We start from the raw sequence: 111,894 nt of genomic DNA, 5'->3' as shown, positions 1-111,894 counted from the left end.
GGCCGGCACCTACCGCATGGCCGACGGCCGCGGCGGCGGTGGCGCGGGCGGTCAGCGTTTCGCCCCGCTGAACAGCTGGCCGGACAACGCCAACCTCGACAAGGCCCGCCGCCTCCTGCTGCCGATCAAGCAGAAGTACGGCCGGAAGATCTCCTGGGCCGACCTGCTCGTGCTCGCCGGCAACGTCGCCCACGACGACATGGGTCTCAAGACCTTCGGTTTCGGCTTCGGTCGCGCCGACAACTGGCAGCCCGAAGAGGTGTTCTGGGGTCCCGAGGACACCTGGCTGGGTGACGAGCGGTACGCGAACGACGAGCCGCTCGACCTCGACGAGGGTGACCTGGCCGCCGTCACCATGGGCCTGATCTACGTGAACCCCGAGGGCCCCCAGGGCAAGCCCGACCCGCTCGGTTCCGCCCACGACATCCGGGTGACCTTCGGGCGCATGGGCATGAACGACGAGGAGACCGTGGCGCTCGTCGCCGGCGGGCACACCTTCGGCAAGACCCACGGCGCGGGCAACCCCGAGCTGGTCGGCCCCGAGCCCGAGGGCTGCCCGGTGCACGGCAACGGCCTGGGGTGGAAGAACCAGCACGGCACCGGCAAGGGTGCGGACACCATCACCAGCGGTCTCGAGGGCGCCTGGACCCCCACGCCCACGACGTGGGACAACACCTACTTCGAGATGCTGTTCAGCTACGAGTGGGAACTGACCACCAGCCCGGCCGGCGCCAAGCAGTGGAAGCCGAAGAACCCCGAGGCGCAGGAGCTCGTCCCCGACGCCCACATCGAGGGCAAGAAGAACGCCCCGATGATGGCGACCAGCGACCTGGCCCTGCTGGCCGACCCGGTCTACCACGAGATCTCGCGCCGCTTCTACGAGGACCACCAGCTGTTCGCGGACACCTACGCGCGCGCCTGGTTCAAGCTCCTGCACCGCGACATGGGTCCGCGCAGCCGTTACCTCGGCCCGGACGTCCCCGCCGAGGAACTGATCTGGCAGGACCCGACCCCCGCGGTCGACCACGCGCTCGTCGACGCCGAGCAGGTCGCCGACCTGAAGAAGCGTCTGCTCGACTCGGGCCTGAGCGTCTCGCAGCTGGTCCACACCGCATGGTCGGCGGCGGCGTCCTACCGCCACACCGACAAGCGGGGCGGGGCCAACGGCGCCCGCCTGCGCCTCGACCCGCAGCTCGGGTGGGCGGTGAACGCCGGCGTGGCCGACGTGCTGCCCGTGCTCGAACGGGTCAAGGCGGAGTTCGAGTCCGCCACGGGCGCCCAGGTGTCGCTGGCCGACCTCATCGTCCTCGGCGGGACCGCGGCCGTGGAGAAGGCGGCGGCCGACGCCGGCGCCCCGGTCGAGGTGCGGTTCACGCCGGGCCGCACCGACGCCTCGCAGGAGCAGACCGACGTCGACAACTTCCGGTGGCTGGAGCCGCGGGCCGACGGTTTCCGCAACTGGGTCTCCCCCCGCACCAAGCTCCACCCCGAGACCCTGCTCCTCGACCGCGCCTCCAACCTGCACCTCACCGCCAAGGAGATGACCGTCCTCGTCGGTGGTCTGCGGGTGCTGGGCGCCAACACCGGCGGCACCCGGCACGGCGTGTTCACCGAGAACGTCGGTGTGCTGAGCCAGGACTTCTTCCGCACGCTGCTCGACCTGGGCGTGCAGTGGCGTTCCGCGACCGAGGCCGCGGGCGTTTACGAGGGCCTGGACGCCGAGGGCGAGGTCGTGCGGACGGCCACGGCCGTGGACCTCGTCTTCAACTCCAACTCGATCCTGCGCGGGATCGTGGAGGTCTACTCCGCCGACGACGCCCACGAGCTGTTCGTGCGCGACTTCGCCGCGGCCTGGCAGAAGGTCATGGAGCTGGACCGCTTCGACCTCGTCTGAGCCGACCCTCCAACCGGGCCCCGACCGCGATCGCGCGGTCGGGGCCCCGTCGCGTCGGGACGGTTCCTCCTCCGGCGGGAGCCGCACCGCCCCCGGATTCCCGGGGAGGGATTCGGTGAAGCGTTACCGACGAGGCCGTGTGCGCGGCCCGGCCGAGTTCTGCGACCACTTCTGGTATTAGCGGCTCGGTGCGCCGTGGGGCACTTCCCTGTGGTTTCATGATGGTCAGCAATTCACCCTCGCCTTCACTTCCCCAGGGAGAACAACATGGCCAGCCACGATGTCGCACTGAAGGTGGCCTCGGAACTGCCCGTCGGCGCCGTCGACCTCGAGATCCCCGTCAAGCGCAACGGTCGCAAGATCGGCGTGTTCACCGTGAACTCGAACGGGGTGACCTGGAACCCCTCCACCGCCAAGGCCGCGACCTCGGTGTCGTGGGAGGACCTGCCCGCCGCGCTCGCGGGTTCGGCCCCGGCCGCCGCCCCGGCCGCCCCCGCCGCGGCCCCGGCCAAGAAGGCCGCCACCGCCAAGAAGGCGACCCCCGCCACCCCGGCCAAGACCGCCAAGAAGGCGACCAAGGCCGCCCCCGCCGCCGAGCCGGCCGCGGAAACCGCCACCGAGACCGCCGCCCCGGCCAAGAAGACCTCGGCGAAGAAGGCGACCCCGGCCAAGAAGACCACCGCGAAGAAGGCGGCCGCCCCCGCCGCGGTCGACGCCCGCGCCGTGCGTGCGTGGGCCGCCGAGAACGGTGTCGCGGTCGCGCCGCGCGGCCCGATCTCCCAGGGCATCATCGACCAGTTCCTCGCCGCGAACTGAGTCCGTCGACGCGTCGAAGGGCGGTACCCCTCCGGGGGTACCGCCCTTCGTCGTTCCGGTCCGCACCCGTCGTCGTTGCGGGACAACGGTTCTCAGCCCCGTGAATCATCCCGTCGCCGCGCCGCCCGGCGCAGGGTCAGCCGCGAACGCAGCCCGTGGGGCCGGCGCGCGGGCGGGTGGTCGATCCGTTCGTGCATGACCTCGTCGGCCCGCAGGGGTTCGGGGACCAGCTTGAGCTCGTGCATCTCGTGGTCGTTGCCGACCGAGTCGATGAGGATCGTGCCGTAGTCCAGCAGGCGCCCGAGCACGGGTCGGCGCAACTTGCGCTGGCTGATCTTGGACTTGGGCACGGAGACCGCGCGCTGGTTCAGGACCCCGTAGACGCGCAGCAGGCGTTCGTCGGTCACGATCAACCAGTCCCGCGACCAGACCAGGAAACACCAGGCCGCCCGCACCAGGGCGACCGCGAAGCCGAGGAACGGGACGGTCGCGGACCCGGCGTCGACCGCCACCGCCCACCAGATGCTCAGGACCAGGAAGGCGACGGCCGTCCCGAACGGTTCCAGCAGCTGGATCTCGTGCCGGCGCTCGGTCCAGAGGACCTTCTCGCCCTCGGCGATGTACCCGTGCCGGATGTAGTCCGGCAGGCGACGGGCGGGGATCTCCCGGGGGGCCCGGGCGGGCCGACGACGACGCGCGAGCGGGGGGGTCTCCCGGGTGACCGGGCCCGTCCGCGACGGGCGGGCCGGAGCCGGGGGCCGGACCGGCAACCCGATGCCGCGACGGGTCGAGGCGCGGGGCCGGTCCGCGGCCTTGGGCTGCACGGCCGAGCGGGTGACGCGCACGGACGTCCCCGGGACCTGGACCTGGTCCTCCCCCCGCAGGAAGGCGACCAGGCGGCTCAGTCCCGAGGCCACGTCGTCAGCTCCGCAGGATGCCGTCGAAGAAGTTGGCGATGCTCTCGACCACCGTGCGGATCGCCGTCCCGACGCTGCGCACGAAATCCGCGGCCTGGTCGGGGGCGCGGTAGATGGCGTACACCGCGAAGACGATCAGCACCCACCACAGGACCTTGCGCCACTTCATCCCGAGTCCTCCCTCCTCAACCGCTCGCCACGAACTCCCGGTCTCCGGGCCACCTCGGCCCGGGACACCCGGTCGATCCTCGTCCCGGCGGGGCCGGGGCGGTTCCGGGCATGGTCGGGGTCAGCATGCCGGAACCTGCTCGCGAGGAGGCGCGACGCGCGGGGAGGAGGACCCGCAAATGTCAGACGACGCCGTACAGGCGGTCGCCCGCATCCCCGAGCCCGGGGACGATGTACCCGTGCTCGTCGAGGCGTTCGTCCAGCGCGGCGGTGACGATGGTCACGTCAACCCTCTCCTCGAACGCCGCGCGGACCACCTCGATGCCCTCGGGAGCGGCCAGCAGGCAGATCGCGGTGACGTCGACCGCCCCCCGTTCCAGCAGGTAGGTGATGCTCGCGACGAGCGTGCCTCCGGTGGCCAGCATCGGGTCGAGCAGGAAGCACTGCCGACCCGAGAGGTCGTCCGGCAACCGGGTCGCGTACGTGGTCGCCTGCAGCGTCTCCTCGTCGCGGATCATGCCCAGGAACCCGACCTCGGCGGTCGGCATGAGCCGCACCATCCCGTCGAGCATCCCCAGCCCGGCCCGCAGGATCGGCACCACCAGCGGTTTGGGGGCGCTCAGCTTGACGCCGACGGCCGGGGCGACCGGGGTCGTCACCGGGGCCTCCTCCACCCGCACCTGGCGGGTCGCCTCGTAGGCCAGGAGCGTCACGAGTTCGTCGGCGAGCCGACGGAAGGTGGGCGAATCGGTCGTGACGTCCCGCAGGACGGTGAGTTTGTGGGCGAGGAGGGGGTGGTCGACGACCTGCAGACGCATACCGGAAATGTATCGATAACCGGGCCGGGGACCCAGACCGAGCACGGGCACCCGCGCACTGGCGGGCGCGGGCGGGGGTGCGCCACGATGGGTGCGTGCCGTACTTCACCGCCGTGCTGACCGCCGAGGACGATCGGTGGAGCGCCGTCGACGTCGACCTCACGCCGGGTCCGCCCGAGGAGGTCGGGGACCTCCTGCGCAACGCGGTCGAGGACGAGGCCGAGGTTCTCGCGGTGCTCGAACGGGAGGACGAGTGGTTCGCCGTGCTCCGCGCCGACCGGGAGGGCGAGGTCCGCGTCTTCGTCTCCGACGCCATCGCCGCGACCGGCTCCCGCTACGCCGACCTGTTCGCCGAACTCCCCCCGCCCGAGGGGGCCCGCCGTACCGCGGCCGCGGGAACCGCCACGGGTGACGCGGCGGCGGACCCCGACGCCGGGGACGACGTGAGCGACACCGACACCGGGGCCCGAGCGGCCGACGACGCGGAGGAGACCCCGGCGGCGGTCGTCGCCGCCGACCTGTGGGCCGGGGACGCGGACCTGCTGGCCGACCTGGGGGTCAGCGCCGAGGACCTCGTCCGGATCGCCGGCGAGGCGGGCGACCCGGCCGTCGCCACCACCGAGATCGCCGAGCACCTCGGCGCGGGCGACGTCCTGGAGTCGTTGCGCTGAGCGGTCTGGTCCACGACCCGGCGTGGTCGGACTGGATGGGACGGGCGCTGGGCGAGGCCACCGCGTGCGCAGGGAGCGGCGACGTGCCCGTGGGGGCCGTGGTCCTCGGCCCCGACGGGGAACTCCTCGGCGCGGGGCGCAACCAGCGGGAGGCCGTGGGCGACCCGACCGCCCACGCCGAGGTCCTGGCCCTGCGCGCCGGCGCGGCCGCCCGCGGTGACGGCTGGCGCCTCGACGGCTGCACCCTCGTCGTGACCCTCGAACCCTGCACGATGTGCGCCGGGGCGATCGTGCTGTCCCGGGTCTCGCGCCTGGTCCTGGGCGCCTGGGACCCGGCCTTCGGGGCCGCGGGTTCGTTGCGCGACGTGGTGCGCGACCGGCGCGTGAACCACACGGTCGAGGTGGTCGGTGGCGTCCGCGAGGACGAGTGCCGCCGCCTGCTCGACGAGTTCTTCCGGACGCACCGGGCCGGGCGGCGGCGCGCCTGACCGGTGCGGGGCGGCGGCCGCCGGACGTGTATCGTTACCGACGGTGGCGTGTCCGAGCGGCCTAAGGAGCACGCCTCGAAAGCGTGTGAGGGGGCAACTCCTCCGTGGGTTCAAATCCCACCGCCACCGCGCTGAGTTCCCCCGACCCGGGTTCCGGGTCGGGGGTTCTTCGCTTCCGGAGCCCCCTCACGGCCCGCCCCGGACGAGGACCAGTGCGCCCAGGGCCTCCTCGACCCAGTCCCGGTAGCGCCTCCTCGACCACCCGCGGGTGTGCAGCAACTCGTGGACGGTCGGCGCGACGATGGTCCAGAGCACGTCGGCGGTCGCCTCGGGCGTCCGTCCCGGTCGTAACCAGCCGTGCTCGCCCCAGACCCGGACGACCTGCCGGACCCCGGCCAGGCGCTCGGCGTCGATCTGCTCGGCGAACTCCCGCAGCTGCGGGTCGGCGCCCCGCGAGGACAGCGCGACCCGTAGCAGGGGGCCGACCTCCTCGGCGATGTGGGCCGCGACGTCCGCGTACGCGCGCGCGGCCTCGGCCGCGGTCGAGGCCCGGCGCAGCGAGGCGAAGAGCGGGCGCTCGGCCATGACCACGGGGGCGTCGTCGCCGGCCAGCGTGCGGTCGTAGACGGCCTTGAGCAGCCCGGCCTTGCCGCCGAACGTCTTGTAGACGGTCTCGCGAGACACCCCGGCGTCCGCGGCCACCGAGCGGATGGTCGTGCCGGCCCACCCCCGGGCCAGCAACTGCTCCCGGGCGGCCTCGACCACCCGCGCCCGGGTCCGTCGGGCGGCGTCGGCCCGTCCCGAGTTGTCGTAGGCCACGCCACGCCACTCCCCACCCTTGTCACCCCGTCCGATACAGCCTACTGTCCTCAAATCGGGTACAGCGAACTGTCATGGATGGTGGGGACGATGACCGGCACCACGGCGGGAACCTCGACGACCGGCACGGCAGGAACTTCCACGGCGGGCACGGTGGTGCGGGCCGTCCACGCGATGGCGGGGGCGTCGGACGCGGAGTTCGCGGCGGTGTTCCACCCCGAGGCGGTCAACCACGAGGCGCTCGCTGAACCCGCCGCGTGCCGGGCCCGCGGCCCGGCCGGGTTCCGCGCCACGTCGGCGTGGTTGACGACGGCGTTCGCCGACCTCGCGTTCGAGGTGCAGGAGGTGGTCGAGCAGGGCGACGTCGTCGTCGTTCTCGCGCTCATGAGCGGTCGGCACACCGGCGACTTCGTGGTCCGCAACGACGACGGCGGGATCGAACGCGCCTTCGCCCCCACCGGTCGGCGGTTCTCGGTCGCGCAGTCCCACCATTTCCGGGTGCGCGACGGCCTGGTGGTCGAGCACCGCGCCGTGCGCGACGACCAGGGGATGGCCCGGCAGCTGGGCTGGGTCCCCCCGAGCCCCGCGTACCTGCTGCGCTGCGCCCTGGCCACGTCCCGAGCCCGCCGCCGTGGGGCCGCCGGAGGCTGATCCCCCGCCCCGCGCCGTTCTCAGCAGTTCGTCGCGGGAACCGCGAGGGCGTCCTCCGCGCGGAGCTGGGCGTACCCGTCACCGAGTTCGAGGACCACACCCGCCTCCGGACGCTCGGCGAGCTGCGCGCCCTCGATCCGGGCCGCGACCGCCTGCGCCGCAGCGATCTCCCCCGGTCCGTACTGCACGACCGCCGGGACGGGACCGGGGGCCACCGCCGCGTTGCCGACCCGCGTCACCGTGAAACCCCGCTGCCCGAACTCACCGGCGACCGCCGCCGCGAGACCGCGCCGATCGGTGCCGTTGAGCACCGTGAGACTCACCTCGGCCGGCGCCGGCAGCCGGACCGGGGCGCAGCTCGCCGGCGGGGCGGAGGGACCCGCGGACGGTTCCGGGGAATTCGGCCACCGGTCGGTGGCCACCAGGGCGGCGATCCCACCCGCGACGACGACCGCGAGGACCAGCACCGCGAAGACGATGCGCTGGCGCAGCAACCGGCGGCGCCGACGACGGGCCAGCCGGTCGGCGGAGTCGACCTCGTCGAAGTCCTCGGCGAGTCCCGGACCGTCACCGGCACCGGCACGGGCGTCCGTCCCGGTGGCGTCGTCGGAACCCTCGGGCGGGTCCTCGCCCGCGACCCCGCGCTCGCCGCGCCCCGGCTCCTGCATCCCGCCCCCCTCATGATCGACGACGACCGACCTCGGAACCCGTCCGTGGATCCGGGGCCAGAACCCGTCGTCCTCAGCCGGACAGTTCCAGGACCCGGGCGTGCAGGACCTGACGTTGGTGCAGCGCGGCCCGGACCGCGCGGTGCAACCCATCTTCGAGGTACAGCCGCCCCCGCCAGGCCACGACATGCGCGAACAGGTCGCCGTAGAAGGTGGAGTCCTCGGCCAGCAGCGCGGCCAGGTCGAGCGTGCGTCGCGTGGTGGTGAGATCGGCCAGTCGGACCTGCCGCGGCGGCACCGCCGACCAGCCCGCCGCCGACGTCCCGTGCTCGGGGTAGGGGCGTCCGTCACCGACCGCACTGAAGATCACGGGGGACAAGCATAGAGGCCCGGCCTCCCCTGACGGGGAGACCGGGCCTCGGGCGCGGAGGATAGGGGATTTGAACCCCTGAGGGCGTTAACCCAACACGCTTTCCAAGCGTGCGCCATAGGCCACTAGGCGAATCCTCCGTGGACGAGCCTACCAAGCCGGTGCGGGTGGTCGTGACGCAGCGCGTCCGGGGGGCGGGAGCCGCCCGGTCCCGGGCCGGTCGGGGACCCGCGGGACATGCCCTAAAGTGGGGGCAGACCCCTCGTGCGGCGTCATCCCGCTGAACCCCCCCAGGGCCGGAAGGCAGCAAGGGTAGGTGGGCTCTGGCGGGTGCACGGGGGGTCCCTCGCTCCCCCTCCCCGGTCCGAGCAGGGGTTCCACCGGCCGCGGTCCCGTGTCCGCCGGGAGCATTAACCTCGTCGCGTGACGACTGCCCTGTACCGCCGCTACCGGCCGGAGAGCTTCGCGGAGGTCATCGGCCAGGAGCACGTGACCGCGCCGTTGACCCAGGCGCTGGCCAAGGGGCGCGTCACCCACGCCTACCTCTTCTCCGGCCCGCGCGGGTGCGGCAAGACGACGAGCGCGCGCATCCTCGCCCGCTGCCTCAACTGCGAGCAGGGGCCCACGCCCACCCCGTGCGGCGTCTGCGACTCCTGCACCAGCCTGGCCCGCGGCGGCCCCGGCAGCATCGACGTCGTCGAGATCGACGCGGCCAGCCACGGGGGCGTGGACGACGCCCGCGACCTGCGCGAACGGGCCTCCTTCGCCCCGGCGCGCGACCGCTTCAAGGTCTACATCATCGACGAGGCCCACATGGTGAGCCCGCAGGGCTTCAACGCCCTGCTCAAGCTCGTCGAGGAACCCCCGCCGCACGTGAAGTTCGTCTTCGCGACCACCGAGCCGGACAAGGTCCTGACCACCATCCGCTCGCGCACCCACCACTACCCGTTCCGCCTCGTGCCGCCGGCCCAGCTGACCGAGCACCTCGCCGCGCTGGCCGAGCGCGAGGGCGTGGGCATCGGGCGCGGCGTCCTGCCGCTGGTCGTGCGGGCCGGCGGGGGGTCGGTGCGCGACTCCCTCTCCGTCCTCGACCAGCTCATCGCCGGGGCCGGGGACGAGGGGGTCACCTACGACCTGGCGGTGGCCCTGCTCGGCTACACCCACGCCAGCCTGCTCGACGACGTGGTGGAGGCGCTGGCCGCCGGGGACGGGGCCACGGTGTTCCGGGCCGTGGAACGGGTGGTGGACTCCGGGCAGGAGCCGCGCCGGTTCGCCGACGACCTCCTGCAGCGGCTCCGGGACCTGGTGATCGTCGCCGCCATCGGGGACGAGGCCGCCGACGCGCTCGCCCTGCCCGAGGACGCCCTGGACCGGTTGCGGGTGCAGGCCGCCCACCTCGGGGCGGCCGAGGTCTCCCGCGCCGCCGACGTGGTGGCCGCGGGCCTGGAGCAGATGACCGGGGCGACCTCGCCCCGCCTGCAGCTGGAACTGCTGTGCGCACGGCTGCTGCTGCCCGGTGCCGACGGGGATCGCGGCCTCGGTGCCCGGTTGGACCGGGTCGAACGGCGCCTGGCCGCCGGCGTCCCCGCCGCCCGGGCCGACGCCGGCCCCGCCGTGGCCCCCGCGCATCCGGTCGCCTCCGGGGACGCTCCCGTGCGCGCCTCCGCCCCCGCGCCGGTTCCCCCGCCCACCCCGGACGCCCCGGTCGCGCCCCGCTCGGACACCCCCGCCCAGCCCCCCGCCGAGCCGCCCGCCACCCCGGCTCTGGGCGAGGCGGGCGGACCCGCGCGCCGCGGTGGGTGGCCCGCCCCACGGCCCTCGGGGGGCGGCACCCCGCCCCCGGCCCGCCCGGCCCCCTCGCCGACCCCCTCGCCGGCCCCCACGTCGTCCCCGACCGGGGAGCCGGCCGACCCGGGTGCCGCCCCCGCCGCTGTCGCTGCCCCACCCCCGGCCACGGATGGGGGTGCCGACGAGACCGAGACGGTCCGTCGCCTCTGGACCGACGTGCTGGGGGCGCTCGGCGGCCTCAAGCGGGTCACCTGGTCGCTCATCGCCCAGCACGCGACCGTGCAGGACTGCCGGAACGGGGTGCTGACGCTGCACTTCGCGACCCCGCAGCTCGCCGCGACCTTCGGCAAGGGCAACCACGCGGGCTTCGTCGCGGAGGCCCTGCTGGAGGTCACCGGCATCCAGGCCAAGGTCGAGGGCCGCGCCGACGGCGGGGACGCCCCGGCCGCCGGCGGTCCCGCCCGGGGGCGCGGTCAGCGACCCTCGACCGCCTCGTGGGGGGCCCGACCGGCGGGTCCCCGGTCGGGCGGTCCCGCGGCCCCGGTCGGTCGCCCGACCCCGCCGTCGGGCGGCGCCCCGGGGACCGCGCGGAGCGAGGAGCCGGTCGTGCCCCCGGCGCAGCCCAGCGCGCCGCCGGTCCCGCGACGGACCGCGCCGGTCGTCGCCTCCCCCGCCTACGACGACCCCTACGGCGACGTGCCGCCGCCGGACGCGCCCATCGACGACCCGGACGAAGGCCCCGAACCGCCACCCCGCCGGGAGACCGGGGGTGGGAGCGACGCCACCCGCCCGGCCCCGACCGAGCCCGCCACCCCGACGAGAACGGCCCCGACGAGGTCCGCCCCGCGGTCCGCGGCGCGGGAGGAACGGGTGACTCCCCCCGTGCCCGCCCCGGCCGAGGACGAGGACGACACCCCCAGCCGTGACGACGCCGACGCCGACGAGTCCCAGCTCGTGGGCGCCGCGGTCGTCGAGCAGATCCTCGGTGGCAAGATCATCTCCAGCGACGAGCGCTGAGCGGGCTGGTGACCACGACGTCACACCCTGCGAGCCACGCCCTAGGCTGAGGCGGTGTACGAAGGTGTCGTCCAAGACCTCATCGACGAACTCGGGCGGTTGCCCGGCGTCGGTCCGAAGAGCGCGCAACGGATCGCCTTCCACCTCCTCGCGGCCGACCCGGCCGACGTGACCCGGCTTGCCCGCATCCTCACCGAGGTCAAGAGCAAGGTCCGCTTCTGCACGATCTGCGGCAACGTGGCCCAGGAGGAGCTCTGCCGCGTCTGCCGCGACCCGCGGCGCGACCCGACCGTCATCTGCGTGGTCGAGGAGTCCAAGGACGTCGTCGCCATCGAGAAGACCCGGGAGTTCCGCGGCCGCTACCACGTCCTCGGCGGGGCGATCAGCCCGATGGAGGGGGTCGGCCCGGACGACCTGCGGATGAAGGAGCTGCTCTCCCGGTTGTCCTCCGGCGAGGTGACCGAGACGATCATCGCGACGGACCCGAACCTGGAGGGCGAGGCGACCGCGACCTACCTGGCCCGGTTGCTGCGCCCGATGGGGCTCAAGGTCACCCGGCTCGCCTCCGGCCTGCCGGTGGGCGGGGACCTCGAGTACGCCGACGAGGTGACGCTCGGCCGAGCGTTCGCCGGAAGGAGATCCCTGGATGCCTGACCGCCCCGTCCACGAACCCGCCGGACCCACGGGCGCCGCCGACGCCGTGGTGCCCGACGAGCTGGCCGACCTGGCCGCGGTCACCGCCGCCGACGCGCGCGCCTACCTCGGGGTCGTCGCCGAGGTGGCCTCGGGGCAGCTCGACGAGACGGCGCTCTCGGTCCTGCTGCTGGCCACCAGCCAGGCGCTGATGGCCGGCGCCCGCCTGGGCGCGGTGGCCGACGTCGTTCCCGCGCAACGCTTCGAGCCCGACGCGGGGATCGACCCCGACGTGGACCCGCTGCGCCTCGGTCTGGCCAACGTCATGGAGGGCCTCGACGACTACGCCGACGTCGTCGACCCGCTCACCAACGCGACCCTGGCCCGCGGGGCCCTCTCCGACGACCTCGCCTCGGTCGCCGCCGACCTGGTGCACGGCCTGCGCCACCACGAGCGCGGCAACATCACCGAGGCGCTGTGGTGGTGGCAGTTCTCCTACCTCTCCAGCTGGGGCCTGCGGGCCACGGCCGCGCTGCGGGTCCTGCAGTCGCTGCTCGCCCACCTGCGCCTCGACGTCGACGCGGAGACCGCCGCCGACGCCGAGTTCGAGGCCCTGCACCAGGCCTGAGCACCCGCGCCGGGAACGGAGCCGGACCGGGGTCAGACGGGCGCGTCACCGTGGTCGGGGATCGCCAGCCGCTCGCCGCCGCGGCGCATCGACTCGTGCGCGACGATCCCCGGCAGGGTGAACCGGGCGGCGACCCAGGCGTTGACCGGCGGGAGCGTGCGGGTGGTCACGGCCCGCACGAAGTCGTCGACGAGGAAGTGGTGGGAGCCCTCGTGCCCGTTCGGGGCGCCCTCGAAGGACGCGGGGAGCCGGCTGCGGTCGTGCACCGGGGCGGATCCGGAGACGAAGGCCGCCCGCAGGGCCGGGGAGACGTCGGCCAGCGAGGGGTCGTCCTCGGCCAGGCTGGGCCGGGCCTCGAGCAGCTCGGTGACGTCGGTGACGTCGGACTTGTCCTGCCAGATGCTCGCGTTCACGGTCTGCTCGAAGCTCGCCTCGGTCCCGAAGAACCGGAACCGCGACTCCTTCAGGTGCGAGGGGTAGCCGACCCGGCGGAACTCGTTGGTCCGCATGGACCCGCCCCCGGCCAGCTCGAACAGCGCGGTCGCGTTCGAGACGTCGTTGTCGAACATGCTCACCGAGCGGTCGAAGACCCCGTCCCCGCGCCGGTCCGGGGTGCCGATGCAGCTCACGCTGGTGGCGTGGGTGGGCAGCGCCCCGAGGACGCCCCCGACCGCGTGGGTCGGGTAGAGCATGGGCGGGTAGCTGGCCGTCGCCCGCCAGTCGTCCCCGCCGGAGAAGCGGTAGGCGTCGTAGAAGCCGAGGTCCATGTCGTGGACGTAGTCACCCTCGGCGTAGAAGACCTGCCCGAGCTCGGCCAGCCGCTGCCGGACGTACACCGTGGCCGGGTTGTAGTAGCTCGTCTCGCCCATCATGTAGGTGAGTCCCGTCCGGGCGACCCGCTCCATGATCGCCGCGATCTCCTCGGCGGTGACGGCCATGGGGACGGCGGAGTAGACGTGCTTGCCGGCGTCGAGCGCCGCCGCGACGAGCGGGCCGTGGGTCCAGCGCTGGGTGAAGATCGCCACCGCGTCCACGTCGCTGGCCAGCACCGCCTCGACGTCGGGGAACGTCCCGGCCAGACCCTGCGCGTCCACGAGGGCCTGCGCCCGCTCCGGCAGCAGGTCGGTGACGTGGATGTCACCCACCCCGGGGTGGAGCGAGAACAGCTTGGAGAAGGAGCCCGCGAACTGGCCCGCGCCGACGATGCCGAGGGAGAACGTCATGGCTCCTTCCTACCGTCCGCTCCCGACACGGGCACCGGCAGCCGCCCGGTGATCCGGCGAGGGTCCGAGCACCCCCCGGGGCTCAGTAGACTCGCCCGTCGTGGCTCTCGTGGTGCAGAAGTACGGCGGTTCCTCCGTCGCGGATGCCGACGGCATCAAGCGCGTGGCGCGGCGGATCGCCGCGACCAAACGTGCCGGTCACGACGTGGCCGTCGTGGTCTCGGCGATGGGTGACACCACCGACGAGCTGATCGAGCTGGCCGAGCAGGTCTCGCCCATGCCTCCGGCGCGCGAGCTCGACATGCTGCTGACCTCCGGGGAGCGCATCTCGATGGCCGTGCTGGCCATGGCGATCTCCAACCTGGGGCTCGAGGCCCGCTCGTTCACCGGCAGCCAGGCCGGGGTCATCACCGACTCCGCCCACGGTCGCGCCCGCATCATCGACGTGACCCCGGGCCGGATCCGCACCGCGCTGGACGAGGGTGCCGTCGCGATCGTGGCCGGGTTCCAGGGCGTCAGCCAGGACACCAAGGACATCACCACCCTCGGCCGCGGCGGGTCCGACACCACGGCGGTGGCGCTGGCCGCCGCGCTCAAGGCCGACGTCTGCGAGATCTACACCGACGTCGACGGCGTGTTCACCGCCGACCCGCGCATCGTCCCGACCGCGCGCAAGATCAGCCGGATCGGCAGCGAGGACATGCTGGAGATGGCCGCCTGCGGCGCCAAGATCCTCATGCTGCGCTGCGTCGAGTACGCGCGGAACTACGACCTGCCCATCCACGTGCGGTCCTCCTTCAGCCCGCACGAGGGGACCTGGGTCACCGACAAGCCGATCCCCGCCAGCCTCAGCTCCGACAGAGGAGAGTCCCCCGTGGAACAGCCGATCATCTCCGGCGTCGCGCACGACCGCAGCGAGGCCAAGATCACCGTCGTCTCGGTGCCGAACAACCCGGGGACCGCGGCCAAGATCTTCCGCGCCGTGGCCGAGGCCGAGATCAACATCGACATGATCGTGCAGAACGACTCGGTCGGGGCCAGCGGCTCGGCCGACATCTCCTTCACGCTGCCCAAGACCGAGGCGCAGACCGCGGTGACGGCGCTGGAGAAGATCAAGGACGTCATCGGGTTCGAGCGCCTGGAGTTCGACGACCAGATCGGCAAGCTGTCGCTGGTCGGTGTCGGCATGCGGTCGCACCCCGGCGTCTCCGCCCTGTTCTTCGAGGCCCTGGGCGAGAAGAAGATCAACATGGAGATGATCTCCACCTCGGAGATCCGCATCTCGGTCGTGACCCGCGCCGACCAGCTCGACGACGCGGTCCGCGCGGTGCACACGGCGTTCGGGCTGGACGCCGAGGCCGAAGCAGTCGTCTACGGAGGAACCGGTCGATGAGCGAGAACCGCAAACCCACCCTGGCGGTCGTCGGCGCCACCGGCGCCGTCGGCTCGGTGATGCTGGGGATCCTCTCCGAGCGTGAGGACGTCTGGGGCGAGATCCGTCTCGTCGCCTCGGCCCGCAGCGCGGGCAAGGTGCTGCAGGTGCGCGGCGAGGACGTCGTCGTGCAGGCCCTCAGCCCCGAGGTCTTCGACGGGGTCGACGTCGCCATGTTCGACGTGCCCGACGAGGTCTCGGCCGAGTGGGCCCCGGTCGCCGTGTCCCGCGGGGCCGTGGCCGTCGACAACTCCGCGGCGTTCCGCTCCGACCCCGAGGTCCCGCTCGTGGTGCCCGAGGTGAACGGGGCCCAGGCCCGCGACCGCCCCAAGGGCATCATCGCCAACCCGAACTGCACGACGCTGACGATGATGGACGCCCTCGGCGCCCTGCACGACACCTGGCAGCTCACCGAACTGGTCGTGGCCTCCTACCAGGCCGCCTCCGGCGCCGGGCAGCCCGGTGTGGACCGGCTCTACGACGAGATCGAGGTCGTCGCGGGTCAGCGGGAACTCGGTCAGACCAGCGGCGACACCGCCGCCGCCATCGAGGGCAAGCTCGGCGCGGACTCGCCGTTCCCCGCCCACCTGGTCCTCAACGTCGTCCCCGTCGCCGGGTCGCTCAAGGACGGCGGGTGGACCAGCGAGGAGCTGAAGGTCCGCAACGAGTCCCGCAAGATCCTCGGGATCCCCGACCTCAAGGTCTCGGCCACCTGCGTCCGGGTCCCGGTGCAGACCACGCACTCCCTCGCGGTGCACGCCACGTTCGCGAAGGAGATCACCGTCGAGGAGGCCCGCGCGGCCCTCGAGGCCGCGCCCAGCGTCGAGGTCCGCGACGACGTCGCGAACGGGGTGTTCCCGACCCCGGCCGGCACGGTCGGCGGCGACCCGACGGTCGTCGGGCGGCTGCGCCAGGCCCTGGACTTCCCGAACACGCTGGACCTGTTCGTCTGCGGGGACAACCTGCGCAAGGGCGCGGCCCTGAACACCGCCCAGATCGCCGAGCTGGTGGCGCGCGAGTTCACCGCCTGAGCGCGGCTCGTCCCGGACGCCGGGTCCCCCCACGGGGGCCCGGCGTCCGTCGTCCCACCCCGGTCCGGACGGCGATCTCGCCGTGCGGAGAGCGCGCGACGGTCGGAAGCTGAACGCGTGACCACTTCGCCCACCCGCCCCGGCGGGATCCACCACGTCCGTCTCACCGTGACCGACATCGCCCGGTCCAAGGCCTTCTACACCGAGGTGTTCGGCCTCGAACCCGCCATCGACTTCAGCGCCGAGGCCGACCAGCCCGGGGTCCGCGAGGACCAGACGAAGTTCTACGGCGGTTGCGTGTTCGACCTGGACGGTCAGCTCCTGGGTCTGCGTCCCGTCGCGGCGGACGGGGACACGTTCGACTCGACCCGTGTCGGTCTCGACCACATCGGCCTGGCCGTGGGTTCCGTCGACGACCTCCGCGCCGCGGTGGAGCGGCTCGACGCCCTCGGGGTCGAGCACGGCGACGTCGAGGAGCTGTCCGACCACGGCATGGCGATCCTGTCGATCCAGGACCCCGACGACATCAACCTGGAACTCACCTCACCGCTCTGACCGCCTCCCGGGTCAGCCGGGGCCGCCCCCGCGGCGGGCCTCGGCGACCCGGTGCGGGACCCGCAGCAGGCGGATCGCGGTGACGAGGACGAGCCCGCCGAGCAGGTTCCCCAGTACCGCCCACCCGAGCAGCCCCACCCAGTCCCCGTAGCCGAACGGGGCGCCCACGTGCAGGGCGCAGAAGATCAGCAGCGAGTCCAGGACACTGTGCAGCAGCTGCCCGCCGGCCAGCAGCGCGCCCAGCAGGATCGCCGGGACGATCTTGACCCCCAGGCTCTCGGTCGCGTGCTGCATCCGGGTCATCAGGGTGATGACCGCACCGGCCAGGACGGCGAGGGCGAACGACTCGGCGCCGAACCCCAGGTCGACGAAATGCTGGGCCGACTCCACCGCCGTCGTGGCCAGGTCCGGCAGCGCCGTCATGATGATCCCGGTGATGACCCAGCCGGCCACGAGATTCATCACCAGCGTCACCACCCACAGCCGGAGGAGCTGGACCACCGTGCCCTGCCGGGCGACGACGGCCGTGACCGGGACGAGGAAGTTCTCGGTGAACAGCTCGCTGCGGGCCAGCAGCAGGGCCACGAACCCGACGGAGAAGGCCAGCCCGGCCAGGAGACCGTTGCCCGTCTCGTGCTTGACGACCAGGTAGGCCAGCAGACCCGTCCCGATGTCGATCCCGCCGAGCAACCCGACGCTGACCAGGGGCAGCAGGGGGCGCCGCAGCCGGTCCTCCCCCTCCTCCACCAACCGGTCGAACGCGTCCTCGACCTCCTCCTCGGGCTCGTCGGGGCGTTCGGCCGGGTCGGGGAGATCAGGATCGGGCTGCTCGGGATCAGGTTGCGCGGACGCGGAGGTCCCGGCGCGGGTTCGGCTCACCCCGCGACTGTGCGGCCCCGTCGACGGGCGCGCGAGTCGTCAGCCCGGCAGGCCGAGGCGCCGGTTGTGGTCGGCGCAGGCGGAGAACCCGGTGACGGCCGACACCGCGAACGCCGCGAGCCAGATCGGCACGGTGACGATCGCCCCGAGGCCGAGGGAGGACACGACGAGAATCCAGGCGAGGGGGGCGCAGACGAGCTGGGTGAGGATCAGGACCACCCCGAGCGCGGTCTGCCCCGCGTAGAGGTTCCCGGCGCCCAGCCAGAGGAACGAGAAGAGCACGGACAACCCGGGGTTCTTCGCCGGGACGACCACCATCGGCTGCTGCGGGTAGATCCCCACCTGCTGTCCGGGGACCGGCCGGTAGGCCTGCGGCTGGGGGGCAGGCCGCCCGTAGTCCGGGTGGTTCGCCCAGTAGTTCGGGTCCTGCTGCCCGCGGAACTGCTCCGCCCGGTCCTCGCTCATCGCGGCACCCCCTCCGTCGCGCCCATCGTGGCACGACGGCGGGGGCGCCGGGGGCGGGTCACCCGACGAGGGTGCCGCGACGCCGGCCGACGGCCCGCATCCCGTGGTACAGCGCCAGCGCCGCCGCGGTCCCCAGGGCGATGCCGCCGAACTGGAGGCCGCCGTCGATCGTCCAGGTGTAGTTCGCGATCCCGATGATGAGCGGGACCGCGGCCGTGGTCAGGTTGACCGGGTCGGAGAAGTCGACCCGGTTGGTGATCCAGATGCGGGCGCCCAGCACGCCGATCATCCCGTAGAGCAGGGTTCCCACCCCGCCGATGACGGCCGCGGGGACCGAGCCGACCAGTGCCCCGAAGGCCGGGGAGAACGAGAGCACCAGCGCGGCCGCGGCGGCCACCCAGTAGGCGGCCGTCGAGTAGACGCGGGTGGCGGCCATGACCCCGATGTTCTCGGCGTAGGTGGTCGTCCCCGAACCCCCGCCGGCCCCGGCGAGGGTCGTGGCCAGACCGTCGGCGATGAGCGCCCGGCCGGCGAGCGGGTCCATGTCGCGGCCCGTCATGGCCGCCACCGACTTCACGTGCCCGACGTTCTCCGCGACGAGGACGAGGACCACCGGCAGGAACAGCGCGATGGTGGACGGGTCGAAGCGCGGGGCGCTGAACTCGGGCAGCCCGATCCAGGCGGCCTGGCCGACGGGGTCGAGGTCGACCCCGCCCCGGGCGAGGGCGACGAGGTAGCCGACGACGACCCCGACGAGGATCGAGAGCCGCCCGAGCATTCCCCGGAACAGCACGGTGGTGAGGGCGATCGCGAGCAGGGTGACGACGGCGGTCGTGGGGTCGGCCTGGAACCCGGAGCAGCCGGAGTCGTCGCAGTTCCCCCAGGCGGCGGGGGCCAGGTTCAGCCCGATGAGCGCGACGATCGTGCCGGTGACGACCGGGGGCATGAGCGCGTCGATCCAGCGGGCCCCGGCGACGTGGACGACGAACCCGACGACCGCCAGCAGGATGCCGGTGAGCAGGATCCCGCCCCCGGCCGAACCGGCGGCGCTGGCGGTGATCGGGGCGATGAACGCGAACGAGGAACCCAGGTAGCTGGGCAGGCGGTTCCGGGTGATCAGCAGGAACAGCGCGGTCCCGATCGCGGAGAAGAACAGGGTCGTCGCGACGGGGAACCCGGTGATGATGGGGACGAGGATCGTCGAGCCGAACATCGCGACGACGTGCTGCAGGCCGATCCCGATCGTGCGGGGCCAGGCCAGCCGCTCCTCGGGGGCCACGACGGCGCCGGGCGGGATGGTCCGTCCGTCCCCGTGCAGGGTCCAGCCGCTGGTCCGCTGGTGGTTCGTCGGGGCATCCGGTGCGCTCACGGGGGTGAGTATGCCGACTCCCCGGTCGGTGGCCGGGTAATCCGGGTGATCGACCCGCGCGGCCGCGGGACACTGGGGGCGTGAGTGCCACGCTGGTCGCCAAGGACCTCTCCGCCGCCCACGGTCCCCGGACCCTGTTCAGCGGGCTCGACCTCGTCGTCGCCCCGGGCGACGTCGTCGGGTTGGTGGGCGTGAACGGGGCGGGCAAGTCGACGCTGCTGCGCTTGCTGGCCGGCCTCGGCCATGCCGAGACGGGGTCGGTGACCCTGAACCCGCCGAGCGCGACCGTCGGCTACCTGCCCCAGGAACCGGAACGGCGCGCCGGGGAGACCGTCGCCGACTTCCTCGCCCGTCGGACGGGGGTCGCTGCGGCGCAGGCGGAGATGGACGCCGCGGCCGACGCCCTCGCCACGGGGGCGACCGGCGCCGACGACCTCTACGCCGACGCCCTCGACCGCTGGCTCGCCCTCGGCGGCGCCGACCTCGAGGAGCGCCGTGCCGACGTGCTCGCCGATCTCGGCCTGGCCGTCGACGTCGGGCTGGAGATGCCGGCCCTCTCCGGTGGGCAGGCGGCCCGGGTCGGGTTGGCCGCGCTCCTGCTGTCGCGCTACGACGTGTTCCTCCTCGACGAACCGACCAACGACCTCGACCTGGACGGCCTGGAACGGTTGGAACGGTTCGTGTCCGACCTGCGGGCCGGGACGGTCCTGGTGAGCCATGACCGCGAGTTCCTGGCCCGCACGGTCGACCGCGTGGTGGAGCTCGACCTGGCCCAGCAGGTCGTCCGGGTCGTCGGCGGCGGGTACGAGGAGTTCCTGGCCGAGCGCGACGTCCAGCGTCGGCACGCCCGCGAGCGCTACGAGGAGTTCGCCGACACCCGCTCGGGCCTGGAGGCCCGGGCCCGCATGCAGCGCAGCTGGATGGACAAGGGCGTCCGCAACGCGGTCCGCAAGGGCGATCCGGACAAGCACATCCGGGCCCGGCACCGCGAGAGCAGCGAGAAGCAGGCGGCCAAGGCCCGCCAGACCGAGAAGGCGATCGAACGCCTCGAGGTCGTCGAGGAACCCCGCAAGGAGTGGGTGCTGCAGATGTCGATCGCCGCGGCCCCCCGGTCCGGGTCGGTCGTGGCCACGCTGAACGGTGCGGTCGTCCGGCGGGGGGCGTTCACCCTCGGACCGGTCGACCTGCAGATCGACGCCCGCGACCGGATCGCGGTCACCGGGGCGAACGGCAGCGGCAAGACGACGCTGCTGCAGCTCCTCCTCGGCCGGCTGCAGCCCGACGAGGGCAGGGTCAGCACGGGTTCCGGGGTGGTCGTCGGGGAGGTGGACCAGGCCCGCGGGCTGTTCCTCGGGGAGGTCGCGCTGCAGGACGCGTTCGCGGCCCAGGTCCCCGACCAGGCGACGGCCGAGGTCCGCACGCTGCTGGCGAAGTTCGGGCTCGGGGCCCAGCACGTCGGCCGCCCGGCCTCCACGCTCTCCCCCGGGGAACGGACCCGGGCGGCGCTGGCCCTGCTGCAGGCGCGCGGGGTCAACCTGCTGGTCCTGGACGAACCGACGAACCATCTCGACCTGCCCGCCATCGAGCAGCTGGAGCAGGCACTGGCGAGCTACGAGGGGACGTTGTTGCTGGTGAGCCACGACCGACGGCTCCTGGAGGCCGTGGCGGTGGACCGGCGCTTCGTGGTCGACGGCGGGCGCGTCCGCGAGGACTGACCCCCCGCGGTCCGGAGCCGGCGGCGGTGAGGGATCCGTGAGGTGATTCCGACACGCGCGGGAGGGGTTGTCGCACAACGGCTCCGGTGATCGCGACGCCCCGAGGTGGAACATCCCCGGGGGCTGGGGGCGATGATGGTGGTGCACGACATCGCGACGGGGCAGTGCTCGGGCAGTCCTACCCACCACCGTCGCGGAAAGAGCTGTCGCTGTGCCCCTCGCCATCCTGGCCCTGGCCGTCGGAGCGTTCGCCATCGGGACGACGGAGTTCGTCGCCATGGGTCTGCTCCCCGAGATGTCGACCGACCTCGGGGTGTCCATCCCGACCGGTGGGCACCTGATCTCCGCCTACGCCCTCGGCGTCGTGGTCGGCGCCCCGACCCTGACCGCCCTCACGCACCGCATGCGCCGCAAGCAGGTCCTGATGGGGCTGATGGGCATCTTCGTCCTCGGGCACCTCGCGACAGCCCTGGCCCCGACCTTCGAGCTGCTGGTCGCGGCCCGGTTCTTCACCGGCCTGGCCCACGGCGCGTTCTTCGGTGCCTCGGCGGTCGTCGCCCGCGCCCTGGCCGCCCCGGAGAAGCGGGGGCGCGCACTGGCCCTGGTCTTCACCGGGCTCACGGTCGCCACCATCGTCGGGGTCCCGCTCGGCACCTGGGTCGGGCAGGCGTTCGGGTGGCGCGTGACGTTCGCCGTCGTCGGGGTGACGGGGGCGGTCACCATCGCCGCGATCCTGGCCCTGGTCCCCGAGGTCGAGACCCGCACCGGCAGCCTCCGGTCGGAGTTCGCCGCGTTCCGCCGCGCCCAGGTGTGGCTGGTCCTCGCCATCACCGTCATCGGCTTCGCCGGCACGTTCGCCGTCCTCAGCTACGTCTCGCCGCTGCTGACCGAGGTCGCCGGGTACCCGACGTCGGCGGTGTCCTGGATCCTCGTGCTGTTCGGTCTCGGCGCGACGGCGGGCAACCTGCTCGGCGGGCGGCTCGCCGACTGGTCCCCGCAGCGCACGCTGCTGCTCGGGGCGAGCACGCAGATGCTGGTCTTCACCCTGCTGTTCCTCACCGCGGCGAACCCCGTCGCGGCGGCGGTCGGGGTCTTCGCGTTCGCGTTCGCCGGGTTCTCGATGTCCGCCTCGATCCAGACCCGCGGGATCGTCGCCGCCGGTGGTGGCGCCGGGCTGGTGTCGGCCTCGATGCAGGCCTCGTTCAACCTCGGCAACGCGCTGGGCGCCGCCGCGGGTGGCGTCGTCATCGACCTCGGCCTGGGCTACGCCTCCCCCGCCGCGGTGGCCGCCGTCCTGGCCCTCCTCGGCCTCGGGATCATGGCGTGGTCCGGTCGCCTCGACCGCCTCGGCCGCGCCCCCGTCGACCCCGCCGCCGTCGTCATCCCCGCCCAGCGCCGCCGCACCGCGGCCGGTGCGCCCGCCCCGACCCGCTGACCTCCCCGGCGGGCGGGGTCACCGTCCGACCACGACCCATGCGCCGGCGAGGGTCGTCAGCGCGCCCACCAGCCGCACCCGGTCGGCGCGGACGAGGCGGCGCAGCAGCTCCGGCCGCGGCCCCTCCCGCCCCAGCCGGGTGTGGGTCGGGGCGGCCGACAGGGCCGTCGTCGCCCCGGTGACGACGCTGCCCGCCGCCGCCACCCACAGCGGGAACGTCATCGCGCCCCCGACAAGGACACAGACCCAGGCCCCCAGGAGCGCTCCGTAGACGACGGCGACCAGTGGAGCGATGCGCCGCGAGTGGGCCGCGTGCACCCGCGCCCACGACGCCGGCGGCGTGGCGACCAGGGCCGGGTAGACGAGCAGGGTGATGGTCGCCTGGAACCCCGCGTGCACCCCGGCCGCGGTCAGCAGGGCCTGCGGCGCGTCCATGCGAGGAGTGTGGCCGAAAGGATCGGCACAGGCCGGTCCCGCCGCGACGGAGGTCCGACTACGCAGATCTGCGTAGCTCCCCGAGCGAGTGGTCGACCGTCCCGTAGAACGGTCCTCATGAGGCGTCGGCCCGACGCCCGGACCAGGGAGGTCTCATGAACCGCACATCGGCAATCCCCGCAGGGCTTCGACGTCGAGCGGCACGGCTCACCGTCGGGGCTGCCCTGTCCCTGGGCGCCCTGGTGCTGCCCGTCGGCGCCGCGCAGGCGGCACCCGCCCAGAGCTGCACGCTGAACCTCAGCACGGGATCCCTCCGCTGCGGTTCCAGCCTGTCCGGTGCTGCGACGACGCAGACGTCGGCGGCGGCGACGTACCTCCTGGGCAAGTTCTACGCCGATCTGAACTACGGGGGCGCCGTCCTGACCGTGACGCAGAACGCCCCGTGCGACACGAACGCCGACACGGACTTCACCCTGGTGTCGATGCCGTCGGGCTGGAACGACAAGATCAGCTCGTTCCGGACCTACAGCGACTGCACCGCCCGTCTGTTCGAGAACGCGAACTTCAACCGAGACCGTGCCGGCGCCTCCTTCGGACCGGGGAGGTTCGTCGGTTACGTCGGCAGCGCGATGAACGACAGGACCAGTTCGATCGCCTTCTACTGAGGCCACGGAGACGCCTGACCACCCCCTCGCCCCCCGTGATCAAGGAATTCGCCACCAAGGATTCCTTGATCACGGTGGCGGGTGGGCGGCGGGTGGGGACGTGGGGGGCGGGGTCTGTGGTCCGGCGGCAGGTCAGTCGGTGGTTCCGGCGCCCAGGTGGCGGCGGACGAACTCCAGCTCGGTGCGCATCTGGGCGACCCGCTCGTCGTCCAGCAACGACCCGTGCCCGGCGTCGTAGCGGTACACCTGGTGCGGCAGACCGCGTTCCTCGAGCCGGGCCACGTAGTTCTCGATCTGCCGGATCGGGCAGCGGGGGTCGTTCTCGCCGGCCAGGATCAGCACGGGGACGCGGACGGCGTCGACGTAGGTCAGCGGGGAGGCGTCGCGGTACTTCTCCGGGACCTCCTCGGGAGACCCGCCGAACAGCGAGCGGTCGAAGGCCTTGAGACCCTCCATCTCGTCCTCGTAGGCGGCGACGTAGTCGGCGACCGGCACCCCGGCCAGCCCCAGCGCCCAGCGGTCGGGCTGGATCCCGAGGCCGAGCAGGGTGCAGAAGCCGCCCCAGGAGGCCCCGCCCAGGATGAGGCGGGCGGGGTCGGCGATCCCGTCGGCGACGAGGCGGTCGACGACGGCGGCGACGTCGGCGAGCTCGACGTGGCCGATGCGTTCCTCGATGGCGTCGCGCCAGGCCGAGCCGTACCCGGTCGAGCCGCGGTAGTTGACCTGCACGTGGGCGAACCCCTCGTCGACCCAGGTGGCCGGGTAGGCCCCGAACGAATCGGTGTCGTGGTGGGTCGGGCCGCCGTGGACCTCCACCACGAGCGGCAGCGGTCCGTCCGCCCCGTCGGGGAGGCGCAGCAGACCGTGGACCCGACCCCCCGGGCCCTCGGCCCACACGTCGTGCACCGGGACGGAACCGGGGGCGCGGTGCCCCGGCGCGGTGAGCAGGACCGACCCGTCGAGGCGGCGCACCGCCGAGGGTTCCGCGGCCGAGGACCAGGAGAACCAGACGTCGCCGTCGGGCCGCGCGCTCGCGGTGCCGACGCTGCCCGTGGTCGGGCCGACGAGCGTCGTCGTGCCCGCCGCCAGGTCGTGCCGGTAGAGCCGGGTCCGCGCCTCGTGGTCGAGCAGGACGAGGAGGGCACCGGCGTCGGTGGTCCAGTCGGCGCCGGCGACCTCGCCGGGGGCGTCCAGGGCGATGGGCGTCTCCGACCCGTCGGTCACGTCGAGGACGAGCAGTTCGGCGCGGCCGGAGCGTTCGTGCTCCACGAGCAGCCGGGGATCCCCGGGCCGGGGGGCGAAGGCCACGGGGGCCACCCCCTTGCCGGGCCCGTCGGCCAGCTCGACGACGGTCGAACCGTCGGTGGTGCGGACGACGCGCAGGTCGGGGTGACGGGAGTCGCCGTGCTCGGAGTGCGAGAGCGCGACCCACTCCTCGTCCAGGGAGAGGTCGGCGACCCAGGCGTCCTCGCGGTGCTCGTAGAGGGTGCGCGCCTGCCCGCCCTCGACGACCACGACCCGGGTGCCGTAGCCGTCGTCGTTGAGCCCGACGACGGCCCGACCGCTGCGCCCGAGCGCGAGCCCGGCGGAGTAGGCGGCGGGCAGGTCGACCGGGTCGGTGACGGACTCCCCCGGCGCCGCCCCGAAGGGCTGCCGGCGCCAGCGTCCGTGCTCGTCGCCCGCGGTGTCGTCGAACCACCAGATGCCGTCCCCCGACGGCTCGACGACAGCGCCCGAGGTCCCCTCGGGCCGGGCCGTCAACTGCCGCAGCTCACCGGCCGCCACGTCGTAGGAGTGCACCTCCAGCGCCCCGGACGCGGTGGCCACGACCGCGCACCGGTCGGGGGCGTCCAGCGCCCACTGCGGGACGCCGACGCGCCCCGCCCGGAAACGGAGTTCCCAGGTCGGGGCGGCGGCGGGGTCGGGCGACGGGTTGCTCACCCGCTGATGGTGCCACGCACCTCGCCGACGAGTTCCTCGAGCACGTCCTCGAGGGCGACGATGCCGATCTCGCGGTCGCCGTCGAAGACCCGGGCCAGGTGCGCCCCGGAACGCTGCATGCGTTCCAGCACCGTCTTGATGGCGTCGTCGGCGGAGACCCGGGCCAGCGGCCGCACGTAGCGGCGCGGGACCGGCGCGTGGCGAGCGGCCTCGTCGGCGGTCAGCACGTCCTTGACGTGGACGTACCCGCGGAAACCCCCCTGGCTGGAGCGCACCGGGAAGCGGGAGAACCCGGTCCGGCGGGCCACGTCCTCGACGTCGGCCACGACCGCGTCGGCGGGCAGCGCCGCGATCTGCTCGGTGGGGATCAGCACGGCACCGGCCTTGCGGTCGGCGAACGTGAGGGCGCCCAGCGCGAGCAGCTCCTCCCCCTTCTCCAGCAACCCTTCCCGGCGCGACTCGGCGACCAGCCCGGACACCTCGTCGCGCGTGAAGGCCGACGTCACCTCGTCCTTGGGTTCGACCCCCACGGCCTTGAGGACGTGGTTGGCGATCCAGTTCATCGTCCCGATGACCGGGTAGAGGATCTTGGCCACCAGCACCAGCAACGGGGTCAGCAGCAGGGCGACCCGGTCCGGACCCGCGAGGGCGATGTTCTTCGGGACCATCTCGCCGAGCACGACGTGCAGGAACACGACGAAGGCCATGGCGATGACGAACGCGACCGGGTGCAGGAGTTCCTCGGGGACGCCGAGGGCCGCGAACGGTTTCTCCAGCTGGTGGGCCACGGCCGGTTCTCCGATGGCCCCGAGCCCCAACGAGCAGAGCGTGATGCCCAGCTGGGCGCAGGCCATCATCAGGGAGACGTTCTCCATGGCCCGCAGCGTGGTGCGCGCGGAGCGCCGGCCCTCCAGGGCTCGGCGTTCCACGACGGTGCGTCGCACCGAGATCAGCGAGAACTCGGCCCCGACGAAGAAGGCGTTGCCGATGAGCAGCAGCACCGCGATACCGATGGCCAGACCGTCGCTCATCGTCGTCCCTCCTCGATCGTCTCGTCGTCCTCGTGGTGCTCCGGCGGGCTGGTCGCCTCCGGGCGGGCGGCCTCGGCCGCGGTGTCGCCGTCCAGACCGAAGTCCAGGACCTCGGCGTGCAGCTGGTCGACCCGCAACCCGTCGAGCGCGGTGACCCGCAACCGGACGCGGGCGCGCTCGGCGAAGCCGGCCGCGACCTCCACCTCGTCACCGACCTGCGGCAACCGGTTGAGGTGCAACCCGAGCAACCCGGCGACGGTCTCGTACTCGTCGTCCTCGGGCAGGTCGACCCCGAGCAGCGCGGACGCCTCGTCGGGACGGAGCAGGCCGGACAGGACCCAACCACCGTCGGGGTGCTCCCGGCCGGGCGGGCGTTCGGCGTCGTGCTCGTCGACGACCTCGCCGACGATCTCCTCGATCAGGTCCTCCAGGGTCACCAGACCCGAGACGCCGCCGAACTCGTCGACGACGAGCGCCATCTGCAGCGGCGTGGCCTTCAGTTCGTCGAGCAGGGTGTCCAGTTCCATCGTCTCGGGCACCAGCAGGGCGCGGTGCGCCACCGAGGCGAGCGGGACGCCCGCGCGCTCGGCGGGTTCGACGTCGAGGACCTGACGGGCGTGCACGACGCCCACGACGTCGTCGGGGCCGCTGTCGACGACCGGGAACCGGGAGCGCCCCGACGCGTGGACGGCCTCGAGCAGTTCGACGAGGGAGTCCTGCGCGGTGAGGGAGTGCAACCGGACCCGGGGCGTCATGACGTCCTCGGCCCGGCGCGAGCCGAAGACGAGCGAACGCTGGACCAGGACGGCGGTCTCCTCGGGCAGGGTTCCCTGCTCGGCGGAGCGGGCGACGAGCGACGTCAGCTCCTCCGCGGACCGCGCGGACGCGAGCTCCTCCTGGGGTTCGATGCCCATGCGGCGCAGCAGCCAGTTGGCCGAACCGTTGAGGAAACGCAGGGCCGGCCCGGTGGCGGTGGTGAAACCGCGCATGAACGCCTGCACGGCGCGACCGGTCTCCAGCGGTCGGGCGATGGCCAGGTTCTTCGGGACCAGTTCACCGAAGACCATCGTGATCCCCGTGGAGAGGGCGAAGGCCACCGCGTAGGACACGCCGGTCGCCGCGGCGCCGGGAACCCCGGCGTCGGTGAGCACGGGACGCAGCAGCCGTCCGATCGCGGGTTCGGCCAGGAACCCGATGGCCAGGTTGGTGATGGTGATGCCGAGCTGGGCCCCGGACAACTGGGTCGAGAGGGTCTTGAGCCCCTTCTCGACCCCCTTGGCCTTCTTGTCGCCGGTGGCGACGGCCCGCTCGACGGTGGGACGGTCGACGGTGAGGAAGGCGAACTCGGCGGCGACGAAGCCACCGCAGGCGGCCACGAGGAGCAACCCGACGACGATCGCGAGGATCTCGGTCATGCCGCGCCCCCGTCGTCATCGAGGCGGGGGCGCCAGGTACTCGGAGGTTGATCGGCAGGGCGGTCGTCGCGCACGGCGGCGGCGGTCCTCTCTCGGTCGGTCGGGCGTCGGCGGTGAACGGGTCAACGGGCCGGTCGCCCTGAGAGTTCCCTGTCCCCCAGCCTTCCCCAGACGTCACAGCGGGACCGGCAGGGCGAACCGGGTGCTCACCCGGACGCTGAACAGGACCGAGTCGGGGGCGCGGGTGGCGAGCCCGTCAAAACCCCCCGCGGCCAGCAGCCCGTCGTCGAACCGGGTGAGCTCGGCCTCGCGCAGCCGCCACTCCTCGTGCTCGTTGGCGATCCACCAGGTCCGTCCGAGGTGGCGCACGTGCAGCCCGAACCGGGCGGTGCAGAAGCGGGCCACGTCGGCGTCGGCCCCGCGGGGGGCGCGCCGCTGCACGCGGACGCCGATCCGGCTGCGCGCCCCCGCAGGGGTGCGGCAGCGCCAGAGCAGTTCGCGTCGTCCCTCGTGCCAGCGCTCGTGCCGGTCCATGGCGGAGAAGCGGTAGGGCAGGTTGAAGGCGAGCCGGGCGCCGAGGACGACGGCGAGGCGGTCGGCGTCGAGGGACACGAACACGACCCCGCGCCGGCCCCGGGCGTCGCGGGAGTACAGCCGGACGTTGGTCTCCAGGAAGGTGCCGAGCCACGGCACCGCGGGCAGGCGGCCGGGCGCGGCGCCACGCAGCGTGAACGGGATGAGCCCGACGTAGGTCACCCCGTCGAGGACGTCCGGCTCCACCCCGGGCGGCAGGTGCGGGGCGACGACGGCGGGGTCCACCGCCCAGTGCAGGAAGGCGAGGTCGTCCCAGTGCTGGTGCATCATGACCGGCCCCCGCAGGTCCACGGCGCTGGCCGGGGGCAACCGGTCGAACGGAATCGGCACGGGTGGGCCTCCTCGGCGGGTCGCAGCGGGGGGTGTGGCCGGTGGACCGACGCGATGACCGCGACCGGCCCGGGAACGGCGCACGCCGGGCACCGATTCTGCTCACGGTGCCCGGCGCACGGTCCGGGGAGGGGGCGGACCCCAGGCAGGACGGGTCAGTGCACCCGGCTTCCCGATCGGCCGCGGCGGGCCACGGTGATCTGGACGCGGGCCCGGGCGTCGGGACGCCCGAGGACACGGGCCAGGTCGGCCACGACCGCGTCGGAGGCGGAGACCACCGCGTCGAGATCGGCGTCGGGTTCGGTGACCACGGTCAGCTCGACGACCAGCTGGTTGCGGTCGCGGATGGTCCGACCGCGCGCGCTGCGCACGCCCGGCGCGTCGGCGAGGACGTCCGCCGCCGCCGAGGCCGGGGCGTCGGCGTCGACCATGAGGCGGCCGGCCCGGTCCGACCCCGGCAGGGACAGGTCACCGGCCCCGCGACGCGGCACGTGGGCGAGCAGCCACCACAGGGCGAGCAGGGCCAGGACGACCCCCGCACCCCCCGCGGCCCAGGGCCACCAGGACGCCCCGACGACGTCGCCCGCGGTCTGCAGGCGGAGCTCGTCGGGCATCGCGGGCCACACCTGCTTGAGGTAGCCGAGGGGCCAGGCCGCGACCGCGACCCCCACGACGACGAGGACCAGGCCCGCGAGCAGGGCGAGGAACCGGTCGAGACCGACGACACCGCGGCTCATCGCTGTCCTCCCGACGTGCTGACCCGCACCGAGACCCTCGGCGGGGGGTTGACGACGCCCACGGCGGCGGTGACGGCCCGGCGGACCTCGTCGTCGACGGGTCCGGTGGCCTGCACCGAGACGGTGACCTTGCTGCGCGAGGCCGACGTCGAGGCGGAGAGCACCCCGTCGACGTCGCGCGCGGCGCCGGAGGCGAGCCGGGCCAGGTCGGAGGTGTGCAGGAAGGTGTTGGTCGCCGAGCGCAGCGGCAGCGTGCGCCGCGAGCGGGGCCGCAGGGCGGTGACGACGAGCCACAGCCCGATCAGGACCACGACGACCCCGACCGCGACCAGCCAGGTCTCGGCCGCGAACCCCCGGGCCCCGTCGACGGCGGCGGGCAGGATCGCCGATCCGCCGATCGCACCGCCCGCGACGAGGGCGTCGCGGACGAGCAGCACCCCGACGGCGAGCAGCAGCAGGGCGAGGACCGGTCCGACGACCCCGATGGGGCCGCTGCCGGTGGGGGCGGGGGCCGGGGCGAGGCCGGCGCCGTGCCGGGCGGAACTGGGAGAGCTCACTGGACCCGACTCCTCTCCGGGACGCCGCGGCGCACGATCTTGGCAACGCGGACGGTGATGGTGTCGGCCTGCAGTGCGGCCAACGAGGCGAGACGTTCGCGCACGTGGTCGCGCAGCTCGGCCGCGACCTCGGCGCTGGCCGCGGGCCAGTAGAGGGCCACCTCGACCCGCACCTGGACGCGCGAACCGGCGACGTCGCACTCGACGCGCGGGTAGTCGCGGCCGAGCGCGGAACCGACGGTGCCCACGGTGTCGTTGGGGCGGGCCACGCCGCGGACCTCGCGGGCGGCCGCCTCGACGATGCGCTTGACGGCGCGGTCGCCGACGTTCAGCGACCCCCGCTCGGCGGCCGGGGCCAGGACGGCCGTCGCGGCCTGGTCAGCCACGGCTGTTGCCCGGGACCAGGTTGCGCAGGTCGATGCGGCCCTCGAGGTGGGCGCCGACGGCGTAACCGACGGCTCCCAGCAGGAGGCCCAGGACGAGCCAGCCGAACCCGCCGATGGCGGCGATGACGGTGAGGAGCAGACCGACGAACAGGCCGGCCAACGAGGTGGACATGCGGTCCTCCGGGAGATCGAGGGGCTCGCCGGGGTCGCGGGGTTCGCGACCCCGGCGGTGCGGGGTGGTCCGGTGCTCAGGCCGGGTCGTGCGGGGCGGGGCCGGGGGCGGCCACCGGTCCCGGAGCGGGGTCGACCGGCGTCGAGCCGGACGCGGGGTGGAGCGAGGGCTCGGCCGGAGGCTCGACCGGGGTGACCTCGAGATCGGCCACGAGGACGTCGACCGGGCCGGCGGTGAGCAGGCCGAGGGCCTCGCGCACGTCGGCGACCACGTCGGGCAGGGGCCGGGCGGGGGTCACGACCAGCGCGACCTCCACCCCCTCGGTCCGGACGCCCGGGCCCGCGACCGTCTCGACGGCGGGCCGGACCCGCACCCCGCTCACCCGACGACCGGGCAGCAGGGTGACCACCTCACCGAAACGACCGGGGTGCAGACGAGCCACCCCCGGCACGCGCAGGACGGCCGTCGCGACGAGGTCCGCGAGCTCCTGGCCCTGGACCACGACGCCCTCGACGGGCCCCGCGGTCCCGGGCTCGGCGGGCGGGTAGGAGTCGGTCACTGCACGCGCGCGCGGGGCTGGTCGTCGGTGTCGTCGTCGTCCTCACCGGCGATGTGGATGTCGTTGACGTCGATGTTGACCTCCTTGACCGAGAGGCCCGTCATGCGCTCGACGGCGGCGATGACGTTGCGGCGCACGGCGGCGGAGAGGTCGCTGATGGCCACGCCGTACTCGGCGATGATGTCGATGTCGATAGCGGTCTCGGTCTCGCCGACCTCGACGGAGACACCCTGGGAGTGGTTGGTGCGGGCACCGGGGATGCGCTCGCGCAGCGTGCCGATGGCCCGGGCGGCGCCGCCGCCGACCGCGTGGACGCCGGCGATCTCCTTGGTCGCCAGGCCCGCGATCTTGGAGACGACCTGGTCGTGGATGCTGGTGGTGCCCTTGCTGCTCGCCAGGTCCCCGCCGGTCTTGGACAGCGCGCCGGCGGGACGGGAGGTCTGGGTGTCGGACATGTGGGTCCCTCCAGGAAGCCACGTGGTCCCTCGGCGGGACCAGTTCGATGAGCCGTCAACTGATCGGCTTACGCTGTAAATTACCGACGGCGCGTGATCGCGCCACTCGAAATTTGTGAGCTGCCTCACCAAACTCTTGCCTCGCGCAAACATCTGTGCGCGCAGCGGTTCAGCGGGCGGTACGGGCCCGGTCGAGCCGACGCAGCAGGTTCTCCAGGGCGTCCCGGAACTCTTCCTCGAGGTCCTGGACCTGCAGCCGATCGGAGAGTCGCAGGATGGTCGGGTACGCCTCGAGCATCGGCGGCGAGGACTCCCCCGGCGTGGCCCGGGCCGGTTCGGCGCCCGCCCCGTCGGCCGACCCGACGTCGACCGGTTCGACCCCGTCGGCGGAGTTCTCCAGCAGCAGGTGCCCGATCAGGAAACTGCCGAAGGCGCGGTAGGCGTAGATGGCCGCGTCCTCGCTGAACCCCCGGGAGAGCAGTCCGGCCAGGAAACCCTCGATCCAGCGCAGGCTGCGCAACGGCGGGCGGATCCACGGGGCGGCGCGGTGGCGGGTGGCGATGAGCGGGAACAGTTCCGGGTGGGTCAGGGCGATGCGCCGGACCCCGGCGGCCACCCGACGCAGCCAGGTCTGCCAGTCGTCGTCCGGGCCGAGCAGCACGTCGGGGTCGGCGTAGAGCTGGTCCACGACCCGGTCGACCATGGCGTCGAGGAGCTGGTCGCGGCTGTCGACGTAGCGGTACAGGGCCATGGCCTCGACCTGCAACGACGCACCCAGCTTGCGCATGGAGAGCTCGGCGAGACCGAACCGGTCGACGAAGTCGATGGCGGCCTCGAGCACGGAGCTCTTGGTCAGCGCCGGCCGGCGGAGCGTGGCGCCCCCCGAACCGGCGTCCCCGGCCCGGTTCTCCTCGCCACCGGTGGGGCGGCGCGCGGACGCGGACATGCGATCCCCTCCACCCTTCGTCGGCTCGGTCGGGCCTGCGGGCCACGGCGGCCGCGCGATCTCTTCCCCCAGCGTGGCGGACGCACCGGTCCACCGCCCGGCCAGACGCGTGGTTTACGCTGTATACGCTGGAAGTGGTCCACCGGGGTCACCCGGCGAACCATCTCGGGTCCCCCCATCATGGCCTCGACGGGTGACGGCGCGGACGCCGGGGCTCGACCGTGGCACTGTCGTGAGAGATCACGTTCACCGAAGGGCACCGCAGGCTCATGCCGATCACCGACGACCAGGCCTTCCTGGTGGCACGGTCCGCCGCCTACGACCGCGACGGTCGCGAGATCGGACCCGTCAGCGGGATCTACTACGACGATCACACCGGCCGCCCCGAGTGGGTCACGGTCACCTGCCGATCCTCCGACGCGACCGACGCCGCCGCGGTCGAGGACGGCCCGGACCGGTTCATCCCGCTGGCCAGCGCCTCCTACGCCCGGGGGCGTCTGCACCTGGACGTCACCGTGCAGCAGGTGCACGAGGCCCCGGTCCTCACCTCGGGGGACCACCTGGACGGTCAGGCCGAGACCGCCCTCTACCTGCACTACGGGCTCTCCCCCGCCGGGGACACGGCGGTCGACCCGGACTCCGGCCGCACCCCGCGGACCGAGGACGACCTCGACGCGCACAGCCTGCTGCCCCCGACCGAGCGCTGACCTACCCCAACTCCTCCGGGAGCGGGTCGGCGTGCACGACCGTCATGGCGCTGACCGCGCGGGTCAGCGCGACGTAGAGCCGGCGCAGCCCGGTGCGACGGTCGGGTTCCCCGGCGACGATCGCCGAGGGTTCCACGACGACCGTCCGGTCGAACTCCAACCCCTTCACCAGACCGGCCGGGACCAGCGAGACCCGTTGCGGGGCGTCCAGCTCGGGGTCGTCGAGACGGGCGAACCCGATCCCGGCGGCGGCGAGCTCCCGGGCCGCGGCCTCGACGTGCCCGGCGGCCAGGACCACACCCACCGACCCCTCGCCCGCGAGCGCCGCCCGCACCTCCTTGACCGCCGCGGCCACCGGATCGTCCACCGACCGGACGTCGAGGCGACCCGGATCGGTGCGCACCGAGCGGGGAACGGTGAGGTCGGGCGCGATCCACGGCAGGAGCGTGGCGGCGTAGTCGATGACCGCGGACGGGACGCGGAAACCCCGGTCGAGGATCTCCAGCTGCCCCTCGGGTTTCCCGATGAGGTCGAGCACCTCGTCCCAGGAGGCCGCGGCCCACGGCGTCGTCCCCTGGGCGATGTCGCCGAGCACGGTGGCCGCCCCGGTCGTGCAACGCCGCCCGACCGCCCGCAACTGCATGGCGGAGAGGTCCTGGGCCTCGTCGAGGACGACATGGGCCCGCGACGGCGTGCGGGACAACTGGTCGGCGACCTCGTCCAGCAGGACCGCGTCGGCCGCGGTCCAACGGGCCGACCCCGGGGTCCGCGGCGGTGTCGTCCAGCGCAGGAGTTCCTGCTCGGCCTCGTCCAGGACTCCCTCGGCGCACGCGGCCAGGAACTCCGGTTCGGCGAGCACCCGCCAGAGCACGCGGGCGGCGTCCTGCGGCGGCATCAGCTTCTTGACCTCGCGCTTGACGTCGGCGCTGCGCGCCACCGCGTCCTGGACCCGGTCGTCCGGGGAGTCCCCCGCCGCCTCGAACAACTGCAGGACGACGTGCGCGATCCGCGCCGGCAGCAGGTCGCGGGCGGCCTCGTAGCGCAGGCCGCGGGTTCTGAGTTCGGCGACGAGTTCGGCCAGCCGGTACGCCGGGACCCGCCAGCGGGTCGAACCCCGGGTGAGGACGAGCGGTTCGGTCGGGTCGACCAGCGCCGACCAGACCGCGCGGTGCAGCACCGCGGCCATCCGCGCGTCTCCCTTCAACCGGGCGACGGCGGGCTCCTCGACCGCCCGCACGGCAACGGGTTTCCGCCCCTCCGCTCCTCCGGTCAGCAGGCTCTCCATCGTCGCCTGCTCCACCTCGACCTCGCCCAGCGCCGGCAGGACCGCGGCGATGTGCTGCAGGAACGCGTGGTTCGGCCCGATCACCAGGACGCCCTGCCGGGTCAGCCGTTCCCGGTGCGCGTAGAGCAACCAGGCCGCTCGGTGCAGCCCGACGGCGGTCTTGCCGGTCCCCGGGGCGCCCTGCACGCAGACCGTCGTGCGGGCGTCGGCCCGGACGAGCGCGTCCTGCTCGGGCTGGATGGTCGCGACGATGTCGCGCATCGGCCCGGAGCGGGGCCGTTCGATCTCGCGGGCCAGGATCTCGCTGGCCGCGTCGTGCTCGTCGGGGTCGAGCAGGTGCTCGTCCTCGTAGGCGGTGATGCGCCCGCCGTCGACCCCGAACCTGCGCCGCAGGACGACCCCGTGCCGCTCGTCGCGGGTGGCGGAGTAGAAACCCCGCGACACGTCGGCCCGCCAGTCGATGACGACCGGGTCCCCGGCGGTGTCCATGACGTGCCGCCGCCCGATGTGCAGCGACTCCCCCGAGTCCAGGTCGGTGCGCCCGAAGAACAACGTGCTGCCCGGGTCGTCGACCAGCGCCGCCGCCCGCCGCGCCAGCGCCGCCCCGAGCGCCGCGTCGGCCACCGCGTCCCCCGGCCGCCGCGCGGCCTCCTCGGTCAGCTCCCGGGTGTGCTCGCGCATGCGCGCAAGTTCCGTCCGCGCCGTCTCCAGGTGGGCCTGCTCGGCAGCGAGCACAGGGTCGACGGTCATTCCTCCCACTCTGCCACTCCCGCTCCCCTCCCCTTCCCCCTCGCGACGCCTACCCATCCTCGCGAGACACCCCCCAACTCTCCCGTGATCAAGGAATTTCGTGACCGCTGCCCCACCCGTCACAGAGACTCTCCACCGGAGCGATGACGGCGACGCATCTCGACGCAGGCCGACCGCGCCACACTTCCGGGGTGAGCGATGCGGGAGGGGAGGCCTTCTGGGTGGACGACACGGACCTGTCCCCCGAGGACCGGGTGGATCTCGACCGACGGATCCTGACCTTCCTGGCCGCCCGGATCACCACCGTCTCGACCGACCTCCCCGCGGCGGAACCGGGCGAGTGGCCGGTCGAGGTCGCGTCCGCCGCCGCGCGGTTGCGGCGGCACGCCGACCCCGACGCCGGCCCCACGACTACCGCTACGCCGATGTGGACCTCGTCCGCTACCCCGGTCTGTGGGAGGCGTTCCTGCTCGTGGCCCCCTACGCCTACGACGCCCAGGCGCTCGACGCCGGCGGCGCCGAGGTCCTCCACCTCAGCGACGCCGGTGACCTGAGGGTCGTGCTCGCACCCCAGGAGCGCCGCGAGGTGGAGGCCCTCATCGGCGCGCACCGTCTGGTGCCCGTCGAACCGCGACGCCCGTGGTGGGTCCGGTGGCGTGAGCGGTTGCTCTCCCGTGACGTCCGATGATCGGCCCCGGGGTGCACCGCGCCCGCCGCTGCGGTAACCAGGGGCGGTGACGAGGACGAGGTTCGTGATCGACGTGGCGACGGGACTGCTCGCGGGCTGGGTGGGGCTCCAGGCCAAGGCGAAGGCCGAGTCGGCCCTGCAGACCTGGGGCGAACGGGTGCTCCCGCCCGAACCCGGCCAGAAGGAACTGCTCGGCGCCGACCCGGCCGGGCACGGGGAACGGATGCCCCCCTCGATCCTGTGGAAGCGGGTCGTGGAGCTCACCGGCCGCAACCCCGAGGCGATGACTCCTGAGCAGGTCGAGGCCGGGGCGGTGTGGTTCCACCGGGCCCTGGGCTACGGCTACCCGGTCGTGTACTCGCTGGTGTCGCGCCGCATCCCCGCCGCCCGGCTCTTCAGTGGGGCGCTCGGCGGCACCGCGCTGTTCACCGCCTTCCACGCCACGACGCTGCCGGCCATGGGGGTCCAGGCGCCAGTCAGGGACCTCCCCCAGGCCTGGTGGGTCTGGGAGGGCGGGTCGCACATCGTGTTCGGCGTGGCCGTCGACGCCGTCATCGGCGCCGTCCGGACGATCACGCGCTAGAGACCCCCGCCCCCGCCCCGTCCTCAGCGGCACAGGGGGACCCTGTGCTCATTCATCGGGACCAAGGTCCCCCTGTGCCGGAGCGGGCTGTCGCACAGGGGGACCTTGGTCTCGTTCATCCAGAGCGAGGTCCCCCTGTGCCGAACGCGGTTCCCGTGGGAGCGAGACCCCGACGCGGTGGCGCCCGCCGTCTCGCCTCGCCTCCCGCCCGTCGACCGGCAGACTTCCCGGTGTGCCGACCCCCTCCCGCCCCCCCCGCCTCCACCCTGGACCGGGTCTCGGCGGCCCTGCACGACGCGATCCGCAGCCGGTTGTGGCCGGTGCCGCTGTCCGCGGTCGTCCTTGCCGTGGTCCTGGGCGTCGCGCTCCCGTTGCTGGACGCCGCGATCGACCAGCAGCTGCCGGGGTGGATGACCGGGGTGGTCTTCGGGGGAGGTTCCTCGGCCGCGCGTGACGTCCTCGGGGCGGTGGCGGGGGCGGTGATGACGGTGACGTCCCTGACCTTCTCGCTGACCGTGGTCACGTTGCAGTTGGCCAGCAACCAGTTCTCCCCGCGTCTGCTGCGCACGTTCACCGGCGACGGCGTCGTCCAGGCCACCCTCGCGCTGTTCCTCGGGACGTTCACCTACTCGCTCATCGTGCTGCGGACCGTGCGCGACCGGTCCGACGCGCCCGACTGGGTGACCGGTGGCGAGCAGTTCGTCCCCCGGGTGGCAGTCACGCTGAGCGTGATCCTGGCCGTGGGCTGCGTGGTCGCCCTCATCGGGTTCCTGGCCCACCTCACCAAGCAGATCCGCGTCGAGCCGGTCCTGCAGGCCGTTCACGAGGAGGGCAGCGCCACCCTGACCCGCGTCGCCCCCGCCGCCGACGCGGATCTCGTGCCGGTTCTCGACGGAACCGGCTCGCCGGTCCCGTCCCGGCTCACCGGTTTCGTCACGGTGGTCGACGAACGCCGGTTGCTGCGGCTGGCCGACGAGCACGACCTGCTCGTCGACGTCACCGCGTCCCCGGGAGCCGCTGTGCTGCAGGGCGCCCCGGCCGCCCGTCTCTACCACCGCGACGGCCGGCCCCTCACGGCCGCCGACCCGGGACTGGTCGAGGCGGTCGCCCGCACGATCCGCGTCGGGGCCGAGCGGGTGGGGTCGCAGGACCCGACCTTCGCCCTGCGCCAGATCCTCGACGTCGTGCTGCGCGCCCTCTCCCCGGGCACGAATGACCCGACCACCGCGATCCACGGCATCGGCCACGTCAGCGCCCTGCTCTGCGAACTCCTCCGCTCCGGGCCGGGGGACGCGCTCCTGCACGGCGACGACGATGTGACGCGCGTCGTCCTGCGCCGCCCCGACCTGACCGCGTTGTTGGACGCCGCGGTCGGTCACGTCCTGCGCTACGCCAGCGCCGACCCAGCCATTGCGCGGGAACTCCTGGTCCTGCTCACCAGGCTGGCTTGGACCCGCCCCGACGACGAGGAACTCCTGGAGCAGTTGCGCGGCCGACGGCAGCAGGTCCTCGACACCGTGCTGCCCACCAGCACCGAGCAGGACCGGCGGGTCCTGGAGGCGTCCGCCGGGGAACTCGACCGGGTCCGGGACGGGCGCTGGGACCAGCGCGCCCGGGTCTGAGGAGCCGCGGAACCGGCGAGCGGTTCCGCGCGTCCGAGACCCATGCCACGAGAACTCCGGCCGGGTCGCTTCGGTGGCGGCCCATGGGTGGTGATCGCACTGTCCCTTCTCGTGCTGCCCGGCTGCACCGCTGGTCCGACGCTCCCGCCCGTGGTTCGGAACCCTCCGCCGCGTCCGGCTGGCTGCCTCCAGGTCGCCGTCCTGGACGGAGGACCGCGCGCCGATGCCGAGTCCTGGTTGCGCGAGGTCAGCACGACCGCGCCCGACACCGTCGCCCCCGACGGGACGCCGCGGGACCTCACCGACCCGGAGGTGGCCGACGTCCTCGTCCGAGACGAGGCAATGCGTCAGGCTGCCGCCGCACTTCTGGCCCACCCGGGCTCGACCGAGGTACGCGACGACGGCGGCGAGGTCGTGGCCGCGATCGTGACCCGACCGGCCGGTGACGGCCAGGTCGTCATCGAGCAGTTGCGTTACTGGCAGCCGGGCCCACCCTGCCCGGCCTGATCGGGCCGTCAGGAGCGCTTGAACTCCACCGGCCCGGCCCCCATCGTGAAACTCCCGTCGGAGTGCAGCTCGGGCCGGTGCTCGGTGGTCCGCTTCCCGTAGTCCTCCACCTGCTCGACCCGCACCCCGTCGTCGCCGAACGACAGTTTGGCGATGGCGACCCAGTACTTCTCCGAGTCGTCGAACAACGGGACGGTGACCTGGGAGCCGGAACCGTCATCGACCACCGCGCGCGCCCCGTAGCTCTTGAACGACCCCGCGCCGTTCTCGACCGCCGAGTAGGCGCAGATGAGGACGTGGGCGAGGTGGTCGGGGCGGGTGATCTCGACGGTCTCCCGGCCCGGCGTGGTCGAGTCCCCCTGCAACCGCACGAAGGGCGGGGCGGTGAGCGAACCGAGGTCGCGGTAGTAGACCGCGCCGGTCCGCCCCGACCGGTCGGCCCACAACGCGTAGAGGTCGAGGTCGGCTCCGCGGGCCCGGCGCTTGTCCGAACCGCCGTCCCAGTCCAGGTCCACCCGGAAGACGGTCGCGACGGCTTGGTCCCGCTTGCTGAAGTCCAGGGGGATGACCGCGGACCCCTTCTTGGTCAGTTCGATCTTGCCGAGCGGTTTCTTGGCCAGGTCCAGTGCCGGGGCCGCCGGCTCGGCGACCGGTCCAGGATCGTCGACGTCCACCCCGAAGTCGGTGGCGAGCCCGGCCAGCCCGTTGTCGTACCCCTGCCCGACGGCCCGCACCTTCCAGTCCGTGCCGCGACGGTAGATCTCGACGAGAACGGCCACGGTTTGGCTGCTGAGCCGGCTCGGGGAGAACCGCACCTCCTCCCCCGCGTGCCCGACGGTGACGTCGACGCCGGCACCGGCACCGGCCAGCGTCACCCCCTCGGTCGCGGGACTGGCCGCCACGACGATCTTCTCCGCACCGGCCCGCACCCCGTCCAGGTCGAGCGCGAGGGCGCTGCCGGACAGGGAAACCCCCGGCGCGCTCGGCTGGTTGAAAAACACCATGTCGGCGTCGGAGGCCACCCTCCCGTCCGCGCTCACGACGAGGGCGGTCACGTCGGCCGGCCCGCCGACGGTCACCGTGACGCGGGGACCGGAGAGGGGTGAGTTGCTGCCTTCGCTCAGGTGGACCACGCCTCGTTGTACCTCATGGGGCCGGAACCGACCCGTCCCGCGGGGTGCGCGGACGGTCTCGATCGAGCAGGGCGTACGGGGAGCGCCCCCAGCTTGAGCACCACGATCGCCGCGCCCGAAGGGGGTCGGGTCTACGCCGCGTTTGTGCAGGACGTCTGCACCCGCCGGATCGTGGGCTGGCAGGTCGCCGCGACCCACCTACGCACGGAACTGGCCCTGGACGCGCTGCAGATGGCGTTCTGAATCCCTTTCCGCGAGGGCGCGGAGTTGTTGATGCACCACTCCGACAAGGCATGCCGTACGTCGCGGTGCGCTACAGCGAACGTCTAGCCTTGGAGAGTGCGGTGGCCTTGGTCGGGTCGACTGGCGACTCCAAGGACAACGCGATGCCGAGGCGTCCAACTCATTGTTCAAGGCTGAGTGCATCCGCAACCCGCACCTGCCCGGCCATGACGGACCCTGGCGCGAGGTCACCGGCGTAAGCGTTGTTTCATGGCCGACATGCAACTCGGTCCCCGACAAGGATTAATCAACCGTCGCGGGAGGCCCAAATATAACGCGTGCCGGCAGTTCGAATCTCAGCGGGCTCAACTAGTACCGAGGCGACGCTGTCGCTGTTCCTCGGGCCTGGGCAGCTTATGGCGGAGGCAATTGACGAGGGTCTACTGAAGGTGGGGAGGGAATTGGAAGTTTAGGGGGGCACGCCCCATGCTGCGCATGGCGGCTTGGTACTCTTCAGGCGTGACGGTGAAACCGATATCCTTGAAACGCACCCTACGAAAGGAGACTCGCCGAACGCCGTATGTCCCAACAAGAGCCGTCCCACGAGGAACAGCCAAGAAAACTTCTGGGCCATTGAAGGTGACCTGCTCAAACTTGCAGTCTTCGTGGAGTGTCAGGACCGCCAACCCTTGCAGCACGCAATCTTCGAACAACATGTCCTGAAGACATTGATCTTCGGAGAGTGGCAAACGTGAGATGCTGATGGTCGCATTTCGGTAAATGGCCGGGCCACCCTTACTGACTGCGTTCTTCCCCAGCACTTTTTTTGCCACAGCCGCCGCGACACGTCGCGCATTCCCTTCGGCCTTGACTCCCTTGATGTCTCGAAGAAGGGCGTCATACTGGCCGACCTCGTCCACAGAAATATCATGGAATACGGGCAGCAGTCGACCTTCCTCCAATATGCCAGCAAGGCTGGCCAACTCCGCTTTAGGCCACTTTTTGTTAAAGAAGTTGTGCGACAGAACTACCACCCCATATTTGCTGGCGGACAGCCCCTCATTGATTCTGCCCCGAATACTGTCCCCTAGATCGATCTCGTAATCGTCATACCAAGTCTCAATGCCATACCGAATCAGCGTGTCTGCCAGGTTTTTGACGAAGGGCTTATCCTCGCTGGCATGTGAGATGAAGGTCTTGCCGCTCTCCTCGGTCACGGCGCAATAATCGCAAGGCGGAAGTCTCTCGTCAACATCCGTGTATGCCTCGCCACCGACTCCGCGGGTGACCACCTGCGTCAAGATGAGGGAAGTTAGGCGCACCGTGGGCCTCGCAGCATCACTGCCCGCGGTCCCATCTGAGCTACAGACCACGCCGCCAAATACGACGCGAGAGGGCTGGAACCACTTTCGCGGTTCCGGGCCTCTGGCGCGCGGTCTTGCTGGTCGGGGTGACAGGATTTGAACCTGCGGCCTCTTCGTCCCGAAGCTTCGCTGCGGTTGAGCCTCTGGTCGCCAATGTGCTTGCAGGCTCCGGGTCAGTCCACCCTGGGCTGACGACGTTCGGGCCGGTTGTCACGCAGTTAGGCACGCAACGGCACTGCTGGCTGTCGCACTCTTCACGCATGAAGACACTCACACAGAAGAAGCATGCGACAGCGCCTAACTAGGTCGATCACCAAGTGCTGCGACGTATCACTAGCCCATAAGCCAATGCAATGTCCCATCAGTAGCCCCAAGCAGAAAGGAACAAGGGCCTACGGCGCTTGAGTTTAGACGCAGCCCTACTCTTGCTCTTCGGAACTAGGAAACGAACTTTGGCGTCATTCAGGTCTTTCCATTGAATGATGTCATCCCACTTATTGGGGCGGCATGCCTTTGATGCCCTGTACTCATAGGCGAGCAGCCAATCGCTAGTAGACAGCGCGCCCTTGCGCTCAGCTCGACGTACCGCCGAATCGAGATTGACCGACCTGAATAACTTAGCATCTGATTTCATCGCATCATAAAGCAGTACTAACGATGTATTGTCCTCCATCTTTGATACCTCTATAGCAGCATCAAGATCGACAGGAAGTTCCAGGTCCCGCAAAAGCGTGAGAATCCAGGATACTTCAAAGCCGTGGTTGAGGCGTGCATGTGTGGCGCATAAAGCGTTGAGAACTTCCACTAGCCTGTCATTGTCCACGGGAAGTCCGTGTGCACGCGCGAAAGTTAGTACTTCATAAGCATTCCTCAAGACGCTACCGTCCTGACCAACGGCTGCAATGACGAAATCACGATAAATTGGCCAACTCTTCTTCCCTGCAGGAAAGGGGTTGCAGCGTTTGACTGCGTAGCTCAAAACACCCTCAGTAGGATGACGCCTAGCCCACTCGAGCGCTAAGGAAGATAAATCTATTAGATCTTGACTCTGGTTTGAGTCGCGATCATCACGAAATCGAGCCTGACGAAGCGGGCCGACCCATGGAGATTCGACCGGTTCTAGCCCGTCTGTAACTGATACCTTCTCCGCGTTTAGGCTCAGCTCATACTCTCCTAAAAGGCGTTCATATGTGGCAAGAACGTCATAAGCTTCCCCAGCCGAGCTTGCATAAAAGGTCATATCGTCAATGTAACGAAAGGCGCGGGCTGCCATGGTGGGGTGCTCGCGACACAATGCCTCGTCGACCCGTGCAAGCAGAACTTCACTCACTAGCCATGAGGTGTCCGGGCCAATGGATAAACCAATGGTTTGACCCTCGCGAGATTCCCTAAGCCGACTGTCGAGGAACACTCCGAGGGTATGGGCTCGCATCGCTCGCTTTGCGGCAGCCTTCCCCCTAACCGCCCAGTCCACTGCATGGGTGTAGATCGACCCGTAGAATTGGCTGATGTCCGTTCTGAGAGTCACGGAACCGCCTGGCATGCGCGATACGGCAACCTGTGCCTTGTTCTCGACCTCACAAATGCGTGCAAGCGAACGCCTGGCGGGTTTTTTCACCGGCCTAGTTAAAGAGATCGAGCTTCTTGCGGTTACCTTTTGAAGAGTTCCCCAGTGCGCCGAGCACAACTCGACAAGACTGATTTGCGCCAACGGGTTCGGTATTTCCATTGGCCTACGCAATCCACCCGCGCGAGCTAATCCAAATCGAACAGGCGCAGTCCATTTGGCCGGAAGAGTCAGAGGCGTCAACCCTGGAGCGGCCGCCGCAAGAGGAGCTGACGAGAATGAAGTCGGCATCTCACTGGGCAAGAAACCGAATCGTAGTGCCTTGTCGATGTTCACAGCTGCAACCTAGGCCACAGAGACGGCCGACGTCTTGACTATGCAGCGGCTCGTTACGCGTCCTCCCTAGGAGGGGTCATTGACTCGTCGAACACTGAGCAGCCTCTCACCCGATGGCTGCTAGGACGAACGTTTGAGTAGCGCCCTGATCAGCTTCGTAGTGGCACGCCGCTGTTCGCATACAGAGCGGTGCGGAGATGCGCGGTAACCAACCTAGCCATGGGCCCAGTCCCCCGCGCATCTGTGCAGCGCAACTGGGGGTCCAGGGGGCGGGAGCCCCCTGGTACCACTCCACCGCACCAACGTCTCCCGTGCTGCCGGTGACGCATTGCCGCGGCTGGGCCGCGGTGTGCGAGCTGCACGAGCACGGCCGCTAGGCCGCGCGCAGGGGGGGAGACGCGCCGCGGTCCACCCGCCGGTGGGCGGAGCCCACCGGCTTGACGGAGTAAAGAAAGTTCTCACAGCAGGGCGCGGATGCCAGTGGGCCTTGCGCCGGGCGCCCGAATCAGGCCAGCGCGCGGGTGCCGTGTTCGGCGTAGTGCTCGCTGCGCCCCGGGGGAGCGTCTAGGGCGGTCCGGACGCGACGGACGAGACGGTCGGGCATCAGATCATCGATGGCGGCTGGGTCGTGGAACGCGGTCGTACCGATCTCGTCGCCGTCGGGGGTGACGGTGGCGTACTGCTCATCTGTGAGCTGCCCACCGTCGAAGACGAAGAGCATCTTGTCACCCTCTTTGGGTGCAGGTGCCCAGTCGACAAGCAACAGTCCAGCGATGGGCAGCTCAGTCCCCAGCTCTTCGACGACCTCACGGCGCGCAGCGGCGAGGGGGCTTTCTCCTGGCTCCACGTAGCCGCCAGGGATGTCCCAGCCGTCCTTGTAGGTCGGCTTGACCAACAGGACGTGGCCCGCCGCGTTGCGGTACAGCACGCCAGCGGCAACGCGCGGAGTGGCCATGGGCGGTGCGGTGTCGGTGCTCACGGACCCCGACCCTAGGCGTTGCCGATCAGGCGACGTGCAGGCGCTCGGCCAGGCGGCGTAGCTCCGGGCTCGGCTGAGACCGACCAGTGCGCATCCACGTCGTCACGAGCTGGCGTGTCAGGAAGTGATGCCGCACCTGTTCCGGTGCGTCCTGCTCCGCCGTCAGCAGCATGCGCAGGCCCTCGTCGGCCTGGTTCAGCGAGGTGAAGGCTCGGGCGACTTCGAGCGCGTGCCGGACGCGACGTTCCACAGGCATCGCGGCGGTGTTGACACGCGGGCCCAGGTCAGCGGCGACTTGGACGTCCCCGACCTCCATCGCGATCGAGACGCGGTGGATGGCGACGTTGGTCGGACCGAACGCGCTCCACAGGTGATTCGCATCGGCGCCGAGGCGCCGCGCGTGGTGCTCGGCCTGCTTCAGTCGGCCCCGCGCCTCGGCCGGGTCATCGGCACGGGCTGCGGCCATCGCAGCCACAAGCAGGAGGCTGCCGAGCATGGACAGGCGTGATGGCGTTGCCTGGCCCGCGGTGGGCTGCAGACGCATCAACCCGCTGTCGACGACGCGGACGGCCTCGTCGTACCTGGCGTTGGCCAGCAGCGCGTGCGCAACCGACCGCAAGAGAGAATCGACTACCGTCAGGTCTTCGGACTCCTCGGCAAGCCGGACCCCACGGTCTGCGCAGATGAAGGACAGCTCGGATTCCCCGACCTTCGTCAGGGTTGCCGCGGCGACCTGGTAGGCCAAAGCCAGCTGCCCCGTGACGGTGTTGCGGTCTCGACCATGCGACATGTCCGAAGCCACCTGGCCCTGTCTCAAGACCGCTGGCAACTGGGTCGTCACGTAGCCGAACCGAGACCCCTGGTAGGCGCTCCACAGATCGGCTACCTGGGACGTCAAAGCCCCCACATCGGGGTCGACGTCGCTGTCGTAGCCCCGGGTCGGTAGAAGCTGGGAGTAGTCGAACAGAACCTCGCGCAGAGCCGGGATGGTGCGGCGCTGGGTGTCGGCCGACCAGTCCATGAGCTGCGGGTCACCGATCAGGTCGCCGAGGGATACATCGAGCGTCTGCGCGAGCTGGTGGATGACCGACAGCCGATCGAGCTGGATGCGCCCGTTCTCGACCTTGCTCAGCCAGTCGGCCGTCCGGTCCACCAGGCCAGCCAAGACCTCCTGCGACAAGCCTCGGCGGCGTCGGTACCAAGCGACTCGCTCGCCGACCGTCAACGCCTCGTCGTATCCGCGCACGTGATCACCGTGCCACAGACCTCCGACAAGGATCCCGGAAGATTTTTCCGGGTTGTCCTCCGAGGACGGCCTGAGGGTCGTTGTGGGAGGCAGACGCCTCCTCCGATGAACGACTCAGGAGGACGACATGGCGATTCAGGGTGCTATCCCGTTGGGGCAGGACTTGGTGTTCCCGCACGGCGCGTACGTGGTGGGCGAGGTCGAGCAGGTCCAGGACTTCGACCGCAAGCAGGCCGGGGAGGTCGACTTCCAGTCCCGCGACAAGAACACCGGCGAACGACTCTGGGCGGTCCGCGTAGTCGACGCCGACCCCGAAGCCCGCCGCGGACAGGCCGAGGTCGTGGTCAAGGTCATGGCTGCGCACCAGCCCGTTCCCCCGGCCACCCTCCCAGGCTTGCCCTTCCGTCCCGTCGTCTTCGACGGGCTGACCGCCACTCCGTACGTGGACACGAATCGCGCCCGTCCCCGGCTGGCGTGGTCGTTGAAGGCGACGGGTATGTCCGCGCCCGGCAAGACCGCTGCGAAGGCGGACCCGAAGACCGAGACCGGGCGGGCTGCCTGATGCGCGGCGACCAGCTCCAGGCAGAGCGGAGCGAGCGGAACAGCATCACCGCGCAGCTCGGGGCGTTGTTGCGCTCCCGCCCCGGCTCGCAGACCCCGTTGCGGGAGCGGGCGGCATGGATCGAACGCAAAGCCGAGCTGTTCGGACGGCTCGCCGAGCACTACGGGCCGATCGATCCCCAGGAAGCAGCAGAGTGCCGCTACATGGCCACCGTCGCGGCGGAACAGGCCGCCCGGCTGCGCTCGGTGTCCCGCCACCCTGCAAGCCGTGCCCGGCTGCGCACGCCGGAGGTGGCGTGATGGGTGGCCGACCGCAGGGTGTCGTGACCCACCAGCCGTCCCAGCAGAGCACCGCCACCTCTGACGACTGGATCGCCGAGCTAATCGTCTCGCTGTTGTCCCTGGTCTGGTGGATGGTCAAGACGGCCGTCCAGCTCGCGTGGCACTTCCCGCTCGTCACGGCCGTCCTGGTGGCGGCCTGGTGGGCGTACACGAGCGACCACCTCCTCGTGCTCGGCATCGTCGTCGCGATCCTCGTGGTGGCGCTGGTGGTGTGGCGGCTCGCGTGGCCGGGGTCGTTCGACCGTTTGGTGGCTCAGCCCGCGTGGCGGCGCCGCAAGCGGCGGGCGATCCGCCGCAACTGGCCGGGACTGTGCGAACGGGTCGGCCTGGCGCTGGCCGTCACTGACCGTCGCTCCGGGGGGCAGCGGCAGTCGTGGACGCCGGGGCTGTCGCGGCTGCGGTGGGCCTCTCGGGAGCACCTGGTCCTGACCGGGCGGGTGCACGTCGTGGCCGGGCAGACCGTCGACGATCTCGCGTCGGCGGCGGAGACCCTGGGTGCGGCGTGCGGAGCGTGGTCGTGTCGGGTCCGCAAGACCGGTCCCCGCACCGCCCTCGTCACCTGGCTGTACGGCGACCCCCTCGCCCAGGTCGTCACCCCGCTACCCATCCCTGATGTCCTCCACGCTGCTGCCGTCCCGGTGGGTCTGCGGGAAGACGGGCAACCGTGGCTGCTCCGCCTGGCCGCCACCCACGTCCTCATCGTCGGAGTCACCGGCGCAGGGAAGGGCTCGGTGGTCTGGTCGCTGCTCGGCGGCATCGCCGGGGGCATCCGTGACGGACTGGTGCAGGTGTGGGCCGTGGACGGCAAGGCCGGGATGGAACTGCAGCCGGGCCGGGCGCTGTTCACCCGGTTCGCGACCACCGTCGAGGACGGTGTGCAGCTGCTCGAAGACGCCGCGGTCCTCATGACCGAACGGGCCGCCCGTATGGCAGGCACCTCCCGCCGTCACGAACCGAGTACCCGGGAACCGCTGCTGGTGGTGCTGGTCGACGAGGTCGCTCTCCTCACCGCCTACACCCCGGACCGGAAACTCCGTGACCGTGCGGAGAAGGCGCTGGCGGCGATCGCCACTCAGGGACGGGCACCCGGTGTCGTCCTGGTCGCGGCGTTGCAGGACCCCCGCAAGGAAGTGCTGGGTCTGAGGAACCTGTTCCCGACGAAGGTCGCAATGCGTCTGGACGAGAAGTCCCAGGTCGACATGGTCCTCGGGGAGGGGGCGCGGGAGTCCGGGGCGTTGTGCCACCAGATCCCCGATACCTCCCCCGGCGTCGCCTACGTGAAGGTCGACGGTGTCCGCGAACCGGTCCGGGTCCGTGCCGCCTACTACAACGATCAGGCCATCGGGGAACTCGCCTGCGCTTACGCGCCCAGCAGGCCGCCGGAATCCCGGCCTGTGTTCTCGGTCGTCGACAACGACGCCCACGATGACGCAAACACCTGTGGTGAGGAGGGTGCGGCATGAACAGCCTGTCTCCGAACGCGGAAGCCGAAGTCGGACGACGGCTACTGTCTCCCACCTTCGACCGATGGGCCGAACAGGCCGCGAACTGCGGGCACTGCGCCCGCCCCATCCGACTGCGGGGCCAGGCCACCACCGTCGATCGTGCCACGGGCGAAGTGCTGTCGACCTACGACTCCGCGAACGAGCCGGACGGGGTGCTGTACACCCGCTGCGGTAACCGCCGCGCCAGCGTCTGCCCGTCGTGCTCCCACGAGTACAAGGGCGACATGTGGCACCTACTCGCCGCAGGAGCTGCGGGCGGGATGAAGGGGGTTCCGGAGTCGGTGGCCACACACCCACTGGTGTTCGCGACCCTCACCGCCCCCTCCTTCGGCGCGGTACACGGTCTGCGCCGCAACGGTGGTCGTCCGAGCATGTGCCGTCCCCGGTCGACGTCCGCCGTCTGTGAGCACGGAAACCCGATTGGCTGCCGCATCGTGCACGCCGAAGGGGATCGCCGTCTGGGGCAGCCGCTGTGCCCGGAGTGCTACGACTACACCGGGCACGTGGTGTGGCAGTGGTGGTCCCCGGAGCTGTGGCGGCGGTTCACCATCGCGCTGCGCCGGGCGCTGGCTGCGCACCTGGGCCTGACGCAGACGGCAGCACACTCGCTGGTGCGGGTTTCGTTCGCGAAGGTCGCGGAGTTCCAGCGTCGCGGCGTCGTCCACTTTCACGCACTCGTCCGCCTCGACGGGCCCCCCACGGACTCAATGGAGTTCCCTCCCCCACTGGTTGGGGTGAGCGCGCAGCAGTTGTGCGAGCTGGTCCACGTCGCCGCCGCACGGGTGTGGTTCGACGCCCCCGTGACAGAAGCTCGTGGGGGACTGCGCCGGACGCGGTTCGGGACGCAGGTCGATGCCCGCGCCGTCACCACCGCAGCAACTCGCGAGGCCGGCCGCGCAGACCACCCCGACGACGGCCTGCACCCCGAGACCGTCGCGGCCTACATCGCGAAGTACGCCACGAAAGCCTGCGACGACTTCGGCCTCCCGCCTGGCCTGCGTGATGCCGACGCTGCGCGGCGGATGGGCGTTGTGGAGCACGTCTGCCGTCTGCTCGCCGAGGTGCAGTACCTCGCCCGGACCGGTGGGCCGCAGTACCTGCCGCTGGCGAAGTGGGGAGCGATGCTCGGGTTCCGCGGGCACTTCTCGACCAAATCCCGCCGCTACTCCACCACCCTGGGCCGATTGCGCTCGGCGCGGAAACGGTGGTCGGTCCAGCAGTTGCGTGACCGCCTGACGGGGCGCACGAACCCGACAGTGGACGTCGATGCGCCTGACGCCGAGGAGACGACGTTCGTCGTCAGCTCCTGGTCACTGGACGGCATCGGTTGGCTGAGCGCGGGGGACGCCGCCCTCGCCGCTACCGCCGCCGCACAAGCCCGCGAGTGGTCCGACGATCGTGCCCGCGCCCGTCGCGCCTCCCTGCTCTGACCCCTACCGCTACGACCTCGCAAAGGATTCACGATGAACCACGAGCAGCGCACCGCGCCGACCCGTCTCCTGTACCGCGTGCAGGATGCCGCCGACGCTCTGAGCCTGAGCCGCAGCGTCATCTTCGAACTCCTGCGCTCCGGCCGTCTGCGCTCGGTCCACGAGGGGCGCACCCGGCTCATCCCGTACGAGGCGCTGGTCGAGTACATCGCGTCCCTCGAGGACGCCGCCTGATGCCTACCCGTCGTGGTCGCGGTGAAGGCGGTCTGCACTGGGACGAACAGCGGCAGCGGTGGATAGCCAGCGTCAGCCTGGGCTTCACCCCCGCCGGTAAACGGATCGTCAAGCGCGGCAGCGGCAAGACGAAGACCGAAGCCCGCACCAAGCTCAAGGAGGTGCTGCGTGACCAGGACGACGGCTTGGCCATCGCCCCGAACGACTACACCGTGGCCCATGCCGTCGAGGACTGGCTCGCCTACGGCCTGCACGGGCGTTCGGAGACGACCGTCACGACGAACCGCATCCTCGCCCGGACCCACGTCCTCCCGGACATGGGGGCCCGTCGTCTCCGCGACCTCAGCGCAGAGGACGTGGACCGCTGGCTGGCCCGCAAGGCACAGACGCTCAGCACCCGCACGTTGCAGGGCATCCACTCGGTCCTGAACCGTTCGGTCAAGAGGGCGATGGCCCGGGACAAGGTGAAGCGCAACGTCGTCGCGCTGTGCAGCGTCCCGCAGGGCAAGGCCGGTCGGCCATCGAAAGCGCTCACCATGGCGCAGGCCGACGCCGTACTGCGAGCGGTGGAGTCGACCCGGCTCCGGGGCTACGTCGTGCTGTCGATGCTGACCGGAGCGCGCACCGAGGAGCTGCGCGCTCTTCGCTGGGACCACGTCGACCTCACCGGCCGTCCTGACATCCTGCCACCGGTCCCCGCCCACGTCGCGGTTTGGCGCTCCGTCCGCGCTGGCGGTGACACGAAGACCCGCAAGTCTCGACGCACCCTCGCTCTCCCTCAGCGGTGCGTCGAGGCCCTGCACGCTCAGCGGGCCCAACAGGAACAAGACCAGCGCAACGCTGGATCGCGCTGGGTCGAAACCGGCCTCGTTTTCACGTCTAAGGTCGGAACCCCGCTCGACCCTGCGCACGTCCGCCGGGACTTTCGCCACGCCATCGCCACCGCCGAGGGCGTCGACCCCGTCGAGTGGACGCCACGAGAGCTGCGGCACAGCTTTGTGTCATTGCTCTCCGATAGCGGCGTACCGCTGGAGGAGATTTCACGCTTGGTTGGACACAGCAGCACTGCGGTTACTGAACTGGTCTACAGAAAGCAGATTCGCCCTGTAGTGCAATCTGGTGCCGTGGTGATGGATCGAATCTTCGACTCAATCTAGTTCTGTCGCACGATCTGGATTGCGATCACTCGCGAGGACAGCTGCCGTCGCCGAGGAAGTGACAGCTACCCCCTACCTCAAGAATGCAGAACCCGTACGTGATCTAGGTCTGGACCAAAGGGTGGTTTATCAATGAGGTTATCTCTATCCCAACGAACGATGACTAACGTGTTTGGGCGAGCTGTGCTCCGGAACGTCCGTACTGGCGCGCTCGAAAGATCGAAGAACTGAGAGGAACCTACTTCGAGTGCAGCCAAAAGACCGCTAGCGTGTCCAAGGACGCCATGACTCGTGAGAATCGACGGCTCAGCGTGCCCAATATCGGACGTGTCGTTATAACAGAGAAGGTACTGCTGGTAGCCGCCAGGATTACCGAAATAATAGCTCTCGGCATACCGGAATCGCCTCGCCCCAATATCAACCCAGACACCGGTCGGTTCCTGATTAATCTGAAAGAAGCTGACCTCCCCGAGAGTGAACCGCAGCATACCGAGGGTCAAGTTGGTCATATCAATTCGGAACTTTCGATCCATGCTGGTTATCGCGATGCGCGACACCTCCGCCGATCCATCAACAATCAACTGCAGCCAGCAATGTTCTAAGCGATAGAGATGTTCGAGCGCGCCCGTCACTCCCTCAACAGGACGACGGAACATGGGTGGTCCTAGCAGCGTTTCCGCTCGTTGCACCGTCATCCCACATGCCAGCTTTCGCAGGAGGGCGCTCTCCGCGCGACGACTGCCCAGCGTTGACATGTATCTCGTGCGGAGCCAGTGGGACAGCCCGTACAGCGCACCGAACACGCCAGCGGCGGAAGCTCCCAGACCGACCATGTCAGAAAGGCTCATGGGGCCATGATGCCGCTTCGGGCTCACCGCGACTCGTGCGTTCCTCCAGAAACGTTCGTCATGGCGACTCAAAACAAGGTTGAAAAAACGGAAGATTACGCGACTTACGTCCCCAGATACTCCGGAGGCAATAGCTCACTCCGCGCTTATCTTGGATCAATTCTTAGGTGATGATCGATTGCTCGCACAGCTCGATTTCCAGCGAGTAGCTACCACCGGGCCATGGATACCGACTTGCAGCTCACCGCCCCTGGAGAGCTCGCACGAGCGCCTGGATAGCTGATACTTTCTGTTGCTCGATGGCAAGAAGATCGTTCGACTTACTAGGAGCAGCTGAGGTTTCTTTGAGGATGTGATCGGGATTCAACCTATACTCATCGCTGTAAGCATCCCCTTCTGGGCCAAGGTAGTCCACCTTTACGGTAATCGGCAAGAGCTCGTCGTGCCCTGCACGGATTACATTACTAAGCGTCCACCCAGGAGCCCAGGTCGTGATTGGGGCGGCATAGCGTTCGTATATCCATTTCATGACGTCAGAATTCGGCAATTCTTCGACCTGTGCTGGCGCCTTAGGATTGAAAGTCACCCGAACGTCGGAAGCTGTCGAAACGCCGAAGTTCTTCAACACCAATAGAGTAGTCCCTTGACTGAGCAGCTCACGACGCAGTTCAGCGATGATTACTGGTCGACTACGTGCCCGGCTATCATCGCGCGCGGCTCTTAGGGTATTAGCGGCGATGACAGCGGTGACAATTACGGCCACGGCCATAGCTACAGTTCCTAAAGCAGTCACGACGCCAGCGATCGACCCGAGCGCAACCCAAGAGGTGTCCGACATGGAGGACATACTAGAGACTTCGACGATCACGGGCGATGCGCGAAGCGTTGAAATTGGGGCGCTCAAAAATCTTCTCATCAGGATTTACGCATCAAGGAGAACGCTGGCTCAGTCCGCAGACGACGACGTTCCACGATGAGTCACGGCCGCACCTGTCCTTCCTGGGTTCTATGAAGACTCAGACTGGTGGGTAGCCCAGAGCCACGCAGATACTCACCTTCAGGCACGAGGTAGGCCGTCCCCCGCCTGGATACGATCTCCACAGCTGCCTGGTTGCCGTCGCCTGATCGATGAGCGCGGCGAAACGCGCAGGGGTCTGCACGGCACCGACGGCTACGACCCCTCCCATAGGTAGTCACGCAGTCAGTCACGCACATGACAAAGGCCCGGCCCCGCTCACGCGGTTCCGGGCCTCTGACCTGCGGTCTTACTGGGTCGGGGTGACAGGATTTGAACCTGCGGCCTCTTCGTCCCGAACGAAGCGCGCTACCAAGCTGCGCCACACCCCGATGTCCCTGCTCGCGCAGCGACCCGCCCAACTCTAGCGGACGGGCGGGGGTGCTCTCGACCGGGTTGCCCCCCACCCGAGCCCCACGCCGGGGCCACGGACGGCGGCGTCAGCGCCGCGCCACCAGCTCCAGCAGCGTCGCCTCGGGGTGGCAGGCGAAGCGGAGGGGGGCGTAGGGGGAGGTGCCGAGGCCGGCGGAGACGTGCAGCCAGGCGTCGTTCCCCCCGGCCGACCACCGCGACAAGCCCTTGGCCTGCTTGGCGGGGAGGTCGCAGTTGGTCACCAGCGCCCCGTAGAACGGCACGCAGAGCTGCCCGCCGTGGGTGTGGCCGGCGATGACGAGGGGGGCGCCGTCGGCGACGAAGGCGTCGAGCGTCCGGCGGTAGGGGGCGTGGGCGACGGCGATGGTCAAGTCCACGTCGGTCGCTGCGGGGGCCTGGACCTCGGCGTAGCGGTCGTAGTGGAGGTGGGGGTCGTCGACGCCGACGAACTCGATGGTCCGCCCGGCCACCTCCAGACGGGAGCGGGCGTTGTCGAGGTCGGTCCACCCGGCCCGGGTGAAGCCCTCGACCAGCTCCTCGGTCGCCAGGCGCGGGGCGGTGATCTTCTTGTTCGGCTTGCGGCGGGTCAGGTACTTGAACCAGTTGCGCGGCTGCGGGGCCCAGTAGTCGTTCGAGCCGAGCACGAACACCCCGGGGAGCTCCAGCAGCGGGGCGAAGGCGTCGAGGGCGGCGGGGATGGCGTCGACGCCGGCCAGGTTGTCACCGGTGTCCACGACGAGGTCGGGCTCGAGCTGGGCCAGGCCCTGCAGGAAGTCGATCTTGCGCCGCTGGCCGGGGAGCAGGTGCAGGTCGGAGACGTGCAGCACCCGGATCGGGGCCTGCCCGACGGGGAGCACCGGGACGATCGCGTGCCGCAGACGGAACGCGTTGCGCTCGTACAGCGACGCGTACCCCACCCCGGCCAGGCCGGCGGCCCCGGTGAGGGCGGTCGCCGTCAGCAGGGAACGGCCGAGGGAGGACGCGGAGGCGGGCACGCGGTCATCCTCCCGCACCACCCCCGCGCCGCGCGGAACAACCCCCTGGACGACACCTGGGATGCTGGGGGCATGAGCGAGACCACCCTCAAAGACACCCTGCACAGCGACCTGACCACCGCGATCAAGGCCCGGGACGAGCTGCGCTCGGCCACCCTGCGCATGGTGCTGACCGCCGTGAAGTCCGAGGAGGTCGCCGGCAAGACCGCGAAGATGCTCTCCGACGCCGAGGTCATGACCGTCCTGCAGCGTGAGGCCAAGAAGCGTGCCGAGGCGGCCGAGGCGTTCGCCGGGGCCGGGCGTGCCGAGTCCGCCGAGCGCGAGAAGGCCGAGCTCGGGGTCATCGAGACCTACCTGCCCGCCCCGCTCAGCGACGAGGAGCTGGCCGAGCTGGTCGACGAGGCCGTCCTCGCCGCCTCCGCCGAGGGCCTGACCGGCATGGGCGCGATGGGCGCGGTCATGTCCCAGCTCAAGCCGACCATCGGGGCGCGGGCCGACGGCAAGCGCCTCTCCGCCGCGGTGCGGGCCCGGCTGAACAACTGACCCGGGCGGCACACCCCTGCCACGCAGAACCGCCCCCACCCGAGAACTCGGGTGGGGGCGGTTCTGCGTCCGGGACAGTCAGCCCTGGTCGCCCTGAGCTGCCGGCGAGGCCGCGGGCTGCTCGGCCGGAGCCGAGGGGCTCGGCGCCTGGCTGGGCGTCGGGTCCTGCGTGGGCTCCGGCTGCGCGTTCGGGTCCGGACCGGCGCTGACCGTCAGCGTGATCGTCGCGCCGGCGTCGGCGGAGCGGGCGCTCTGCCCGGCGACCAGCCCCTCCCCGATCGAGTCGCTGTAGGCCCGCGAGCGGGACACCGCGACCTGGAACCCGGCCGCCTGCAGGGCGGAACGGGCGGAGGAGACGCTGCGCCCGACGACGCTCGGGACCCGCAGGCGGCCGTCGGAGTTCACCGTCTTCAAACCCTGGCTCGACCCCGGGGTGAAGTTCGCGCGCGGCAGTTCCAGGGCGTTGGAGGCCGGGCCGATCGTGTTGGTCCAGACCGGGCCGGCCAGCGTCGCCCCGAACACCCGGCCGTACCGCCGGCCGTTGATCCGCTCCCCGTTCAGCGAGTACACCTTCGAGTCGTGACCGACCCAGACCGCCGAGGCGAGCTGGGGCGTGTACGCGGCGAACCACACGTTCTGGCTGTCGTTCGTCGTCCCCGTCTTGCTGGCCACCTCCCGGCCGTTCAGTAGACCCTTGCCGGAGACGCTCGCCGCGGTCCCCGAGGTCCACCCACCCTGCAGCGCGGTCGTGACGTTGCGGGCCACGTTCACGTCGAGGACCTGCTTGCAGTCCGCGGACGGGACGGGCATCGGCTTGCCGTCGCCGTCGAGCACCTCGGCGATCGCGATCGGCTTGCAGAACGTGCCGTCGGCGGCGAAGGCCGCGTAGGCCCCGGCGACCGAGAGCGGGGTGACCAGGTTGGTCCCCAGCGTCATCGACGGGATCCGGTCGAGGTTCAGCGTCGGTTCGCCCGTGGTGTCCGCGGCGGTCGGGCGCCCCTTGTAGACCCCGAGCGACTGGGCCAGGTCGGCGATGTCGCAGAGGTCGAGCTGCTTCTCCATCGACACGAACGCGGTGTTGACCGACTTGCGGGTCGCGTCGGCCACGGTCATCACGCCCGGACCGCTGCCCTCGGAGTTCGAGTACGGGTAGTACCCGCCGCGGAGTTTCTCCCCGCACCGGGTGAAAGCGCTGAACGGGTCGTTGCCGCGGGCGGGCGCGCGGACGGTGGAGTTCAGCGACTTCCCGGACTTCAACCAGGCCGCGAGGGTGAACGCCTTGAAAGTCGACCCCTGCTGGAACCCACCGGTACCGCCCATGTCGCGGGCGACGTTGTAGTTCTGCATGGTGACGCCGACCTGGTCGTCGTCGGGCGAGAACGTCGTGTTCTGCACCATGGCCAGGATCTCGCCCGTGCCCGGCTTGACCACGGACTCCGCGGTCCGCGCGGCCTGCCCCGGGTTGATGACCGAGTTCGCCGCGTTCTGGGCGATGTCCTGCACCCGACGGTCGAGGGTGGTCCGGATCGTCAGGCCCCCGCGGCGCAGCAGCGCGAGCCGGTCGTCGGCCGTGGCCCCGAACGACGGGTCGTTCTCCACGATGCGGGTCACGTAGTCGCAGAAGTAGGCGGCGCTGGCCGCGGCGATGCAGCCCTGCTGCGAGCGGGACACGTTCAGGACGATCGGGGACGCCTTGGCCGCGTCGTGGTCGGCCTGGTTGATCACGCCGAGCTGCAGCATCCGGTCGAGGACGACGTTGCGGCGCTCGGTCGCGGCGTCGAGCTTCTTCAGCGGGTTGTAGGCGACCGGGTTCTGCACCAGCCCGGCGAGCAGGGCCGCCTCGGGCAGGGTCAGGTCCTTGGCCGACTTGGAGAAGTAGAACCGGGAGGCGGCCTCGATGCCGTAGACCCCGTTGTAGAAGTAGGCGACGTTGAGGTAGCCGTCGAGGATCTCGTCCTTCGACATCTCCTTCTCGACGCCGACCGCGAGCTTCATCTCGCGCAGCTTGCGGGCGTAGCCCTCGACGCCGCTGGCCGTCGTCGCCGCCTCCGCGGCCTCCTGGTCGCCCTGCTCCACGGCCTGCTCGACCAGGATGTTCTTCACGTACTGCTGGGTCAGCGTCGAGGCGCCCTGGGTGCCGTCGCCGCTGGAGGCGTTGTTGACGACCGCGCGGGCGATGCCGCGCAGGTCGACCGGGCCGTGCTCGTAGAAGCGGGAGTCCTCGATCGCCACGATCGCCTGCTGCATGATCGGCGCGACGTCGGCGAGCGGGACGACCACGCGGTTCTGGTCGTAGACGCGGGCCATCTCGGAGCCGTCGGCCCACAGGATGCGGGTGGCCTCGGACAAGGTGTCGTCCCCCAGGTCCGAGGGGAGCTCGTTGAAGACGCCGACACCCTCGCGGGCCGCGGCGCCGGAGGCGGCCACCCCGGGCATGACCAGGCCGGCCGCGAGGACGCCCGCCGCCGTGCTGACACCGAGGAACATCGCCAGCAGCTGGTAGACGGGTCGTCGCGACGACGACCGCGCGTCGGACTGCCGGGTGGGGGACTGCGCCATACGGTCAGGGTAAGCATGGAAGCGCTGCGGACCGTCGTCGTCGGTGAGAAGCTTCCGTGGACCTGCGCAGGATCGTGACCAATCCGCAACCCAGCGCGAGCAACCGCCCTTGATCCGGGCCTCACTAGTCCGAACGGACTAGGTCGAACGCCCCGTTGTGACTCTGGAGCCGGGCGCACCCCCCAATCTACGCTCGAAGAGCAGTCCACGAGCTGCATTCGGGGGAATTCACAGCGCCAGCCGGGCGACTGTGGAGAAATGGCTCGGCCGGTCCGGGGGGACCTGCCCGACGCTCGTCGTCGGGGGGCCCGGAGCGGCGCTGACGGGAGGGGAACCGTCGATGGTTTGGACGTTGGAATGGGCGGGGCGAGGAGCCTGCGCCACCGGTCAGGCTGCGGACGAGCTGTTCGTCCAGGGGTCGGCCCAGAACCGGGCCAAGGCGATCTGCGGTGGCTGCCCCGTGCGCACCGAGTGCCTGGCCGACGCGTTGGACAGCCGGGTCGAGTTCGGCGTCTGGGGCGGCATGACCGAACGGGAGCGGCGGGCCCTGCTCAAACGGCGCCCGAACGTGCGCAGCTGGCGGCGGCTGCTCGAAGCGGCCCGCGACGCCCACCTCGTCTCGGCCACCGCACCGGCGGGGTCGGACGGGGAGCTGGCCCAGGTGCTCGACCTGACGCTCTACGACAAGGTCCCGACCGCCGTCTGAGGCGGCGGTCCGGCCCGGGGCGTCCCGAGCGGGCGCCCGCGGCGTGCCCCCGGCCGCGCACTACGGTGCAGCCATGACGAATGGCATCACGCGCTGGGAGTACGCCACCATCCCGCTCATCGTCCACGCGACGAAGGCGATCCTCGACCAGTGGGGCTCGGACGGCTGGGAACTCGTCCAGGTCGTCACCGGGCCCGACGGCAACGGGCTGGTCGCCTACCTGAAGCGGCCCCTGTCGTGAGCACCCCCACCGAGGCGCTGGCCGCCCTGGGTCTGACGCTGCCCGACGTCGTGAAGCCGCTGGCCGCCTACACCCCCGCGACGCGCGACGGCGACCTGGTCTGGACCTCCGGTCAGCTGCCGATGCGCGACGGCTCGCTCGTCGCGACCGGCAAGGTCGGCGAGGGCGACGGGCTCGTCACGCCCGCCGAGGCCCAAGAACTGGCCCGTCTCTGCGCCCTCAACGCCCTGGCCGCGGCCGCCTCGGTCGCCGGCGGGCTCGACCGCATCCAGCGGATCGTCAAGGTCGTCGGGTTCGTCGCGAGCGACCCGGCCTTCACCGGACAGCCCGCGGTCGTCAACGGCGCCAGCACCCTGCTCGGCGAGGTCTTCGGTGACGCCGGGGTCCACGCCCGCAGCGCCGTCGGCGTCGCCGTCCTCCCCCTCGACTCCCCCGTCGAGGTGGAGATCACGGTGCGGGTGGCCTGATCGACCCCGTCCCGACGCCGGGATGGCGCGGCGGTGAGGTCACCCGCCGCGCCTCCTGCGTCCGGCAGGACAACCCCTCGCCCATGACGCTGGAGGGGACCAACACCTGGGTCCTGGGCGAGCCCGGCGCGCGCCGCGGGGTCGTGGTCGACCCGGGCGAGGACTCCCCCGCCCACCGCGCGGCGATCCGCGCCGAGCTGGACCGCCGAGCTCTGCGCTGCGCCCTCGTCGTCGTCACCCACCACCATCTGGACCACGTCGGCGGCCTCGACGCCTTCCGGGCCGAGCACGACGACGCGCCTGTGCGCCGCGAACCGGGGACGCTCACCGTCGACGGCCTCCGGATGGACGTCCTGGCCACCCCCGGCCACACCGCCGACTCGATCAGCGTCCTGCTGCCCGCCGAGGCCTCGCTGCTCACCGGTGACACCGTCCTGGGCCGGGGCAGCACCGTGCTCGCCGAACCCGACGGCGACCTCGCCGCCTACCTGGACTCCCTCGATCGGCTGCTCGCGCTCGACGCCGCCGTCCTGCTCCCCGGGCACGGACCGGCCCGGACAGACGCCCGCGCGGCCCTGACCACCCAGCGCGACCACCGCCGGGCCCGGCTCGAGCAGGTCCGGGCCGCCCGCGCGAGCGGCCTGGCGGACCTGGACGCGCTGGTCGTCGCCGTCCACGGACCGCTCGACGAACGGCTGCACCGGGCGGCGCGGGCCTCGATCCGGGCCCAGCTCGCCTACCTGGACGACGCCGACACCTGATCGGCCCACACGGCCTTCGCCCCCGAGTCGCCGACCCGGTAGACCTGCACGCCCAGTGCCACCGAGGCCACGATCGCGACGATCCCGACGACCGTGGCGCCCCGGCCGGCGGTGCGAGCCGCCCCCTCGCCGGTCGAGCGGCGCTGCAGCCACCAGATCGCCAGCGCCAGCACGGCCACCGGGATCGCGAACCAGAGCAGCTGGTCGCCCAGCTCGGCGTGCTCCCCGGGGTCGCCGACACGGTGCTCGAGCGCCTCACCGCTCTGGGTGGCGACGGGGCAGAGGACCGTGCCGACGACGGCGACGAGGGCGTTCAACCCCGCGTAGCGCGTCCGCAGGGCCGGGACCAGGGCCACCGCGATCGTCCCGAGGACGGCCAGCGGGAGCAGCACGACGACGGCGTGGACCACGAGCGGGTGCACGGGCAGGCCGTTCACGGTGTCGAGCACGGGATACCTCGATCTCTCCGGCCCGGTTCCGCGGACGGCGGAGCGGGCGCACACTGAAGCGTCGGCCGGGCTCGGTCGCGCCTACTATCGATTCGATAGTAGACACGAGGGACCAGGAGGTGCGCGGTCATGGCCAGGCGTTCTCGTGGAGTTCTCGAGGACGTCGTGGTGGACGCCGTGCGCGACGGGGTCGCCGAGACCGGGCGGTCCCTCACCGTCGCCCAGGTCCTGGACCGGATCCGACCCGACGGACAGACCTCCCCGGCCTACACGACCGTGATGACGACGCTCACCCGGTTGGCCGAGAAGGGCGTCCTGCAGCGGGAACCGCAGGGTCGCGCCTACGCCTACTCCCCCGCCGCCACCCCCGCCGAGACCTCGGCCGCGCGCACGGCCCGCAGCATGCGCCGCCTGCTCGACGCCGAGGGGCGCCGGGCCGACGTCCTCAGCCGGTTCGTCGCCGAACTCGACCCGCAGGACGAGGAACTGCTGCTTGCGGTGCTCCGGGGGACCGACCCCCCGACCAGCATCCCGACCGGCACCGGGGCGTGACGATGCTCCCCACGGTGCCCGACGCCCTCGACGTCCTGGTCCCGGCCGCCCTCGTCGCGCCGCTGGCCCTGCACGGGTTGACGCCGCGGATCGGCGAGCTGGCGCCCGGGGTCCGGGTCCGTCGGCTGAGCCTCGCGGCGGCGGCCAGCACCGCCGCCGCCCTGGTGGCCCTCGTCGTGCTGGCGGTGATCCTGCTGGCCCGGGTGCCCTGGGTCGCCGCGAACGCGTCGTGGGTGGTCGCCGCCCTCCCGGAACCCGACCTCGGCTGGGGCTGGGCGGTCCCGCTCGGGGTCGTCCTGGCCGCGCTGACGGTCGCCGCGACCCGGCACCACCTCGCCGTGCGCCGCAACCTCCGCGCGGCGACGGAACTCCTGGCCGCGCTCGGCCCGGCCGCGCCCGGAGGCCCGTGCGCCGTCCTCGACGAGGCCCGGGTGGACGCGTTCGCCGTCCCGCCGGCTCGTCGCCCCGGCGGGCGCCGCACCCCGGGCGGGATCGTGGTGAGCCGAGCCATGCTCGGAGCCCTCGACGCCGACCAGCAGGAGGCCCTGCTGGCCCACGAACAGGCCCACCTGACGCGCCGCCACCACGGCTGGATCCAGCTCGCCGAACTCAGCGCCGCGGTGAACCCGTTGGCCCGCAACGCCTCGCGAGCGGTTCGGGAGGCCGCCGAGCAGGAGGCCGACCTCGACGCCGCCGCCCGCGTGGGACGGGTGACCACGGCCCGGGCCATCGCCGCCGCGACCCTGGCCCGCACCGCCCCGCGTCCCGACCCGGGCATGCTGGCCGCGACCGGGGGCGACGTCGGGCGGCGCGTGCGGCTGCTGCTGGAACCGGCCGTCGCCCGCCCGCGGGCCGCCCGCCGGGCCGGGGCCGCACTGACGCTGCTGCTCGTGGGGGCGAGCCTCACCGCCACCGCGACGACCTACGCGGCCGTCGCCCGGCTCCAGGAGGCCCGGACGAACGTGACCGTCCCCGCGACCGGTTCCTGACGCGAGGTCAGACCCCGGTCCCGAACACCCGGCCGATGCCGTAGGTGGCGACCATCGCGACCGCGCCGCCGAGCACCGTGCGCAGCACGGCGGGGGGCAGCGGCGCCCCGCCCAGCCGGGCCCCGACCGCCCCGGTCAGCGCGAGCGCGACCAGCACGGCGAGGAAGCAGGCCACGACGGCGACGGCGTGCGGGACGAGGACGATCGCCAGGACGGGGATCAACGCCCCGAGCGTGAACGCCGCCGCCGAGGCCCAGGCGGCCTGCCAGGGGCTGACGACCTCCTCGGGGTCGATGCCGAGTTCTGCGTCGGCGTGGGCGGCGAGCGCGTCGTGCGCGGTGAGTTCCTGCGCGACCTGCCGGGCCAGGGGTTCCGACAACCCTTTCTCGACGTAGATCGCCGCGAGTTCCGCGAGCTCCTCCTCGGGCAGTTCGTGCAGTTCACGCCGTTCCTTGTCCAGCAACGCCCGTTGGGTGTCGCGCTGGGTGGAGACCGACACGTACTCCCCGGCCGCCATCGACAGGGCCCCGGCCACCAGACCCGCCGCCCCGACGGTCAGCAGGGTTCCGCGCCCGGCGTTCGCCCCGGCCACCCCGACGACCAGGGCGGCCACCGACACGATGCCGTCGTTGGCCCCGAGAACCCCGGCCCGCAACCAGTTCAGGCGTGAGGACAGGCTTCCCTGGTGCAGATCCGGTTCCCCGGCGTGGGTCTCGGCCATGTCGTTTACCCCTTCCCGTGGGCGTCCCGGTCGACCGGGACGCTGCCGGCCATGCTGCCAGGGGGCGCGAACCCCCACGGAACTGAGGCGGGCCTGCTCAGCGGCGGATGAGTCCCCGGCGGACCGCCTCCGCCACCGCGGCCGTGCGCGAGTCGACGTCGAGCTTGGTGAAGATCCGGACCAGGTGGGACTTGACCGTGCCCTCGGTCAGCACCAGCCGGGCCGCGATCGTCGAGTTCGAGAAACCCTGCGCCACCAACCCCACCACCTCGATCTCGCGCGGGGTCAGGCTCGTCCGCGGTTCGCGCATCCGGTTCAGCAGCCGGTCGGTCACCGCGGGGGCCAACGCGGACCGACCGGCGGCGGCCGCCCGGACGGCGGCGGCGAGTTCCTCGGGGGGTGCGTCCTTGAGCACGTACCCGGTCGCCCCCGCCTCGATCGCGGGGACGATGTCGGCATCGGTGTCGAACGTCGTCACCACGACCACGCGCGGAGCCCCCGGGCGGGCGGTGATCTCGGCCGTGGCCGACGTGCCGTTGCGGCCGCCCTTGAACTGAAGGTCCATCAGCACCACGTCGACGTCACCACCGGCCGCGCGGGCGACCGCCGCGTCCGCGCTCGCCGCCTCGGCGACCACGAGCAGATCGGGTTCCGTCGACAGCACGGCCCGCAACCCGGCCCGCACCACCGGGTGGTCGTCGGCCAGCAACAACCGGACGACCGGGCCCGCGAACCCGTCCGCGCTCATGCCGCCCCTCCTCGTCCGACACGTCCCAGGGGCAACCGGATCGCCAGCGCGACCCCGTGGCCGGGGGCGGCACCGACCTCGACCGACCCGCCCAGCACGACCGCCCGGTCGCGCGCCGACCGCAGCCCGAAACCCGTCCCGTCGCCCGGGTCGGCCCGCCGGGCGGACGGGTCGAAACCGACCCCGTCGTCGACCACGTCGACCGCGACCTCGTCACCGAGGAAGGAGAGGGTCACGTCGAGGTTCCGCGCCGCGGCGTGGGCCACGGTGTTGCCCACCGCCGTCTGCGCCACCCGCCAGAGCGTTGCCTCGTGGGTCGGGGGCAGGCGCACGGGTTCCCCGTCCAGGTGGAACCGGGCCCGCAAGCCGTGGCGCTGCGAGACGGTCCGGCACAACGTCGACAACGCCTCGACGAGCGTGCCCTCGGCGAGCGCGGGCGGGGTCAACCCGGCCACGAACCGGCGGGCCTCGGCCAGGTTGTCGGCCGCCGACGCCCGCGCCTGCTCGACGTGGGCGCGGGCGAGGTCGGGCGAACCCGGCAGTTCCCGTTCGGCCGCCCGCAGCAGGAGCTGGATGCTGATGAAACCCTGGGCGAGGGTGTCGTGGATCTCGCGCGCCAACCGTTCGCGTTCGGCGGCGACACCCGCGGCGTGCTGGGCCTCGGCGAGGTCCTCCTGGGTCGCCCGCAGCTGCTCGAGGAGCCGCCGGTTCGCCTCGCCCTCGCGGTAGAGGGCCCGGTACCCCTCGACCACCCCCACGGCGACGGCCGCACCCAGTAGCGGACCGGGCACCATCGCCGCCGAGAACCGCCCCTCGTGCAGGGCGAAACCGGCGACGGCCACCCCGGCGGAGACGAGGACCAGGGGGATGCCGGCCCGGCGGGGCAGCAGGTGCAGGAACAGGAACGACAACGGGAACATCAACCAGACGCCCTGGACGCTGACGGCCGTCACCAGGATCCAGGCGAGGACGAGGGTCGGCAGCCACCACCGGGCCGGGCGTCGACCGCGGCGCGAACCCGCGGCGTAGACGGCGGCGAACGCGAGCACCACGACGGTCGTGAGCCGGGCCTCGGCCGGGCGCGACCAGGGGGCCTGCACCACGGCCAGGACGAGCAGCGCGGCGACCAGCAGGTGCAGACCGGTCACGAGCATCCGCACGCCGGCCCGCGGGGCGGTGCCCGACCGGGGGTGCGGGGTGCGGTTCTCGGCGGCGGGCATGGTCCACCCATCGTAGGAAGGGCCGGACGGGTCGCGCCTGCATCTTTCGACACAACCGCGGGACCCACCCCTCATCGACGAGGTCCCCTCCCCCGGCAGACGCCGAGCGGTCCCCGGCCGGGCGAGGCTGCGGAGCAGAAAACCACCGTCCACCCGAGGAGCACCGTGTTCGTCGCCGTCCGAGATCTCCGTCAGGCCCGGGGCCGGTTCGCCCTGATGGGGTCCGTCATCGTGCTCATCACCCTGCTGATCGCCCTCCTGTCCGGGCTGACCGCCGGGTTGGGGGCGCAGAACACCTCGGCCGTCGACGAACTCCCGGCCGACCGGATCGCCGTGACGACCCCCGCCGCGGGGGAGCACCCGTCGTTCGCGGCCTCGACCGTCACCGCCGAGCAGTGGGGGCGGTGGGCCGCCGAACCCGGGGTGCGCCGGGCCGAACCGCTCGGGATCACCACGACCCGCGCCCTGCCCGCCGAGGGGTCCGGCCCGACGGCCGCCGGGACCGGGGTGACCCTGTTCGGCGTCCGCTCCGGCTCCACCCTGCTGCCCCCGGGGACGACCGTGGGCCCGGCCGAGGTGGTGCTCTCGCGGGCCGCCGCCGACGACCTCGGCCTGCGGGAGGGCGGGACCCTGCGCCTGGCGGGGACCACCGTGCGGGTGACCGGCGTCGGCCCCGACGCCTGGTACAGCCACACCCCGGTCGTCTGGACCGACCTGGACCTCTGGCGCGCCGCCGCTCCCCCGAGCACCCCCAGCAACGGCGCCGGGACGCAGACCGCCACCGCGGTCGCGCTCGACGTCGCACCCGGCACCGACCTGGCCGACGCGGAGGCGGCGACCGGCACCACGTCGCTGAGCCGGAGCGAGGCCCGGGCGGCCATCGGGGCGTTCACCTCGGAGAACGGGTCCCTGCAGCTCATGCGCGGGTTCCTCTTCGCGATCTCCGCGCTGGTGGTGGGGGCGTTCTTCACGGTCTGGACCGTGCAGCGCGGCGCCGACGTCGCGGTCCTCAAGGCGCTCGGCGCCTCGACCGCGGTCCTGCTGCGCGACGCGCTCGGCCAGGCCCTGGTCCTGCTCCTCGCCGGCACGGCGCTCGGGACCGGGCTCGCCCTGGGGGTCGGCGCCCTGCTGACCCGCTCGGGGGCCGGGGTCCCGTTCGTCCTCACCGCGACCACCGTCGGGCTCCCGGCCCTCGTCCTGGTCGTCCTCGGCGCGGCCGGATCCGCCCTGGCCGTCCGCCGCATCACCTCCGTCGACCCGCTGACCGCCCTGGGGAGCATCCGATGAACCCGCCGACCACCGCCCCGCCGACCACCGCCCCGCCGACCACCGCCCCGTCGACCGGCCTCGAGCTGCGCGACGTGACCCTCACCTACGCCGACGGGTCCGACCGGCTGCTCGCCCTGGACCGCGTCGACCTGCACGTCCCCGGCGGGACCCTGGCCGCCGTCGTCGGCCCGTCGGGGTCCGGAAAGTCCAGCCTGCTGGCCGTCGCGGCGACCCTGGTCCGCCCCGACTCCGGAACCGTCTCGGTGGCCGGCCGGGCGGTCGACGGCCTGTCCCCCCGCGCCCTGAGCACGCTGCGGCGCAACGACATCGGCATCGTGTTCCAGCAGTCGAACCTGCTGGCCGCCCTGACCGCCGCCGAGCAGCTGGAGGTCATGCGGCACCTGGGGCCCTCGGCGCGCCGCGAACCGCGGGCCGCGGTGCGCGAGCGCGCCCGCGACCTGCTGGAGGCCGTCGGGTTGTCCGCGGCCGCCCACCGTCGTCCGCACCAGCTCTCCGGGGGTCAGCGGCAGCGCGTGAACATCGCGCGGGCCCTCATGAACGACCCGGCGGTGCTGCTGGTGGACGAACCCACCAGCGCCCTCGACCACGAGCGGGGGGCCGGCGTCGTCGACCTGCTCGCCCGGCTCACCCGGCGGCTCGGGACCGCGACCGTGCTCGTCACCCACGACCGCGCCCACCTCGGGGCGGTCGACCGGGTCCTGGAGCTGGTGGACGGACGGCTGGCACCGACGGCGACCGCACCCGTCCCGGTCGGGGGGATTTGCACATGAGAAGCATTACCACTCTATGATGCGCACCCGAGGTGATCCACCTCGCCGCCCACCGGTCGGAGGAGGTTCCGCGTGCCGTTGCTCGACGTCCGGGCCCTGCACGTCCGTGCGCGCGGCACCGACCTCGTCGACGGCGTGGACCTGCGGGTGGACCGTGACGAACGCGTCGCCGTGCTCGGGCCCTCGGGGTCGGGGAAGTCGCTGACGGCGGCCGCCGTCCTGGGGATCCTCCCGCCCGCCCTGACGGTCGCGGGCAGCGTGCGCCTCGGCGAGCGCGAGGTGCTCGGCGTCCCCGCCGCCCGACGGGCCCGCCGGGACCGGCCGGGTTCGGTCCGTCAGGACCCGGCCGCCGCGCTGCACCCCCTCGTCCCGGTCGGGCGCCAGCTCGCCGCCGCCCGGGGACGCACCCTCCGCACCGTCCGCCCCGTCCTGACGGAGACGTTGCGCGACCTGGGTTTCCGCGACCCGGCCCGCGTCCTGGGCGCGCTGCCCGCCGAACTGTCCGGCGGGCAGCGGCAGCGGATCTGCCTCGCCCTTGCCCTGGCCGGGGGCTCCCCGCTGCTGGTCGCCGACGAACCCACCACCGCGCTCGACGTCGTCACGCAGGCCGGTGTCCTCGACCTGCTGCGCGCGCGCACCGGCCCCGGGACGGGGCGGGGGTTGTTGTTCGTCACGCACGACATCGCGGTGGCCGCCGCGCTGTGCGACCGGGTCGTCGTCCTGCAGGACGGGCGGGTGGTCGAGGACGGCCCGGTCGCGGTCACCCTGCGCGCCCCCCGGCACCCGCTGACCGCGTCGCTGCTCGACGCGGCCCGCGACGTGGAGACCCATCTCGGCCCGCTCCTCACCCGTCGGGTCCCCGCGTGAGCCTGCTGACCTGCCGCGACCTCGACCTGCGGGTGCTGCGTGGTGTGGACCTGGACGTGGCCGCCGGGGAACGGGTCGGGCTGCTCGGGGAGAGCGGGGCCGGGAAGACCACGCTGCTGCGCGCGCTGCTCGCCCTCGACGCCCCCGAGCGGGGGACGGTGGCCGTGGACGCTCGCCCGGTCCACGCCGGGCGGACCCGGGACCTGCGCTGGTTCCGTCGGCTCGTGCAGTACGTCCCGCAGGACCCGGCGACGACGCTCGACCCGCGGTCGGCGGTCCGCGACCTGGTCGCCCTCCCCGTGCGACGGCTCGGGACCCGCGAGGAACGGCGCCGCCCCGCGGGCCTCGTCGAACGAGCGCTGGACCTCGTCGAGCTGCCCCGCGACCGGCGCGACACGCGGCCGGGAGAACTCTCCGGCGGTCAGGCACAACGGGTCTGCCTGGCCCGGGCCCTCGTCCTGCGCCCACGGTTGCTGCTGGCCGACGAACCCGTCAGCGGCCTGGACCTCCCGCTGCGGACCCTGGTGCTGGACATGCTGCGCACGGTGTCCCACGAGCAGGGGACGGCCCTCGTCGTGGTCTCGCACGACGTCGCCGCGGTCGCGGCGCTCTGCGAACGCAGCGTCGTCCTCGCCGAGGGACGCGTCGTCGGCGACGGGCCCACCGCGGACCTGCTGGCCGCCCCCACCCACCCCGCCGCCCGGGCGCTCGTCGACGCGATCCCGCTGCTGCCCGCCTGATCCGGCCCGCCGGTCCACGACCGGCCCGCCCCCGCACTCCCGCCAGAAACCCACCACCGGAGGAAACCCGTGCGTGTCCGTCCTGCCCTGCCCGTCGTCGGACTGGGCCTGAGCGCCCTGCTGCTCACCAGTTGTTTCTCCGCCCCCGACACGACCGAGGAGGCCGGCGCCGAGGAGACCGGCGACCGGATCGGGGTCGCCATGCTGAACCCGCCCCGCAGCGGGCTCACGCCGTTCAGCGACGACGCGTTCAAGCTCGCCCGCTGGTCGACCGGGGAGACCCTGGTCGTGCTGGACGAGGCCGGGGACGCGCAGCCGGCGTTGGCCACCGCCTGGGAGCAGGTCGACCCGAACACCTGGCGCTTCGAGATCCGGCAGGGCGTGACGTTCCACGACGGGACGCCGTTGACGGTCGATCAGGTCGTGGCCGCGCTGACCGCCGCGACCCAGGCCAGCCCGAAACCCCGCATTTTGGACGGGGTCGACCTCACCGCCACCGCCGACCCCGACGCCCCCGAGACGGCCGTCCTCGTGCGGACCGGTGACATCGATCCGCTGGTACCGCAACGTCTGTCCAGCCCGCAGCTGTCCATCCTCGCGGCCGCGGCCTACGGCGCCGACGGTGTCGTCGACCCGGTCGGGCACGGCACCGGACCGTTCGAACTCGTCTCCGTGCAGGGCACGTCGAGCGCGAAACTCGACCGCTACGACGGGTACTGGGGCGACAAGGCGAAGATCGCCGGCATCGACGTGAACTTCGTCCCGGACGGCACCGCCCGGGCCGCCGCGCTGCGGACCGGCACGGCCGACGTGGTGGAGGCGATCCCCGTCTCGCAGGCCTCGTTGCTGGACGAGGACCAGATCTTCGAGGTGCCGATGCCGCGGACGAACACCCTGTACCTGAACACCGAGCGCGGGGTCTTCGCCGACCCGGCCATGCGGGCCGCGGCCCGGGACGCGGTCGACCGGGACAAGATCGTCGACACCGTCTACGAAGGACGCGCCGACGTCGCCCAGGGGTTGCTCGGCCCGGCCCTGCCGTGGGCAGCCGAGGGTCGCCCGGCGCGGACCGAGACCGCGGCCGGGAACCCGGCGGGCCAGGAGATCGTGCTGGCGACGTTCACCGACCGCGCAGAACTGCCCGAGGTCGCGGTGCAGCTGCAGCAGCAGCTCGAGGCGGCCGGGTTCACGGTCCGCCAGGAGGTGCGCGAGTACTCCCAGATCGAGTCCGACGCGCTGGCCGGGGCGTTCGACGCGTTCATCCTGTCCCGCGCCACCGTCCTGGACTCCGGGGACCCGGTCGCCTACATGTACTCCGACTTCTCCTGCGAGGGGTCGTTCAATATCGCCCAGCTCTGCGACCCGCAGATCGACGAGGCCCTGCAGACGGCCTCCCGCATCCCGGCCGGTGACGACCGTCGCCGGGCGATCATGGCGGCCGAGAAGCTCATCCTCGAGTCCGACGCCGCGATCCCGATGCTGCACGAACGCGTCATCCAGGGTGAGTCCGGCGACTTCACCGGGGTCGCGCGCGACAGCCGGGAGCGCGAGCTCATCCGCGCCACCACCGCTGCCACCACCGCCGCGAGCTGATCGTGGGGGTCCTCCTGCGTCCGCTGTCGCGCGTCGTGACGGTGCTCGGCGTCGTCATGGTGGTCGGGCTGCTCCCGTGGCTGTCCGGCCGTGACCCGGCGCTCACCGTGCTGCGCGGGCGCTCGGCGGAGCAGGAGGCCACCCCCGAGGCCCTCGCCGCGGTGCGCGAGCAGCTCGGCCTGGCGGAGGGTCCCGTGGGGCTGTTGCGGCAGTGGGTGTCCGGGGTCCTGCGCGGGGACTTCGGGAACTCGTGGGTGAGCGGGGCCGAGGTGCTTCCCGGGGTGCTCGGGGCGCTGGGCGTCTCGCTCACGCTGATGGGTTTCTCCTTCGCGGTGCTGCTCGGGGTGACGGCCGCGGTCGTCCTGCCCTCGCTGGTCGCGGTGCTGCGCGGTCGCCCCCGCCGCACCTCGGGGGCGGTGGCGGCCACGCTGACCGCGCTGCCGGAGTTCCTGCTGGCCACCACCCTGCTCGTCGTCGTCGCGGTCTGGCTGGGATGGTTCCCGCCCTTCGGATGGACCGGGCCCGCGAGCGCCGTCCTCCCGGCCGTCGCCATGGGGGTGCCGGCCGGGGGGTTGATCGGACGGCTCGTGGCCGACGCGGTCGCCACGAGCGGGGCGGAGGCCTGGGTGTCGACCTGGACCACGGCCGGGGTACCCCGCCCGACGCTGGCCCGCGGGGTGCTGCTGCGCGCGGTGCCCCCGGTCCTGCCGCAGGTCGGGCTCGTGGTCGTCGGCCTGGTGGGCGGCGCGGTCGCGGTGGAGCGGGTGTTCGCGATCCCGGGGCTCGGCCGGACGACGCTCGGGGCCGCGCAGACCCAGGACCTGCCCGTGCTGCAGGCCGGTCTGCTGCTGCTCATCGGGCTGGGCGCGGTCCTCGGGGTGGGCACCGATCTGGTGCGGCGTCTCGTGCTCGGCCGGGCGGCCCGGGTCGGCGGGCTGGTGATCCCCTCCTCGGGGCACGCGGTCCGCCGCCGCGACGCCCTGGTCCCCGCCGCCGCGCTGGCCTTCCTGGTCGTGCTCGTCGTCGGCGGCTGGGCCGGGGACCCGTTCACCTCGGCGCACGGACGGTTGGCCCCGCCGGGACCCGGGTTGCTCCTCGGGGCCGACGCCTCGGGACGGGACCTGCTGGCCCGGTTGGGCCAGGGGGCGGGCACGACCATCGCGATCGCCGTGGGCATCTGCCTGGCGGGTTTCGTCATCGGCCTGTTCGCGGGGCTGCTGCCCGACCTGACCGCCGGTCCGGTGGAGGTCGCGAACGCGGCGCCCCCGATCGTCGTCGGCCTGCTGGTGACGGCCGTCCTCGGGCCGTCCTGGTCCGGGGCCACGGTGGCGGTCCTCGTGGTCGCCTGGGCGCCGTTGGCGGCGCACACCTCGGCCCTGGTGGCCGAGGCCACCGCCCAACCGCACATCCGGGTCCTGCCCGTGCTGGGGGTCGGGCGGGCCCGGGTGCTGCTCGCGCACGTCCTGCCGATGGTCGCCGGACCCGTGCTGCGCAACGCCTTCCTGCGTCTGCCCGGGGTCGCGCTGGCCCTCGCGGCGCTCGGGTTCCTGGGGCTCGGGCCGCAACCGCCGGCCCCGGACTGGGGGCTGGTCCTGGCCGAGGGGCTGCCCTACGCGGAGCGGGCGCCCTGGGTGGTGCTGGCCCCGGCGCTCTCGCTGGTGGCGCTGTCGGTGCTCGCGGTCAGCGCCTCCTCGCTGCTGCCGGGCGTGCGCCGCCGCCGGGCACCGGGGGCCACCCGCGCGCACAGCAGCGCCAGCGCGAGCGCGGAGACGAGCAGCCAGGCCGCCAGCAGTGCCCACGGCAGCGTCGCACCGGGGCTCAGCAGGGCGCCGGTGCCGGCCGACCCGACGAGCACGGCGAGCCCGCCGCCGGAGGCCAGCGCTCCGTAGTGGGCGCCCACGTGCCGTTCGTGGGCCAGGGCCGGGACGAGGTCGCGGGCGACCGGACCGGCCACCGCCGAGCCCAGGTGCAGCACGACGACGAACAGGACGGCCGGGGCCAGGGCCGGCACCCACCCCGGCAGGGTGAGCGCGGTGGCGAGGGCCACGAGCGCGAACGCGAACGCCGAGACCACGAACCCGAGCGGGACGGCGATCCGGGCCCCGCGCCGCCGCGCCCACCGGGCCAGCGGCACCTGCGTGCCGACGCTCACGACCGCGGCCACGACGAACAGCGCCCCGAGCGCCTCCTGCGACCCCGTGGCCCGGAGGAGTTCCACGGGCAGCGCCAGGTACATCTGGTTGTAGGCCAGCAGCAGCGACGCGTAGAACGCGGTGAACACGAGGAACCGACGGTTCTTCAGGACCGCGACCCAGCCGACGGTGAGCGAGGCCGACCGTTCGGTCCCGTGGTCGCGCGGGGCCCACCGTGCGTTCAGGACGAGGACCAGCGCGAAGACCCCCGCGGCCACGAAACAGGTCACCGTGAACGGCACGACGAGCAGGACCGCGCCGAGGGCCGGTCCGACCAGGGACCCCACCTTGCCGACGACGGCGTCGAGGGCGAAGAGTTCCGCCCGGCTGATGCGACCCTGGTCCTCGAGTTCCCGACCCTGGTGCGCGAGACCGGTTTCCACCGCCGGGGAGAACAGCGCGGCGGCGAACCCGGTCAGCACCGTGCCCAGGAGCACCCCGGGCAGGGAACCGGAGATCCCCAGGACGACGAAACCCGCGATCCGGACCAGGCACCCGGCCAGCAGGACCGGACGGACCCCGTAGCGGTCGGTCAGGGCACCCCCGACGAAGAACAACCCCTGCTGGCTGAAGGTGCGCAACCCCAGGACGATCCCGACGACCCAACCAGCCATCGCGAGGTTCTCCGACAGGTGCACCGCGAGGAACGGCACGACCAGGTAGAAACCGACGTTGAACGCGAACTCGCTCAGCAGGAGCAGCCGGACGGCGACGGGGAGGACCCGCCACGGGAGTTCTCGGCGGGCGCGCGGCGGCCGGGTCCGGGGTCGGGGGGGCATGGTCGGACCACCCTACGACCCGTCCGCGCGGCCCGGTCGCGCGCTCGACCTCAGGCCTGCAGCGTGTACCGGGCGGTGATCGTCGTCGCGCGCTGGCGAAGGCGGTCGCGCAACCAGGCGGGGTCGAGGGCCTCCGAGGCGACCCCCAGCCGCCAGGCCGTGTCGAGCGCGGTGCGGGCGTCGGGGAAGACCACCTCGAGGCGCAGCCAGCCCCCCGCCTCGGGGCGCTCCGACCGGATGCTCGAGACGTGCGGGAGCAGGTCGGCCCGTCGGGCCGGGTCGAGCCGCAGCCGGACCGTCACCGGCAGGCCCGGGTCGCCCGGGCGGGTCCCGCGGGACGGACCGGGGATCCAGGTGCGGGTGGTCAGGTCCGGGCCCTCGGCCGGGCCTCTGGCCGGGCCCTCGGACGGGAACGCCACCGGGCCGGACGCAGCGGGGACGGCGAGGGCCCCGGTGACCGGGGCGGCGACCTGGACCGTGGCGATGCGGTCCACCCAGAACACGTGGTCGGCGGCCCGGGCCTGGCCCGGGGCCGCGGTGGCGCCGGGGCCGGTGGGGACGCCGCCGCGCACGGTGCCGGTGCTGTCGAGGCGGATGCTGTCGTCGCGGGCGACCAGGTGCTCGCGACCGTCGTGCTTGAAGATCCGCAACGGCGTGACCGTCCACCAGCTCGGCGGACCACCCTCGGGCACGTAGTGCAGGCGGACGGAGGTGCCGTTCATGAGGGCCCGGCGCAGGAGCTGGGGCACCCCCACCGCCTCGTCCGCACCCGGGACGCGCACCGGCCGTCCCGGGGTCAGGTCCCCGGCCCAGACCTCCAGGCGCGGGGTGACCCCCTCCCGCCGCAGGCGACGGAGCGCAGCGCGCAGCGCCAGGTCGAGGGCGGGACCCCGACGGCGGGGCGGGACGATCGAGACGACCCGGACCAGGATCTCGTCGCGGCCGAGTCCTTCGAGCTCGCTGCGGAACCCGGGCAGCAGGCTCCAGGACTCCTGGTCCGGCTCGCGATAGACGGGGACCCCGCCCTCCGCCATCGCCCGCAGGTCGCGCAGGACGCGACGCGGCGAGGTGCCGAGGTCCTCGGCGATCATGGCGACGGTGGCGCGACGGTGCTGACGCAGGTTCAGCACCAGGGAGACCCACCGATCAGCACGCACGCGAGCAGTCTCGCGACCCCCCGACCGTTCTGAAGAATCCCTGAGCGAACACCGCCCGGTGGGCCGACCCGTTCTCGCAGAACGTGATCATGCCCTCACCGGCGCGTCAGCTGTGGGCGCGCTTGTGCAGGCGTTCGAGGTCGTGCAGGACGACCGCCCGGGCCTCCAGCCGCAGCCAGCCGCGCGAGGCGAAGTCGGCCAGGGCCTTGTTCACCGTCTCGCGCGAGGCCCCGACGAGCTGGGCCAGCTCCTCCTGGGTCAGGTCGTGGGCGACCAGCAGCCCGTCGGCGATGGGGCGGCCGAAACGGCGGGAGAGGTCGAGCAGCGCCTTGGCCACCCGCCCGGGGACGTCGGTGAAGACGAGGTCGGCGAGGGCGGTGTTGGTCCGGCGCAGCCGCTGGGCGAGGGCCCGCAGCAGGTGCTCGGCGACCTCGGGGCGACGCTGCAGCCAGTTGAGCATCTCGGTGTGCCCGAGGGCGACGAGGTCCGACTCGGAGACCGCGCGGGCCGAACTCGTGCGGGGGCCCGGGTCGAACAGGGACAGCTCGCCGAACATCTCCCCCGGCCCGAGGACGGCGAGGAGGTTCTCCCGGCCGTCGGCCCAGCTGCGGACCAGCTTGATCTTGCCGGAACGGACGACGTAGACCCGGTCCCCGGGCTCGCCCTCGCCGAACAGCTGCTGACCGCGGTCGACGTGGACGGGCTCCATCGACTGCATCAGCTCGGCGGACACCGCGTCGTCCAGCGCCGAGAACAACGGCGCCCGACGCACGACGTCACCGAGCCGTTCGACGTCCTTGGCGTCGATCTGCCCCTGGTCCACCACTGAAGTCCTCCTCGGCCACGTACCGCTCCGCACCCCTGGCGGCGCGCGTCAAGGGTCCCGCCCTGTTCACCAGGTCACACTGCCCTGCCGGGAAGCAGTCTGCCGTACGAGGGGCCCGGATGGATCAGTGATCCGTCCGGATGTCGGCGCGGACCTGGGCGACCAGCACCTCCGTCGCCGTCTCCAGCTCGGCGGCCACGGCCTCGGCGTAGGCGGCCAACCGCCGTTCGGCGTCGACGAGCGCGGCCAGGGCCGGGGCGACGCCCTGCGGTCCCGGGGCGCAGTAGACGAGGTCGGCCAGACCCTCGCCCGGGAGGGCCGGACCACCGAGGGAGAGCGCCAGGTCGTCCAGGTGCCGTTCGAGGGGACCGTCCTCGGCGGCCGCCTCGACGGGCACGAGCAGGGGGGCGGGGACGACGACCGTCGCCACCAGCAGCTCCCGACGGGCCCGCAGCAGCCGCCGCCACTGCCCGAGGGCGCGCAGCTCCGCACCGAGCAGCTCGCGACGGCGGCGCAGCTGGGCGGGCGTGAGCGCGGCGAGCTCGGCGCGCGCCGTCGGGTCGTCGGTGCCCGGGAGCGGGACGCCGAAGGCGTCGCGGGTCGCCGCGGTGGTGGGCACGCTGTCGCCGGTCATGCAGCGGTGATCGTCGGCCCGGGGGCGGAGCTTGACGTCCGCGGGGTCGACGTCACACCGACGCACCAGAGGTGTCACCCGCTCGCGGCGTCCCCCGGCCCGCGTCGGACCCGCGACGTAGGCTCGCCCGGTGCCGAGCACCACCCGTCCGCCCCTGGGGCCCGTCGCCGCGGTCCTGGCCGAGACCCCGCTGGCCCGCACGCGTCGGGCCCGGCGCATCCACCGGGTGCTGGCCGCCCGCTACCCGGACGCGCACTGCGAGCTGGACTTCCGTTCCCCCTTCGAGCTGCTGGTGGCCACGATCCTGTCGGCGCAGTGCACCGACGTCCGGGTGAACCAGGTGACCCCGGCGCTGTTCGCGCGCTTCCCGGACGCGGCCGCGATGGCCGGGGCCGACCGGGCCGAGCTCGAGGGGTTGATCCAGCCGACGGGGTTCTTCCGGGCCAAGGCGGACTCGTTGCTGCGAGCGAGCGCGCAGCTCGTGGCCGAGCACGGCGGCGAGGTCCCGCCCCGCCAGGGCGACCTGGTCCGGTTGGCCGGGGTGGGCCGCAAGACCGCGAACGTGGTCCTGGGCGACGCGTTCGGGGTCCCGGGCCTCACGGTGGACACCCACGTCGGTCGGTTGTCGCGCCGCCTGGGGTTCACCGCCGGGGAGGACCCGGTCCGCGTGGAGGCGGAGCTGGCCGCGATCTTCCCGCGCCGGGCCCCCGAGGGTGACCACACCCTGCTCTCGCACCGGTTGATCTTCCACGGGCGTCGGACCTGCTTCGCCCGGCGCCCGGCCTGCGGGGCCTGCCCGGTCCGGCGCTGGTGCCCGTCGTCGGCGGTCGGGGAGCAGGATCCGCAGCGGGCGGTCGCGATGGTCAAGGGGCCCTGGCCCGAGGGGCCGGCGTGAACCCGTCGCCCGGTGGGGACCCGTCGACCGGCGGGGGGACGCTGCCGGACTGGCTGCAGCCGTTGGCCTCCGCGCTGCCCGGGGTGCGCAGCGCCGACCTCGACTGGCGCGAGGACCGGGCGGGTCCGCAGGTCGGGGCCCGTCCGGCGGCCGTCCTCGTCCTGCTCGCCGACGGCCCGGCGGGACCCGAGGTGCTGCTGACCGAGCGGGCCGGCAGCCTGCGGCAGCACTCCGGCCAGGTCGCCTTCCCCGGTGGCCGGGCCGACCCGGGCGACGCCTCGCCCGCCGCGACGGCGTTGCGCGAGGCGGCCGAGGAGGTCGGCCTGGACGCCACCGGGGTCGACGTCCTCGGTCAGCTCCCCGGTCTGCAGCTGCGCCACTCCCGCCACGAGGTCACCGCGGTGGTGGCGCACTGGCGCGCCCCCGGTCCGGTCGGGGTCGTGGACCGCGGTGAGGTCGCGCGGGTCGAGTCGGTGCCGCTGGCCGAGCTCTACGCACCGCAGAACCGGTGCCGGGTGCGGGCCCCGGGCGGTTACGAGGGCCCGGCCTTCGCGACGCGGGGGCTGCTGGTGTGGGGGTTCACGGCGGAGGTCCTGGTCCGGGTGCTGCGGTTGGGGGGTCTCGAACCGACCCCGACGGCGGCCGCGAGCGGGGTCGTCGGGGACGGGGGACCACGGGTCCTCGGCATCGAGGACGCGCTGAACTGGGCCCGCTCGTGACCGCCTCGGTCGTGCTGGACGTCCTGCTCCTGCTGCTCCTGCTGATCCAGACGGTGGCGGGGTGGCGGGAGGGGTTCTTCGTCGGACTCCTGTCCCTGGCCGGCCTCGTCGGGGGCGCGGCGCTCGGCGTGGTGCAGCTGCCGCGCCTGGTCGCCGACCAGGACCCCGGGGTCGAGCGCACCCTCGTCGTCGTGCTGGGCACGGTCGTCCTGGCGATCCTCGGCCGGCTCGTGCTCGGACTGGTGGGCCTGGCGATCCGCCGGCGGGTGCGGTGGCGACCGGCCCGCACGCTGGACTCGGTCCTCGGCGCGGTGGCCGGGCTGCTCGCGACGTCCCTGGTCGTCTGGGTGGTGGCCGGGGCGGCGCGCGCGGCCCCCCTGCCGCAGGTGGTGTCCGCGGTCACCGGTTCCCGGGTGGTCGCCGCCGTCGACGCCGTCGTGCCCGGTGCGACCAGCCAGGTGCTGCAACGGTTCTGGGCCACGGCGGAGGCCAGCGGGTTCCCCCGGGTGTTCACCGGGGTCGCGGCCGAACCGATCCCGTCGGTGGAGCCCCCCGGCCCCGTGGACGCCGCGGCGCCCGGGCTGGTGCGCGCCCAGCCGAGCATCGTCAAGGTGACCGGGGTCGCCGACTCCTGCCGCCGCGGCCTGGAGGGTTCCGGCTTCGTGGTCGCCCGGCTCGAAGACTCCGCCCGCGTGGTCACCAACGCGCACGTGGTGGCCGGGGTGGAACGGCCGCTCGTCCAGCCGCAGGGTGTCGGGCCGCGCTACCCGGCGACCGTGGTCGGTTTCGACCCGCGCACGGACCTCGCGGTGCTCGACGTGCCCGGGCTGGACGCGGCGCCCGTGCCCCGCAGCGCCGAGCTGCAGCGGGGCGACGAGGCGGTGGTGGGGGGCTTCCCGCTCGACGGCCCCTACACGCTGGCCCCGGCGCGGATCCGGTCGGTGCTGCAGGCGGAGGGCCGCGACATCTACGACCGGGACCGGGTGGTGCGCGAGGTGTACTCGGTGAACACGCAGGTCCAGCCGGGGAACTCCGGTGGCCCCCTGCTGACCCCCGGCGGCGAAGTCGCCGGAGTGGTCTTCGCGCGTTCCCTCGACGACGACCAGACCGGCTACGTCCTGACCCCGGTCGAGCTCGACCGCGTCCTCGCCGTCGTCGGGAACTCCACCACGCCCGTGGGCACCGGGGCCTGCACCGCCGCGTGAGCCGGTGCCCGGGCGACCCGGCGACCCGGCCATGGCTTCAGTCGCGCCGGACGCCCTCGAGCCACTCCCGCAGCACGGCGCTCACCCCGACCGGTTCCTCCTCGGGCAGGAAGTGCCCGCGACCGGGGAACTCGACCTGCCGGTAGGGGCCGTGCGCGAACCGTTCGCCGGCCGCGACCGCGGCGGCCGAGACCGTCGGGTCGAGGCTGCCGTGCAGCTGCAGGACGGGCACCGAGGTCCCGGCCCGCAACGACGCGGCGAACCGGCGACCGTCGCTACGCAGCGCGGCCCGGGCGATCCAGCGGTGGTACTCCAGGGCGGAGTGGGCGACGAAGGGCACCCGGACGGCCTCGGTGTAGCGCTCCAGCTCCTCGGCCGAGGGGTAGCCCGGACCACCCGCACCGCGCAGCACGTCGGCGACGCCGTCACCGGAGACCAACGAGCGTTCCGGCAGCAGGGGGAGCTGGCGCAGGACGGTCGCGCCCGGGGCCCCCACGAGACCCGGGGAGCGGCGCAGGAGCCGGTCCTTCAGGATGCGCGCGGTGGTCAGCGGGTGGGCGGCACCGACGACGACCGCACCGCGCAGCCGGTCGGCGGCCGACCCGGCCAGGGCCCACACGGTGCGCCCGGAGATGCCGTGACCCACGACCACGGCGTCGCGTGCGCCCAGCGCCCGGATGACGGCGGCGACGTCGGCCGCCGAGGTGGGGGTGTCGTAACCGCGCGGGGGTTTGTCGGAGGCCCCGTAGCCGCGCAGGTCCATGGCCACCGTCCGGTAGCCGGCGGCGGCGAGGTCGACCAGCTGGTGGCGCCAGGCCCACCAGAACTGCGGGAAGGAGTGCAGGAGCAGGACGAGCGGCCCGGAGCCCGCCTCCGCGACGTGGAAGCGGGCTCCGTGGGCGGCCACCAGACGGTGCGTCCAGGGCCCGGGGAGGAGCACCGCCGAGACGTCGGCGGAGCCGGTCCCCGTCCCGGCGCGACCGGCCGGGGTCGGACTCAGTTGCGGTGGGAGACGGACGCCTTGAGCGTCGCGATCGTCTCCTTGGAGGTGCGGATGGTGCGGGTCGGCGGGCCGACCTTCTTGACGCTGCCGATGCCGACCACGGCGAGGATGCCGGCCAGGACGAGCAGCACGCCGAAGACGAGGCCGTAGGCCGCGTACCCCGTCCAGCCCGCGAGCTCCATCAGCAGGTAGGCGGCGAAGACGAGGAAGAAGATGAAACCCAGCAGCCCGAACACCCCGGCGACGGCGAGCAGGGCCCCACCGATGGCGCCCTTCTTCACGTCGGCGGTGATCTCGGCCTTGGCCAGGGCGATCTCGTAGCGCACCAGCTCGGAGAGGTCCTGGCTGGCGTCGGCGACGAGCTGGCCGACGGTTCGTTCCGGGGCCACGCCGAAACGTCCCTTGCTGGTCATGGTCATCGCGACTGCCTCCTCGTGCCGCCCGCGGGGAGCGGGCGGGATGTCGTGCACGGCAGCCAGAGCCTATTCAGCTTCGGGACCCGGTGCAGTCCCGGGCCGCCGGACACGCGGACGGGGGGGCCGAGCAGCGGCCGACGGGAGGGGGGTCGCGCCGCCGCCGGCGGGGGAACCGGCGGCGGCGCCGACCTCGACGAACCGGGGGGATCAGGCGAGGTCGGAGGAAACAGTAGAGCGTTCAAGGGCCCGACGTGGACGATCTTGAGCGGATCGACCACGCCGGGTGCGGGACGACGACCGTTTCGGCGCATCCGTTGTCGCCCAGCGTGATCATTCCTGGACGGGGCGCCACCGGGCCACGACCGCCCGGTGGTCGCTGCCCTCGACCTCCACCACCCGGGACCCCACCGGCACCCACGCGCGCCGATCGCCCAGCGTGTGGTCGATGTGCGCCCCGAGGAGCGCGGACCGGTCGGCCGGCCAGGTCCCGCGGGCGCCGCTGCCACCGGCGGTGGCCGCCTCGGCGCAGTGCTGCAGACCGGCGAGCGCCGGGTGGTCGAGCGTCGCGTTGAGGTCACCCGCCAGCAGGACCCCGGGGGTGCGCTCGCAGAAGTCGACGACGGCCGCGGTCTCGGCCCGCCAGGCCGGCAACCACCGCGGGATCGGGGCCGCGGTGTGCGCGGCGACCAGCACGGGCCCGGTTCCGTCGACGGGGCGGGCGGTCACGACGGCCTTGAGACCGCCGGTCACCTCCCCGGTGGACCGGTACTCCCCCAGTCGGGGGGAGACGAGCAGCGCCGTCCCCATCCGCTCCGGGTCGGCCGGGTCACCGTCGGCGGTCCAGAAGACGGTGGGCGGGGTGCCGTCCCGCGCCCCGACCAGCTCGGCCACCCGGTCGGCCAGGACCCGGTCGGTCTCGGGCAGTGCGAGCACGTCGATGCCGTCGCGCAGGACGAGGTCCGCGACCGACGACGGATCGGCCCGGGCCACGTACAGGTTGGCCCCGGCGACGGTGACGTCCCCGGGGCGCGCAGGCGGCAGGTGTCCCTCGCCCAGGCCCCGGACGACGGTCGTCCCCCCGTGCACGCCGGCGACCAGGCCCAGCCCCAGCGCGGTCGGCAGCAGGGACCGCCACCGAACGCCCGCGAGCAGGGCCACCCCCGCGGTGGCGGCGAGGCCGAGCCCGACCGGGACCCGGAACGGCACGATCCACACCCACGGACGGGCCCCGCCGAGCCCCACGGTCTCGGGGAACGCGACCAGCGCCGCCGCGAGGGTGAGGGCGCCGGCCCCGACCAAGGACAGGGGGCGGCGCGCGGAGCTGACGGGGCGAGAGGTCGGCACCCGTCCAGCCTGCCCGCGGGCCTCCCCCGCCGGGTGCCCGTCGCGGGCGGTGGCGGGGGAGGTCCGGTGCAGGCCCGGTGAGGGCCGGCTCAGTCCGCGGAACCCGAGGCCCCGGCCCGGATCGAGTCCATGACGCTGGAGTCCGTCAACGTGGTCACGTCACCCGGTTCCCGGTTCTCGGCCACGTCGCGCAGCAGGCGGCGCATGATCTTGCCCGAGCGGGTCTTGGGCAGTTCCGCGACGACCATGATCGACCTCGGTTTCGCGATGGGCCCGATCTCCCGGCCGACGTGCGCGCGCAGGTCGGCGACGGTGTCCGGCCCCTCCTCGTGCCCACCGCGCAGGATGACGAAGGCGACGACGGCCTGACCGGTCGTCTCGTCGGTGGCCCCGACGACCGCCGCCTCGGCGACGTCGGGGTGGCTGACCAGGGCCGACTCGATCTCGGCGGTGGAGAGCCGGTGCCCGGAGACGTTCATGACGTCGTCCACCCGCCCGAGCAGCCAGATGTCGCCGTCGGCGTCGCGCCGGGCGCCGTCCCCGGCGAAGTACTTGCCGGGGAAGCGGGCCCAGTAGGTGTCCTTGTAGCGCTGGTCGTCCTTCCACAACCCGCGCAGCATGGACGGCCACGGTTCGGAGAGGACGAGGTAACCCGCGGTCTCCCCCTCGATCGGTTCCCCCGCGTCGTCGACGACGTCGGCGACGATGCCCGGCAGCGGGACCTGGGCGGACCCGGCCTTGAGCGCGGTGACCCCGGGCAGCGGGGCGATCATCTGGGCCCCCGTCTCGGTCTGCCACCAGGTGTCGACGATGGGGGTGCGGTCGCCGCCGATGACCCGGCGGTACCAGGACCACGCCTCGGGGTTGATGTTCTCCCCCACGCTGCCGAGGACCCGGAGTTTCGACAGGTCGTGCTTGGCCGGGTGCTCCTCGCCCCACTTCATGCAGGTGCGGATCGCCGTGGGGGCGGTGTAGAGGATCGTGACCCCGAACTTCTCGGCGACCGCCCACCAGCGGTCCTTGTCCGGGGTGTCGGGGGTGCCCTCGTAGATCACCTGCGTCGCACCGGCCGACAGCGGCCCGTACACGACGTAGGAGTGCCCGGTGACCCAGCCGATGTCGGCCGTGCACCAGTAGACGTCGGTCTCGGGTTTGAGGTCGAACACCGAGCGGGTCGTCCACGTCGTCTGCACGAGGTAGCCGCCCGAGGTGTGCAGGATCCCCTTGGGTTTCCCGGTGGTGCCCGAGGTGTAGAGGATGAAGAGCGGGTGCTCGGCGTCCACGGGTTCCGCGGTGTGCTCGGCCTCGGCCGCCTCCAGGGCCTCGTGCCACCACACGTCGCGGCCCTCGGTCCAGGCGACGTCCTCACCGTTGCGCCGGATCACCAGGACGTTGGTGACGCTCGGGCAGCCCTTGTCCAGGGCCGCGTCGACGGCGGGTTTGAGGGTGGTGGGCTTGCCGCGCCGGTAGCTGCCGTCGCAGGTGATGACCACCTTGGCCTCGGCGTCGTTGATGCGGGAGTGCAGCGCGTCGGCGGAGAACCCGCCGAAGACGACCGAGTGGGGTGCCCCGATGCGCGCGCAGGCCAGCATCGCCACGACGCTCTCGACCAGCATCGGGACGTAGATCGCGACCCGGTCGCCCTTCTCGACGCCCAGGGCCAGCAGCGCGTTCGCCGCCTTCTTCACCTCGGCCTCGAGCTCGGCGTAGGTCACGCTGCGGCTGTCACCCGGCTCGCCCTCGAAGTGCAGCGCGACCCGGTCACCGTTGCCGGCGGCGACGTGCCGGTCCACGCAGTTCGCCGCGACGTTCAGCGTCCCGCCCACGAACCACTTGGCGAACGGGGCGTCCGACCAGTCCAGCACCTCGGTGAAGTCGTCGGCCCACTCCACGTTCTCGCGGGCCTGCTCGGCCCAGAACGCGAGCCGGTCCGCCGAGGCGGCCTCGTACAGGTCGGCCTTGGCGTTGGCCGCCGCCGCGAACTCGGGGCTCGGCGGGACGGGGGCGTGCGACTGGTCCTCGGCCATCGGATGTCCTCCTCGACGTCAGGTGCTGGAACTGATCCGAGCCTAGGCCGGGGGGCGTTGCCTGCACGTTCGGCCCCCGCGCATGTCCACCCCCGACGACCGGTGATCGAGGTGCGGTCCGCGACGACGAGGGACACGGTGGCGGTTCGAACCGAGACCTGGGAGGTCCTGATGGCGCGTGGTGTGGCGACGGTGTGGGTTCCGGTGGACGACATGGACCGCGCGGTGCGGTTCTACGGGTCCACCCTGGGCCTGGAGGTGCGCTCGACGTCGGAGGACTGGAGCGAGATCGACGCCGGTGGGCTGATGATCGGCCTGAACGGGCGTGAGGAGACCGCGGAGCACGCCCCCGGTGGCGCGGTGATCACCTTCCAGCCCGAGGGCAGCATCGACGACGAGGTGGCCCACCTGCAGCAGGAGGGGGTCGAGTTCACCGGCGGCATCAGCGACCACGAGTGGGGCCGGATCGCGCCGTTCAAGGACAGCGAGGGCAACGACCTGCAGTTCTACGGCCCGCCGGCCTGACGCGCGAGCCTCGGCGCCCTCCGCTCGTCACCGGGCGTGATGGTCGTCGGGGCGGCGGCGTCGATGACGTCACCCGCGCTGCGTTCATCCCGAGGGAAGGGGCCGAAAGAGCCCCGATTGACGGATGAACGCAGCGTTCGTGAAGTACGGCCCGCAGGGACGACACGGAGGGTGGCGAACGTGCCGCCGAGGCGTGGGCACGCAGCTCGTTCAAGGGCGGGGCGGCTCGCACCGATGAGGATCTCCCGCGACGACCGAGGAGAGCACCGTGGCGCACGTCCGCACGATGACCGTCACCCTGACCGTCCTGTCAGGAGTCCCGCTCCTCCCGGTCGGTAGCAGCGGGTCCGCCGACGTTCCCGCCCCCGAACGTCGGCCCGTCGCAGCGGTGGCGAACCCTGCTACCGCCGCGGGGACGACGAACGCGCCATCGGTGAGGTTCGTCGCCCCCCTGTACACCCCGCAGTCGTCGATCGGGATCCTCGGCTCCGACACAGCCCCCTGACAGAACCAGGGGTCACCCCTCCCCCTGACTGCGTACGGCGGCGAGGTCGCTCGCCCGCAGGTCGGTCACCGCGGCATCGAGCAGCGTGACGAGCTCGTCGGTCCGGGCCGCGGCCTCGGAGACCGTGGGGGCGCGCAGCGCCGCACTGACGATGAGGTCCCCCACCCGGGCCGCGCCGACGACCCCGGCCGACGGCCCGAGATCAGAGGTCACCACCCAGGACTGGTCGGCGCCCGCGACGGTGACGTCCTGCCTGGACAGCTCGCCGGTGACGCGGCACTGCAGATCCCCGGCGACGGCCTCGTCGAAGATGACCCGCCCGGTCCCCTCCGGCCATCCGGTGACCGACAGGTCGGCGACGTGCTCCGGGGTCGTCCCCGCGAACCATTGGAAGGAACGCCCGGCGATGCTGGGGGACGGTGCGGACCAGTCCTGGAGGCAGGCCACCGGCCCGCTCAGGGCGGACTCCTGGCGGCGCTGTTCCGACCCGCCCGAGAGGGTCTTGTCCGGGGGGAGGACGGCGAGGGCCCGAGTGAGGTCGGGGATCGCGTACCGCACCGGGAGGGACACGGGATCGACGGGGTCGGTGGCCACCGACGTCGAGGTGGGGCGGGACGTCCGGTCCGCGAGACCCCTGTCGGCGATCGTCGAGACGGTCGACCCCGGCCAGGCCGGACCGAGCAGGGACAGCATGGCGACGCCGGTGACCGTGGTCAGGGCGACGGCCACCACCCGCACCCGACGGATGCGTTGGCGCCGCCGCAGACGGGCCGAGGCCCCACCCGCGAGCAGGGTCACGTCGACCGGTCCGCGCCGCACCTCCTGGTCCAGCGCGTCCAGCAGCAGCGCCGCGACCGGGTCCGAGGTCTCCTTGCGGTCAGGCACGGGTGATCCCCTCCTCGTCGAGCATCCGGCGCAGGCTCGCCAGGCCTCGGTGCGCGTTGCTGCGCACCGTCGTGGTGGAGCAGTTCATGAGGTCCGCGATCTCGGTGTCGGGCATCCCCTCGTAGAGGCGCAGGACCAGCGCCACCCGTTGCCGGTCCGGCAAGCGGCGCAGGAGTTCGAGGCAGCGGTGCCGTTCGGCGTGCGCATCGGCGACGTCGGGCACGGCGTCCGCCGACCCCGGGCCCGAGGCACGGGCCCCGAGATCGGTCGGGTCGTTGGCCTGCTCCCGGCGCCAGGGCCGCCGTCGGGAACTGATGACCGCGTTGACCACCATGCGGTTCAGGTAGGCGGAGGGGTCGTCCAGGGTGCTGATCCGGTTCCACCGGGTCACGCACGCGGCCAGGACGTCCTGCACGACGTCCTCCGCCTGGTGCTGGTCGCGAAGCAGGGCCCGGGCGAGCCGTACCAGCTGCGGCCCCTTCCCGGCCACGAGCGAGTCCAGGTCCTGCAGCTCACGAGCCGAGCGCCGGCTCCACCCCCGCGCAACCCCGTCGGCGTCGGCCGCCCCGGCCTGTGGTCGGCTCGGACCGGCGAGGCGGTTCGCGGCGTCGCCCGCAGGTGGTCTCACGACCAGGACAACGCGATCAGGGTGCCCATCCGTTGCACCCTCGGTCGGCCAGATTCCGGCCGGCCCTCACGGTAGCGGCGACCACCGCGCACCGTCCGGTCCGGTGATGGAGAACGGCAGGGCCGCAGCCGGATCGGTCGAGGTCGTCAACCGACCTTCGGCGTCGAGGGCGACGAAGCCGAGGTCGCTGCCCAACGTCCAGCTCCCCCCGGGGACCACGGCGAGGGAGAACTGCTGCGCGCTCGCGGTCGGGTCGCACAGTTCGCTCGAGACGATCCCCTCGACCGGTGCCGACAGGCAGAGGTCGCGCCCGTCGGTCTGCGCGCCGTTGCGGAGGGCGACGCGCTCGGGCACCGCGGTCGGGTCCACCGACCAGAGGGCCATGGTCGGACCGGCCACCGCGGCCGGGTCGATCAGGTCGACGCCGGGTTCGACCAGCGTGGCCAGCACCCGGCCGGTGGGGGTGGTGAACGTCAGGTCCGGGCGGGCCGCCGGGTCCTCGAACCTCGGGGCCGGTGAGGTCGCGACCGGGGGCGCGGGAACGATCGGCGTGGACCGGTCCTGGGCCAGCAACCACGGCCCGCCGACCCCGGCCACCACGGCGGCGACCACCGCGACCCGGGTCGCCCGCACCCGCCGACGGCGACGGTCCCCCCGCCGGACGACCTCCGCCGCGGAGGGCAACCGCCCGTGCCGTTCCGTCTCGCGCACGACCTGTTCGAGCTGCTCGCGCATGCCGTCCTCCCTCATCTCGCGTCCTCCTGCAGGTGTTCGCGCATCGCGGTGCGACCGCGGGACAACCAGGCCTTGACCGTGCCCGGGGCGACGTCCAGCTCCTCGGCGATGTCGGCGACCGACCGGTCGGCGACGTGGTGCAGGACGATCGGCTGGCGTTGCCGCGCCGGCAGCTGCCGCAGGGCCGCGACCATGGCGACGTGGTCCGGTCCGAGGCCGGGGCGGGGCGTCTCGTCGTGGGCCCGGCGTTGGGCCACGAGGCGGTTGCGCAGCTTGCGCCACTGACTGATGGCGATCCGTTGCGCCACCGTCCGGATCCACGCCTCGGGCGAGTCCGCCCGGCGCACGCTCGACCAGCGCTGCCAGGCCCGGGCGTAGGCCTCGGCGACGGCGTCCTCGGCGGCGGTCAGGTCCCCCGTCGAGAGGTAGACGTGGGCCAGGACCCGCCGGGAACTCTCCCGGTAGTCGCCTCGAACTCGGCGCCGCCGTCCATGTCGACCATCCTCCGGGTCCGTCCGCCGGGGCGTCTCCCCGCCGACCTACCCGGATGACCGCTGAGCCCTTCGTCCGGTTGCAGTCCCCGGCACATCGGTCCGGCAGCCCTGTGGACAACCCCGCTGGGGCGTGCCGCACCGGCCAGCATGGGACGACCCGAGACCCGAACCGACCCCGAGGAGTCCGCCGTGAACCCAGGTGTCAGCGACCAGGAGGCCCCGGTCCGTCCGCGGCGCCCGTCGGTCCCCGCGCCCCCGGGCGTGGGTCGCGAGAACGATCTCGTGCACGGCTACCCCGGTGGGTCCCTGCGGGAACTGGTCGACCGGCTCGAGGCCCGCGCCCGGGCCGCCGCTCCGGGGCCGGGTCCGGCACCGGCCAGGCCCGGACGCGTCACCTCCTGAGGAAGTCGTCGACGACGTCGATCAGCTCGGGGGTGAACAGGGAGGGCCAGATCCCGTGCCCGGCCCCCTCGACCATGACCACCTCGCAGTGCTGTCCCGCCGCCCGCAGCACGTCGGCGTACCCCGTGCTGTGCTCGGGCGGGACGACCTCGTCGGCGCTGCCGTGCACGAGCAGGACCGGACCGCGGGGACGGCGGTCGAGGTGGGTGGCCGGGCTCGCGGCCCGGGCCGCGGCCGGATCCTCCCCCGGCCCTACCCCGCCGAGGAGTTCGCGGACGGCGTCCTCGTGGTCCATCCGGGTCAGGTCGGTCGGGGGGTAGAAGGCGACGGTGTGGGTCAACCGCAGCGCGGCCCCGTCCGGGTCCTCGTCCAGCGCGGGCGCTCCGTCGGTGGCGTGGAGCAGCAGGGCGACGTGACCACCGGAACTGTCCCCGGACACGGCCACCCGGTCGGGGTCGATCCCGTAGTCCTCGGCGTGCGCCCGCAGCCAGCGCACCGCGGCCCGGGCGTCGTGCACCTGCGCGGGATGCGGTGCGACGGCGGAGGATCGGTGCTCCACGACCGCGACGACGTGGCCCCGTTCGGCGAGGCGGCACAGGAACGCCAACCCGGCCCCCAGGTCCTGCCGCCGCCAGCCGGAACCTTGGACGAACGCGAGGCACGGGTACCGCCCCGAGAAGGCCGCCTCCCACCCGAGCATCGCCGCGTCGCCGCTCGGCTGGATCACCTGCAGGTGCAGGTCGAGACCGTCCACCCGGCGGTAGACGACGCCGAGGTGCACGAACACGTTCGTCCGACCCCGGTCGGCGGGGAGGACGCGGGGCGCGCCCGCGGACGGTCGGGACACCGGTGTCCTCAGCTCCGGGCGACGATCGAGAACATCAGCGGGCACTCCGCGGAACCGGGGGGCAGCTCGAAACCGCGCTCGGTCTCCACCATCCCCGGGAGCGCGGCCCAGGGCATGGACCGGTGCTCGTGGAACGCCTCGACGTGCAACCCCGCCCCGAGCACCGCGCCGAAGATCTCGGCCAGGTCGTGCGGCCACACGTAGGTGGTGTTGTGCTGCATCGGGGCGTCGGTGGCATAGGTCAGCCCGTCGTCCCAGCGTCGGGGACCGGACGAGGCGAAGTACGGTTCCCCGAGCACCAGCAGGCCGTCGCTGCGTCCCTCCTGCAGCGCCGACAGCATCGGATGGGCGTCGTGGACCAGGAACACCCCGGCCGGGCGCAGGAGCCGGTGGACCGCCCGCGCCCACGTGGTCAGGTCGTCCAGCCAGCACAGGACCCCCACCGACGTGACCACGACGTCGAATCGGCGCCCCAGCACGTCGGGGGCGTCCTCGTTGCGACAGAGCGCGAACGACGCGTCGACGCCGGCGCGACGGGCGAGGGCCCGAGCCGCCTCGACGGCCGGGCCCGAGAGGTCCGTCCCCACGACGCGAGCCCCGTGCCGGGCCAGGCCGATGGTGTCGGTCCCGATGTGGCACTGCAGGTGCACGACGTCGAGCCCGGCGATGCTCCCGCCCGGCAGGTGCGGGGCGAGGAGGCCGACCTCGGTCTGCGCCCGGAGGGCGCCCGGATCGTCGGCGAACGCCTCGGCCCCGTAGGCGACGACGTGGTGGGGCACCCGTTCGTCCCAGGTGCGCAGGTTGGCGGCGACGGCCTCGTCGGTGCTCACGGTTCCCCCTCGGTCGGTTCCCGTCGCCGATCATCGACGGGCGGCGTGGCGGTCCTCAACCGGTTTGACCACCGGAAACCCCGTGCCCACGCCCGGCCCCGGTCCTACGATCCGATCATGGTGCCTCTCGACCACCTCCTGCCGTTCCTCGCCGCGGCCACGGTGCTCATCCTGATCCCCGGCCCGAGCGTGCTGTTCGTGCTGGGTCGCTCCATCGCCCACGGCCGCCGGGTCGGGGTGCTGAGCGTGGTCGGCAACGGACTCGGCACGGTGCCCGCAGTCCTCGCGGTGGCCTTCGGCGTCGGTGCCGTGGTCGCGGCGTCGGTGGTCGCGTTCACCGTCCTGAAACTGGCGGGTGCCGCCTACCTGGTGTGGCTCGGCGTGCAGGCGATCCGGCACCGCCACGACCACGTCGGCACCGTGGCGGAGGCCCCGCGGGGGACGGGTCACGTGCTGCGGGAGGGTTTCGTGGTCGGCGCCACCAACCCCAAGACCATCGCGTTCTTCGTCGCGATCCTGCCGCAGTTCGTCGACCCTTCGGCCGGACCGGTGCGGGGGCAGCTCCTCGAACTGGGTCTGGTCTTCCTGCTCGTCGCCCTGGCCTGCGACAGCGTCTGGGCGCTGCTGGCGGGGACGGCGCGCACCTGGTTCGCCCGGTCCCCGCGCCGGCTGGCCACCCTCGGCGGGACCGGGGGCGTGATGATGATCGGACTGGGCGGAACCCTCGCGGTGTCCGGCTCGAAGTCCTGACCCGCGACGTCGCTCAGAGCAGGGCGCGCCCGGCGTCGACGTAGGCGGCGAGTTCCTCGGCGGGAACCATGCTGCCCCCGGTCAGCCAGGCGACGTGCGTGGCCGCCCGCAACCGGTCGTCGCCCAGGCCGGCCCTCTCCTCCGACGCGGTCGCCGTGAGCAGCCGCAGGGCACCGGGGATCCCGGCGACGGCCGACGGTTCGACACCGAGGCCCTCGGTCTCGTGCAGCAGCGCGACCGTGCGGAGCAGCTCCTCGTCGCTCACGGTGCAGAACGCGCTGAGCAACGCCCCCATCCGCCGCCCCACGAACCCCGACGCGCGCCCCACGGCCAGGCCGTCGGCCACGGTCACGTTGTCGATGCCGAGATCCTGGACGCTGATCCCGTCGTGCCGACCGGTCCCGACCCCGAGCAGCATGCACGGCGAGTGGGTCGGTTCGGCGAACACGCAGTGCACGGCGTCGGCGAAGATCGTCTTGAGGCCGAACGCGATCCCGCCCGGTCCCCCGCCGACGCCGCACGGCAGGTGCACGACGAGGGGGTGCTCGACGTCGACGCGGACGTCGAGCGCCTGGAGCTGCCCGGCCAACCGGCGCGCCGCGACGGCGTAGCCGAGGAAGAGGTCGGTGGAGTTCTCGTCGTCGACGAAGTGCGCCGACGGGTCCTGCGCCACCGCGGCGCGACCGGCGGCGACGGCCGCCGAGTAGTCCTGGTCGTGTTCGACGACCGTGACCCCGTGCTCGCGCAACCGATCCTTCTTCCACCGCCGGGCGTCGGCCGACATGTGGACCGTGACGCGGAAACCCAGTGCGGCACCGGCGATGCCTATGGAGAGCCCGAGGTTCCCGGTCGAACCCACGACGATGGTGCGCCGGGCGAACAGGTCGCGGACCGGCGCCTCGAGCAGGCGACGGTAGTCGTCGTCGAGGGTGAGCAGCCCGGCCTGCACGGCGAGTTCCTCGGCGAGCTTCAGGACCTCGTACAGGCCGCCGCGCGCCTTGATCGAGCCGCTGACGGGGAGATGGCTGTCGAGCTTCACCCACAGTTCCCCGGGGAACGGGGTACCCGCCCGTTCGCCCAGGACGCGCTGCAGGGCAGGGGCTGCACGCAACGGGGACTCGACGATGCCACCGGAACCTCGGGTGTCGGGGAACACCTGGGCCAGGAGGGGGGCGAAGCGTCGCAACCGGTCCGCGGCGTCGTCGACGTCGGCGATCCCGAGGCCCACCCCCGGCATCGCCACGGCGGTCGGTCGCAACCCCGGGTTCCACCAGGTCACCGGGCGGGTCGCGGCCAGGTCGGCCAGGAGCGGGAACTCCGCGGTCCCCGGCACGGGGGCGGTCCGGGTCACGAGGGTCTCCTCAGGCGGGATCGGCCGGGGCGACCGGCGGGGACGGTCGCGGGGCGGTCAGGGTGGACCCGGCGCTGGCGGCGACGACCAGGCCGATCGCCGCCACCGAGAGCCAGGGCAACCCCTGCGAGAGCAGCACCCATCCCGCCAGCGCCGCGATCGCCGGTTCCAGGCTGAGCAGGACCCCGAACGTCCGCGCGGGCAGCCGGCGCAGCGCGGACAGTTCCAGCGAGTAGGGGATGACGGAACTCGCCACGGCGACCACGAGACCCAGGAGCAGGACGGTGGGGTGCAGCAGAGCCGTTCCGGCGGTGGCGATCCCGACGGGGGCGACGATGAGGGCCGCGACGACCGCGGCGACGGCGAGCCCGCCCTGACCGGGCACGACCGTGCCCACCCGGGCGCTGGCCAGGATGTACCCGGCCCAGAACGCCCCGGCCAGCAGGGCGAACCCGATGCCGACGAGGTCGTCCCCGCCGACGTGGGCGCCCTCCCCCAACCCGAGGACGGCGACCCCGACGAGCGCGAGCGCGACCCAGACCAGGTCCTTGGCCCGTCGGGTGAGCACGGCGGCCAGAGTGAGCGGCCCTAGGAACTCCGCGGTGACCGCGACCCCGAGCGGGATGCGTTCCAGGGACAGGTAGAACGTCGAGTTCATGGCTCCGAGCGCGCCGCCGAACGCCAGCACCGGCCCCCACTGCGTCCACGTCCAGCCCCGGACCCGGGGGCGGACGACGAGCAGGAGGATCACCGCGGCCAGGGCGAGGCGCGCGGTGACGGTGCCGAACGGGCCGGCGAGCGGGAACACCCGCGCGGCGACGGCGGCCCCGGCCTGGACCGAGACCGCCGCGCCGAGGACCATCGCGACCGCGCCGCCGTGACCCCGGGCCGGAGCCGGCGTCAGCACCGGGTGGTGCGGAGGAGCGAGAAGGTCACTTGCGCCCGGTCCGCCAGCGCATGCCCCAGCCGAACGCCTCGTCGAGCTGCTGCTGCCCGCCCTGGACGTAGCGGACCTCGCGCTGGACGGTGACCTCGCGGCCGTCGGAGACGATCTGGGCGATGGCGCACATCGGGGAGCGGTCGTCGTGCTCGTCGAGACGGACCTCGATCTCCTGCCCCGCGGACGGAGTCAGGGTGACGACGCCGTCGGCGGCGGCCCAGTTCGGGACCCCCTCGTAGATGAACGCGAACACCAGGACGCGCTTGATCCTGGCCGGGTCGCGCAGGTCGACGTAGAGGGTCTCCCCGCCGCCGCCGGTGCGGTCGTCGCCGTCGAGCCAGACCAGGGGGTCACCGGCGGAGCGGTCGCGGAAGGCGTTGCCGAGAGCCTGCACGACCCCCTTGGACCCGTCGGAGAACTCGTAGAGCGCCCCGAGGTCGAGGTCGATGCCCCCGGCGGAACCGACCGCGGCGTTGCGCAGCTTGGACAGGAAGCCGCCGCCCCCGGCCGGGGCGGCAGCGGGACGGGCGTTCCAGGCCAGGTGGACGGTCAGTCGCCCGGTGCCGCCGCGCTTGGTCAGCGACACCTTGGGGGCGGCCTTGGTCAGCGTCACCTTGCTCAGCGACAGCCCCCCGCCCGGGCCCGTGGGCTCCGGCTCGGGGGTCGGGTCACCGGGGCGCTTGGAGTAGTCGATGGGCACGGGGTGTCACTCGCCTTCGTGGGACGGGGTGCGGTCGGTCATCGGGACCTAACGTCCCACCCCGTGCAGCAGTGCCCCCGTCAGGGGGGCCGAGGGGTCGGCCGCGAGGTCGGCGCGGGAGGGCTCGACCCCGGCCCGGACCAACAGGTCGCCCACCGCGGCGATCATCGCGCCGTTGTCGGTGCACAACCGCAGCGGCGGCACCCGCAGCTCGAGACCGGCTGCGGCGCAGCGTTCTTCGGCCAGGGCGCGGACCCGCGAGTTCGCCGCCACCCCGCCGACCAGCAGCAGGGTGCCCACGCCGTGCTCCCGGCAGGCCGCGACCGCCTTGCGGGTGAGGACGTCGGCCACGGCCTCCTGGAAGCTCGCGGCGACGTCGGCCACGGGGATCTCGCCACCGGCGTCGGTGCGGGCCTCGACCCAGCGGGCGACGGCCGTCTTCACCCCGGAGAAGCTGAAGCCGTAGGCCGGGTCCTGGGCCCGCGACAGCGCCCGGGGGAACCGGATCGCGTGCGGGTCGCCGTCGCGGGCCACCCGGTCGATGACCGGTCCGCCCGGGTAGCCGAGGCCGATGACGCGGGCGACCTTGTCGAAGGCCTCCCCGGCCGCGTCGTCGATGGTGTCGCCGAGGTGCACCACGGGGTCGCGGGCCAGGTCACCCAGGAGCAGCAGCGAGGTGTGCCCGCCGGAGACGACGAGCGCGACGCAGCGGGTGGGCAGCGGGCCGTGGACGAGGACGTCGACCGCGGCGTGCCCGGCGAGGTGGTGGACGCCGTAGAGCGGCTTGTCCAGGGCGTAGGCGAGGGCCTTCGCCGAGGCGAGGCCGACCTGGACGGCGGTGGACAACCCCGGCCCGGCGGTGACGGCCACCGCGTCGACGTCGGCGAGGTCGAGGGACGCCGTGTCCAGCGCCTCGCGCAGCACGGGCAGCATCGACTCCAGGTGCGCGCGGGCGGCGACCTCGGGCACGACCCCGCCGAAGCGGGCGTGGGCGTCCATGCTGGAGGCGAGGGCGTCGCCGAGCAGGACCCCCTCGGCGACCAGCCCGACCCCCGTCTCGTCGCAGGAGCTCTCGATGCCGAGGACGACCGGGGCCTTCACGCGCGGGCCGGTTCGGTCGGCAGCCCTGCGGCGGTGAGGATCTCGACGCGACGCCCCACCTCGAGGCGGTCGACGTAGACGGTCCCCTCCAGGTGGTCGACCTCGTGCTGCAGGCAGCGGGCCAGCAGGCCGGTCCCGACCAGGGTCACGGGGTTGCCGTCGACGTCGACCCCGGTGACCTCGCTGCGGTCGGGACGGGCCAGGTCGGAATACTGCCCGGGGACGGACAGGCACCCCTCGCCGTCCAGGTCGAGACGCCTCCGCCGACCGGTGGGGAGTTTGAGGACGGGGTTGACGACGTGGGCGACGACGCGGCGCTCCTCCTCGTCGGGGCAGTCCACGACGAAGACCCGCGCGTCGACCCCGATCTGGTTGGCGGCCAGCCCCACGCCGTCGGCCGCGGCCATCGACGCGAACATGTCGGCCACGAGCTGGCGGAGGTCGTCGTCGAAGCGCGTGACCGGGGCGCAGCGGCGGTGCAGGACCGGGGTCCCGTAGGTGGTGATCGGCCGGGCCGCACCGGTCCGTCCGGCGAAGACCACCGGCGCCGGCTCGGCGGCGGGGTCGGGGGTCGTCACGGCCGGGTCGGTCTGCTCGCTCACGCAGGGGAGCTTACGAAAGGACGGGGCCCGGGTCCGCCCACCGGTCCAGCCGGGCCACGAGGACGGCGACGTCGTCACCGCCGCCGGCACCGACGCGGACGACCAGCTCGTCCAGGGCGGGGGTGAGCGCGTCGACCGGGGCGTCCAGCAGCAGCGGCGCGGTCTGCGCCAGCCGGTCGATGCCGGTGTCGAGGTCGTTGACGCGGTCCTCGATGAGCCCGTCGGTGTAGAGGACGAGGACGGACCCGGCGACGAGGGGTTCGGTGCGCGTGGTGCGGACCGTCCCCGAGTCCACGCCCAGCATGAGCTCGGCGGCGGCCTCCAGCCGGCGCACCCCCCCGTCGGGGGCGACGAGCAGGGGGGGCGGGTGCCCCGCGTTGCTCCAGCAGAGCCGACCGACGGCGAGGTCGAGGACGAGGACGACGGCGGTCGCCGGCAGCGGGGAGTCCAGGCTGCCGAGCACGGCGTCCAGCCCGCGCAGCAGGCCGGCGGGGTCGGCGGCACCGGTCACGGCCAGGGCGCGCAGCGCGGTCCGGGCCTGCCCCATGGCGGCGGTGGCGGCCACGTCGTGACCGGTCACGTCGCCCATGACCAGCATGATCCGACCGGGACCGAGGCGGACGGCGTCGTACCAGTCGCCGCCGACGTGACGGTCGGTGCGGGCCGGGACGTAGCGGGCGGCGAGGGCCAGCCCGGGCTCGACCGGCAGCGACCGCGTCTGCACGGCCTGCTGCAGCAGCCGGGCCTCGGACGTGCGCTCGGCCAGCACGGTCGCGTGGCCGAGGGCCTGTGCGGTGTAACGGGCGAAGGCGCGCAGCAGGTCGCGCTCGGCGCCGTCGCAGTCGTGGTGGCGGGTCCAGATCAGGGTGAGGAGCCCGGTCACGGTGCCGGCGGCGTCCGTGAGCGGCAGGACCGCGGTGGCCGCCACCATCCGGAAACGCGCGTCGAGGGCGGGCCAGCGCCGGGTGAGCTCGGCCCGGTCGAGGAACAACGGGCGGCGGCTGTGCACGACCTCGGTGCCCGGCCCCGGTTCGTCGAGGGGCACGGTCGCCCAGCGGGTGACGCTGCCGGCCGAGATGTGCTCCAGCCGCGGGGTCCGCAGCACCCCCGCGGCCCGGTCGACCAGGGTGACCGCGGCCGAGGAGCCGAAACTCTCCTCGGCGGCCCGGACGACGGCGCGCACGACGTCGTCGACCGTCGAGGTCGCGGCCAGCACCTCGGACAGGCGCAGCAGGTGCTCGGTCCGGACGGCGTCGGCGCGGGCGGCGTCGAGCGCGGCGTCCCGCTGCCGCTCGACGGCACCCTCGTCGGTCACGTCGCGCAGCAGCACGAGCAGGTCCTCACCGGCGGGACGCAGGTGCAGCCGCAGCCGTCGACCGTCCGCGAGCGAGCCGTCCCACGCGACGTCCTCGGCCGCCCGCCGGGCCTGGACGAGGACGGTGGCGAGTCCCTCCCCCGTGGTCCCCGTGATGCCCGGAACGAGCTGCGGGAGGGACGACCCGACCAGCGACCCCGTCTCGCGGCCGAGCAGGTCCGCCCCCGGGGCGTTGGCGTCGCGGACGACGTCGTCGGGGCCGACGACCAGCAGCGGGGCGACCAGGTCCAGCCACACCGACAGGTGGCGTTCCAGGACCCGCGAGGGGTGCATGTACTTCAGGTTAGAACATGATCACGGTGCGTGTTTATGAGACGGCGAAAGAGCGCTTGGCCAGACCCAGCCAGAACCCGTCGATCACGGCCTCCGTGGGGCGGCCGGGGTCGTCGGCGAGACCGAGGGTCACGAACAGCGGCGAGAAGTGCTCGACCGTCGGATGGGCGTAGGGCATGCCGGGGGCCCGGTCGACGAAGGCGGCCAGCTCGTCGACGTCGCCCCGGGCCAGCGCCTCGGCCGCCCAGGCGTCGAACTCGACCGACCAGCCTGGCGGGGTGGCGTCGATGCTCCAGTCCCGCAGGAAGCGCAGGCCGTGGGTGAGGAACCCGGACCCCACGACCAGGACCCCTTCCTCGCGCAGCGGCCGCAACCGGCGCCCGAGCTCCAGCAGCGTCTGCGGGTCGTGGGTGGGGATCGACAGCTGCAGCACCGGGACGTCCGCCTCGGGGTACATGACCCGCATCGGGACCCAGGCGCCATGGTCCAAGCCCCGGGAGGTGTGGGTGTGCACGGACTGCGTCGCGGGCATGAGCGCGGTGACCTTGGCGGCCAGGGCCGAGGCGTCCGGGCTGCGGTAGGTCATCCGGGAGTACCTGGGGTCGAACCCCGAGAAGTCGTAGACCAGCGGGGTCCCGGCCGCGGTCGCGGTCAGGCTCAGCGGCGCCGACTCCCAGTGCGCGGAGACGACGAGCACCGCGGTCGGACGGGGCAGCCCGGCCGCCAGGGCCGCCAGCTGCCCGCTCCACAGCGCGTCGTCCAGCAGGGGCGGGGCCCCGTGCCCGATGTACAGGGCGGGCATCCGGACGGGGGGCGCGGCGGTGGTCACGGATCGACGGTACGCGCACATACTTGTAGCTGCAAGTACCTCGGCGCGACTCTAGAGTGTCGGGATGGACGAACCCCGCTGGCTCGACGACGACCAGCAGCGGGCCTGGCTGAAACTCGTGGCCCTGACGACCCTGCTGCCGGCCGCGCTGGACCAGCAGCTGCAGCGTGACGCCGACCTCACCCACGCGGGCTACATGGTGCTGGCGATGCTGTCGCAGGACCCGCAGCACCGGTTGCGCATGAGCGACGTCGCCAGCCGCACCAACTCCTCGGCCCCCCGGATGTCCCACGTCGTCCGCAAGCTCGAGGAACGCGGGTGGGTGCGCCGGGAACGCGACCCCCAGGACGGTCGCGGCCTGTTCGCCGTGCTCACCGAGCCGGGCATGGAGAAACTCGTCCGGACCGCACCGGGGCACGTCGAACAGGTGCGGCAGCTGATCTTCGACGTGCTGCAACCCGAGGAGGTGGCGACGCTGGAGGTCCTCGGGGCCCGGCTGCTGACCCGCCTGGACCCCGACTCCCGGTTCGCGGCCAGCGGGGAACCAGGGGTCGCCTGAAGACGGTCCTCCGCAGCCGGCAGCGGTCAGCCGCGGGCGGCCTTGGCCGCGCGCTTGATCTCCTGCTTGGTCGCCCGCACCTCGGCCAGCGAGGTCGGGTCGACGATGTCGGCGACCGACCGGCGCGACCCCTCCTCGCCGTACTCCCCCGCGGCCTCCCGCCAGCCCTCCGGCCGCACCCCGTACTGCTTGCCCAGCAGGGCCAGGAAGATGCGGGCCTTCTGCGCCCCGAAACCGGGCAGGGAGTTGAGCCGCTTCAGCACGGTGCGGCCGTCGGCCCCGTCGGACCAGAGCGTCGTCGGGTCCCCGCCCCAGTCCGCGACGAGGGCCGCGCACAACTGCTGCGCCCGCTGGGCCATCGAGCCCGGGTAGCGGTGCAGCGCAGGCGGTCCCTTGAACAGGGCGAGGAGGTCGTCGGGGTCGGTGGCGGCGATGCCCGCCGCCGACAACGACTCGACGCCCATCCGTTCGGCCAGCACCCGCGGGGCGGCGAAGGCCCGCTCCATCGGCACCTGCTGGTCCAGCAGCATGCCCACGAGCAGGGCCAGCGGATCGCGCGAGAGCAGCGCGTCGGCCGCGTCGTCGTCGGTCAGGTGCAGCTCGGGCACCGGCTCATCCTTCCGGGGTGGGCGCCGGCGCGGGGGTCGACGCGCTCGGGGTCGGGGTCGGGGTGGGCCGGACCGTCGCCGGGTCCGGCCCGCAGACGATCCGGTTCTGCGGGTTGTACCGCGTCGTCCAGGTCTCGCGCTGCTCCGGGCCACCCGCCAGCGGCGTCATGACGCGGGTCACGTCCACGGTGAACCCGGAGTTCGGCGACTGCGACGAGCACCCCGCGGACGTGTCGTAGATGGTGCGCGGGGAGGTGATCGCCCGCCGGGCCGACTTCTCGGCCCGGACGTCCATGAACCGCGTGCCGTACAACGACACCGTCACCTGGTTCCCGGTGATGCCGGCCTCGACGTAGACCCCGTGGCCGGAGTCGTTGCGGAACCGGTTGTCGATGCTGCGCCAGTCGATCGTCGCCTCCCGGCCCTCGGGGTAACGGGAGATGTAGAACGAGTGGGGTTTGTGCTCCAGCTCGTCCAGACCGGCGAAGAACACCGCGTTGAAGAGGGTCGTCGACAACTGCGAGACCCCGCCGCCGTAGTCGTCCACGAGCCGGCCGTCGCTGATCACCCCGGCCCGGTTGTACCCGCGTTCGGGGGTGCGCTCCCCGACGGTGTCGTTCATCGAGAACTCCTGGTCCGGACGCAGGATCGTGCCGTTCACCGCGGCCGCGGCCCGGCGGATGTTGGCGGTCCGGGCCTGGTTCGCCGTCAGCGTCGTCGAGAACGTGGACATGCGCTCGACGATCCGCAGGTCCTCGACGGCCTCGGTCGTGAGCGACGGCTGCGTCTGCACCGGGGTCACCACGGCCCGACGGGTGGGTTCTGCCGTCGGGTCCGCGCCGTCGGTGGCGGCGGCGGTGGTCGGGGCGGCCGACCCCGACGGGGTGCTGCTCGGGGTGCCGCTCGCGGTGCTGCTCGGGGTGGCGGAGGAGGTTCCGCCCGGCGAGCTGCCCCCGGGGGTCAGCGCGTCCACGACCGCGGCGGCGAGGTCCTCGGGCGGTACGCCCACCCCGGCGACGGCGGGGACGACCACGGGCGCGCCGTCGCGGATCTCGATCCCCGCGTCGCGGGCGGGGGTCTCGAACTCGGGGGCGGCCGCCCGGACCGCCGCCTGCAGGGCCGTCCCGTCGGCGACGAGCCGCGCCTCGCCGTCGACCGGTCGTACCGCGAGCGCCGGGGCGAACGCCGCCGGGGGGAGCACGGCCTGCCGGTCGCCCGCGACGACGGTGAGGTCGGCGGCGACGGCCGGTGTCGCCAGGCTCGTGACCGCCGCCTCGAGCCCGGCCCGGTCCACGGTGGGCTCGACGACGGCGGTGGAGAAGGTGAAGCGGTCGGTGCCGGGCCAGGCGGCGGCGATGGCGCTCGCGGCCGCCCCGACGTCGAAGGAGCGACCGGCCGAGGGGTCCTGCACCTCGGGCCGTACGGTCGCCGGCCCCCCGGGAACCGTCGGGTCCTGGACCGCGAAGGTGACCGCCCCCTCGACGACGGGGGCGTCCACGGCCTCGGAGACCGGGGCGAGGGCCGCGGTGAGCTGCGCGCGGTCGGAGCTGACGACCGGACGTCGCTCCCCCCCGCCCGTCAGGTGCCGCCAGATCTCGACCGGGGCCCAGGCCGGCCCGGTGAGCTCGGACGCGGTCGCCGCGACGTCCACCCCGAGCCCCGCCTCGGCGGGCGCGACCGGCCCGGCGAACGCGGCCCCGTTGCCGGAGACCTCGACGGCGAGGGGCTGCTCGTCGGCCGCGCGCGCGGGGCCGGCCAGGGCCGAGCGGACCTCCCCGGCGTCCATGCCGCCGACGGCGGTCCCCAGGACGGTCGTGCCGCGCGGGGCGGTGCCCCCCAGGGCCAGGGCCGCCGTGCCGTACCCCCCGGCCAGGACCACTCCGCCCGCGATCCCCCAGAACAGCGGGCGTCGGTACCAGGGCCGCGGCCCCCGCGCTGCCGTCGTGCTCCGGTCGTCCTGCCCCGCCGGCCGGTCGTGCTGACTCACAGTCCCCCCTCGAACCCCCGTGTGGGGGTAGCCAACCGCACCAGCACCCTCCGGGGCCAACGGATCGCGGAGAGAGACCGAATTGCGACATTCGCGATGCAGACTGCATCCGATACGGAATGTATCGTTGTCGCGTGACCACCGCCCTCACCCCCCGACGGGCCGCCACCCGGGAGCGGTTGCTCGTCGCCGCCCTCGACGTCCTGGCCGAGGTCGGGCCCGCACGGACGAGCGTCGAGGCCGTCTGCGAACGCGCCGGTTTCACCCGTGGCGCCTTCTACTCCAACTTCGCCGACCTCGACGACCTCGTGGCCGGGGTCTACCGGCGCCAGTCCGACCTGGTCCTGCAGCAGCTCGAGGAGGGGTTGCAGCGGGTCCTCGGCTCGGGCCGGACCGACGTCGGCGAGGTCGTCGCCGAGGTGCTCGCCCTGCTGCCCGACGACCGGCGCTGGCACGTGGTGCGGGCCGACCTCACCGCCCAGGCCCTGCGCCGGCCGGAGGCCGCGACCCTGCTGACCACGCAGCGCGCCGTCCTGCGCGACCGGCTCGGCCCGGTGCTGCGCGACGCCCTGCTGCGCGCCGGGCGCCGCCCCCTCGTCGCCCCCGAGGACCTCGCGGGGTTGCTGCTGGCCGCGCACGAGCACGTGGCCGTCGACCGCGTCGCCGGCGCCCCCGACCGCGACCACCGGGTCCTCGTGGCCCTCGTGCTGGGCCTCACCGAACCCGCCGCCGACCGTCCCGAGGAGACCCGCTCGTGAGCGCCGAGACCCCAGAGGGCACCAGCCCCGGACCGGAGGCCCCCGCCGAGCCGGAGCGGGCCGTGCTGGCGCACCGCCTCACCCTGCCCGGCGTGCGGGCCGAACCGGTCGACCTCGACCTGCCCGCCGGCGGTCTCGGGGTGGTCGTGGGACCGGCCGGGTCGGGACGCACCTCGCTGCTGCTCGCCGCGGCCGGTCGGATGCGGCCGACCGGCGGCACCCTCACGGTGCTCGGCCACGACCTCCCCCGCGGGGCGGGCGCCGTCCGCCGCCAGGCGGCCCTGGCCGAGGTCCGCGGGGTCAACGAGCTGGACGACGCCCTGACCGTCGAGCAGCACGTGGCCGAACGTCTGGTCCTGCACCGGCCCTGGTGGAAACCGTGGGCGACGCGCGCCGCCGTCGCGGCCCAGCTCGACCGGGTCGCCGCCGTCCTCACCGCCGCCCAGGTCGACCGGACCCCGCTCGCCGACCTGCCGCCGCTGCGACCGCAGGCCTTCGTCTCCGACATCGACCCGCTGGAGCGCATGGTCCTCGGGGTCGTCCTCGCGCTGGTGGGTCGGCCGCGGCTGCTCGTGGTCGACGACGTCGACGCGTTGCGCCGCACCGAGGACCGGGCGCTCGCCTGGCGCGCCCTGGCGGTCCTGACCGGACCGTCCGGGGTGACGGTCCTCGCGGCCGCCACCTCCGTCGACGACCTCCCCGACGACGTGGCCCGCACCGTGTGCGCGATCACCCCCACCACCGCCGGCCCCCGCCACCTCCGGCCCCGTCACCCCGAGGACCGTTGATGCCGATCTTCTCCCTGCCCGGCCTGGAACTGGCCCGGTTCCGGCGCGCCCTGCTGACCCGTCTCGCGCTCGTGGCGGTGCTCGTCGTGCCGCTGATCTACGGCGGGCTCTACCTGACCGCGAACCTCGACCCCACCCACCGCCTGTCCGACCTCCCCGCCGCGGTGGTCGACCAGGACGTCCCCGTCCGGGTGAGCACCCGCGCCGAGGACGGCAGCACGGGTGAGCGGACGGTGTCGGCCGGGGCGGACCTCGTCCGCACCCTGGAGAGCTCCACGACGAGTTTCGGCTGGGAGTCCGCGAGCGCCGCGGAGGCCGCCGACGGGTTGCGAGACGGGCGTTTCGCCGCGGTCCTGACCATCCCCCGGGGTTTCTCCGCCGCCCTCGGCTCGGTCGGCGGGGACGACCCGCGCAGCGGGCAGCTGACCCTCACGACCGACGACGCGGAGAACTACATCGCGGGAACCATCGCGAACTCGGTCGGGGCCGGTCTCACCCGGTCGCTGTCGGCGAACGCGAACCAGAACTACGCCGAGCAGGTCTCCCTGGCCTTCGGGTCGGTGCACACGTCCCTGGGCCAGGCCGCCGACGGGGCCGCCCGGCTGCGCGACGGGGCCGCGGAGGCGACCACGGGGGCGGACTCGCTCGCCGCCGGTGCCGGCGACCTCGCGACGGGGGCCGGGCGTCTGGCCGACGGGGCGGGGCAGGCGCAGGCGGGCGCGGACCGTCTCGCCGACGGTCTCGCCGAGCTGCAGGGAGCGACCGCGTCGCTGCCGGGCGACTCCTCCCGGTTGGCCCAGGGGGCGGCCGGGGTCGCCGACGGGGCCCGCCGGCTGGAGGCGGGGACGCGGCAGCTGCAGCAGGCGCTGGCCGCGGTGCCCGACCCGCAGCTCCAGCAGCAGCTCACCGCGCTGGTCGAGGGGGCCGGACAGCTCTCCGGCGGTGCCGGGCAGGTCGCCGACGGGACGGCCGCGGTCGCCGAGCGCGCCCCGGCCCTGACCACCGGGATCGCGCAGGCCACCGACGGGGCCCGCTCCCTCGCGAGCGGTGACGCCTCGCTGGCCGCCGGCGCCGGGGAGCTGCAGGCGGGGGCGGGCCGGTTGCAGACCGGGGCGCAGGACCTCGCCGGCGGGACCGAGCGGCTGCGGTCGGGGGCCGAGGAGCTGCGCTCGTCCCTGGCCGGGGGCCAGGCCGAGGTGCCCGACGACGACGCGGGCCTGCGCGAGCAGCGGGCGGCCACGGTCGCGACCCCGGTCAGCACCGACCGGGTCCGTGAGCACGAGGTGGCCCGCTACAGCGACGGCCTGGCGCCGTTGTTCGTCTGCGTCGCCCTGTGGGTCGGCGGGATGGTCACCTACATGGTGCTGCGGGCGATGTCCCCGCGGGCGCTGGCCTCGACCGTCGCCCCGTGGCGGGCGGCCCTGGCCGGGTGGCTGCCCGGTGCCGTGCTGGCGGTGGGCCAGGCCCTCGTCCTGGGCCTGGTCCTGCACCTCGCGGTCGGCATCGCCGCGCCGAACCTGCCCGGGGCGCTCGCGTTCAGCGTGCTGGTCGCGCTGGTCTTCACCGCGATCCACCAGTGCCTCAACGCCCTGCTCGGCGGCGTGGGGCGGTTGCTCGCCCTCGTCCTGCTGGTGCTGCAGCTGACCTCGGCCGGTGGGACCTACCCCGTGCAGACCTCGCCCGGGTTCTTCGCCGCGCTGCACCCCTGGCTGCCGATGACCTACGGCGTGGACGGGATCCGGCACCTCGTGGCCGGCGGGTCGGCGGCCGCGGTCTGGACCGACGCGGCGGCCCTGGCGGGCTTCGGGCTGCTGGCCCTGGCGGTCTCGGTCCTGGCCGCGGCCCGGCGCCGGACCTGGACCCCGGCCCGGCTGCACCCCAGCCTGACGCTCTGAGGGGCCGCGAGGATCAGCGCCGGCGGGCCTCGACCCGTGCTCGGCGAGGGCCCGGGAGCGCACCCCGGGGTGGGGCCGTGGGCTCACCCACGCCGCAGCACCGGTCGCGGCCCTCCGCCTTGGCCCGGTAGAGCTGGGCGTCGGCGCGGCGCAGCACCGCGGCGACGTCCTCACCCGCGAGCCAGCGGACCAGCCCGGCCGAGACGGTCTGCCCGGCCGGGGTGACGGCCCGCAGGCCCTCGACCTCCGCCCGGGCGGAGTCGTCGGCGAGCCCGTCCAGCAGCAGCGCGAACTCCTCACCGCCCCAGCGCACGAGGAGGGCACCCGCAGGCAGCGCCGCCGTCCACCGGGCCGCGCAGTCGCGCAGCAGCTCGTCACCGGCCTGGTGACCGTGGGTGTCGTTGAACGCCTTGAACCGGTCGAGGTCGAGGAGGGCGACGTGCCGCACCCGGTCCCGGCCGGACGGGTCGGAGGGATCGCCGGGGTCGGTCGCCCGGACGCGCGCGACGTGCTCGTCCCACGTGCGTCGGTTCGGCAGCGAGGTGAGGACGTCGGTCCGGGCCAGCTCGGCCAGCTGCTCGCTGCGCCGACGCAGTTCCGCGCCGGCCGCGGCGAGACGGACCACGACGGCGACGACCCCGACCGTCGAGCCCAGCGCGAGCCAGCGGACCTGGCCGACCGAGAGGCCACCGGCGCCCACGGTCAGCGCCAGTCCGGGCAGGGCGGCGGCGAGCACCGTGACCGACCAGGACGTCCCGGCTCCGGTGCGCTCCCCCGCGGGTCGGACCGGTTCCCGCGCCCGCAGGGCGGCGACCGCCAGGAGCACGTCGCAGGCGAGCCACAACCCGTTCGTCAGCCGGGTCACGTCGACCGCACCCTCGATGCGCGCCACCGACCAGATGAGGTCCGCGGTCACGGTGGCCGCGATCGCGAGGGCCAGCGGCGCGAAGGCCGGGGGCCGGGCGCGACCCGGCGACCACGACCGGGCCAGGACGAAGATGAGCACCACGTCCACCAGCGGGTAGGCCATGTCGGACAGCGGCGCTCCGGCCGCGGCGTGCCGGGTGAGCACCGGGATGATCACGAAGACGACCACGAGGGCCGTGAGACTGATCGCCAGGATCGCGGCCTCGAGCACCTTCAGCCGCTCCGCACGGTCCGGACGGTCCCCGCCGACCGGCCCGGACGAGGCCCGGACGGAGCGGGTCCAGAGCACCACCCCGGTCACCGCCGGCAGGTAGCCGAGCAGGTAGGCGGCGGTGGTCAGGGACTCGGTGACGACCTGACCGGTCAGCACGGGCGCCAGGGAGAGGACGTCGCCGGCCGCCCACAGCCACTGCGCCCCGGCGATCCACCCCCAGGCTGCCCGGCGGCCGGCGGGGAGCCGGATGACGACGGCGGTGATGACCAGGGCGCTGGCCAGGACCGTCACGACGTAGGCGACGGGGGCGACGGGTGAACCCGGCCCGGCGATCGTCGCGACCACGGCCGGGAGCGTGAGGACGACGACGCACCGCCACCAGCGCGGGGTCACGCGTCCGGCGGCCACCGGGGCGGCTCCGGGCGCGGTCGAGGTCATGGCCGGATCTTCGGCACGCCGGGCGGGTGACTGGACGGTCTGGGGCGTCCGTCCCCCGGACGACCGACGGGCTTGCGCCAACCGGTGGAGACATCACTCATCGTGAATCGCCATGACCTAATGTGGGAAAGCGGGGTTGACCGCAGCGCGGACCCGGACGACCCTCTCCCGGCCCGCACCACCAGGACGAGGCGGGTCCCCCGCGATCCACCGCGCAGGGCGCGCGAACGAGGAGCCACGTGATGCGAGCGGAACGGCAGGACCGGGGCGGCACCCGCGGCGGGGCCCGGGTCCGAGGGGCCGGCCGCCGCGGCCGGGTCGGTCTCGGCGGGCTCACCCTCGGCGCCGCGCTGCTGGCCACGGTGGGCGCGCTGCCCGCCCACGCTCTCGAGCCGGTCGCCGTCGACGTCCTGCGCACCGACTCCGGGACCCCGCGGATCAGCACCGTGACCGTCACGGGCGAGGCCGCGGCCGACCGCCTGGTCGACTCCCTGCAGTCGCGCGGGGTCGCCGCCGACGTCGCCACCACCTACCGGCTGAGTGCGGTCGACCCGCTCCTCGCCCGCGCGACCCACCTGCAGACCGTGCGCGCCCCCCAGGCCTGGGGCACCACCCAGGGGCGCGGCGTCGTCGTCGCGGTCCTCGACTCCGGCGTCGACGCGACCCAGCCCGACCTGCGCGGGCGGGTGCTGGCCGGGGCCAACTTCGCCGACGGCCCGGCCTCCGACATCGGCGAGCACGGGACCATGGTCGCGACCGTGCTCGCCGGGGGTTACGACAACGGCGTCGGCGCGGCCGGGGTCTCCCCCGCGGTGACCGTGCTGCCGGTCCGTGTCTGCGGTTCCGAGGAGTGCTCCAGCGGCGCCATCGCCAACGGCATCGTGTGGGCGGCCGACCAGGGCGCCTCCGTCGTCAACCTCTCTCTCGGCGGGCCCACCACGAGCCGCGTCGTCCAGGAGGCGGTCGCCTACGCGAACCGCAAGGGCGCCGTGATCGTCGCCTCGGCCGGCAACGCCGGCGAAGACTGCCGGACCGCGCCCGACCAGAACATGTGCGGCAACTTCGTCGCCTACCCGGCGAGCTACCCCGGTGTCATCTCGGTCTCCGCGGGCGACCGCGACGGGGTCCCGGTCTGGGCCGAGCACAACTCCGCGGTCGACCTCTCGGCCCCCGGCACCTCCGTGGTCGTCGGGGAACCCCTGATGGACGGCCGGTACGGCTACGCCCTGGCCGACGGCACCTCGTTCTCCGCCCCGATGGTCTCGGCCGCGGCCGCCCTGGCCCGCGCGGTCGCCCCCCGGTCCACCCCCGACCAGGTCGCGACCTGGATCACCTCGAACGCCGCCCGGCAGCCGAACTGGCCGGTGGGTTACGGCGCGGGTCTGCTCGACGTGGGCGCCACCGTGGCCGCCGCGAGCGCGGCCACCGCGGCCAGCACGCAGATCACCCGGGCCGACGGCAGCGTCGACTTCACCCGGGCCGGCCGCACGGTCAACGTGCGGGGGGCGATCCTGGCCCGTTACCGGGCCGCGGGCGGGACCACCTCGTCGCTGGGTTGGCCGACCTCCTCGGAGATCCCCCTGCGGGGCGGGGCGTTCACGACGTTCGAGAACGGGTCGATCTACTGGAGCCCGACCGGCGGGGCCCAGATCGTGAAGGGCGCGATCCGCAACCGGTGGGGTTTCCTCGGCTGGGAGCGCGGCTGGCTCGGTTTCCCGACCGGGGAGGAGCGGGCCGTGCGCGGCGGGCTCGTGCAGGGTTTCGCGGGCGGGTTGGTCTACTTCTCCGGCGCGACCGGGGCGCAGGCCGTGCGTGGGGCGATCCTCGACCGGTACGCGGCGTCCGGGTGGGAGACGGGCGTCCTCGGGTTCCCGACGACCAGCGAGGTCGTCGTCCGGGGCGGGGCCTTCACCCACTTCCAGGGCGGTTCCGTCTACTGGTCGCCCGCGGGCGGGGCCCGCATCGTCCGGGGCGCGATCCGCGACGCCTGGGCCGCGCAGGGTTGGGAGACCGGACGCCTCGGCTTCCCGCGGACCGAGGAGTACGCCGTGCCCGGCGGGGTCCGGCAGGACTTCACCGGCGGTTCCCTCACCTACACCTGGGCCACCGGCCGCATCGGCTGACCGCCCCTCGCCCCACTCCCCCTTCCCCCGTGATCAAGGAATCCTCTGCCCGGATTCCTTGATCACGGAGGGGTGGGGTGGGGCAGGTCCGGGTGGGGTGGGGCAGGTTGGGCGGGGGCGGGGGCGGCTCAGGGGGTCGGGGCCCGCAGCGGGGTGTCGTCGAGGTCGCGGAGCAGTTCCGGCAGGGAGTCGGCGACGTGGGCGGCGCCCGCGTCGCGGAGCTCCTCCACCGAGAAACCCCCGGTCCGCACCGCGACGGAGGGCATCCCCGCGTTCTGCGCGGCCAGGCAGTCCCAGGTGGCGTCGCCCAGCACCACCCCACCCTTCCCGTCGACCCGTTCCAGCGCGGCACGCAGCAGGTCGGGGGCGGGTTTGGTCGCGTCGGCGTCGTCCGAGGAGGTCCGCGCCTGCACCAGGTCCCGGGCGCCGAGCAGGTCCAGGAACCGTTCGACGTGGGACTCCTGCCCGGAGGACGCCAGCACGACCCGCCAGCCCCGCCGGCGCAGTTCCAGGAGGAGTTCTGCGGCGCCCTCGAAGGGTTGGACCTCGGGCAGCAGCTTCTCGATCTCCTCGGCCCAGAGGTCCCGCAGGGTGTCGCCGTGCTCCCGTTCCACCTCCTCCCCCGCCACCGCGCCCACCAGCTGGTCCCCGCCCATGCCGACGGCCCGGTGGATGCGCCAGACCGGTCGGGTGACCCCGACCCGGCGGAAGGCCCGGAACCAGGCCAGCGCGTGCTGGTAGTTCGTGTCGACGAGGGTCCCGTCGACGTCGAGCAGGGCCGTGTCGTGAACCGTTCCTCGACCGGTCATGGGTTCCTCCTTCGCGTTCCCCCGACGTCAGGCGGAGGGTGGGTGCAGGTGGACGGTGAACAGGGTGCGGGGATCCTGCAGCAGGGCGGGCGGACGGACGTCGGTGCGTTCGGCCCGACCTCCCCACCGCACCGTGCGGGCGTGCGGGGCGAACGGGCGTCGGGGGTCGAAGCCGTACTCCCCGGTGACCGTCCCCGTCAGCAGGGCCCGGTCGTCCTCGATGAGCAGCGCCACCCCGTCACCCGGGCGCACGTCGTCGACGAAGGACTGCAGGACCCGGAGATCCTTGCCGGGCCGACGTCCGGCGGCGATCTCCTTGAGCAGGTCGCGCAGCGTCGACCCGGGCGCCGCACCGCGGACGTCCACGTCGATCCCGCTCTCGGTGCCGAGCCCGACGATCCCGGCGGCCAGGAACTGGGCCACCGCACCGGGGTGGCGCGGCCGGACGACGTGGACCGGGGTTCCCGCCGGCTCCCCCTGGGCGGTGGCGGTGACGGGGGCGGTGGCGGTGGCGGTGCCCGGCCAGACGTAGTCGAGATCGGTCGGTTCGTCGCCGAACAACGGGTGGTAGAACCCGGGATCCTTGCGCAGCAACGCCGAGCGGTGCGACCGGTGGACCTGCTCGTCCCCCACCCAGGGCGGGAGCAACCCCGCCGCGGCCAGGTCGTCCTGGGTCCGGCCGACGACCTCGGGGGCGAACTCCGCGATCAGCTCGCGGGTGCTGTCCGCCCGACCGGTCGCGACCCATTCCTCGACGCAGGCCAGCCCGTAGACCACCAGGGCAGGGGTGAAACCGCGCCACATGAGGACGGCGGGATGGTTCGCCCACCCGTAGTCGGGCAGCGTGAGCGCACGGAGGATCTGCAGCGTCTCGACCCGTTGCTTGCCGAGCCGGGCCCCGTCCAGCACGGCCGCCGACCGCGCGAATCCGGGGTGGGGCAAGAACGTCTGCACGCCCTCACCGTCCCCCGCGCGGAGGACGATCGCATCCGCGCGGGACCGGACGGAAGGGTCGGGATCAGTACCCGGCGCCGGGGTCCACCCGACCGAGCAGTTCCTCGCCCGCCGCGAACCGACGCACGTTCTCGCCGATGCGCTCGGCCAGGGCCGGGGTCTGCAGGGACGGCGGGTTCGCCGAGTGGGGCGTGATGATGACCCGGGGGTCCGCCCAGAGCGGGTGCCCGTCGGGCAGCGGTTCGGGATCGGTGACGTCGAGCGCGGCTCCCCCGATCCGCCCGTCCCGCAACGCCTCGACGAGGGCCTCGGTGTCGACGAGGGAGCCGCGGGCGATGTTGACCACCCACCCCTGCGGTCCCAGCGCAGCCAGTTCCGCGGCCCCGACCAGCGCCGCGGTCTCGGCCGTGGCCGGGGCGGCGACGATCACGTGGTCGGCCCGCTCGAAGATCGTCGTGGTCTCCGCGGCCGGGAGGCACTCCGCCGCCCCGGGCACCTCGCGCCCGCTGCGGGTCACCGCGATCACCCGGGCGCCCAACGCGTTCAGGACGGGGATGGTCAGCGCGCCGATCCCCCCGGCCCCGAGGACGGCGACCGTCGCCCCCCGCAGGCTGACCTGTCCCTCGGCCGCGGCCCCGTTGTCCCAGCTGCGCGCCCGGGCGGCCCGGCCGAGGCCGCGGACACCGGCCAGCAGGAGCGCGACCGCGTGCTCGGCGACGGCGGAACCGTAGGCCCCGACGGCGGACGTCCACACCCGATCCTCGTCGACGATCCCGGCCGAGAACCACGACTCGATCCCGGCCGACGGCAGCTGCACCCATTCCACCGTCGGGGGCAGCCCTGCTCCCCGTTCGCCGAACGCCTCGGTGAAACTCGCGGCGTCACCGACCCAGACGACCGCACGGGCCTCCTCCACCGCGACGAGGCGGCCACCGGCTCCCTCCACGGCGCGGACGACGGGATCGGGGGTCTGCGGGCCGAGGTGCACGGCGAGGGGCGACGTCATGCCCTCAGCCTGCCCTACCCCCGGCGGCCCGCCAGGCGCGCAGCCCGCCCCGCAGCGACGCCGTCCGGTCGCGGTCGGCGGGGTCCAGCTCCGCCCAGAGCGCCGCCGAACGGGCTCCCCCCGAGCAGACCAGCACGAGCCGGCCGGGCGGCAACCCGCCGCGGTCGCCCTCCCACCAGCCCGGCGGCAGCCGGACCGCGCCCGGGATCTCCCCGTCCACCTCGACCTCGATCTCGTCCCGCACGTCGACGAGGGTGGGGTTCCCGCCCAGGTCGGCCACGTCGATCTCGGGCGTCGCCGGACGGACGGCCGTCACCGCGGGGCCGCGCCCCGCCGCCGCCCGCGGGTCCACCCCGACCGTCAGGGTGCGCACGGTCGCGGCGAAGGAGTCCAGGACCAGGACCCGGCCGAGGAGCAGCTCACCGGACCCGGTGACCACCTTGAGGACCTCGGCGGCCATGAGGGATCCGATCGTCGCCACCGTGGGCCCGAGCACCCCGGCCTCGCTGCACGCCGGGACGGAACCGGGGGGCGGGGGTTCGGGAACCACGTCGCGGTAGGTCGGCCCGTGGGGTGCCCAGGCGAGCGAGACCTGCCCCGCGCCGGCGAGCACCGCCCCCCACACCAGGGGCAGACCCACCGCGCGGCAACGGTCGTCGAGCAGGAACCGGGTGGCGAAGTTGTCCGAGCCGTCGACCACGAGGTCGTAGGCGGCGAGGAGTTCTCCGATCGACGTCCCGTCCAACCGGAACGGGTGCGGCACGACCCGGACCGACGGGTTCAGGGCGGCGACCGCACGGGCCGCCGACCCCGCCTTCGCCGAACCGAGGTCGGCCGTGGTGTGCACCACCTGTCGTTGGAGGTTGGACTCCTCCACCACGTCGTCGTCGACGACGCCCAGGGTTCCGACGCCGGCCGCGGCGAGGTACTGCAGGACCGGCGATCCCAGGCCCCCCGCCCCGACGACCAGGACCCGCGCCGCCAGCAACCGCCGTTGCCCCTCGCGCCCGATCTCGGGCAGCCGGAGCTGGCGGGCGTAACGGCGGACCTGGTCCGGCGTCAGGTCCGGGCCGGGTTCGAGGAGCGGGGGCGGGCGCACCCCACCAGTCTGCGCCGCGGGGAAACCCCGGTGACGGCGGGACCGGTGATCACTAGCGTGACGTCCCGTGCCCGTCACCGTCCGCGCCACCACCCCCGCCGACCTCGACATCTTCGTCACCACGCTGCACGCCGCCTTCGGACGATTCCCCGACCGGCCCGACGAGGACGGCAGCGGGGTGTTCTGGTCGGCGTTGGAGATGGACCGCAACCTGCTCGCCGTGACCGCGGACGGTCGCGCGGTCGGGACGGCGGCGGGATACTCCTTCGAACTGACCCTCCCGGGCGGCGGCCGGATCCCGACCACGGGGGTCACGAACGTCGGCGTCGTCCCCTCCCACCGGCGCCGCGGCGTCATGACCGCACTCGTGCGCCGGCAGCTCGCGGACCTCCGGGCCCGGGGTGAGCACGTGGCCGTCCTGCTGGCGATGGAGGCGACGATCTACCGCCGCTTCGGCTACGGGCCGGCCACCTTCACCCGTCGGCTGTCCGTGCCCCGGGCCCGGGCCGGCTTCGACGAGACCCGGCGGGGGGTTCCCGTCGGGACCGGGTCGATCGAGGTCCTCCGTCGGCAGGACTGCGTGGCCGCGCTCGAGGAGGTCTACGACCGGCACCGGCGTCGGCGGACCGGGGCGCTGGACCGTCCGCACCGGTGGTGGGCCCTCGGGGCCGGGCACCCACCGGTCTCCCGGGAGCCGCGCTGGATCGGGCTGCACCGCGACGCCGACGGCCGACCCGACGGGTACGTGAGCTACCGGCTCGAGGACGGGGTGCTGCTCGTGGACGAGACGATCAGCACCGACGACGGCGTGCACGAGGCGCTCGACCGGTTCGTCCTCGGCCACGACCTCGTCCGGGAGGTCGTGCTCCAGGACGCCCCGTCCGACCACCCCCTGCGCTGGCAGCTCCTCGACCACGACGCCGTCGCCTCCAGCGGGGACGAGGCCTGGCTGTGGGTGCGCGTGCTCGACGTCGTCGGTGCGCTGGGCGCCCGCGCCTGGTCCGCCGACGGGGACCTGGTCCTGCAGGTCGAGGACCCGTTCCTCGGGGAGACCGCCCGGTACCGGCTGGACGTGACCGACGGCAGGGCGCGGTGCGCTCCCACCGGGTGCGAACCCGATCTCACCCTCGACGTCGCCGACCTCGGCTCGCTCTACCTCGGCGGGGTATCGCCCCGGGAACTCCTGCGCGCCGGACGGATCACCGCGCGGGACAGGTCGGTGGTGCAGCGGGCCGAGGCGATGTTCCGGACGGAGCGGGCCCCCTGGTCCCACCACATCTTCTGAACCCTCCCGGACGAGAGAACCCCCGCCGACCGGGGCGGCCACGGTCGGCGGGGGGTCCAGGGTCAGCGCCGGGAGGTCAGCGCTTGATCATCCCGTGCGGGTCGATCACGAACTTCTTCGGCGCCCCCGCATCGAACT

113 protein-coding genes, 3 tRNA genes, 1 other RNA gene and 2 pseudogenes (1 of these 119 only partly in view) are annotated in these 111,894 nt (G+C 73.2%); 53 read left to right on the top strand and 66 right to left on the bottom strand.

From position 1 onward, the window contains the following. Together katG and ACFFKU_RS14205 are read left to right on the top strand one after the other, a co-directional pair. On the top strand, window positions 1–1,894 hold the 3' portion of the coding sequence (katG, locus tag ACFFKU_RS14210) for a catalase/peroxidase HPI (RefSeq protein WP_380138920.1). The gene continues 347 nt to the left of window position 1, outside the view; only the last 1,894 of its 2,241 coding nucleotides appear in the window; the start codon falls outside the window, past its left edge; it ends in the stop codon at window positions 1,892–1,894. 267 nt (window positions 1,895–2,161) lie between these two features. Further along, on the top strand, window positions 2,162–2,710 hold the full coding sequence (locus ACFFKU_RS14205; RefSeq protein ID WP_380138919.1) for an Lsr2 family DNA-binding protein: 549 nt from the start codon (window positions 2,162–2,164) through the stop codon (window positions 2,708–2,710). Between the two features lie 92 nt (window positions 2,711–2,802). Here the strand turns inward: ACFFKU_RS14205 and ACFFKU_RS14200 are convergent, their stop codons facing one another. The 3 genes from ACFFKU_RS14200 to upp all read right to left on the bottom strand — a co-directional run bounded on the left by ACFFKU_RS14200 (window position 2,803) and on the right by upp (window position 4,613). Next, window positions 2,803–3,627: a PH domain-containing protein gene (locus ACFFKU_RS14200; protein ID WP_380138917.1), complete on the bottom strand. Its 825-nt coding sequence runs from the start codon at window positions 3,625–3,627 to the stop codon at window positions 2,803–2,805. A 4-nt stretch (window positions 3,628–3,631) separates the two neighbouring features. Further along, complete coding sequence (locus ACFFKU_RS14195) at window positions 3,632–3,796, bottom strand: hypothetical protein (RefSeq protein ID WP_380138915.1); 165 nt, start codon at window positions 3,794–3,796, stop codon at window positions 3,632–3,634. Window positions 3,797–3,977: 181 nt separating this feature from the next. Continuing rightward, a complete protein-coding gene (gene upp, locus ACFFKU_RS14190) occupies window positions 3,978–4,613 on the bottom strand; it encodes a uracil phosphoribosyltransferase (RefSeq protein WP_380138913.1) in 636 nt (211 codons plus the stop codon). A gap of 95 nt (window positions 4,614–4,708) precedes the next feature. Here upp and ACFFKU_RS14185 point away from each other — a divergent pair, with 95 nt between their 5' ends. From ACFFKU_RS14185 to ACFFKU_RS14175, 3 genes are all read left to right on the top strand, one after another. Beyond that, entirely contained in the window at window positions 4,709–5,284 is a 576-nt protein-coding gene (locus tag ACFFKU_RS14185) for a tRNA adenosine deaminase-associated protein (RefSeq protein WP_380138911.1), read from the top strand. A 35-nt stretch (window positions 5,285–5,319) separates the two neighbouring features. Beyond that, complete coding sequence (locus tag ACFFKU_RS14180; protein WP_380138909.1) at window positions 5,320–5,772, top strand: nucleoside deaminase; 453 nt, start codon at window positions 5,320–5,322, stop codon at window positions 5,770–5,772. Between the two features lie 42 nt (window positions 5,773–5,814). Beyond that, window positions 5,815–5,901, top strand: a tRNA-Ser gene (locus ACFFKU_RS14175). Between the two features lie 57 nt (window positions 5,902–5,958). On the opposite strand, the gene ACFFKU_RS14170 is transcribed toward ACFFKU_RS14175, so the two are convergent. Continuing rightward, window positions 5,959–6,591, bottom strand: a complete 633-nt coding sequence (locus ACFFKU_RS14170) for a TetR/AcrR family transcriptional regulator (protein ID WP_380138907.1) — start codon at window positions 6,589–6,591, stop codon at window positions 5,959–5,961. A gap of 90 nt (window positions 6,592–6,681) precedes the next feature. Here ACFFKU_RS14170 and ACFFKU_RS14165 point away from each other — a divergent pair, with 90 nt between their 5' ends. Next, window positions 6,682–7,242, top strand: a complete 561-nt coding sequence (locus tag ACFFKU_RS14165) for an ester cyclase (protein ID WP_380138905.1) — start codon at window positions 6,682–6,684, stop codon at window positions 7,240–7,242. Between the two features lie 20 nt (window positions 7,243–7,262). Here ACFFKU_RS14165 and ACFFKU_RS14160 read toward each other — a convergent pair whose 3' ends face one another. The 3 genes from ACFFKU_RS14160 to ACFFKU_RS14150 all read right to left on the bottom strand — a co-directional run bounded on the left by ACFFKU_RS14160 (window position 7,263) and on the right by ACFFKU_RS14150 (window position 8,420). Continuing rightward, the gene (locus ACFFKU_RS14160; RefSeq protein ID WP_380138903.1) at window positions 7,263–7,910 is read right to left on the bottom strand and encodes a LytR C-terminal domain-containing protein; all 648 of its coding nucleotides are present in this window, start codon (window positions 7,908–7,910) and stop codon (window positions 7,263–7,265) included. Between the two features lie 73 nt (window positions 7,911–7,983). Further along, window positions 7,984–8,280 (bottom strand): type II toxin-antitoxin system VapB family antitoxin, encoded by a 297-nt coding sequence (locus ACFFKU_RS14155; protein WP_380138901.1) that lies wholly within the window; start codon window positions 8,278–8,280, stop codon window positions 7,984–7,986. A 55-nt stretch (window positions 8,281–8,335) separates the two neighbouring features. After that, window positions 8,336–8,420: transfer RNA gene (locus tag ACFFKU_RS14150), tRNA-Ser, on the bottom strand. Between the two features lie 113 nt (window positions 8,421–8,533). Here ACFFKU_RS14150 and ffs point away from each other — a divergent pair. From ffs to ACFFKU_RS14130, 4 genes are all read left to right on the top strand, one after another. Further along, an RNA gene (ffs, locus tag ACFFKU_RS14145) (signal recognition particle sRNA small type) lies at window positions 8,534–8,630 on the top strand. 73 nt (window positions 8,631–8,703) lie between these two features. Further along, complete coding sequence (locus tag ACFFKU_RS14140) at window positions 8,704–11,085, top strand: DNA polymerase III subunit gamma and tau (RefSeq protein ID WP_380138899.1); 2,382 nt, start codon at window positions 8,704–8,706, stop codon at window positions 11,083–11,085. Window positions 11,086–11,139: 54 nt separating this feature from the next. Beyond that, window positions 11,140–11,739, top strand: a complete 600-nt coding sequence (gene recR, locus ACFFKU_RS14135) for a recombination mediator RecR (protein ID WP_380138897.1) — start codon at window positions 11,140–11,142, stop codon at window positions 11,737–11,739. Beyond that, the gene (locus ACFFKU_RS14130) at window positions 11,732–12,346 is read left to right on the top strand and encodes a DUF5063 domain-containing protein (protein ID WP_380138895.1); all 615 of its coding nucleotides are present in this window, start codon (window positions 11,732–11,734) and stop codon (window positions 12,344–12,346) included. Before recR ends, ACFFKU_RS14130 begins: the two co-directional genes overlap by 8 nt. A gap of 32 nt (window positions 12,347–12,378) precedes the next feature. On the opposite strand, the gene ACFFKU_RS14125 is transcribed toward ACFFKU_RS14130, so the two are convergent. Then, window positions 12,379–13,569, bottom strand: a complete 1,191-nt coding sequence (locus tag ACFFKU_RS14125) for a Gfo/Idh/MocA family protein (protein ID WP_380138894.1) — start codon at window positions 13,567–13,569, stop codon at window positions 12,379–12,381. 100 nt (window positions 13,570–13,669) lie between these two features. On the opposite strand from ACFFKU_RS14125, the gene ACFFKU_RS14120 reads away from it, so the two are divergent. From ACFFKU_RS14120 to ACFFKU_RS14110, 3 genes are all read left to right on the top strand, one after another. Beyond that, the gene (locus ACFFKU_RS14120; protein WP_380138892.1) at window positions 13,670–14,962 is read left to right on the top strand and encodes an aspartate kinase; all 1,293 of its coding nucleotides are present in this window, start codon (window positions 13,670–13,672) and stop codon (window positions 14,960–14,962) included. After that, window positions 14,959–16,032 carry an aspartate-semialdehyde dehydrogenase gene (locus ACFFKU_RS14115; protein WP_380138890.1) on the top strand — a complete coding sequence of 358 codons (1,074 nt, stop codon included), beginning with the start codon at window positions 14,959–14,961 and terminating at the stop codon, window positions 16,030–16,032. The genes ACFFKU_RS14120 and ACFFKU_RS14115 overlap by 4 nt, the downstream gene beginning before the upstream one ends. Before the next feature lie 117 nt (window positions 16,033–16,149). Next, window positions 16,150–16,587, top strand: coding sequence for a VOC family protein (locus ACFFKU_RS14110; protein ID WP_380138887.1), 438 nt, complete (start codon window positions 16,150–16,152; stop codon window positions 16,585–16,587). A 12-nt stretch (window positions 16,588–16,599) separates the two neighbouring features. Here the strand turns inward: ACFFKU_RS14110 and ACFFKU_RS14105 are convergent, their stop codons facing one another. Genes ACFFKU_RS14105 through ACFFKU_RS14095 form a run of 3 tightly spaced genes read right to left on the bottom strand, consistent with a single transcriptional unit; the run spans window position 16,600 to window position 19,300 of the window. Next, window positions 16,600–17,466: a formate/nitrite transporter family protein gene (locus tag ACFFKU_RS14105; RefSeq protein ID WP_380138885.1), complete on the bottom strand. Its 867-nt coding sequence runs from the start codon at window positions 17,464–17,466 to the stop codon at window positions 16,600–16,602. A gap of 39 nt (window positions 17,467–17,505) precedes the next feature. Continuing rightward, a complete protein-coding gene (locus ACFFKU_RS14100; protein WP_380138883.1) occupies window positions 17,506–17,931 on the bottom strand; it encodes a TM2 domain-containing protein in 426 nt (141 codons plus the stop codon). Between the two features lie 58 nt (window positions 17,932–17,989). After that, window positions 17,990–19,300 carry a uracil-xanthine permease family protein gene (locus ACFFKU_RS14095; RefSeq protein ID WP_380138882.1) on the bottom strand — a complete coding sequence of 437 codons (1,311 nt, stop codon included), beginning with the start codon at window positions 19,298–19,300 and terminating at the stop codon, window positions 17,990–17,992. A gap of 80 nt (window positions 19,301–19,380) precedes the next feature. Between ACFFKU_RS14095 and ACFFKU_RS14090 the strand changes: the two genes are divergently transcribed. Further along, entirely contained in the window at window positions 19,381–21,015 is a 1,635-nt protein-coding gene (locus tag ACFFKU_RS14090; RefSeq protein ID WP_380138880.1) for an ABC-F family ATP-binding cassette domain-containing protein, read from the top strand. A 211-nt stretch (window positions 21,016–21,226) separates the two neighbouring features. Next, complete coding sequence (locus ACFFKU_RS14085; RefSeq protein ID WP_380138879.1) at window positions 21,227–22,450, top strand: MFS transporter; 1,224 nt, start codon at window positions 21,227–21,229, stop codon at window positions 22,448–22,450. Between the two features lie 18 nt (window positions 22,451–22,468). Here the strand turns inward: ACFFKU_RS14085 and ACFFKU_RS14080 are convergent, their stop codons facing one another. Then, a complete protein-coding gene (locus ACFFKU_RS14080) occupies window positions 22,469–22,885 on the bottom strand; it encodes a hypothetical protein (protein WP_380138878.1) in 417 nt (138 codons plus the stop codon). A 242-nt stretch (window positions 22,886–23,127) separates the two neighbouring features. Between ACFFKU_RS14080 and ACFFKU_RS14075 the strand changes: the two genes are divergently transcribed. Then, window positions 23,128–23,550 carry a peptidase inhibitor family I36 protein gene (locus ACFFKU_RS14075; protein WP_380138876.1) on the top strand — a complete coding sequence of 141 codons (423 nt, stop codon included), beginning with the start codon at window positions 23,128–23,130 and terminating at the stop codon, window positions 23,548–23,550. A 132-nt stretch (window positions 23,551–23,682) separates the two neighbouring features. On the opposite strand, the gene ACFFKU_RS14070 is transcribed toward ACFFKU_RS14075, so the two are convergent. From ACFFKU_RS14070 to ACFFKU_RS14020, 11 genes are all read right to left on the bottom strand, one after another. Then, window positions 23,683–25,491, bottom strand: a complete 1,809-nt coding sequence (locus tag ACFFKU_RS14070) for a S9 family peptidase (protein ID WP_380138874.1) — start codon at window positions 25,489–25,491, stop codon at window positions 23,683–23,685. Then, window positions 25,488–26,522, bottom strand: a complete 1,035-nt coding sequence (locus ACFFKU_RS14065; RefSeq protein WP_380138873.1) for a hemolysin family protein — start codon at window positions 26,520–26,522, stop codon at window positions 25,488–25,490. Before ACFFKU_RS14065 ends, ACFFKU_RS14070 begins: the two co-directional genes overlap by 4 nt. Then, window positions 26,519–27,937, bottom strand: a complete 1,419-nt coding sequence (locus tag ACFFKU_RS14060) for a hemolysin family protein (protein ID WP_380138872.1) — start codon at window positions 27,935–27,937, stop codon at window positions 26,519–26,521. Before ACFFKU_RS14060 ends, ACFFKU_RS14065 begins: the two co-directional genes overlap by 4 nt. Before the next feature lie 174 nt (window positions 27,938–28,111). Further along, entirely contained in the window at window positions 28,112–28,861 is a 750-nt protein-coding gene (locus tag ACFFKU_RS14055; protein ID WP_380138871.1) for a YqjF family protein, read from the bottom strand. 155 nt (window positions 28,862–29,016) lie between these two features. After that, on the bottom strand, window positions 29,017–29,598 hold the full coding sequence (locus ACFFKU_RS14050) for a hypothetical protein (protein ID WP_380138869.1): 582 nt from the start codon (window positions 29,596–29,598) through the stop codon (window positions 29,017–29,019). Next, on the bottom strand, window positions 29,595–30,155 hold the full coding sequence (locus tag ACFFKU_RS14045) for a DUF6286 domain-containing protein (RefSeq protein ID WP_380138867.1): 561 nt from the start codon (window positions 30,153–30,155) through the stop codon (window positions 29,595–29,597). The genes ACFFKU_RS14050 and ACFFKU_RS14045 overlap by 4 nt, the downstream gene beginning before the upstream one ends. Further along, window positions 30,152–30,541, bottom strand: a complete 390-nt coding sequence (locus tag ACFFKU_RS14040; RefSeq protein WP_380138865.1) for an Asp23/Gls24 family envelope stress response protein — start codon at window positions 30,539–30,541, stop codon at window positions 30,152–30,154. Before ACFFKU_RS14040 ends, ACFFKU_RS14045 begins: the two co-directional genes overlap by 4 nt. Continuing rightward, on the bottom strand, window positions 30,534–30,713 hold the full coding sequence (locus ACFFKU_RS14035; protein ID WP_380138863.1) for a DUF2273 domain-containing protein: 180 nt from the start codon (window positions 30,711–30,713) through the stop codon (window positions 30,534–30,536). Before ACFFKU_RS14035 ends, ACFFKU_RS14040 begins: the two co-directional genes overlap by 8 nt. 76 nt (window positions 30,714–30,789) lie before the next feature. Further along, window positions 30,790–31,272 (bottom strand): Asp23/Gls24 family envelope stress response protein, encoded by a 483-nt coding sequence (locus ACFFKU_RS14030; RefSeq protein WP_380138861.1) that lies wholly within the window; start codon window positions 31,270–31,272, stop codon window positions 30,790–30,792. Continuing rightward, window positions 31,269–31,727 (bottom strand): Asp23/Gls24 family envelope stress response protein, encoded by a 459-nt coding sequence (locus tag ACFFKU_RS14025; protein WP_380138860.1) that lies wholly within the window; start codon window positions 31,725–31,727, stop codon window positions 31,269–31,271. The genes ACFFKU_RS14030 and ACFFKU_RS14025 overlap by 4 nt, the downstream gene beginning before the upstream one ends. A 169-nt stretch (window positions 31,728–31,896) precedes the next feature. Beyond that, window positions 31,897–32,673, bottom strand: a complete 777-nt coding sequence (locus ACFFKU_RS14020; RefSeq protein WP_380138858.1) for a TetR/AcrR family transcriptional regulator C-terminal domain-containing protein — start codon at window positions 32,671–32,673, stop codon at window positions 31,897–31,899. A gap of 269 nt (window positions 32,674–32,942) precedes the next feature. Between ACFFKU_RS14020 and ACFFKU_RS14015 the strand changes: the two genes are divergently transcribed. Then, window positions 32,943–33,380 (top strand): hypothetical protein, encoded by a 438-nt coding sequence (locus tag ACFFKU_RS14015; protein WP_380138856.1) that lies wholly within the window; start codon window positions 32,943–32,945, stop codon window positions 33,378–33,380. 1 nt (window position 33,381) lies between these two features. Here the strand turns inward: ACFFKU_RS14015 and ACFFKU_RS14010 are convergent, their stop codons facing one another. Next, complete coding sequence (locus ACFFKU_RS14010) at window positions 33,382–35,415, bottom strand: HelD family protein (protein WP_380138854.1); 2,034 nt, start codon at window positions 35,413–35,415, stop codon at window positions 33,382–33,384. A 427-nt stretch (window positions 35,416–35,842) separates the two neighbouring features. Here ACFFKU_RS14010 and ACFFKU_RS14005 point away from each other — a divergent pair, with 427 nt between their 5' ends. The 4 genes from ACFFKU_RS14005 to ACFFKU_RS13990 all read left to right on the top strand — a co-directional run bounded on the left by ACFFKU_RS14005 (window position 35,843) and on the right by ACFFKU_RS13990 (window position 38,815). Continuing rightward, the gene (locus ACFFKU_RS14005; protein ID WP_380138852.1) at window positions 35,843–36,103 is read left to right on the top strand and encodes a hypothetical protein; all 261 of its coding nucleotides are present in this window, start codon (window positions 35,843–35,845) and stop codon (window positions 36,101–36,103) included. Window positions 36,104–36,149: 46 nt separating this feature from the next. After that, window positions 36,150–36,686, top strand: a complete 537-nt coding sequence (locus ACFFKU_RS14000) for a DUF1440 domain-containing protein (protein WP_380138850.1) — start codon at window positions 36,150–36,152, stop codon at window positions 36,684–36,686. A 230-nt stretch (window positions 36,687–36,916) separates the two neighbouring features. After that, window positions 36,917–38,308, top strand: a complete 1,392-nt coding sequence (locus tag ACFFKU_RS13995; protein WP_380138848.1) for a DUF2254 domain-containing protein — start codon at window positions 36,917–36,919, stop codon at window positions 38,306–38,308. Between the two features lie 150 nt (window positions 38,309–38,458). Then, window positions 38,459–38,815: a hypothetical protein gene (locus tag ACFFKU_RS13990; protein ID WP_380138846.1), complete on the top strand. Its 357-nt coding sequence runs from the start codon at window positions 38,459–38,461 to the stop codon at window positions 38,813–38,815. Between the two features lie 8 nt (window positions 38,816–38,823). Here ACFFKU_RS13990 and ACFFKU_RS13985 read toward each other — a convergent pair whose 3' ends face one another. Next, a complete protein-coding gene (locus ACFFKU_RS13985) occupies window positions 38,824–39,948 on the bottom strand; it encodes a TerD family protein (RefSeq protein ID WP_380138844.1) in 1,125 nt (374 codons plus the stop codon). A gap of 93 nt (window positions 39,949–40,041) precedes the next feature. Here ACFFKU_RS13985 and ACFFKU_RS13980 point away from each other — a divergent pair, with 93 nt between their 5' ends. Further along, window positions 40,042–40,191 carry a hypothetical protein gene (locus ACFFKU_RS13980; protein WP_380138842.1) on the top strand — a complete coding sequence of 50 codons (150 nt, stop codon included), beginning with the start codon at window positions 40,042–40,044 and terminating at the stop codon, window positions 40,189–40,191. A 419-nt stretch (window positions 40,192–40,610) separates the two neighbouring features. Here ACFFKU_RS13980 and ACFFKU_RS13975 read toward each other — a convergent pair whose 3' ends face one another. The 4 genes from ACFFKU_RS13975 to ACFFKU_RS13960 all read right to left on the bottom strand — a co-directional run bounded on the left by ACFFKU_RS13975 (window position 40,611) and on the right by ACFFKU_RS13960 (window position 45,662). Next, window positions 40,611–41,387 carry a toll/interleukin-1 receptor domain-containing protein gene (locus ACFFKU_RS13975; protein WP_380138840.1) on the bottom strand — a complete coding sequence of 259 codons (777 nt, stop codon included), beginning with the start codon at window positions 41,385–41,387 and terminating at the stop codon, window positions 40,611–40,613. Window positions 41,388–41,895: 508 nt separating this feature from the next. Further along, window positions 41,896–43,437 carry an RNA-directed DNA polymerase gene (locus ACFFKU_RS13970; protein WP_380138838.1) on the bottom strand — a complete coding sequence of 514 codons (1,542 nt, stop codon included), beginning with the start codon at window positions 43,435–43,437 and terminating at the stop codon, window positions 41,896–41,898. A 505-nt stretch (window positions 43,438–43,942) separates the two neighbouring features. Next, a complete protein-coding gene (locus ACFFKU_RS13965) occupies window positions 43,943–44,416 on the bottom strand; it encodes an NUDIX domain-containing protein (protein WP_380138836.1) in 474 nt (157 codons plus the stop codon). Between the two features lie 25 nt (window positions 44,417–44,441). After that, window positions 44,442–45,662: a helix-turn-helix domain-containing protein gene (locus ACFFKU_RS13960; protein ID WP_380138834.1), complete on the bottom strand. Its 1,221-nt coding sequence runs from the start codon at window positions 45,660–45,662 to the stop codon at window positions 44,442–44,444. 127 nt (window positions 45,663–45,789) lie between these two features. Between ACFFKU_RS13960 and ACFFKU_RS13955 the strand changes: the two genes are divergently transcribed. From ACFFKU_RS13955 to ACFFKU_RS13930, 6 genes are read left to right on the top strand one after another with little or no spacing between them, the layout of a single operon-like run. Further along, complete coding sequence (locus ACFFKU_RS13955; RefSeq protein WP_380138832.1) at window positions 45,790–46,224, top strand: plasmid replication, integration and excision activator; 435 nt, start codon at window positions 45,790–45,792, stop codon at window positions 46,222–46,224. Continuing rightward, complete coding sequence (locus ACFFKU_RS13950) at window positions 46,224–46,523, top strand: hypothetical protein (protein ID WP_380138831.1); 300 nt, start codon at window positions 46,224–46,226, stop codon at window positions 46,521–46,523. The genes ACFFKU_RS13955 and ACFFKU_RS13950 overlap by 1 nt, the downstream gene beginning before the upstream one ends. Beyond that, entirely contained in the window at window positions 46,523–48,028 is a 1,506-nt protein-coding gene (locus tag ACFFKU_RS13945; protein ID WP_380138829.1) for a cell division protein FtsK, read from the top strand. Before ACFFKU_RS13950 ends, ACFFKU_RS13945 begins: the two co-directional genes overlap by 1 nt. After that, window positions 48,025–49,500 carry a replication initiator gene (locus ACFFKU_RS13940; RefSeq protein ID WP_380138828.1) on the top strand — a complete coding sequence of 492 codons (1,476 nt, stop codon included), beginning with the start codon at window positions 48,025–48,027 and terminating at the stop codon, window positions 49,498–49,500. Before ACFFKU_RS13945 ends, ACFFKU_RS13940 begins: the two co-directional genes overlap by 4 nt. A gap of 33 nt (window positions 49,501–49,533) precedes the next feature. Further along, window positions 49,534–49,734, top strand: coding sequence for a helix-turn-helix domain-containing protein (locus ACFFKU_RS13935; protein ID WP_328294390.1), 201 nt, complete (start codon window positions 49,534–49,536; stop codon window positions 49,732–49,734). Further along, the gene (locus tag ACFFKU_RS13930) at window positions 49,734–50,891 is read left to right on the top strand and encodes a site-specific integrase (RefSeq protein WP_380138825.1); all 1,158 of its coding nucleotides are present in this window, start codon (window positions 49,734–49,736) and stop codon (window positions 50,889–50,891) included. Before ACFFKU_RS13935 ends, ACFFKU_RS13930 begins: the two co-directional genes overlap by 1 nt. Before the next feature lie 77 nt (window positions 50,892–50,968). Here the strand turns inward: ACFFKU_RS13930 and ACFFKU_RS13925 are convergent, their stop codons facing one another. The 4 genes from ACFFKU_RS13925 to ACFFKU_RS13910 form a co-directional block, all read right to left on the bottom strand. Further along, window positions 50,969–51,739, bottom strand: coding sequence for an ETEC_3214 domain-containing protein (locus ACFFKU_RS13925; protein WP_380138824.1), 771 nt, complete (start codon window positions 51,737–51,739; stop codon window positions 50,969–50,971). A gap of 241 nt (window positions 51,740–51,980) precedes the next feature. Then, window positions 51,981–52,577: a DUF8453 domain-containing protein gene (locus ACFFKU_RS13920; RefSeq protein WP_380138822.1), complete on the bottom strand. Its 597-nt coding sequence runs from the start codon at window positions 52,575–52,577 to the stop codon at window positions 51,981–51,983. Window positions 52,578–53,012: 435 nt separating this feature from the next. Beyond that, a tRNA-Pro gene (locus ACFFKU_RS13915) sits at window positions 53,013–53,086 on the bottom strand. A 108-nt stretch (window positions 53,087–53,194) separates the two neighbouring features. Next, complete coding sequence (locus ACFFKU_RS13910) at window positions 53,195–54,121, bottom strand: metallophosphoesterase (protein WP_380138821.1); 927 nt, start codon at window positions 54,119–54,121, stop codon at window positions 53,195–53,197. 72 nt (window positions 54,122–54,193) lie between these two features. Here ACFFKU_RS13910 and ACFFKU_RS13905 point away from each other — a divergent pair, with 72 nt between their 5' ends. Further along, a complete protein-coding gene (locus ACFFKU_RS13905; RefSeq protein ID WP_380138819.1) occupies window positions 54,194–54,664 on the top strand; it encodes a GatB/YqeY domain-containing protein in 471 nt (156 codons plus the stop codon). 78 nt (window positions 54,665–54,742) lie between these two features. Here the strand turns inward: ACFFKU_RS13905 and ACFFKU_RS13900 are convergent, their stop codons facing one another. Next, a complete protein-coding gene (locus ACFFKU_RS13900) occupies window positions 54,743–57,223 on the bottom strand; it encodes a penicillin-binding protein (protein ID WP_380138817.1) in 2,481 nt (826 codons plus the stop codon). A 340-nt stretch (window positions 57,224–57,563) separates the two neighbouring features. Between ACFFKU_RS13900 and ACFFKU_RS13895 the strand changes: the two genes are divergently transcribed. The 4 genes from ACFFKU_RS13895 (at window position 57,564) to ACFFKU_RS13880 (ending at window position 59,398) form a co-directional block, all read left to right on the top strand. After that, window positions 57,564–57,929 carry a WhiB family transcriptional regulator gene (locus ACFFKU_RS13895; RefSeq protein ID WP_380138815.1) on the top strand — a complete coding sequence of 122 codons (366 nt, stop codon included), beginning with the start codon at window positions 57,564–57,566 and terminating at the stop codon, window positions 57,927–57,929. 73 nt (window positions 57,930–58,002) lie between these two features. Beyond that, window positions 58,003–58,170, top strand: coding sequence for a Sp36 family protein (gene sp36, locus ACFFKU_RS13890; protein WP_380138813.1), 168 nt, complete (start codon window positions 58,003–58,005; stop codon window positions 58,168–58,170). Continuing rightward, window positions 58,167–58,637 (top strand): RidA family protein, encoded by a 471-nt coding sequence (locus ACFFKU_RS13885; RefSeq protein ID WP_380138811.1) that lies wholly within the window; start codon window positions 58,167–58,169, stop codon window positions 58,635–58,637. Before sp36 ends, ACFFKU_RS13885 begins: the two co-directional genes overlap by 4 nt. 83 nt (window positions 58,638–58,720) lie before the next feature. Next, window positions 58,721–59,398 (top strand): MBL fold metallo-hydrolase, encoded by a 678-nt coding sequence (locus ACFFKU_RS13880; RefSeq protein ID WP_380138810.1) that lies wholly within the window; start codon window positions 58,721–58,723, stop codon window positions 59,396–59,398. On the opposite strand, the gene ACFFKU_RS13875 is transcribed toward ACFFKU_RS13880, so the two are convergent. After that, window positions 59,374–59,847 carry a DUF2231 domain-containing protein gene (locus tag ACFFKU_RS13875; RefSeq protein WP_380138809.1) on the bottom strand — a complete coding sequence of 158 codons (474 nt, stop codon included), beginning with the start codon at window positions 59,845–59,847 and terminating at the stop codon, window positions 59,374–59,376. The genes ACFFKU_RS13880 and ACFFKU_RS13875 overlap by 25 nt on opposite strands. A gap of 129 nt (window positions 59,848–59,976) precedes the next feature. On the opposite strand from ACFFKU_RS13875, the gene ACFFKU_RS13870 reads away from it, so the two are divergent. Together ACFFKU_RS13870 and ACFFKU_RS13865 are read left to right on the top strand one after the other, a co-directional pair. Continuing rightward, window positions 59,977–60,399 (top strand): BlaI/MecI/CopY family transcriptional regulator, encoded by a 423-nt coding sequence (locus ACFFKU_RS13870; protein WP_380138808.1) that lies wholly within the window; start codon window positions 59,977–59,979, stop codon window positions 60,397–60,399. Between the two features lie 2 nt (window positions 60,400–60,401). Beyond that, complete coding sequence (locus ACFFKU_RS13865; RefSeq protein WP_380139345.1) at window positions 60,402–61,388, top strand: M56 family metallopeptidase; 987 nt, start codon at window positions 60,402–60,404, stop codon at window positions 61,386–61,388. A gap of 7 nt (window positions 61,389–61,395) precedes the next feature. On the opposite strand, the gene ACFFKU_RS13860 is transcribed toward ACFFKU_RS13865, so the two are convergent. The 3 genes from ACFFKU_RS13860 to ACFFKU_RS13850 all read right to left on the bottom strand — a co-directional run bounded on the left by ACFFKU_RS13860 (window position 61,396) and on the right by ACFFKU_RS13850 (window position 64,011). Then, entirely contained in the window at window positions 61,396–62,109 is a 714-nt protein-coding gene (locus ACFFKU_RS13860) for a VIT1/CCC1 transporter family protein (protein WP_380138806.1), read from the bottom strand. Window positions 62,110–62,206: 97 nt separating this feature from the next. Continuing rightward, the gene (locus ACFFKU_RS13855) at window positions 62,207–62,857 is read right to left on the bottom strand and encodes a response regulator (RefSeq protein WP_380138804.1); all 651 of its coding nucleotides are present in this window, start codon (window positions 62,855–62,857) and stop codon (window positions 62,207–62,209) included. After that, window positions 62,854–64,011, bottom strand: coding sequence for a sensor histidine kinase (locus ACFFKU_RS13850; RefSeq protein WP_380139343.1), 1,158 nt, complete (start codon window positions 64,009–64,011; stop codon window positions 62,854–62,856). Before ACFFKU_RS13850 ends, ACFFKU_RS13855 begins: the two co-directional genes overlap by 4 nt. Before the next feature lie 231 nt (window positions 64,012–64,242). Between ACFFKU_RS13850 and ACFFKU_RS13845 the strand changes: the two genes are divergently transcribed. The 6 genes from ACFFKU_RS13845 (at window position 64,243) to ACFFKU_RS13820 (ending at window position 71,226) form a co-directional block, all read left to right on the top strand. Then, a complete protein-coding gene (locus ACFFKU_RS13845; protein WP_380138802.1) occupies window positions 64,243–65,364 on the top strand; it encodes an ABC transporter permease in 1,122 nt (373 codons plus the stop codon). Beyond that, complete coding sequence (locus tag ACFFKU_RS13840; protein ID WP_380138800.1) at window positions 65,361–66,137, top strand: ABC transporter ATP-binding protein; 777 nt, start codon at window positions 65,361–65,363, stop codon at window positions 66,135–66,137. Before ACFFKU_RS13845 ends, ACFFKU_RS13840 begins: the two co-directional genes overlap by 4 nt. Window positions 66,138–66,209: 72 nt before the next feature. Next, complete coding sequence (locus ACFFKU_RS13835; protein ID WP_380138798.1) at window positions 66,210–67,004, top strand: ATP-binding cassette domain-containing protein; 795 nt, start codon at window positions 66,210–66,212, stop codon at window positions 67,002–67,004. After that, window positions 67,001–67,744 (top strand): ABC transporter ATP-binding protein, encoded by a 744-nt coding sequence (locus ACFFKU_RS13830; protein ID WP_380138796.1) that lies wholly within the window; start codon window positions 67,001–67,003, stop codon window positions 67,742–67,744. The genes ACFFKU_RS13835 and ACFFKU_RS13830 overlap by 4 nt, the downstream gene beginning before the upstream one ends. Before the next feature lie 69 nt (window positions 67,745–67,813). Continuing rightward, window positions 67,814–69,337, top strand: a complete 1,524-nt coding sequence (locus tag ACFFKU_RS13825; protein WP_380138794.1) for an ABC transporter substrate-binding protein — start codon at window positions 67,814–67,816, stop codon at window positions 69,335–69,337. A gap of 2 nt (window positions 69,338–69,339) precedes the next feature. Next, a complete protein-coding gene (locus ACFFKU_RS13820; protein ID WP_380138793.1) occupies window positions 69,340–71,226 on the top strand; it encodes an ABC transporter permease subunit in 1,887 nt (628 codons plus the stop codon). A gap of 131 nt (window positions 71,227–71,357) precedes the next feature. Here the strand turns inward: ACFFKU_RS13820 and ACFFKU_RS13815 are convergent. The 4 genes and pseudogenes from ACFFKU_RS13815 to ACFFKU_RS13800 form a co-directional block, all read right to left on the bottom strand. Beyond that, window positions 71,358–72,308: pseudogene (locus ACFFKU_RS13815) on the bottom strand (MFS transporter); the annotation flags it as partial. Window positions 72,309–72,358: 50 nt separating this feature from the next. Next, entirely contained in the window at window positions 72,359–73,465 is a 1,107-nt protein-coding gene (locus tag ACFFKU_RS13810; RefSeq protein ID WP_380138792.1) for a helix-turn-helix transcriptional regulator, read from the bottom strand. Window positions 73,466–73,571: 106 nt separating this feature from the next. Beyond that, window positions 73,572–74,288 (bottom strand): Crp/Fnr family transcriptional regulator, encoded by a 717-nt coding sequence (locus ACFFKU_RS13805; RefSeq protein ID WP_380138790.1) that lies wholly within the window; start codon window positions 74,286–74,288, stop codon window positions 73,572–73,574. Between the two features lie 127 nt (window positions 74,289–74,415). Further along, window positions 74,416–74,925 carry a hypothetical protein gene (locus ACFFKU_RS13800; protein WP_380138789.1) on the bottom strand — a complete coding sequence of 170 codons (510 nt, stop codon included), beginning with the start codon at window positions 74,923–74,925 and terminating at the stop codon, window positions 74,416–74,418. 130 nt (window positions 74,926–75,055) lie between these two features. Between ACFFKU_RS13800 and nth the strand changes: the two genes are divergently transcribed. From nth to ACFFKU_RS13785, 3 genes are read left to right on the top strand one after another with little or no spacing between them, the layout of a single operon-like run. Next, entirely contained in the window at window positions 75,056–75,820 is a 765-nt protein-coding gene (gene nth, locus ACFFKU_RS13795; RefSeq protein WP_380138788.1) for an endonuclease III, read from the top strand. Continuing rightward, complete coding sequence (locus ACFFKU_RS13790) at window positions 75,817–76,539, top strand: NUDIX hydrolase (protein ID WP_380138786.1); 723 nt, start codon at window positions 75,817–75,819, stop codon at window positions 76,537–76,539. The genes nth and ACFFKU_RS13790 overlap by 4 nt, the downstream gene beginning before the upstream one ends. Next, window positions 76,536–77,744: a MarP family serine protease gene (locus tag ACFFKU_RS13785; RefSeq protein ID WP_380138784.1), complete on the top strand. Its 1,209-nt coding sequence runs from the start codon at window positions 76,536–76,538 to the stop codon at window positions 77,742–77,744. Before ACFFKU_RS13790 ends, ACFFKU_RS13785 begins: the two co-directional genes overlap by 4 nt. A 37-nt stretch (window positions 77,745–77,781) precedes the next feature. Here the strand turns inward: ACFFKU_RS13785 and ACFFKU_RS13780 are convergent, their stop codons facing one another. The 4 genes from ACFFKU_RS13780 to acs all read right to left on the bottom strand — a co-directional run bounded on the left by ACFFKU_RS13780 (window position 77,782) and on the right by acs (window position 82,534). Beyond that, entirely contained in the window at window positions 77,782–78,651 is an 870-nt protein-coding gene (locus ACFFKU_RS13780; RefSeq protein WP_380138782.1) for an alpha/beta fold hydrolase, read from the bottom strand. An 89-nt stretch (window positions 78,652–78,740) separates the two neighbouring features. Next, window positions 78,741–79,166 carry a phage holin family protein gene (locus ACFFKU_RS13775; RefSeq protein WP_380138780.1) on the bottom strand — a complete coding sequence of 142 codons (426 nt, stop codon included), beginning with the start codon at window positions 79,164–79,166 and terminating at the stop codon, window positions 78,741–78,743. A 327-nt stretch (window positions 79,167–79,493) separates the two neighbouring features. After that, window positions 79,494–80,507, bottom strand: a complete 1,014-nt coding sequence (locus ACFFKU_RS13770) for an endonuclease/exonuclease/phosphatase family protein (RefSeq protein WP_380138778.1) — start codon at window positions 80,505–80,507, stop codon at window positions 79,494–79,496. A gap of 89 nt (window positions 80,508–80,596) precedes the next feature. Beyond that, window positions 80,597–82,534, bottom strand: a complete 1,938-nt coding sequence (gene acs / locus ACFFKU_RS13765; RefSeq protein ID WP_380138776.1) for an acetate--CoA ligase — start codon at window positions 82,532–82,534, stop codon at window positions 80,597–80,599. A gap of 138 nt (window positions 82,535–82,672) precedes the next feature. Here acs and ACFFKU_RS13760 point away from each other — a divergent pair, with 138 nt between their 5' ends. Then, the gene (locus ACFFKU_RS13760) at window positions 82,673–83,059 is read left to right on the top strand and encodes a VOC family protein (RefSeq protein WP_380138774.1); all 387 of its coding nucleotides are present in this window, start codon (window positions 82,673–82,675) and stop codon (window positions 83,057–83,059) included. 517 nt (window positions 83,060–83,576) lie between these two features. Here the strand turns inward: ACFFKU_RS13760 and ACFFKU_RS13755 are convergent. The 4 genes and pseudogenes from ACFFKU_RS13755 to ACFFKU_RS13740 form a co-directional block, all read right to left on the bottom strand. Continuing rightward, entirely contained in the window at window positions 83,577–84,449 is an 873-nt protein-coding gene (locus ACFFKU_RS13755; protein ID WP_380138773.1) for a hypothetical protein, read from the bottom strand. Further along, complete coding sequence (locus ACFFKU_RS13750) at window positions 84,442–85,077, bottom strand: RNA polymerase sigma factor (RefSeq protein ID WP_380138772.1); 636 nt, start codon at window positions 85,075–85,077, stop codon at window positions 84,442–84,444. Before ACFFKU_RS13750 ends, ACFFKU_RS13755 begins: the two co-directional genes overlap by 8 nt. Window positions 85,078–85,143: 66 nt before the next feature. Beyond that, entirely contained in the window at window positions 85,144–85,812 is a 669-nt protein-coding gene (locus ACFFKU_RS13745) for a hypothetical protein (protein WP_380138770.1), read from the bottom strand. Window positions 85,813–85,823: 11 nt separating this feature from the next. Then, window positions 85,824–86,305, bottom strand: a pseudogene (locus ACFFKU_RS13740) (SigE family RNA polymerase sigma factor). 190 nt (window positions 86,306–86,495) lie between these two features. Between ACFFKU_RS13740 and ACFFKU_RS13735 the strand changes: the two are divergent. Continuing rightward, window positions 86,496–86,708, top strand: a complete 213-nt coding sequence (locus ACFFKU_RS13735) for a hypothetical protein (RefSeq protein ID WP_380138769.1) — start codon at window positions 86,496–86,498, stop codon at window positions 86,706–86,708. Here ACFFKU_RS13735 and ACFFKU_RS13730 read toward each other — a convergent pair. Together ACFFKU_RS13730 and ACFFKU_RS13725 are read right to left on the bottom strand one after the other, a co-directional pair. Further along, window positions 86,698–87,555 carry an alpha/beta hydrolase fold domain-containing protein gene (locus ACFFKU_RS13730; RefSeq protein ID WP_380138767.1) on the bottom strand — a complete coding sequence of 286 codons (858 nt, stop codon included), beginning with the start codon at window positions 87,553–87,555 and terminating at the stop codon, window positions 86,698–86,700. The genes ACFFKU_RS13735 and ACFFKU_RS13730 overlap by 11 nt on opposite strands. A gap of 8 nt (window positions 87,556–87,563) precedes the next feature. Continuing rightward, the gene (locus ACFFKU_RS13725; RefSeq protein WP_380138766.1) at window positions 87,564–88,385 is read right to left on the bottom strand and encodes a class I SAM-dependent methyltransferase; all 822 of its coding nucleotides are present in this window, start codon (window positions 88,383–88,385) and stop codon (window positions 87,564–87,566) included. Between the two features lie 117 nt (window positions 88,386–88,502). On the opposite strand from ACFFKU_RS13725, the gene ACFFKU_RS13720 reads away from it, so the two are divergent. Then, window positions 88,503–89,135, top strand: a complete 633-nt coding sequence (locus ACFFKU_RS13720) for a LysE family translocator (protein WP_380138765.1) — start codon at window positions 88,503–88,505, stop codon at window positions 89,133–89,135. 13 nt (window positions 89,136–89,148) lie between these two features. Here ACFFKU_RS13720 and dsdA read toward each other — a convergent pair whose 3' ends face one another. The 7 genes from dsdA to ACFFKU_RS13685 all read right to left on the bottom strand — a co-directional run bounded on the left by dsdA (window position 89,149) and on the right by ACFFKU_RS13685 (window position 96,327). Continuing rightward, window positions 89,149–90,486, bottom strand: coding sequence for a D-serine ammonia-lyase (dsdA, locus tag ACFFKU_RS13715; RefSeq protein WP_380138763.1), 1,338 nt, complete (start codon window positions 90,484–90,486; stop codon window positions 89,149–89,151). A 10-nt stretch (window positions 90,487–90,496) separates the two neighbouring features. After that, entirely contained in the window at window positions 90,497–91,393 is an 897-nt protein-coding gene (locus ACFFKU_RS13710; protein WP_380138761.1) for an EamA family transporter, read from the bottom strand. A 25-nt stretch (window positions 91,394–91,418) separates the two neighbouring features. After that, window positions 91,419–92,126, bottom strand: a complete 708-nt coding sequence (locus ACFFKU_RS13705) for a tellurium resistance protein (RefSeq protein WP_380138760.1) — start codon at window positions 92,124–92,126, stop codon at window positions 91,419–91,421. 48 nt (window positions 92,127–92,174) lie between these two features. Further along, window positions 92,175–93,227: a tRNA (adenosine(37)-N6)-threonylcarbamoyltransferase complex transferase subunit TsaD gene (tsaD, locus tag ACFFKU_RS13700; RefSeq protein WP_380138759.1), complete on the bottom strand. Its 1,053-nt coding sequence runs from the start codon at window positions 93,225–93,227 to the stop codon at window positions 92,175–92,177. Next, a complete protein-coding gene (def, locus tag ACFFKU_RS13695; RefSeq protein WP_380139341.1) occupies window positions 93,224–93,769 on the bottom strand; it encodes a peptide deformylase in 546 nt (181 codons plus the stop codon). The genes tsaD and def overlap by 4 nt, the downstream gene beginning before the upstream one ends. Window positions 93,770–93,839: 70 nt before the next feature. Continuing rightward, window positions 93,840–95,477, bottom strand: coding sequence for a SpoIIE family protein phosphatase (locus ACFFKU_RS13690; RefSeq protein ID WP_380138758.1), 1,638 nt, complete (start codon window positions 95,475–95,477; stop codon window positions 93,840–93,842). A 34-nt stretch (window positions 95,478–95,511) separates the two neighbouring features. After that, window positions 95,512–96,327 (bottom strand): dioxygenase family protein, encoded by an 816-nt coding sequence (locus ACFFKU_RS13685; protein ID WP_380138756.1) that lies wholly within the window; start codon window positions 96,325–96,327, stop codon window positions 95,512–95,514. 43 nt (window positions 96,328–96,370) lie between these two features. Here ACFFKU_RS13685 and ACFFKU_RS13680 point away from each other — a divergent pair, with 43 nt between their 5' ends. Beyond that, entirely contained in the window at window positions 96,371–96,865 is a 495-nt protein-coding gene (locus ACFFKU_RS13680) for a MarR family winged helix-turn-helix transcriptional regulator (RefSeq protein ID WP_380138754.1), read from the top strand. Window positions 96,866–96,891: 26 nt separating this feature from the next. Here the strand turns inward: ACFFKU_RS13680 and ACFFKU_RS13675 are convergent, their stop codons facing one another. Both ACFFKU_RS13675 and ACFFKU_RS13670 read right to left on the bottom strand, forming a co-directional pair. Further along, on the bottom strand, window positions 96,892–97,473 hold the full coding sequence (locus ACFFKU_RS13675) for an HhH-GPD-type base excision DNA repair protein (RefSeq protein ID WP_380138752.1): 582 nt from the start codon (window positions 97,471–97,473) through the stop codon (window positions 96,892–96,894). Between the two features lie 4 nt (window positions 97,474–97,477). Next, window positions 97,478–99,460, bottom strand: a complete 1,983-nt coding sequence (locus ACFFKU_RS13670; protein ID WP_380138750.1) for a VanW family protein — start codon at window positions 99,458–99,460, stop codon at window positions 97,478–97,480. A gap of 134 nt (window positions 99,461–99,594) precedes the next feature. On the opposite strand from ACFFKU_RS13670, the gene ACFFKU_RS13665 reads away from it, so the two are divergent. The 3 genes from ACFFKU_RS13665 to ACFFKU_RS13655 are packed head-to-tail and all read left to right on the top strand — an operon-like array spanning window position 99,595 to window position 102,901. Then, window positions 99,595–100,218 (top strand): TetR/AcrR family transcriptional regulator, encoded by a 624-nt coding sequence (locus tag ACFFKU_RS13665; RefSeq protein WP_380138748.1) that lies wholly within the window; start codon window positions 99,595–99,597, stop codon window positions 100,216–100,218. After that, on the top strand, window positions 100,215–101,006 hold the full coding sequence (locus tag ACFFKU_RS13660; RefSeq protein WP_380138747.1) for an ATP-binding cassette domain-containing protein: 792 nt from the start codon (window positions 100,215–100,217) through the stop codon (window positions 101,004–101,006). The genes ACFFKU_RS13665 and ACFFKU_RS13660 overlap by 4 nt, the downstream gene beginning before the upstream one ends. Beyond that, window positions 101,006–102,901 (top strand): YhgE/Pip family protein, encoded by a 1,896-nt coding sequence (locus ACFFKU_RS13655; RefSeq protein WP_380138745.1) that lies wholly within the window; start codon window positions 101,006–101,008, stop codon window positions 102,899–102,901. The genes ACFFKU_RS13660 and ACFFKU_RS13655 overlap by 1 nt, the downstream gene beginning before the upstream one ends. A 13-nt stretch (window positions 102,902–102,914) precedes the next feature. On the opposite strand, the gene ACFFKU_RS13650 is transcribed toward ACFFKU_RS13655, so the two are convergent. After that, complete coding sequence (locus ACFFKU_RS13650; RefSeq protein WP_380138743.1) at window positions 102,915–104,480, bottom strand: GGDEF domain-containing protein; 1,566 nt, start codon at window positions 104,478–104,480, stop codon at window positions 102,915–102,917. A 242-nt stretch (window positions 104,481–104,722) separates the two neighbouring features. On the opposite strand from ACFFKU_RS13650, the gene ACFFKU_RS13645 reads away from it, so the two are divergent. Then, on the top strand, window positions 104,723–106,603 hold the full coding sequence (locus tag ACFFKU_RS13645) for a S8 family serine peptidase (RefSeq protein ID WP_380138741.1): 1,881 nt from the start codon (window positions 104,723–104,725) through the stop codon (window positions 106,601–106,603). A 128-nt stretch (window positions 106,604–106,731) separates the two neighbouring features. Here ACFFKU_RS13645 and ACFFKU_RS13640 read toward each other — a convergent pair whose 3' ends face one another. The 4 genes from ACFFKU_RS13640 to ACFFKU_RS13625 form a co-directional block, all read right to left on the bottom strand. Beyond that, window positions 106,732–107,412, bottom strand: a complete 681-nt coding sequence (locus tag ACFFKU_RS13640) for an HAD family hydrolase (protein WP_380138739.1) — start codon at window positions 107,410–107,412, stop codon at window positions 106,732–106,734. Between the two features lie 27 nt (window positions 107,413–107,439). Next, the gene (locus tag ACFFKU_RS13635; protein ID WP_380138737.1) at window positions 107,440–108,366 is read right to left on the bottom strand and encodes an MSMEG_6728 family protein; all 927 of its coding nucleotides are present in this window, start codon (window positions 108,364–108,366) and stop codon (window positions 107,440–107,442) included. Between the two features lie 64 nt (window positions 108,367–108,430). Next, entirely contained in the window at window positions 108,431–109,372 is a 942-nt protein-coding gene (locus ACFFKU_RS13630; RefSeq protein ID WP_380138735.1) for a D-isomer specific 2-hydroxyacid dehydrogenase family protein, read from the bottom strand. Between the two features lie 4 nt (window positions 109,373–109,376). Next, window positions 109,377–110,471 (bottom strand): ThiF family adenylyltransferase, encoded by a 1,095-nt coding sequence (locus tag ACFFKU_RS13625; RefSeq protein ID WP_380138734.1) that lies wholly within the window; start codon window positions 110,469–110,471, stop codon window positions 109,377–109,379. Between the two features lie 67 nt (window positions 110,472–110,538). Here ACFFKU_RS13625 and ACFFKU_RS13620 point away from each other — a divergent pair, with 67 nt between their 5' ends. Next, window positions 110,539–111,756, top strand: a complete 1,218-nt coding sequence (locus ACFFKU_RS13620; RefSeq protein ID WP_380138733.1) for a GNAT family N-acetyltransferase — start codon at window positions 110,539–110,541, stop codon at window positions 111,754–111,756. Window positions 111,757–111,894 lie beyond the last annotated feature (138 nt).

The organism is Kineococcus gynurae, from assembly GCF_042433995.1.
In the GTDB taxonomy this organism is placed as follows: Bacteria; Actinomycetota; Actinomycetes; order Actinomycetales; family Kineococcaceae; genus Kineococcus; species Kineococcus gynurae.
The sequence above is the reverse complement of the archived record's forward strand: the minus strand, read 5'-3'. Positions and strand labels throughout refer to the sequence as shown.

Coding starts and splice junctions, on each gene's coding strand:
- ACFFKU_RS14205 (WP_380138919.1), top strand. CDS start 2,162: ATGGCCAGCCACGATGTCGCACTGAAGGTGGCCTCGGAACTGCCCGTC.
- ACFFKU_RS14195 (WP_380138915.1), bottom strand. CDS start 3,796: ATGAAGTGGCGCAAGGTCCTGTGGTGGGTGCTGATCGTCTTCGCGGTG.
- upp (WP_380138913.1), bottom strand. CDS start 4,613: ATGCGTCTGCAGGTCGTCGACCACCCCCTCCTCGCCCACAAACTCACC.
- ACFFKU_RS14180 (WP_380138909.1), top strand. CDS start 5,320: ATGGGACGGGCGCTGGGCGAGGCCACCGCGTGCGCAGGGAGCGGCGAC.
- ACFFKU_RS14165 (WP_380138905.1), top strand. CDS start 6,682: ATGACCGGCACCACGGCGGGAACCTCGACGACCGGCACGGCAGGAACT.
- ACFFKU_RS14160 (WP_380138903.1), bottom strand. CDS start 7,910: ATGCAGGAGCCGGGGCGCGGCGAGCGCGGGGTCGCGGGCGAGGACCCG.
- ACFFKU_RS14130 (WP_380138895.1), top strand. CDS start 11,732: ATGCCTGACCGCCCCGTCCACGAACCCGCCGGACCCACGGGCGCCGCC.
- ACFFKU_RS14125 (WP_380138894.1), bottom strand. CDS start 13,569: ATGACGTTCTCCCTCGGCATCGTCGGCGCGGGCCAGTTCGCGGGCTCC.
- ACFFKU_RS14115 (WP_380138890.1), top strand. CDS start 14,959: ATGAGCGAGAACCGCAAACCCACCCTGGCGGTCGTCGGCGCCACCGGC.
- ACFFKU_RS14100 (WP_380138883.1), bottom strand. CDS start 17,931: ATGAGCGAGGACCGGGCGGAGCAGTTCCGCGGGCAGCAGGACCCGAAC.
- ACFFKU_RS14080 (WP_380138878.1), bottom strand. CDS start 22,885: ATGGACGCGCCGCAGGCCCTGCTGACCGCGGCCGGGGTGCACGCGGGG.
- ACFFKU_RS14065 (WP_380138873.1), bottom strand. CDS start 26,522: ATGAGCGACGGTCTGGCCATCGGTATCGCGGTGCTGCTGCTCATCGGC.
- ACFFKU_RS14060 (WP_380138872.1), bottom strand. CDS start 27,937: ATGACCGAGATCCTCGCGATCGTCGTCGGGTTGCTCCTCGTGGCCGCC.
- ACFFKU_RS14050 (WP_380138869.1), bottom strand. CDS start 29,598: ATGAGCCGCGGTGTCGTCGGTCTCGACCGGTTCCTCGCCCTGCTCGCG.
- ACFFKU_RS14035 (WP_380138863.1), bottom strand. CDS start 30,713: ATGTCCACCTCGTTGGCCGGCCTGTTCGTCGGTCTGCTCCTCACCGTC.
- ACFFKU_RS14025 (WP_380138860.1), bottom strand. CDS start 31,727: ATGTCCGACACCCAGACCTCCCGTCCCGCCGGCGCGCTGTCCAAGACC.
- ACFFKU_RS14020 (WP_380138858.1), bottom strand. CDS start 32,673: ATGTCCGCGTCCGCGCGCCGCCCCACCGGTGGCGAGGAGAACCGGGCC.
- ACFFKU_RS14015 (WP_380138856.1), top strand. CDS start 32,943: ATGCCGATCACCGACGACCAGGCCTTCCTGGTGGCACGGTCCGCCGCC.
- ACFFKU_RS14010 (WP_380138854.1), bottom strand. CDS start 35,415: ATGACCGTCGACCCTGTGCTCGCTGCCGAGCAGGCCCACCTGGAGACG.
- ACFFKU_RS13955 (WP_380138832.1), top strand. CDS start 45,790: ATGGCGATTCAGGGTGCTATCCCGTTGGGGCAGGACTTGGTGTTCCCG.
- ACFFKU_RS13950 (WP_380138831.1), top strand. CDS start 46,224: ATGCGCGGCGACCAGCTCCAGGCAGAGCGGAGCGAGCGGAACAGCATC.
- ACFFKU_RS13945 (WP_380138829.1), top strand. CDS start 46,523: ATGGGTGGCCGACCGCAGGGTGTCGTGACCCACCAGCCGTCCCAGCAG.
- ACFFKU_RS13940 (WP_380138828.1), top strand. CDS start 48,025: ATGAACAGCCTGTCTCCGAACGCGGAAGCCGAAGTCGGACGACGGCTA.
- ACFFKU_RS13935 (WP_328294390.1), top strand. CDS start 49,534: ATGAACCACGAGCAGCGCACCGCGCCGACCCGTCTCCTGTACCGCGTG.
- ACFFKU_RS13930 (WP_380138825.1), top strand. CDS start 49,734: ATGCCTACCCGTCGTGGTCGCGGTGAAGGCGGTCTGCACTGGGACGAA.
- ACFFKU_RS13925 (WP_380138824.1), bottom strand. CDS start 51,739: ATGAGCCTTTCTGACATGGTCGGTCTGGGAGCTTCCGCCGCTGGCGTG.
- ACFFKU_RS13920 (WP_380138822.1), bottom strand. CDS start 52,577: ATGTCGGACACCTCTTGGGTTGCGCTCGGGTCGATCGCTGGCGTCGTG.
- ACFFKU_RS13905 (WP_380138819.1), top strand. CDS start 54,194: ATGAGCGAGACCACCCTCAAAGACACCCTGCACAGCGACCTGACCACC.
- ACFFKU_RS13900 (WP_380138817.1), bottom strand. CDS start 57,223: ATGGCGCAGTCCCCCACCCGGCAGTCCGACGCGCGGTCGTCGTCGCGA.
- ACFFKU_RS13895 (WP_380138815.1), top strand. CDS start 57,564: ATGGTTTGGACGTTGGAATGGGCGGGGCGAGGAGCCTGCGCCACCGGT.
- sp36 (WP_380138813.1), top strand. CDS start 58,003: ATGACGAATGGCATCACGCGCTGGGAGTACGCCACCATCCCGCTCATC.
- ACFFKU_RS13880 (WP_380138810.1), top strand. CDS start 58,721: ATGACGCTGGAGGGGACCAACACCTGGGTCCTGGGCGAGCCCGGCGCG.
- ACFFKU_RS13870 (WP_380138808.1), top strand. CDS start 59,977: ATGGCCAGGCGTTCTCGTGGAGTTCTCGAGGACGTCGTGGTGGACGCC.
- ACFFKU_RS13865 (WP_380139345.1), top strand. CDS start 60,402: ATGCTCCCCACGGTGCCCGACGCCCTCGACGTCCTGGTCCCGGCCGCC.
- ACFFKU_RS13860 (WP_380138806.1), bottom strand. CDS start 62,109: ATGGCCGAGACCCACGCCGGGGAACCGGATCTGCACCAGGGAAGCCTG.
- ACFFKU_RS13855 (WP_380138804.1), bottom strand. CDS start 62,857: ATGAGCGCGGACGGGTTCGCGGGCCCGGTCGTCCGGTTGTTGCTGGCC.
- ACFFKU_RS13850 (WP_380139343.1), bottom strand. CDS start 64,011: ATGCTCGTGACCGGTCTGCACCTGCTGGTCGCCGCGCTGCTCGTCCTG.
- ACFFKU_RS13840 (WP_380138800.1), top strand. CDS start 65,361: ATGAACCCGCCGACCACCGCCCCGCCGACCACCGCCCCGCCGACCACC.
- ACFFKU_RS13800 (WP_380138789.1), bottom strand. CDS start 74,925: ATGACCGGCGACAGCGTGCCCACCACCGCGGCGACCCGCGACGCCTTC.
- ACFFKU_RS13775 (WP_380138780.1), bottom strand. CDS start 79,166: ATGACCATGACCAGCAAGGGACGTTTCGGCGTGGCCCCGGAACGAACC.
- acs (WP_380138776.1), bottom strand. CDS start 82,534: ATGGCCGAGGACCAGTCGCACGCCCCCGTCCCGCCGAGCCCCGAGTTC.
- ACFFKU_RS13745 (WP_380138770.1), bottom strand. CDS start 85,812: ATGCGCGAGCAGCTCGAACAGGTCGTGCGCGAGACGGAACGGCACGGG.
- ACFFKU_RS13720 (WP_380138765.1), top strand. CDS start 88,503: ATGGTGCCTCTCGACCACCTCCTGCCGTTCCTCGCCGCGGCCACGGTG.
- ACFFKU_RS13690 (WP_380138758.1), bottom strand. CDS start 95,477: ATGCACCCCTCGCGGGTCCTGGAACGCCACCTGTCGGTGTGGCTGGAC.
- ACFFKU_RS13685 (WP_380138756.1), bottom strand. CDS start 96,327: ATGTGCGCGTACCGTCGATCCGTGACCACCGCCGCGCCCCCCGTCCGG.
- ACFFKU_RS13680 (WP_380138754.1), top strand. CDS start 96,371: ATGGACGAACCCCGCTGGCTCGACGACGACCAGCAGCGGGCCTGGCTG.
- ACFFKU_RS13655 (WP_380138745.1), top strand. CDS start 101,006: ATGCCGATCTTCTCCCTGCCCGGCCTGGAACTGGCCCGGTTCCGGCGC.
- ACFFKU_RS13650 (WP_380138743.1), bottom strand. CDS start 104,480: ATGACCTCGACCGCGCCCGGAGCCGCCCCGGTGGCCGCCGGACGCGTG.
- ACFFKU_RS13645 (WP_380138741.1), top strand. CDS start 104,723: ATGCGAGCGGAACGGCAGGACCGGGGCGGCACCCGCGGCGGGGCCCGG.
- ACFFKU_RS13640 (WP_380138739.1), bottom strand. CDS start 107,412: ATGACCGGTCGAGGAACGGTTCACGACACGGCCCTGCTCGACGTCGAC.
- ACFFKU_RS13630 (WP_380138735.1), bottom strand. CDS start 109,372: ATGACGTCGCCCCTCGCCGTGCACCTCGGCCCGCAGACCCCCGATCCC.